Origin of the sequence: Litorilituus sediminis (assembly GCF_004295665.1) — a bacterium.
Taxonomy (GTDB): domain Bacteria; phylum Pseudomonadota; class Gammaproteobacteria; order Enterobacterales; family Alteromonadaceae; genus Colwellia; species Colwellia sediminis.
The window spans coordinates 3,575,633-3,690,975 of record NZ_CP034759.1 but is presented as its reverse complement, the minus strand read 5'-3'; the positions used below and the strand labels follow the sequence as shown (position 1 = coordinate 3,690,975).

The 115,343-nt window shown below is 39.2% G+C and carries 100 protein-coding genes (1 of these 100 cut by a window edge); 31 read left to right on the top strand and 69 right to left on the bottom strand.

Annotated features, from left to right (window positions below; all coding sequences use genetic code 11):
- From EMK97_RS16380 to EMK97_RS16360, 5 genes are all read left to right on the top strand, one after another.
- A protein-coding gene (locus EMK97_RS16380; protein WP_130603861.1) for a phage tail protein crosses the window boundary here: on the top strand, positions 1–18 show its 3' portion. The gene continues 573 nt to the left of window position 1, outside the view; 18 of the gene's 591 nt are visible here — the last part of the coding sequence; its start codon lies beyond the left edge, outside the window; the stop codon is at positions 16–18.
- A gap of 10 nt (positions 19–28) precedes the next feature.
- Positions 29–625: a phage tail protein gene (locus EMK97_RS16375; RefSeq protein WP_130603860.1), complete on the top strand. Its 597-nt coding sequence runs from the start codon at positions 29–31 to the stop codon at positions 623–625.
- 200 nt (positions 626–825) lie between these two features.
- A complete protein-coding gene (locus EMK97_RS16370; RefSeq protein ID WP_130603859.1) occupies positions 826–1,467 on the top strand; it encodes a hypothetical protein in 642 nt (213 codons plus the stop codon).
- A gap of 142 nt (positions 1,468–1,609) precedes the next feature.
- Positions 1,610–3,130 carry a methyl-accepting chemotaxis protein gene (locus EMK97_RS16365; protein ID WP_130603858.1) on the top strand — a complete coding sequence of 507 codons (1,521 nt, stop codon included), beginning with the start codon at positions 1,610–1,612 and terminating at the stop codon, positions 3,128–3,130.
- Positions 3,131–3,163: 33 nt separating this feature from the next.
- Positions 3,164–3,709 (top strand): cytochrome b, encoded by a 546-nt coding sequence (locus tag EMK97_RS16360; RefSeq protein ID WP_130603857.1) that lies wholly within the window; start codon positions 3,164–3,166, stop codon positions 3,707–3,709.
- Positions 3,710–3,719: 10 nt separating this feature from the next.
- Here EMK97_RS16360 and EMK97_RS16355 read toward each other — a convergent pair whose 3' ends face one another.
- Positions 3,720–5,612: an alkaline phosphatase D family protein gene (locus tag EMK97_RS16355; RefSeq protein WP_170176791.1), complete on the bottom strand. Its 1,893-nt coding sequence runs from the start codon at positions 5,610–5,612 to the stop codon at positions 3,720–3,722.
- Positions 5,613–5,786: 174 nt separating this feature from the next.
- On the opposite strand from EMK97_RS16355, the gene EMK97_RS16350 reads away from it, so the two are divergent.
- Genes EMK97_RS16350 through EMK97_RS16340 form a run of 3 tightly spaced genes read left to right on the top strand, consistent with a single transcriptional unit; the run spans position 5,787 to position 7,018 of the window.
- Positions 5,787–6,401 (top strand): 3'-5' exonuclease, encoded by a 615-nt coding sequence (locus EMK97_RS16350; RefSeq protein WP_130603856.1) that lies wholly within the window; start codon positions 5,787–5,789, stop codon positions 6,399–6,401.
- A 50-nt stretch (positions 6,402–6,451) separates the two neighbouring features.
- Positions 6,452–6,640 carry a hypothetical protein gene (locus EMK97_RS16345; protein ID WP_130603855.1) on the top strand — a complete coding sequence of 63 codons (189 nt, stop codon included), beginning with the start codon at positions 6,452–6,454 and terminating at the stop codon, positions 6,638–6,640.
- A 36-nt stretch (positions 6,641–6,676) separates the two neighbouring features.
- Positions 6,677–7,018 (top strand): Fis family transcriptional regulator, encoded by a 342-nt coding sequence (locus EMK97_RS16340; protein ID WP_130603854.1) that lies wholly within the window; start codon positions 6,677–6,679, stop codon positions 7,016–7,018.
- A 143-nt stretch (positions 7,019–7,161) separates the two neighbouring features.
- On the opposite strand, the gene EMK97_RS16335 is transcribed toward EMK97_RS16340, so the two are convergent.
- Entirely contained in the window at positions 7,162–7,461 is a 300-nt protein-coding gene (locus EMK97_RS16335) for a hypothetical protein (RefSeq protein WP_130603853.1), read from the bottom strand.
- Positions 7,462–7,941: 480 nt separating this feature from the next.
- On the bottom strand, positions 7,942–8,514 hold the full coding sequence (locus tag EMK97_RS16330; protein WP_130603852.1) for a hypothetical protein: 573 nt from the start codon (positions 8,512–8,514) through the stop codon (positions 7,942–7,944).
- 229 nt (positions 8,515–8,743) lie between these two features.
- On the opposite strand from EMK97_RS16330, the gene EMK97_RS16325 reads away from it, so the two are divergent.
- Positions 8,744–9,643 (top strand): retropepsin-like aspartic protease, encoded by a 900-nt coding sequence (locus EMK97_RS16325; RefSeq protein ID WP_130603851.1) that lies wholly within the window; start codon positions 8,744–8,746, stop codon positions 9,641–9,643.
- A 286-nt stretch (positions 9,644–9,929) separates the two neighbouring features.
- On the opposite strand, the gene EMK97_RS16320 is transcribed toward EMK97_RS16325, so the two are convergent.
- The 5 genes from EMK97_RS16320 to nirB form a co-directional block, all read right to left on the bottom strand.
- The gene (locus EMK97_RS16320) at positions 9,930–12,650 is read right to left on the bottom strand and encodes a nitrate reductase (RefSeq protein ID WP_130603850.1); all 2,721 of its coding nucleotides are present in this window, start codon (positions 12,648–12,650) and stop codon (positions 9,930–9,932) included.
- A gap of 183 nt (positions 12,651–12,833) precedes the next feature.
- Complete coding sequence (locus EMK97_RS16315) at positions 12,834–14,612, bottom strand: bifunctional protein-serine/threonine kinase/phosphatase (protein ID WP_170176790.1); 1,779 nt, start codon at positions 14,610–14,612, stop codon at positions 12,834–12,836.
- 81 nt (positions 14,613–14,693) lie between these two features.
- The gene (locus EMK97_RS16310; RefSeq protein WP_130603848.1) at positions 14,694–16,160 is read right to left on the bottom strand and encodes a NarK family nitrate/nitrite MFS transporter; all 1,467 of its coding nucleotides are present in this window, start codon (positions 16,158–16,160) and stop codon (positions 14,694–14,696) included.
- Entirely contained in the window at positions 16,161–16,550 is a 390-nt protein-coding gene (nirD, locus tag EMK97_RS16305) for a nitrite reductase small subunit NirD (protein WP_130603847.1), read from the bottom strand. It lies immediately after the preceding gene.
- A 35-nt stretch (positions 16,551–16,585) separates the two neighbouring features.
- Positions 16,586–19,111, bottom strand: coding sequence for a nitrite reductase large subunit NirB (gene nirB / locus EMK97_RS16300; protein ID WP_130603846.1), 2,526 nt, complete (start codon positions 19,109–19,111; stop codon positions 16,586–16,588).
- Positions 19,112–19,512: 401 nt separating this feature from the next.
- Here nirB and EMK97_RS16295 point away from each other — a divergent pair, with 401 nt between their 5' ends.
- On the top strand, positions 19,513–22,353 hold the full coding sequence (locus EMK97_RS16295) for an insulinase family protein (protein ID WP_130603845.1): 2,841 nt from the start codon (positions 19,513–19,515) through the stop codon (positions 22,351–22,353).
- A gap of 21 nt (positions 22,354–22,374) precedes the next feature.
- Here the strand turns inward: EMK97_RS16295 and pdxR are convergent, their stop codons facing one another.
- Entirely contained in the window at positions 22,375–23,814 is a 1,440-nt protein-coding gene (gene pdxR / locus EMK97_RS16290; protein WP_246028818.1) for a MocR-like pyridoxine biosynthesis transcription factor PdxR, read from the bottom strand.
- Between the two features lie 151 nt (positions 23,815–23,965).
- Between pdxR and EMK97_RS16285 the strand changes: the two genes are divergently transcribed.
- Entirely contained in the window at positions 23,966–24,580 is a 615-nt protein-coding gene (locus tag EMK97_RS16285) for a GNAT family N-acetyltransferase (protein WP_130603843.1), read from the top strand.
- 491 nt (positions 24,581–25,071) lie between these two features.
- On the top strand, positions 25,072–27,114 hold the full coding sequence (locus EMK97_RS16280; RefSeq protein ID WP_130603842.1) for a M13 family metallopeptidase: 2,043 nt from the start codon (positions 25,072–25,074) through the stop codon (positions 27,112–27,114).
- Between the two features lie 146 nt (positions 27,115–27,260).
- Here EMK97_RS16280 and EMK97_RS16275 read toward each other — a convergent pair whose 3' ends face one another.
- From EMK97_RS16275 to EMK97_RS16265, 3 genes are all read right to left on the bottom strand, one after another.
- On the bottom strand, positions 27,261–28,340 hold the full coding sequence (locus tag EMK97_RS16275) for an ABC transporter substrate-binding protein (protein WP_130603841.1): 1,080 nt from the start codon (positions 28,338–28,340) through the stop codon (positions 27,261–27,263).
- A 128-nt stretch (positions 28,341–28,468) separates the two neighbouring features.
- Positions 28,469–29,602 carry a bifunctional chorismate mutase/prephenate dehydrogenase gene (gene tyrA / locus EMK97_RS16270; RefSeq protein ID WP_130603840.1) on the bottom strand — a complete coding sequence of 378 codons (1,134 nt, stop codon included), beginning with the start codon at positions 29,600–29,602 and terminating at the stop codon, positions 28,469–28,471.
- A 5-nt stretch (positions 29,603–29,607) separates the two neighbouring features.
- Complete coding sequence (locus EMK97_RS16265; RefSeq protein WP_130603839.1) at positions 29,608–30,693, bottom strand: 3-deoxy-7-phosphoheptulonate synthase; 1,086 nt, start codon at positions 30,691–30,693, stop codon at positions 29,608–29,610.
- A gap of 498 nt (positions 30,694–31,191) precedes the next feature.
- Between EMK97_RS16265 and EMK97_RS16260 the strand changes: the two genes are divergently transcribed.
- Both EMK97_RS16260 and EMK97_RS16255 read left to right on the top strand, forming a co-directional pair.
- Positions 31,192–31,887 (top strand): putative porin, encoded by a 696-nt coding sequence (locus tag EMK97_RS16260; RefSeq protein ID WP_130603838.1) that lies wholly within the window; start codon positions 31,192–31,194, stop codon positions 31,885–31,887.
- A gap of 165 nt (positions 31,888–32,052) precedes the next feature.
- Positions 32,053–33,384 carry an IS4 family transposase gene (locus EMK97_RS16255; protein ID WP_130599454.1) on the top strand — a complete coding sequence of 444 codons (1,332 nt, stop codon included), beginning with the start codon at positions 32,053–32,055 and terminating at the stop codon, positions 33,382–33,384.
- 47 nt (positions 33,385–33,431) lie between these two features.
- On the opposite strand, the gene acs is transcribed toward EMK97_RS16255, so the two are convergent.
- From acs to EMK97_RS16140, 24 genes are all read right to left on the bottom strand, one after another.
- Positions 33,432–35,378, bottom strand: a complete 1,947-nt coding sequence (gene acs / locus EMK97_RS16250; protein WP_130603837.1) for an acetate--CoA ligase — start codon at positions 35,376–35,378, stop codon at positions 33,432–33,434.
- Positions 35,379–35,950: 572 nt separating this feature from the next.
- Positions 35,951–36,355 (bottom strand): VOC family protein, encoded by a 405-nt coding sequence (locus EMK97_RS16245; protein WP_130603836.1) that lies wholly within the window; start codon positions 36,353–36,355, stop codon positions 35,951–35,953.
- A 37-nt stretch (positions 36,356–36,392) separates the two neighbouring features.
- Positions 36,393–36,608: a hypothetical protein gene (locus EMK97_RS16240; RefSeq protein WP_130603835.1), complete on the bottom strand. Its 216-nt coding sequence runs from the start codon at positions 36,606–36,608 to the stop codon at positions 36,393–36,395.
- A gap of 157 nt (positions 36,609–36,765) precedes the next feature.
- Entirely contained in the window at positions 36,766–37,005 is a 240-nt protein-coding gene (locus EMK97_RS16235) for a hypothetical protein (protein ID WP_130603834.1), read from the bottom strand.
- Positions 37,006–37,157: 152 nt separating this feature from the next.
- Entirely contained in the window at positions 37,158–37,355 is a 198-nt protein-coding gene (locus EMK97_RS16230; RefSeq protein WP_130603833.1) for a hypothetical protein, read from the bottom strand.
- Between the two features lie 200 nt (positions 37,356–37,555).
- The gene (locus EMK97_RS16225; protein WP_130603832.1) at positions 37,556–37,978 is read right to left on the bottom strand and encodes a hypothetical protein; all 423 of its coding nucleotides are present in this window, start codon (positions 37,976–37,978) and stop codon (positions 37,556–37,558) included.
- 42 nt (positions 37,979–38,020) lie between these two features.
- A complete protein-coding gene (locus EMK97_RS16220) occupies positions 38,021–38,488 on the bottom strand; it encodes a nuclear transport factor 2 family protein (protein ID WP_130603831.1) in 468 nt (155 codons plus the stop codon).
- Between the two features lie 73 nt (positions 38,489–38,561).
- Complete coding sequence (locus tag EMK97_RS16215; RefSeq protein ID WP_246028817.1) at positions 38,562–38,822, bottom strand: hypothetical protein; 261 nt, start codon at positions 38,820–38,822, stop codon at positions 38,562–38,564.
- The gene (locus tag EMK97_RS16210; protein ID WP_130603830.1) at positions 38,819–39,364 is read right to left on the bottom strand and encodes a hypothetical protein; all 546 of its coding nucleotides are present in this window, start codon (positions 39,362–39,364) and stop codon (positions 38,819–38,821) included. Before EMK97_RS16210 ends, EMK97_RS16215 begins: the two co-directional genes overlap by 4 nt.
- A gap of 79 nt (positions 39,365–39,443) precedes the next feature.
- Positions 39,444–39,740, bottom strand: coding sequence for a DUF1330 domain-containing protein (locus tag EMK97_RS16205; protein WP_130603829.1), 297 nt, complete (start codon positions 39,738–39,740; stop codon positions 39,444–39,446).
- A gap of 464 nt (positions 39,741–40,204) precedes the next feature.
- The gene (locus EMK97_RS16200) at positions 40,205–40,648 is read right to left on the bottom strand and encodes a GNAT family N-acetyltransferase (RefSeq protein WP_130603828.1); all 444 of its coding nucleotides are present in this window, start codon (positions 40,646–40,648) and stop codon (positions 40,205–40,207) included.
- Between the two features lie 12 nt (positions 40,649–40,660).
- Entirely contained in the window at positions 40,661–41,074 is a 414-nt protein-coding gene (locus tag EMK97_RS16195) for a DUF4124 domain-containing protein (protein ID WP_170176789.1), read from the bottom strand.
- 97 nt (positions 41,075–41,171) lie between these two features.
- On the bottom strand, positions 41,172–41,345 hold the full coding sequence (locus tag EMK97_RS19070) for a hypothetical protein (protein ID WP_170176788.1): 174 nt from the start codon (positions 41,343–41,345) through the stop codon (positions 41,172–41,174).
- Between the two features lie 126 nt (positions 41,346–41,471).
- Entirely contained in the window at positions 41,472–41,681 is a 210-nt protein-coding gene (locus EMK97_RS16190) for a hypothetical protein (protein ID WP_130603826.1), read from the bottom strand.
- An 85-nt stretch (positions 41,682–41,766) separates the two neighbouring features.
- A complete protein-coding gene (locus EMK97_RS16185) occupies positions 41,767–42,216 on the bottom strand; it encodes a GyrI-like domain-containing protein (RefSeq protein ID WP_130603825.1) in 450 nt (149 codons plus the stop codon).
- 92 nt (positions 42,217–42,308) lie between these two features.
- Positions 42,309–42,989: a DUF4386 family protein gene (locus EMK97_RS16180; protein WP_130603824.1), complete on the bottom strand. Its 681-nt coding sequence runs from the start codon at positions 42,987–42,989 to the stop codon at positions 42,309–42,311.
- Positions 42,990–43,270: 281 nt separating this feature from the next.
- A complete protein-coding gene (locus EMK97_RS16175; protein ID WP_130603823.1) occupies positions 43,271–43,567 on the bottom strand; it encodes a hypothetical protein in 297 nt (98 codons plus the stop codon).
- A 611-nt stretch (positions 43,568–44,178) separates the two neighbouring features.
- On the bottom strand, positions 44,179–44,373 hold the full coding sequence (locus tag EMK97_RS16170; protein WP_130603822.1) for a hypothetical protein: 195 nt from the start codon (positions 44,371–44,373) through the stop codon (positions 44,179–44,181).
- Positions 44,374–44,680: 307 nt separating this feature from the next.
- Positions 44,681–46,027, bottom strand: coding sequence for a tetratricopeptide repeat protein (locus EMK97_RS16165; RefSeq protein WP_130603821.1), 1,347 nt, complete (start codon positions 46,025–46,027; stop codon positions 44,681–44,683).
- 77 nt (positions 46,028–46,104) lie between these two features.
- Entirely contained in the window at positions 46,105–46,710 is a 606-nt protein-coding gene (locus EMK97_RS16160; RefSeq protein WP_130604520.1) for a TonB family protein, read from the bottom strand.
- 47 nt (positions 46,711–46,757) lie between these two features.
- The gene (locus EMK97_RS16155) at positions 46,758–47,168 is read right to left on the bottom strand and encodes an ExbD/TolR family protein (RefSeq protein ID WP_130603820.1); all 411 of its coding nucleotides are present in this window, start codon (positions 47,166–47,168) and stop codon (positions 46,758–46,760) included.
- A gap of 57 nt (positions 47,169–47,225) precedes the next feature.
- Positions 47,226–47,753, bottom strand: coding sequence for a MotA/TolQ/ExbB proton channel family protein (locus tag EMK97_RS16150; RefSeq protein ID WP_130603819.1), 528 nt, complete (start codon positions 47,751–47,753; stop codon positions 47,226–47,228).
- A gap of 2 nt (positions 47,754–47,755) precedes the next feature.
- Entirely contained in the window at positions 47,756–49,183 is a 1,428-nt protein-coding gene (locus EMK97_RS16145) for a MotA/TolQ/ExbB proton channel family protein (RefSeq protein ID WP_130603818.1), read from the bottom strand.
- Between the two features lie 5 nt (positions 49,184–49,188).
- Positions 49,189–49,986: a DUF3450 domain-containing protein gene (locus tag EMK97_RS16140; protein WP_130603817.1), complete on the bottom strand. Its 798-nt coding sequence runs from the start codon at positions 49,984–49,986 to the stop codon at positions 49,189–49,191.
- 329 nt (positions 49,987–50,315) lie between these two features.
- Here EMK97_RS16140 and ppk1 point away from each other — a divergent pair, with 329 nt between their 5' ends.
- Together ppk1 and ppx are read left to right on the top strand one after the other, a co-directional pair.
- Positions 50,316–52,427, top strand: coding sequence for a polyphosphate kinase 1 (gene ppk1, locus EMK97_RS16135; protein WP_130603816.1), 2,112 nt, complete (start codon positions 50,316–50,318; stop codon positions 52,425–52,427).
- Positions 52,381–53,901 carry an exopolyphosphatase gene (ppx, locus tag EMK97_RS16130; protein WP_130603815.1) on the top strand — a complete coding sequence of 507 codons (1,521 nt, stop codon included), beginning with the start codon at positions 52,381–52,383 and terminating at the stop codon, positions 53,899–53,901. Before ppk1 ends, ppx begins: the two co-directional genes overlap by 47 nt.
- A gap of 141 nt (positions 53,902–54,042) precedes the next feature.
- Here the strand turns inward: ppx and EMK97_RS19250 are convergent, their stop codons facing one another.
- Entirely contained in the window at positions 54,043–54,648 is a 606-nt protein-coding gene (locus tag EMK97_RS19250) for a PEP-CTERM sorting domain-containing protein (RefSeq protein WP_246028816.1), read from the bottom strand.
- 568 nt (positions 54,649–55,216) lie between these two features.
- On the opposite strand from EMK97_RS19250, the gene EMK97_RS16120 reads away from it, so the two are divergent.
- Both EMK97_RS16120 and EMK97_RS16115 read left to right on the top strand, forming a co-directional pair.
- Positions 55,217–55,639, top strand: coding sequence for a DUF5412 family protein (locus EMK97_RS16120; protein WP_130603814.1), 423 nt, complete (start codon positions 55,217–55,219; stop codon positions 55,637–55,639).
- Positions 55,640–55,652: 13 nt separating this feature from the next.
- Positions 55,653–56,105 carry a GNAT family N-acetyltransferase gene (locus tag EMK97_RS16115; RefSeq protein WP_130603813.1) on the top strand — a complete coding sequence of 151 codons (453 nt, stop codon included), beginning with the start codon at positions 55,653–55,655 and terminating at the stop codon, positions 56,103–56,105.
- Between the two features lie 89 nt (positions 56,106–56,194).
- On the opposite strand, the gene EMK97_RS16110 is transcribed toward EMK97_RS16115, so the two are convergent.
- The 13 genes from EMK97_RS16110 to ffh all read right to left on the bottom strand — a co-directional run bounded on the left by EMK97_RS16110 (position 56,195) and on the right by ffh (position 74,154).
- Positions 56,195–58,897: a TonB-dependent receptor domain-containing protein gene (locus EMK97_RS16110; protein WP_130603812.1), complete on the bottom strand. Its 2,703-nt coding sequence runs from the start codon at positions 58,895–58,897 to the stop codon at positions 56,195–56,197.
- Positions 58,898–59,250: 353 nt separating this feature from the next.
- Positions 59,251–62,112 (bottom strand): hypothetical protein, encoded by a 2,862-nt coding sequence (locus tag EMK97_RS16105; protein WP_130603811.1) that lies wholly within the window; start codon positions 62,110–62,112, stop codon positions 59,251–59,253.
- Between the two features lie 437 nt (positions 62,113–62,549).
- Positions 62,550–62,843, bottom strand: a complete 294-nt coding sequence (locus EMK97_RS16100; RefSeq protein ID WP_130603810.1) for a hypothetical protein — start codon at positions 62,841–62,843, stop codon at positions 62,550–62,552.
- 364 nt (positions 62,844–63,207) lie between these two features.
- The gene (gene arfA, locus EMK97_RS16095; protein WP_130603809.1) at positions 63,208–63,417 is read right to left on the bottom strand and encodes an alternative ribosome rescue factor ArfA; all 210 of its coding nucleotides are present in this window, start codon (positions 63,415–63,417) and stop codon (positions 63,208–63,210) included.
- 139 nt (positions 63,418–63,556) lie between these two features.
- Positions 63,557–63,910 (bottom strand): 50S ribosomal protein L19, encoded by a 354-nt coding sequence (rplS, locus tag EMK97_RS16090; protein WP_130603808.1) that lies wholly within the window; start codon positions 63,908–63,910, stop codon positions 63,557–63,559.
- Between the two features lie 36 nt (positions 63,911–63,946).
- On the bottom strand, positions 63,947–64,678 hold the full coding sequence (gene trmD, locus EMK97_RS16085; RefSeq protein WP_130604519.1) for a tRNA (guanosine(37)-N1)-methyltransferase TrmD: 732 nt from the start codon (positions 64,676–64,678) through the stop codon (positions 63,947–63,949).
- A gap of 66 nt (positions 64,679–64,744) precedes the next feature.
- Positions 64,745–65,272 carry a ribosome maturation factor RimM gene (gene rimM / locus EMK97_RS16080; RefSeq protein WP_130603807.1) on the bottom strand — a complete coding sequence of 176 codons (528 nt, stop codon included), beginning with the start codon at positions 65,270–65,272 and terminating at the stop codon, positions 64,745–64,747.
- Between the two features lie 35 nt (positions 65,273–65,307).
- On the bottom strand, positions 65,308–65,556 hold the full coding sequence (gene rpsP / locus EMK97_RS16075) for a 30S ribosomal protein S16 (RefSeq protein ID WP_044835858.1): 249 nt from the start codon (positions 65,554–65,556) through the stop codon (positions 65,308–65,310).
- 139 nt (positions 65,557–65,695) lie between these two features.
- Complete coding sequence (locus EMK97_RS16070) at positions 65,696–66,646, bottom strand: sterol desaturase family protein (RefSeq protein WP_130603806.1); 951 nt, start codon at positions 66,644–66,646, stop codon at positions 65,696–65,698.
- Between the two features lie 243 nt (positions 66,647–66,889).
- Entirely contained in the window at positions 66,890–69,112 is a 2,223-nt protein-coding gene (locus EMK97_RS16065; protein WP_130603805.1) for a TonB-dependent receptor family protein, read from the bottom strand.
- Positions 69,113–69,126: 14 nt separating this feature from the next.
- The gene (locus tag EMK97_RS16060; protein WP_130603804.1) at positions 69,127–70,395 is read right to left on the bottom strand and encodes an imelysin family protein; all 1,269 of its coding nucleotides are present in this window, start codon (positions 70,393–70,395) and stop codon (positions 69,127–69,129) included.
- A gap of 190 nt (positions 70,396–70,585) precedes the next feature.
- Entirely contained in the window at positions 70,586–72,394 is a 1,809-nt protein-coding gene (locus EMK97_RS16055) for a DUF4856 domain-containing protein (RefSeq protein ID WP_211342250.1), read from the bottom strand.
- Positions 72,395–72,765: 371 nt separating this feature from the next.
- Positions 72,766–74,154, bottom strand: a complete 1,389-nt coding sequence (gene ffh / locus EMK97_RS16050) for a signal recognition particle protein (protein ID WP_130603802.1) — start codon at positions 74,152–74,154, stop codon at positions 72,766–72,768.
- A gap of 237 nt (positions 74,155–74,391) precedes the next feature.
- Between ffh and EMK97_RS16045 the strand changes: the two genes are divergently transcribed.
- Both EMK97_RS16045 and EMK97_RS16040 read left to right on the top strand, forming a co-directional pair.
- On the top strand, positions 74,392–75,189 hold the full coding sequence (locus EMK97_RS16045) for a cytochrome C assembly family protein (protein WP_130603801.1): 798 nt from the start codon (positions 74,392–74,394) through the stop codon (positions 75,187–75,189).
- Between the two features lie 93 nt (positions 75,190–75,282).
- Positions 75,283–76,572, top strand: a complete 1,290-nt coding sequence (locus tag EMK97_RS16040) for an HlyC/CorC family transporter (protein ID WP_130603800.1) — start codon at positions 75,283–75,285, stop codon at positions 76,570–76,572.
- A gap of 370 nt (positions 76,573–76,942) precedes the next feature.
- Here the strand turns inward: EMK97_RS16040 and EMK97_RS16035 are convergent, their stop codons facing one another.
- The gene (locus EMK97_RS16035) at positions 76,943–77,563 is read right to left on the bottom strand and encodes a transglycosylase SLT domain-containing protein (protein ID WP_130603799.1); all 621 of its coding nucleotides are present in this window, start codon (positions 77,561–77,563) and stop codon (positions 76,943–76,945) included.
- A 746-nt stretch (positions 77,564–78,309) separates the two neighbouring features.
- Between EMK97_RS16035 and EMK97_RS16030 the strand changes: the two genes are divergently transcribed.
- Both EMK97_RS16030 and EMK97_RS16025 read left to right on the top strand, forming a co-directional pair.
- Positions 78,310–78,720 carry a hypothetical protein gene (locus EMK97_RS16030; protein ID WP_130603798.1) on the top strand — a complete coding sequence of 137 codons (411 nt, stop codon included), beginning with the start codon at positions 78,310–78,312 and terminating at the stop codon, positions 78,718–78,720.
- A 71-nt stretch (positions 78,721–78,791) separates the two neighbouring features.
- Positions 78,792–79,163 (top strand): hypothetical protein, encoded by a 372-nt coding sequence (locus tag EMK97_RS16025; protein ID WP_130603797.1) that lies wholly within the window; start codon positions 78,792–78,794, stop codon positions 79,161–79,163.
- A 1,011-nt stretch (positions 79,164–80,174) separates the two neighbouring features.
- Here the strand turns inward: EMK97_RS16025 and gshA are convergent.
- Together gshA and EMK97_RS16015 are read right to left on the bottom strand one after the other, a co-directional pair.
- Entirely contained in the window at positions 80,175–81,773 is a 1,599-nt protein-coding gene (gshA, locus tag EMK97_RS16020) for a glutamate--cysteine ligase (protein ID WP_130603796.1), read from the bottom strand.
- Between the two features lie 119 nt (positions 81,774–81,892).
- A complete protein-coding gene (locus EMK97_RS16015) occupies positions 81,893–84,736 on the bottom strand; it encodes a M16 family metallopeptidase (RefSeq protein WP_425462197.1) in 2,844 nt (947 codons plus the stop codon).
- Between the two features lie 117 nt (positions 84,737–84,853).
- Between EMK97_RS16015 and EMK97_RS16010 the strand changes: the two genes are divergently transcribed.
- The gene (locus tag EMK97_RS16010; protein WP_130603794.1) at positions 84,854–85,534 is read left to right on the top strand and encodes a TIGR01621 family pseudouridine synthase; all 681 of its coding nucleotides are present in this window, start codon (positions 84,854–84,856) and stop codon (positions 85,532–85,534) included.
- Between the two features lie 12 nt (positions 85,535–85,546).
- Here EMK97_RS16010 and EMK97_RS16005 read toward each other — a convergent pair whose 3' ends face one another.
- The 5 genes from EMK97_RS16005 to dsbC all read right to left on the bottom strand — a co-directional run bounded on the left by EMK97_RS16005 (position 85,547) and on the right by dsbC (position 92,716).
- A complete protein-coding gene (locus EMK97_RS16005) occupies positions 85,547–86,893 on the bottom strand; it encodes a sodium-dependent transporter (RefSeq protein WP_130603793.1) in 1,347 nt (448 codons plus the stop codon).
- Positions 86,894–87,174: 281 nt separating this feature from the next.
- The gene (gene lysS, locus EMK97_RS16000) at positions 87,175–88,746 is read right to left on the bottom strand and encodes a lysine--tRNA ligase (RefSeq protein ID WP_130603792.1); all 1,572 of its coding nucleotides are present in this window, start codon (positions 88,744–88,746) and stop codon (positions 87,175–87,177) included.
- A gap of 50 nt (positions 88,747–88,796) precedes the next feature.
- Positions 88,797–89,895, bottom strand: a protein-coding gene (prfB, locus tag EMK97_RS15995) for a peptide chain release factor 2 (RefSeq protein ID WP_170176786.1) whose coding sequence is annotated in 2 segments (ribosomal slippage) — positions 88,797–89,819 and positions 89,821–89,895 — 1,098 coding nt in all. Because the reading frame shifts where the segments join, the coding sequence is not laid out codon by codon here.
- A gap of 218 nt (positions 89,896–90,113) precedes the next feature.
- Entirely contained in the window at positions 90,114–91,871 is a 1,758-nt protein-coding gene (gene recJ / locus EMK97_RS15990) for a single-stranded-DNA-specific exonuclease RecJ (protein WP_130603790.1), read from the bottom strand.
- Positions 91,872–91,900: 29 nt separating this feature from the next.
- The gene (gene dsbC, locus EMK97_RS15985) at positions 91,901–92,716 is read right to left on the bottom strand and encodes a bifunctional protein-disulfide isomerase/oxidoreductase DsbC (RefSeq protein WP_246028814.1); all 816 of its coding nucleotides are present in this window, start codon (positions 92,714–92,716) and stop codon (positions 91,901–91,903) included.
- A 206-nt stretch (positions 92,717–92,922) separates the two neighbouring features.
- On the opposite strand from dsbC, the gene fldB reads away from it, so the two are divergent.
- From fldB to EMK97_RS15970, 3 genes are all read left to right on the top strand, one after another.
- Complete coding sequence (fldB, locus tag EMK97_RS15980) at positions 92,923–93,441, top strand: flavodoxin FldB (RefSeq protein ID WP_130603789.1); 519 nt, start codon at positions 92,923–92,925, stop codon at positions 93,439–93,441.
- Positions 93,442–93,560: 119 nt separating this feature from the next.
- On the top strand, positions 93,561–94,820 hold the full coding sequence (gene srmB / locus EMK97_RS15975) for an ATP-dependent RNA helicase SrmB (RefSeq protein WP_130603788.1): 1,260 nt from the start codon (positions 93,561–93,563) through the stop codon (positions 94,818–94,820).
- Between the two features lie 158 nt (positions 94,821–94,978).
- A complete protein-coding gene (locus EMK97_RS15970) occupies positions 94,979–95,137 on the top strand; it encodes a DUF3012 domain-containing protein (protein WP_130603787.1) in 159 nt (52 codons plus the stop codon).
- 26 nt (positions 95,138–95,163) lie between these two features.
- On the opposite strand, the gene EMK97_RS15965 is transcribed toward EMK97_RS15970, so the two are convergent.
- The 4 genes from EMK97_RS15965 to yaaA form a co-directional block, all read right to left on the bottom strand.
- A complete protein-coding gene (locus tag EMK97_RS15965) occupies positions 95,164–96,312 on the bottom strand; it encodes a hypothetical protein (protein WP_130603786.1) in 1,149 nt (382 codons plus the stop codon).
- Between the two features lie 189 nt (positions 96,313–96,501).
- The gene (locus EMK97_RS15960) at positions 96,502–98,280 is read right to left on the bottom strand and encodes a TIGR03545 family protein (RefSeq protein WP_130603785.1); all 1,779 of its coding nucleotides are present in this window, start codon (positions 98,278–98,280) and stop codon (positions 96,502–96,504) included.
- The gene (locus tag EMK97_RS15955; protein ID WP_130603784.1) at positions 98,277–98,810 is read right to left on the bottom strand and encodes a TIGR03546 family protein; all 534 of its coding nucleotides are present in this window, start codon (positions 98,808–98,810) and stop codon (positions 98,277–98,279) included. The genes EMK97_RS15960 and EMK97_RS15955 overlap by 4 nt, the downstream gene beginning before the upstream one ends.
- 51 nt (positions 98,811–98,861) lie before the next feature.
- Positions 98,862–99,635, bottom strand: coding sequence for a peroxide stress protein YaaA (gene yaaA / locus EMK97_RS15950; RefSeq protein ID WP_130603783.1), 774 nt, complete (start codon positions 99,633–99,635; stop codon positions 98,862–98,864).
- A gap of 286 nt (positions 99,636–99,921) precedes the next feature.
- Here yaaA and tal point away from each other — a divergent pair, with 286 nt between their 5' ends.
- The 3 genes from tal (at position 99,922) to EMK97_RS15935 (ending at position 102,231) form a co-directional block, all read left to right on the top strand.
- Positions 99,922–100,884, top strand: a complete 963-nt coding sequence (gene tal, locus EMK97_RS15945; RefSeq protein ID WP_130603782.1) for a transaldolase — start codon at positions 99,922–99,924, stop codon at positions 100,882–100,884.
- A gap of 214 nt (positions 100,885–101,098) precedes the next feature.
- Positions 101,099–101,272 (top strand): DUF3545 family protein, encoded by a 174-nt coding sequence (locus tag EMK97_RS15940; protein WP_130603781.1) that lies wholly within the window; start codon positions 101,099–101,101, stop codon positions 101,270–101,272.
- A 161-nt stretch (positions 101,273–101,433) separates the two neighbouring features.
- A complete protein-coding gene (locus tag EMK97_RS15935) occupies positions 101,434–102,231 on the top strand; it encodes an alpha/beta fold hydrolase (protein ID WP_130603780.1) in 798 nt (265 codons plus the stop codon).
- Between the two features lie 199 nt (positions 102,232–102,430).
- Here the strand turns inward: EMK97_RS15935 and eno are convergent, their stop codons facing one another.
- Together eno and EMK97_RS15925 are read right to left on the bottom strand one after the other, a co-directional pair.
- Complete coding sequence (eno, locus tag EMK97_RS15930; RefSeq protein ID WP_130603779.1) at positions 102,431–103,729, bottom strand: phosphopyruvate hydratase; 1,299 nt, start codon at positions 103,727–103,729, stop codon at positions 102,431–102,433.
- Positions 103,730–103,843: 114 nt separating this feature from the next.
- On the bottom strand, positions 103,844–105,481 hold the full coding sequence (locus tag EMK97_RS15925; RefSeq protein WP_130603778.1) for a CTP synthase: 1,638 nt from the start codon (positions 105,479–105,481) through the stop codon (positions 103,844–103,846).
- A gap of 269 nt (positions 105,482–105,750) precedes the next feature.
- Here EMK97_RS15925 and EMK97_RS15920 point away from each other — a divergent pair, with 269 nt between their 5' ends.
- Complete coding sequence (locus EMK97_RS15920) at positions 105,751–106,347, top strand: DUF4202 domain-containing protein (protein WP_130603777.1); 597 nt, start codon at positions 105,751–105,753, stop codon at positions 106,345–106,347.
- 29 nt (positions 106,348–106,376) lie between these two features.
- On the opposite strand, the gene EMK97_RS15915 is transcribed toward EMK97_RS15920, so the two are convergent.
- The 5 genes from EMK97_RS15915 to rlmD all read right to left on the bottom strand — a co-directional run bounded on the left by EMK97_RS15915 (position 106,377) and on the right by rlmD (position 112,075).
- Complete coding sequence (locus tag EMK97_RS15915) at positions 106,377–106,757, bottom strand: YbaN family protein (RefSeq protein WP_130603776.1); 381 nt, start codon at positions 106,755–106,757, stop codon at positions 106,377–106,379.
- Positions 106,758–106,981: 224 nt separating this feature from the next.
- Entirely contained in the window at positions 106,982–107,584 is a 603-nt protein-coding gene (locus EMK97_RS15910) for an RNA methyltransferase (RefSeq protein ID WP_130603775.1), read from the bottom strand.
- Complete coding sequence (gene mazG, locus EMK97_RS15905) at positions 107,581–108,441, bottom strand: nucleoside triphosphate pyrophosphohydrolase (RefSeq protein WP_130603774.1); 861 nt, start codon at positions 108,439–108,441, stop codon at positions 107,581–107,583. Before mazG ends, EMK97_RS15910 begins: the two co-directional genes overlap by 4 nt.
- Positions 108,441–110,630, bottom strand: coding sequence for a GTP diphosphokinase (relA, locus tag EMK97_RS15900; RefSeq protein ID WP_130603773.1), 2,190 nt, complete (start codon positions 110,628–110,630; stop codon positions 108,441–108,443). Before relA ends, mazG begins: the two co-directional genes overlap by 1 nt.
- A gap of 38 nt (positions 110,631–110,668) precedes the next feature.
- Positions 110,669–112,075, bottom strand: a complete 1,407-nt coding sequence (gene rlmD, locus EMK97_RS15895; RefSeq protein WP_130603772.1) for a 23S rRNA (uracil(1939)-C(5))-methyltransferase RlmD — start codon at positions 112,073–112,075, stop codon at positions 110,669–110,671.
- Between the two features lie 161 nt (positions 112,076–112,236).
- Here rlmD and barA point away from each other — a divergent pair, with 161 nt between their 5' ends.
- Complete coding sequence (barA, locus tag EMK97_RS15890) at positions 112,237–115,077, top strand: two-component sensor histidine kinase BarA (RefSeq protein WP_130603771.1); 2,841 nt, start codon at positions 112,237–112,239, stop codon at positions 115,075–115,077.
- Positions 115,078–115,343: the final 266 nt, after the last annotated feature.

Below are 115,343 nucleotides of genomic sequence, written 5' to 3'. Positions count from 1 at the left end.
TTCCCTTCTCGCAACTAAGGAGATTGACATGAAAACTTTATTGATATCAGTACTTTCAATCTTCGTTGCTTTAATCATAAGTAAACCCGTTCAGGCAACAACTGATGCATTGTCACCTATGCTTGGAGAAATGAAGTGGGTTGCCTTTAACTTTGCGCCGCGAGGCTGGGCAAAATGCGAAGGGCAACTATTAGCAGTAAGCCAGAATTCAGCGTTATTCTCACTCCTTGGTACTATCTATGGTGGCGATGGTAGAACAACTTTTGCCTTACCCGATATGCGTGGACGCATCATGGTACACGCGGGTAATGGTCCGGGGTTAACCCCGAGGCGACTAGGAGAAAAATCTGGTGAAGAAAGTCACACCTTAAGCACAGCTACAATGCCTAACCATTCACATACAGTTATGGCAACGAGCAACGCAGCAAACAGCACAGCACCTGATAGCGCCGTAGTTGCCAGCCAGCGAAGAAGCAAATATTTCACGACAAACACAAGTAATGTAAATATGGATAGCACCGCAATAAGTAACACTGGTGGTTCACAGCCCCATAACAATATGGCACCGACAAATACCTTAACTTGTATTATTGCCCTACAAGGGGTTTACCCATCAAGGAACTAAGATCCCCCCCTTAACCAACAATGCTAATTTCTAGCATTGTTGGTTAAACCACTGTAATCACAATACTGTACTAGACAATCACTCTGCCTAATAAGATAAATCATATTTCTTGATGTTTTTCAAAAGACTAACTATCTTTTATTAGGTCAAACTTTTACCATTTCACTAACGACTGAATTTTCGGCCGAGGACTTTTTATCATGACAATAGCCTGCTTTTCTGCTAGCTCAAAGCGACTAACACAATTTGCAACATTGGCAATTTCTACATTTTCATTATTACTGCTGCCCGCACAGGCACTCGAAATAGAACTAACACCTATGCTTGGCTACACTTTTAGTCCAGATCTTATCAGTGGTGATAGAACAAGTGATATTTCAGTAACCGATGAGGTCAATTTTTCCATGGCGATTGCTTGGCAAGAAGCGACCAGCAAACAGAGAAAAAGCCAAGGCCAAGGTCAGGTGTTAATCAACTACATCAATAGAGATTACACAGATACTAGCGGGGCAAAGCATGACTTTAGCACTTACTACGCTCATTTTAATGGCGTGACCTTTATGCAAAGCGGTAATCATACCACCACCATAGGCTTTGGCCTTGGAGGGGCATTTTTCGATACCGATAACGACAGTGCTATATACCCATCAGTCACCGCATCGGTTGGTACCCGCCATAATATATCAAACAATTTAACTTTTATTACTGAAGTGCGCATGTACGCTTCGCTGGTAAAAGATGACGATGAGTTATTTTGCCAAGCAGAAAATTGCAGCGCGTATTTTAATGATGCCATCTGGTTTGATAGTAATATTTCTATCGGGCTTGCTTATCGATTTTAAAATCACTATCTTAGCAAAGCTTTTCGATACTTTTTTGTTATGAAAAGCCAATTACTGTCGATACAGTTCAAAACAATAATAAGTTTTGCTTATTATCTTGTGACGTTTTGTAAGCAAAATAATTTAAGGTGGTGTGATAATTATGTCTTCAAGTCAAGAACAGCTCATTTCAGTTACCGATTTAAACGGCAATTTTACTTACGTTAACCAAGCCTATTGCCAAATCACAGGTTATGATGAATCAGAGCTGCTCAGCACAGACACCAGAAGACTCACCCACCAACAAATGCCCAAAGCCGTATTAGAAGAGCTATCAGCCACCTTAGCTAAAGGCTTTTCATGGCAAGGCATACTGCACATAAACAACCGTAACAACGAAAGTGTATGGCTTGATACTTTTATTACACCGCAATACAGCAAGGGAAAAGTTACAGGCTATCAAAATATTAGTAAACTCGCCTCCCCTAGCTTAGTAACTAATGCTGAACATATCTATCAAGCCCTCAATAAAGAAAATAACTGGGTCACTTTTGAATTCACTAAAAATCATAAATTTATCTTCTTAGTGGTACTGTCTTTGCTTTGCCAAGGCTTTATCTTTACTGAGTTTGGCTTTGCAGTTTCTGTTATTGCCGCATTAAGTGCGATTGCCCCTATTCTTGTTTTTTGGTCTGATATTATTCCTACGGCAATCCGCGCGCAAAAAATGCAAACCATGTTTGACTCTATCTCGCGTAAAATCTATTTCGGTAAAGGCACAGCCAGTGTTTTTGATTTCAACTTCTCTTTAATGAAAACCAAAATCAAAGCCATCATAGAGCGAACCCTTGATGCATCAAGCCCAATAAAAGCAGTCATGGCTAAAGTAACCCAAGGCTTAAGCACAACACGCTCAACCCTAGGTCAACAAAAAGAAGAGCTTGAGCAACTCAGCGTTGCCATGAACCAGATGCAGGCTTCTACTGAAGAGATTGCCCAAAATACCATTAACGCCGCAGGCGAATTAGAAGTCACTTTTGAGCAGTGTGAACAATCGCAGCAAGGCATTCACCAAACAACAAGTAAAATTAAGCAGTTAGCACAAGCGGTAGAGAATGCCTCTAGCTCTGCTGATACCTTAACCCAGTCTGCAAATAGCGTTGGTGAGTTAATGGAAGATATTCAGTCCATTGCTGACCAAACTAACTTATTAGCGCTAAATGCCGCCATTGAAGCTGCACGAGCGGGTGAACATGGTCGCGGCTTTGCCGTTGTAGCAGATGAGGTTCGTACCTTATCATCACGCACCCAAGAGTCTGCGGTAAAAATTCATCAACGACTAACGGCTATGTTATCTACCATTGAAGAGTGGGTTGAGTTAATGAATCAAAATAAAGATGAAGCCAACTACTGTGTCGAAAGTGCTGAAGCATCACACCAGAAAATCGATTTAGTGGTAGAAAAAGTACAAAATGTGAGCCATGCCGCCTCTTTAATCGCTACCGCCGCTGAGCAGCAATCAAGTGTTTCTAATGAAATTAACAGCCACCTAATCCAAATTGCCCACAGTACTGAAAATACTTGGCAAGAAACAGATAACGTGGCAGAACAGATGCAATTGCTTGAGCAAAGCGTTGATGAAATAGCCGACCTTGCCAGTACCTTTGTTCCCAAACGTACTTAAAACCTACAAACTTTAAATAACGATGAGGTAGATATGAACTGGAAAAATACCGAACACCATTACGGCAGCCTATCGATAAGGATGCACTGGCTTATGGCTGCCTTGATGGTCTTAGTCTTCGCATCAATCGAAGGACGCCAACTGTTTGAAAAAGGCACAGAGATGCGTGACCTTTTTAAAATGTGGCACTTTATGCTTGGCTTACTTGTTTTACTGTTAGTTTCGCTAAGGGTGTATTTAAAGTTCATACAAATATCACCAAAAATAACGCCACCACTAACGCCAACCCAAGCATTAGGCGCTAAAGTTGGTCACTTTTTATTGTATGTTTTTATGATAGCTATGCCCATTGCTGGTTGGTTAATTTTAAGCGGTGAAGGTAAAGTCATTCCCTTTTTTGGTTTAGAGTTACCCGCCTTAATAGATGTAAATAAGCCACTGGCCGAAGCTATCGAAGAGTTCCATGAAACCCTTGGTGAAATTGGCTACTACCTCATTGGCTTACATGCAATAGCAGCACTAATTCATCACTATATTCAAAAAGATGACACCTTAATAAGAATGCTACCGAAAAAATAGCCCACAAAAGCTAAGGCAATAGCTCTTCTGTGGTTTCAACAAACTCGGTTATTGTACCATCAACATGTAAATCACAAATATGACTTGGCGAGCCATCATCGTTTAATTCCAAATAACCTAAACCACTTTGATCAAATAAACGCTGATGGCCTTTGCCGGCAACTTTACGTGCTTTAACACGCATAGCACGGCGCTTAGTAAATAAGTTTAGTGGCGAGTAAGGCCCGTAAAGCAAGCGATTTAACCTATCTAAAATACCAATAGCTGGTTGTGGAAACTGATTTTTTATACCGCTTGAGGTAATTTGCCAAATATGTGGTGAAAAATGACGAAATCGAATTTCAATATCATAAACAAAAGAATAGTGCACATCCCCCGACAAAATAACAAAGTGCTTAGGTGTTTTCGGGTGTTTAAAGATATTTAGCATGGTATTGGCTGAGCCTGGGTGCGCCATCCAGTTTTCTGCATCAACGGCGAGTGGTTGTCCTAACAAGGTCGCAACCCGTTGAATAGCTTCTATGACTTTTACGCCAAAAATAGGCGCTGGTGAAACTAAAATAATGGCATCTTGCCCTATTAACTCTTGCTGCAGTTCACACATGGCTTCCCAATCCATCAACCCTGATGGGTCACCCAGTGAAGACTCCGAGCGCCAACGGCGAGTTCTGGTATCAAGCACAACTAATTTAGGTGAACTAGGTAAGGTGTATTGCCAATGCGAAAACGCTAGCAAGTGCTCGATAAATGCATCTTGATTAGCTTTATCAGGTTGTTGTTGGTAGTCATTTGCCACCTGCCAAAAATCCCCTTGAAAACGTTTCGGATCATTGCCCCAACCTTGGCATAACCAATAAGCCATCAAGGTATTACCAATAATGCGCTTGGCTAGCGGATCTTGATAAGCGGCCTGCTCCCATTGCGCGGTTAAATTCCAGTCATCGGTAACATCGTGATCATCAAAGATCATATAAGTAGGTACATGAGCTAATAAACGCTGTACCTTATCTAAGCCATCAATAAAGTTAGTTAACGCGGCTAACTCTTTTTGATGGGTTTTCTGATAATTATCAGGCACAGAAAAACCCGTTAGCTCAACACATTGCCACAGCGCTGGCGACCACACCAATAAATACATAGCTATAGCTTCAGCAAAGGTTATTACATGGTTATGGGCATAAGTTGATGTAAAAATTGGCTGCGAACCACCCGGTTTATACCAAGGCGTAGCTATTTCTGCTCTAGGTAAAATATCTTCGCGTTTAAAGTACTGCTCTGTTAACTGGTAAATTTGCTCACTGTTTTCAAACTGGCAGCCAACAAACTCTTCGCTATTTAAGCCAAGCAACTCAATAACTTGGTGAATAGCATAGAGCAAAGCGCCTGCAACATGATCGGCATAAATTTGATCGCCAGACATCATCAATAACGCAGGCCTTTGCTCACAGCAGTTCAAGGTTTGTGCCAGCTTAGCATCACCAGCTAATAAGCTATCTTGGCTCGGGTGCTGAGGGTTTCGACATGAGCCATGCAGTAGATTATTAATCCTATCTTGAATAATAAATGAAGGTCGCTGTTTGCCCTCATAACAGAGTGTAGGTAAGGTAGTTGCTAATGGCAGCATAGCTTGCTCTGCAAGATCAGCATTCGCTAAGAATAAGTCATACTCTATATAGGTTTCAGCTGGCAGTTCAATGGCAATATCAAGTAAGTGAATATACGCACGCTCACCTACACGAAACGATGTCACATTATCACTGGTTAGCGGCACATTCAGTACGGTTTGCTCTTCAATATAACAACAAAACTCACCTCGAATTGGATAAGGAGTAACCCACCACAAAACTAATTGTTGCTCAGTTAACCGACGTAATATCGGCCCCGCTAAAATATCTGCTAACACTTAATGCTTTTAAACCTATGCCTTTAACAAGAACAGCTAGTTATCTCTTACTTGTTCTTTAATAGCAAGTTTATCAAGACCTTTTACTGTTAATAAGTGTATTTTCAGCTCATCGCTATTAATCTTGCCATAAATCATTAAACTGTTAGCTAAAATCATTTACTCAAGCAAACTATGCACAATAATGCCAACTCACTTGTGGTGCTCGATTTTGAAACCTCAGGGCTGTCACCTGATAATGGTGACAGAGCCATCGAAATTGGCGCAGTAAAAATAAATAACGGTGTCATTATTGATACCTTTCAATCACTGATGAATCCAGGCTTTCGTATCAATAGCTTTATTGAGAACTATACTGGTATCAACAATCGCATGTTACAAAGTGCGCCGCCTTGTCATGAGGTGATGGCTGAATTTGCTGACTTTATTGGCAGCGATAACTTATTAGCTCACAATGCCTCATTTGATAAAAAATTTTTAGATGCAGAGCTAAATCATATAGGTCAAAACTACCTTGGCGAGTTCGCTTGCTCATTGCTGGTTTCTCGCCGGATTAATATCAACGCGCCAAACCACCAATTATCGACATTGGTTAACTATAAAAATTTAGCCAGCGAAGGTAGCTTTCACCGCGCCTTATTTGACGCACAAATGACAGCCAAACTCTGGCTTTGCATGCTAGATGACATTGAAAATCAAATTAAGCATGAGTATGTTCCCTTTGAGTTAGTAAAAAGAATTGCCAAAACGCCAAAGAAAAATATTCCCACCCTGCTAGCAAAGTGGTAAAACGAGTAGCAAATAAGTAAGATTTACCAATAATTTACAAGGAGAGTGTTATGTTCGGTCAGTTGTTTATATGTATCGTAGGGATATTTAGTTTAGTTATGGGGCTTATGCAAGGAGATTATTTATGGGCTGCTTGCGGCTTTTTCATGTCACTGTCTGGCGTTCACATTATTTACCAACTTGTAACTGGCAAAAGCATTTATTCAACCTTAGCTGATAAGCCATCATCACGCGATTAAAACGAAAAATAGAAGAGTGTACGATTAAGTTTCATTATGCGTAAATCCGATAAAAAACTAGATAAGCAACTTCGCCTGCGACTAACCGATATTTGTGAAACTGCCCTAAAAAGCATTGTCGGCTTTCAATGGTTAACGCACACAGTCAATTATGCAAACTTTCCCAACAGCCTTAAGGTTATTTGCGTATTTGATAACAACGACAACTTAGCTAACTATATAAATAGCAGTAATAGCATGGATTTAAGACTGCTTATAAAAGCCACTTGTCAGGAGATGAATATTCATCTTAACAATGTTTCAGCACAAATTATTTTTGATAGCGAAGAAAACTGCGCACAACAGCACCAAGGTAACTGGGCAAGAAGGCTTAATTAAGGCCAATTGAAATAACTATGTTAGCGTAGTAAGAATGAGCAGGTAGTTAATTCAATGGCGATAAAAAAGGAATGAAAATGACTCTAAGCAAAGGCAAAGGCTTTGAATAAAGCTTAAGTGCTACGCCCTAAAGCTCCTAACATTTAACTGTCATTATTTCTACGTTGTCTTAATTTATTTAAATCAAATTCACTAAAACTGCCGAGATTAGAGTGGTGAATTAGCCAATATACCGCAGCAAAAAAAGGGCCTAAAAAGACAGTACTTACTCCCCAAATTAAAGGAGTTACCATCCATGTCTGCTTTCCATTCACTTCCCCGTCTTTTGCATATTTATAAACACCAAATGCAAACATAAAATGAATTATGATGTTTATGACCAAAAAAATTAAGGCAATTAAATTACCACCTATACCTAGATTTTGTATTGCACTTATATCCATAAGTTCCTTCTATAAAACTCTATTTAACAAGTATTATCATACTATTGTACGTTATTTTAATTTCAAACTACTTTAGTGCTCATTGTAATAAATAAACCTTTATTACAATGAGTTGACATCAATAACACTACTAAATTAATTGTGTTTATCAAAATATTTTAACATTGGTCTAACCCCAGGCGACTTTAATTGCAGCTAATAGTACACGACCAAACACCGTTTGTGGCTCCACGTACACACCTTGTACCACATTGTTTTGTAGGGTTAAAATGACCATAATGAATTGCTCCCCAGCCATCCAAATACTGAATAAATTGGTTATAGTGATCACCGCTAGAGATGCTATACGTACCAGCTATTGAAGATTGACCTGGTAGAGGAATATCATTTCCGGCAACGTCTACCGCACTAATTACCTCATAGCTTTCAGTGTCAGGGGTATGTTTAACTATTACATATGCTGCATCAGGAAATACGATTTTAGGTTGATAAGCAAACGCATTCAAATTTGCAGAATGCGGCAATACGCGAAGTCAAATTGAAACTCATAACTGTTACAAACGAATTCCATGAGTTAGTTAAATTCATTAATGTTGGGTATGCTACTTGCATCCTTCTATATACATCTCTGCGTTTAGAGGAATCTTGAATAAATTGATAAGCTGTGACTTCACTAGGAGAATAAGACAGTGGCTCATTACTAAGTAGCTGATTAAAATTAATATCGTCGGATGGATAGTCATTCCTAACACTGGATATATAGGATGCTCTATTAGCTTTCAAATTATTATATGATGAGTTTTCTTCTGAGGTAGAACTGATTAAAGTAGCTTGTGTTTCTTCTATATATTCATCAACAATCACTTTTTTTACATTGTAAGCCCTAAGATTTCCTTTAACCATATCAATAATATAAACTTTTTGCGGTTTAACTACTGATTCTGCTTTAAGTTTATATTGACTTTCCGAGCAATTGTGACATTCCTTGATCATTCCAGTTCCTGCATATACAGAACTGTTGAAAAGTAAAAGTGCTAATAGTATTTTTTTCATAAAAATTCCTTTTAGTTAAATAAAAAATAGCCAAGAAAATAAGTTTCTTAATTTCAAGCACCTAACTTCCTTGGAGCCTTCTAGAGTATACACTTTATTTTTTAAAGAAAACTTTATTTTAGCGTTAGTTATATTTTAATATTGGATATAATAAGACTAGTTGTATTCGTTTGTTAAACGTGTTGGATGTTCTTAAACGCTAATGGAAAAACATTAAAAGGACTAAATTATGAAACAATATTTATCTTCTATTTTGTTAATCATAACATTTAGCTGCTCAGCAGGAGTGACTGATTGGATTGAGTTTAATTTGGAAGGGGGGCATATAAAAATGCCTATTAACATTGCAGGTATTGATACATATGCAATTCTAGATACTGGCGCCCAGCTAAATGCTATTAATAAAGCTTTCATCACTAAACATCAACTTGCTTTTGAGAAGGGTAGAAAGATAGAAATAAAAGGTGTTTATGGCATTGAACGAAAAACCACTTTTAATGATGTACCTGTCAATTTTTTTGGTATAAAAACTAAGCTTAATAACCTTGCTGAAATTAGTATAGGCCATCACACTAATGGTCTTTTACTTGGTGCTGGACTTTTCAGCGATTTTATTACTCAATTAGATTATCCGAATAAAAAAATGCGTTTAATTACTCAAGATTCTATTGATATTACTAAATTCAAAAATATCGAGATGCAAAGCCAAAAGGGTACAGGTATGCCGATAGTCAAAATTAACTTACCCGATGACAAATATTTATGGCTTTTACTTGATACAGGAAATGCTGGAGGAATGGTTGTCAAGCGTAAAGTAGCTAAAAAAATGGGCTGGCTAGAAAAAACAGAAAGAAAATCAACCATATCAATAGGCGTGAATTCAATGGTTGAGGCGGAAACATTTAGAGTCCCACAACTGCAGTTTGGCCCTTTTAAATTAGAAAATGTGCTTGTAACTATTCCCGCTGAAGGTGAAAGCTCTAATTTAGAGAACCAATATCAAAAAACAGGCTCAAGAATCAAAGGGAAAAAAGTACAAGGGCTTGTTGGTTATGATGTTCTCAAGCACTTTTTAATTACTATAGATTATAAAGGTGGACATGCTCATATTGGTTTACCAGATGAATAGAATAACTCTCTGCTTCTATTCAGTCATTAAACATATTTTTTTACTAGAAATATACTTGCCATGCTAACTAGCATGCAGAATAAAGTATAATACATGGACATTAGCCCATCTTCATGCACAAATCTTGAGGATGAGAAATAGACAATGTTTCAGTAGATTACCTAGCAAAGAAGAAATTACTGAAACATAGCGAAACGAGTAGTTAAGTTAATTTCAGCGAAAGCAGCGCAATTGCGCTGCTAAATCACATAGCTTTCTTATACACCTTTAGCTAATGATAGCTCGGCTAGCTCACTTCCTTGAACTTTTCAGATCTGTTATTTAGCAATAGCGCAATATCGCCAATACAGCTACCACAACCATTACCAGCCCCTGTTTTACTGCGAATATCGCTAAGCGTTAACTCTCCCGAGTCAATCGCTTGATGAATATCTTCTTTGGCAATATTTAAGCACTGGCAAAAGGTTTTCTTAGCCTGCACCGCTTGGCTATTTGAGCTGATAATATTACGCTGTGCCGATGCTTGTTCTGCTTGCTGGTAAAACTGACTTAACCAGCCATGAGGTAAATCATGCTTTTTCTGGCCAACTAATACCGCAGCTTGCATCTTGCCTTCAGTTAAGCCTTCAGTTAAATAAGTCCGTCTAAAATACTGTTTTCTTGGCTCGCTAGCATTTAAGCAAGTCGTCGTTGCTTGTATGCTTTCATGGCTTTGAACATAATCACACAGCTTATTGTACAAAGCCTGCGGCGCTTCTTTACTTGCAATATGATAGCAGTAGCCGCCCGATATCTTCTGCTCTACTTGGTAATTAGCCAATGCGTTAGGTAACGGCTTGTTAACCACTAGCATGGCCTCACTTCGTATCGCTACGGGAGTTAATTTCACTCTAGCGTGCTTAAAAGCCGGCTGGCCGGAAATACGATCAACTTTTGCTACTACTAACTGGCTAACACTACCTTGATTATTGTTACTATATGACCAATGGATCGGCATAAACACTTCTTTTGCTCGTTGTTGAGCCGTTATCTTCACACGTACCAATAGCTTACCTAGCGAGTTTTCCACCAAGATGATACTCCCTTGGTGAATTTGCAATGCTTTAGCATCATTGGGATGAATAGATAACTCTGGCTCAGCATGTCGGTTAGTTAAAGTAGCCGATTTACCCGAACGTGTTTGTGTATGCCACTGATCTCTGTTTCTTCCGGTATTAAGGATAAACTCATCATCAAGCAAAGCGTCTGTTGCCTCAGCCTGCACCGCAATAAAGCGTGCTTTGCCATCTTGATGAAAGTAATGCTGCTGGCTGAATATGCTTTGATCACTTAACCTAATTTGCTTGGCATTCGCTTGTGGCCACTGCATTGGCAGCCATTGCTGGTACTGCTGCTCAGTTAAATTTTGGTAGGCAGATATATTAAAAGCGCGAGCCCGCGTTGCTTTTGATGAGCTAATTCCTGATAGCGCTGCGTGTTCAACAAAAATATCTTTGGCTGATTGATAGTTAAATTGCTTGGCAAAACCCATGCGTTTAGCAAGCTCACTAATTATCCACCAATCCGCTTTGGCCTGCGCAAACGGCTGTAAAAAAGGGCGTTGACGAGAAATTCGTCGCTCTGAATTGGTTACTGTTCCTGATTTTTCCCCCCAGGTTTGCGCTGGTAAAATAACATCGGCAAACTCAAGAGTGTCATTACTTGCCACGCAATCACTTACCACAACAAGCGGGCATTTTTTTAGCGCTTGTTTTACTTTATGATGATCAGGCAAACTCACCACAGGGTTAGTTGCCATAATCCACAAGGCTTTAACTTTACCTTGCTCAATTGCCTCAAATAGCTCTACGGCTTTTAATCCAGCCTCTGTTGCTAGGTTTTCTGTCTGCCAAAATTTCGCTAATTCTGCCGCCATGGCGTTATCGTCAAACTCAATATGACTAGCTAAAGTATTGGCTAAGGCACCAACTTCTCTACCGCCCATAGCATTAGGTTGCCCTGTCATGGAAAACGGCCCACAACCTAACCTGCCAATTTTATTGCTGGCTAAATGACAATTGATAATGGCATTGCCTTGATCGCTGCCTTGGCTTGCTTGGTTAATTCCTTGAGAAAATACCGTAACCACCTTGTCATGCTGGGTAAAGTATTGAAAAAAGGCTTGCAGCTGTTGTTGAGATAAGCCAATGTCAGCAAGTTTTTCATTATCAAGTTTAGCACTTGCTAACGCCTCTATTAATCCCGACGTAGTGTGTGATACTTGCTCAAAATCAATGTAACCCTGCTCAGTCAAATAGGTTAATAAGCCATTAAATAATATTAAGTCACCTTGAGGTTTAATTTTTAAATGCAAGTCTGCCAGCTCTACACAGGCAGTAACTCTTGGATCAATAACAATAATTTTCAGCTCAGGCCTGCGCTGCTTTTCCTCTCGCAAGCGACGAAATAAAATAGGATGACACCAAGCAAGGTTAGAGCCTGCCAAAATCACCACTTCTGCATTCAATAAATCAGCATAACTGGTCGGTACAATATCCTCACCAAAAGCGCGTTTATGGGCAGCAACTGCTGATGACATACAGAGCCGTGAGTTGGTATCAATATTGCCAGAGCCAATAAAGCCTTTCATCAATTTATTGGCAACATAGTAATCCTCAGTAAGCAGCTGACCTGAAACATAAAAGGCAATAGCATCTTTGCCCTCTTGCTCAATGGTTTGGTTAAATTTGCTGGCAACGTAATCAAGGGCTCTTGACCAGCTTTGCGGCTCGCCATTAATAACAGGTGTTTTTAGTCGGTTATTGTTATCTAGGGTTTCAGCAAGATTTTTCCCTTTAATACATAAGCTGCCCAAGTTAGCCGGGTGTTGCTTATCTCCCTGAATATCAACGTGAGCTTGATCTTTTTTTGATACCACAACACCACAACCGACCCCACAATACGGACAAGTTGTTTTGACCTTTTCCTTATTCAGTTGCGGATTAATTTCTATGGCTAGTTCACTCATGCTGATTTCCCATCTTTTAATATTAACTCTGAGATTGCAACTGCTATACCAGAGTAACGAACAGCATAAAGCATTGTATATAAAGGCTTTTTTGATTTTTAAATTATAGAAAAAACAGCTGGTGAGCCTTTGCAGTGCATACTCTGCTAGCTTGTTGTGCAATAAGTTGGCTTGTCTGTACAGCTAAGAGAAGGCGATAAAAAAGACTAAGGCAGCAATAATCATAACAAGCCCACCACTAACCCCTTGCCAAAAACGAACGGGATTGCGCTCAATAAGTGGCAAGGTATTTTGATTAATCACAGTATCAAGGCTGGTGCTCGTTAAGTCGCGCATGAACTCAGAGTAATACTGATACCTGCTATTAGGGTCAGCAGATAGCGCTTTTGATAACACCATATCTAGCCAACTAGGTAAGTCTTGCCTATATGTGGTCACCGAGCGATAGCGCCATTGTGAGTATTGTTTAGGTACTTGCTCAATATGGCTAAATTCACCAAAAGGCAAGGCATTGGTAAGCAATTGATAAACAACAACCCCGATTGAGAATAACTCACTTTGATGGTTTGCCGCTTTGCCATAAAATAGCTCAGGTGCGCTATAACTCATAGTACCTAGCGGCTGTTGGTTATGGCGAATATAGTCTGTATCCATTAAAGCACCAATATCACAACTGCCAAAATCAATCAGTTTAATACGGCCATTAACATCCATAATAAAGTTATCTAACTTTATATCACAGTGCACCACATCATGACGCTGAAATACCCTTAAGCAAGCCACTATTTGTTTGGCAATATCACGTACTTTAGCAAGCGTCGCCTTTGGGTTATCAGCCAACCAAGTAGTTAAGGTTTGCCCTTCAATATACTCACAGGCATGATATAAAAACTTACTATGAATACGCCAAGGGTATATCTGCATCACTCCTGGATGGCTAATTTTCTCTCCTAACCAGCCTTCCTTAATGAAATTCGTGATATATGCTTCATCTTCAGTAAAGTTAACCGAGGGTACTTTAAGCACCACTAAGCGCTTGGCATGATTATCTCTTGCTAAATAGACATGCGAGCGATTGCTTTGCTCAATCACCTCTAACACGTCAAAATGATCTAGCTTAACCCCTACCTTAAGTGCTGGTGGAATAACTTGCTGACGGCGAGTAAAGACTAACTCACCCAGTTGTTGGCTTGGCAGTTGCTCAACCTTAATTAATAAGCAGGTAAGATTATCTTGCGAGCCTTGAGAAGCAGCTAACTCAGATATCTTTTCACTTGCCACTTCTAAATCTTGATATTGGCTCAAAATACGACGAACTTGCTTAGGCTTTACAAATTGATGAACACCATCACAGCTCAGCATAAACATATCATTAACGGCGAGCGAGGTTGTCGATGCATCAATTTCAATATGATTAGCAGCACCAATAGCACGATTTAATATACCGGATGAGGTAGCATGCTCTCGGGTTAATACTTGATAACCATCAGCATTAATTTTCGCGACTTGGCAATCGCCAACATGAAAAAGATGCGCTCGGTTGCCTTTTAAAACTAGCGCTGAAAAAGTGCTGTACCATTGCGACAACTCTCCCTTGGCATCAGCAACGAGTTGTTGCGAGTAAAGCCATTGATTTAATGCAGATAATACCTGTGTGGCCGACTTATGCACTGACCAGGTATCTGGGGTTGCCATATATTCATCAATAAAGTGACAAACACTCATTTGACTGGCCTTGGCGGCACAATTAGCACTTGAGACGCCATCAGCAATTACAGCAACATGGCCCTTTAATTCAGCTTCTTGTCCTTGCGCTGCCTTTAAGGCAAAGGCATCTTGGTTTTCTTCTTTTTCACCGCGTGTAGAAAAGCCGCCAAAGGAGAGCTTCAAACTCCCCTGGCTAGGCTTATCGGATGCTTTTTTTGTCTGCTGCATTAATGTATCTATATCACTACTAGCCATTACTACTGCCAACTCACATTGCATTAACCATAAATAAACTAAAGCCACACCTAAAGCAGTGTGGCTTAATCGCCTTTTGACTTAACTCACTTTAATGAGTTCAACGCTACCATCTGGCAAAATTTCTGCCATTTCACCTTTTGGCTCTTGCATAAAATAAAGCATTAATAAGCCAATAAAGGCGCTAATGGCAATTACAGCAAAAAAGGTAGAGTAACTAACAAACGACAATACCGTTAAATAACAGACAGCACCAACATTACCATAAGCACCTGTCATACCTGCAATTTGCCCAGTTAAACGACGTTTAATTAATGGCACAGCGGCAAATACAGCCCCTTCACCCGCTTGCACAAAGAAAGAACAAGACATAGCTGCAGCAACAGCCAAAAATAACGGCCAGTTACCATCAATTAATGCCATCACGCCATAACCTAAACTTAAGCCTGTTGTTAGAATAATTAAAGTGGTTTTACGGCCATACTTATCACTTATCCAGCCACCTAAGGGCCTAGAAAGCAAATTCATAAAGGCATAACTTGATGCCAACAAGCCAGCATAAATAACATCTAAACCAAAGGTTTCACTAAAAAATAACGGCAACATAGAGACAACCGCTAGCTCACTGCCAAAGGTTGCAAAATAAAGTACATTTAATACCGCCACTTGCTTAAAAGAATATTGGTGAATAGGCTCTACTTTTTCTTTAAAAACCGACTTATTCACTTGATAGGCCGCGATAACTTCATAAACAAATAAGGCAGCTAAAATTACGTATACCAGCATGCTAAATTCAGTTGAAATCAAGCTAACGCCTGCTGGCGATAGTTTCCAATTGAGTAACGCCAGTGCACCAAATAGCGGTAATTTCATGACTAAAAGTAAGAAGAAATCGCCAACGCTGGTAACCTCCATGGCCTTAGCGCTTTTGGGTTTAAAGTAGGTGGCTCCTTGTGGGGTATCTCTAACTGTGCGGTAAAAAATAATGCCATAAATAAAGCTTATCAGCCCAGTTAAGCCTACGGCCCAGCGCCAACCATCGTCACCGCCAAAAGCCAAAGCGAGTATGGGTAAAGATATCGCACCAGCAGCCGAGCCAAAATTACCCCAACCGCCATAAATACCTTCTGCTAAACCAAGTTGATTCGCCGGAAACCACTCACTGACTAAGCGAATACCAATAACAAAGCCAGCACCAATAAAACCTAATAAAAACCTTGCTAAAGCCAATTGCTCAAAACTATTCCCCAAAGCAAACATAAAACAAGGAATTGAACAAAGAATTAACAATAAACTGTAGGTTTTTCTCGGCCCATATAAGTCAGTTACCACACCAATAATAATGCGTGCAGGTATGGTTAAAGCCACGTTGAGTATCAGTAAAGTTTTAATTTGTGCTGGCGTTAATGACAGAGACTCTGCGATTAACGACAATAACGGCGCGTGATTAAACCAAACAAAAAAGGTGATAAAAAATGCTACCCAACTCAAGTGTAAGGTTTTCATTTTTCCTTGAAATGACCAAATATTAAAGTTCGATGCCGACATTTATTTACCCTCCCTTAGCTCGACTATCCCTTGATTAATACGCGCTTGATAGGTTGGAATAGCAACCGCTTCATCTTGTAGGCATTGGCCACTTTCAAGGCAAAATTCTTGCTTTAATAGCGGTGAAGCAATATGAAAATTTGCATCTTTTTCTGTGATCAAGCCGCGAGATAATACATTTGCTTGAGCAAAGGGGTCAAAATTACTTACCGCTTTAACATCACTTTTACTGGCTAATGCATCTGAATAAAGATGAAATATAGCCACTTGCTCACCGTTAAATTCAGCACAAACTCCTGTGTTTTTCTCAATATCCGCAAGTTTACACACAGATACCCAATCAAGTGCATCATCAGCGTCAATTTGCGCCTTACTCGCTACAATCGTCATAATAATCCCCTAATATTAAAGTTAAAATCTGCTAACTACCGCGCTTCAACAGCAAGCTTTTCTGCAGGCTGTATTTGCTTTCTTACGGTAGTAAAAATTACTTTGTCATCTAATTTGTCACTATTGATAAAGTGGCTAAAACGTTTTAGCTTTTCAGGGTTTGCTAAGGTGGTTTGCCATTCACATTGGTAGGTGTCGACTAAGTGTGCCATTTGCGCTAACAGCTCATCATTGATGCCAAGCTTATCTTCGATGACTACTTCTTTCAGGTAATCTAAACCACCGTCTAAGTTTTCCAACCAAACGGAGGTACGTTGTAATCGCTCTGCTGTGCGCACATAAAACATATAAATAATATCGATATAGCGAATTAAGGTTTGCTCATCGATATCACTGGCAAACAGATCGGCATGACGAGGGCGCATACCGCCGTTACCGCCAACATATAAATTCCAGCCGTTATCCGTGGCAATAACACCAAAGTCTTTACTTTGCGCTTCGGCACATTCACGCGCACAGCCAGATACCGCCATTTTCACTTTATGTGGAGAGCGAACGCCGCGATAGCGATGCTCAATATTGATTGCCATTGCCGTACTGTCTTGCACCCCATAACGGCACCAGCTGCTACCAACACAAGACTTAACCGTGCGTAACGACTTACCATAGGCATGACCGGTTTCTAAACCAGCATCAATCATTTTTTGCCAGATAATAGGCAGCTGTGCTAATTGTGCGCCAAATAAGTCGATGCGCTGACCGCCGGTAATTTTAGTGTAGAGGTTAAATTCTTTTGCCACTTCGCCAATGGCGATAAGTTGCTCTGGGGTAATTTCACCGCCTGGTACACGAGGTACCACAGAATAAGTACCGTCTTTTTGCATATTGGCAAGGAAGTTATCATTGGTGTCTTGCAAACTAACCAAGTCGCTATCAAGAATATGCTCGTTCCACAAAGATGCCAGCATAGAAGCGACAGCAGGCTTACAGATTTCACAGCCATCACCTGAGCCACATTCATCAATTAACGCAGAGAAACTGCGAATTTTTTTAGCGCGAATAATGTCAAATAATTCACTGCGAGAGTAAGCGAAATGACGACATAAACTGTTATCAACACTCACCCCTAACTTGGCCAATTCCGCATTTTGTACTTGAGTTAACAGCGGCACACAACCACCACAGCCAGTACCCGCTTGAGTACAAGACTTCAAAGCAGCAATATCATGAGCACCATCGGCTACCGCCTGACTTATTGCCTGTTTACTGACATCATAACAAGAGCAAATTTGTGCACTACAAGGCAAAGCATCAACAGCACTTTCCCCTGTTGATGCTTCCTCATCAAGCTCAGGTAACAGCAAATATTCAGCAGGCTTTGACAGCGGCATATTATTAACCACTAGCTGTAACCATTGACCATAATCACTGCTATCACCAACAAGCACCGCACCTAGCAGGTATTTACCATCACTACTGACAACTATTTTTTTATAGATACCGGCACTTGAGTCAACAAAACTAAAACACTGGGCATCAGGGGTTTGCGCATGAGCATCGCCAATACTGGCAACATCAACGCCTAAGAGTTTCAGTTTGGTGCTCATATCAGCACCCTGAAAGGTTTTAACCTCTTCGGCTGTATCGCTAGCGGTTAAATGACTGACCGCCACTTTCGCCATGGCATAGCCTGGCGCGATTAAGCCAAAGATTTTATTCTGCCAAAGTGCACACTCACCTATCGCGTAAATATTTGCATCGCTAGTAACACAGTAATCATCAATGGCAATACCGCCACGCTCACCTATGGTTAAGTCGCTTGTTCGCGCCAACTCATCTTGTGGCCTAATACCAGCTGAAAAAACAATCACATCGGTTTCTAAAGAGCTGCCATCAGCAAAGTTCATGCGATATCGACATGACTGACCTGCAACAATTTCTAGGGTGTTCTTTTCAGTGTGTACCTGTACACCAAGGGCTTCTATTTTATTGCGTAAAAGATCGCCGCCTTCTTGGTCTAACTGCACAGCCATTAACCGTGGCGCAAATTCAACTACATGGGTTTCAAGCCCCAATTGCTTAATCGCATTGGCCGCTTCTAAACCCAACAAACCGCCGCCAATGACTACCCCAACTTTGCTTGATTTGGCAGAAGCGGCGATGGCATCTAAATCATCAATAGTGCGATAAACGTGAATATCATCCTGATCTTTACCCGGCACAGGCGGCACAAAAGGAATAGAGCCGGTAGCAAGCACCAACTTGTCATAAGAAACTTCAAATCCAGATGCTGTGGTTACGGTTTTTTTCTCGCGATTAATACCAGTAACCTTCTGATTTACATGATATTCAACACCTTTATCATCATAAGCTTGTGGCGTGGTTAACGCTAAATCCTTGCCAGCAAAATAACTGGTTAATTGTACTCTGTCATAAGCTAGCTGCTTTTCCTCAGCAAAGGTAACAACTTGATAGCGATCACTATAATTATTCGTTAGCTGATCAATAAAGTGATGACCAACCATACCGTTACCGACAACTACAATTCTCTCTTTACTCATAATGCTTACCTATTTAACCATTTAAAATTTAGTTAACTAGGTAATCGCAAATTTAGTACCAAGAGCATGAACCACAACAAACAAGACAAACAACCACTTGTTTTTAAAGATTTTTACGTGAACTTTGGCATTTAAAGCACAGAAAAAGCCATTTAATAAAAGACAGGTGATGCACAGTTTTAACTCACGGTTTGCACTTAATAGAAGCATAAAAAGTAATCCGTATTTAGTAGCTGGCGTAGCACTTGGTATATAAAGCACTTGTTATTGTATACAATCTTCTTTAACCTACTAAGATTCAAGGCGCTTGCCATAAAGGACTGCATTACTGCCTTCACCTGAAATAAAGCCGATATAGCTTTACCAATCAAAATCATGCAAAAACAATAATAAGGAAGTTTATGTTTACTCTACCTAGCAAGCGATTTGCAAAGTCAATTTCTGCATTTATGCTTATGTTATTCTTACCACAAGCCTATGCCGATACCAATTCTATCGCCAATCAAGAGCAAGTTGGTACAGATAACATCCTAATTACTAGCCAATTAGACGAGAAAAGTTATTTACATTTCACCTTAGATAATGGCATCAGGGCTCTGGTAATTTCTGATAAGAATTCACACGTTGGTGCAGCTTCATTAGTAGTAAATGTTGGTCATTACAATTCACCTAAAGCCTATTTAGGTTTAGCGCACTTGCTAGAACATGCTGTTTTTTGGGGTAGTAAAAACTTTCCTAACACCAATGAATTTGACCCTTTCATAAAAAAGAATCAAGGTTGGAATAATGGCTCAACCCGAGATTCAAATACTCGCTATCACTTTCAAGTGACTCATCAAGCGCTTGATGAAGCTCTACACCGCTTTGCTGACTTTATTGCTTGGCCGCTATTAAGCCAAGCAAGTATAGAAAAGTCACTCATTGCCGTTGATAATGAATTTAATGCCCGTATTAGTGATTGGCGAAAAACATTATATGTATTGCAAAATGAAACGAATCCTAAGCACCCTGCCAGTAAATTTGCAATCGGCAATAAAAGTACACTAACAACAGATACCAGTGCACTAAAAAAAGCCTTAACTTCATTTCACCAGCAATATTATGGGGCGCAAAATATGACCTTAGTGGTCTATGGTAAAGAGTCGATTAACGATTTAAAAACCATGGTCATTAAGCGCTTTAGTGAGTTTCCCAAAACTAAATTATCAGGGCAAGCCCCTCCTGAACCACTACATTTACCAAGTCAATTAGCAACTAAAATAGAAGTATTGGCGCCATCAAGTAACCCTAGCCTAGACTTACGTTTTGAGTTACCTGCAAATTCCAGTGACTTTCCTCATAACACCTATAGGCTTATCAGCCACTTACTCGGCCATGAAGCTGAAGGCTCGCTATATTCCTATTTAAAAGCTCAAGGCTGGATTAGCCACTTACAAGTGGTCGATCTAGGTAGCCGCTATGTGGGTAAATTAGACCTTTATTTAGAGTTAACCAATAAAGGGCTGATGAATAAAGAAAGCGTTATTGCAGGTGTTTTCTCCTATATAGATATGCTAAAAAGCAAACAGCTACCACTATGGACTATACCTGAGCTGCAAGCTACAGCAATAAGGGCATTTAACTTTCCAAAAGCTCAAGAACCCGGTGATTGGATAAGTGATATCAGTGAAGATATGCACTTATACCCTTCAAGTAACTGGTTAAACCATCAAGCACAAATATCTGATAGTCATTTTGCCGAGTTTTTAAAATACTTAACACCAAATAATATGCAGTTAGTCATAAGTCATAATGATAAAAGTACTCTAGCTAAAACCAATAAAATTGAGCCTATACTTAACACACACTATCGAGTAACTCAGTTAGAAAAAGCACAGCTTGATCATTGGTCGCAGGCAAAAGCCAAGCCAAGCATGCATTTCCCAAAAAGAAACCCTTTTTTAGCCAATGTGATTACCAACAACAAAGTAACGCCATTAAATTCTACAAGTAAAAATCAAGCTCAAGTAAAGCCTAGCCTGAGCGTCAACAGTGAAGGAATGACCTTATGGTCACAAAATAAAACCGATATAAGTAAGAACAAAATCAGCGCCTCATTGCGCATTTATGATAATGCCAATGACATAAGCCCTATCGTTCGAATGCTCTTTGCTAATATGGCCTACACACAACTAACCAGCAATGACTATTTTGCTCATCTAGCAGGGCTTGGTGCCAATATAAGAAGTTATGGCAGCGATTATATAATCAATATTAATGGTTATAGCGAAAACTACTTTGATTACGCTAATCTGGTATTAACTAGCTTTTTCAAGCTAAAACCAACGCAGCAAGCCTTTGATTTAGCTAAACAGAAAATTCTCAGTGATATTAACTACCAGCAAAGTCAAAGTCATGCTTATCAACAGTTAGAGCGTCGACTATATAAAACACTGCTTAACAAACCATATGATAATGAGATAAAAACCTTATTAGCAAACTACAACTATCAAGACTTTTTAACTGAATTCAAAACAATACAGACTTACCAAATTAGTGGCGTCATCACAGGTGATGTGAATACTGAAGTGGTACAAAAGTTTGCCACAAATATTAGCCATATTGATGGGATAAAACTTGCCTCGGGCTTAAAACAAGACACAAAGGTTAAGCAACTTGCACAAAGTAGTCAGCAAGAACTGGTACCATTACAACATAGTGATGCTGCAATCAATTACCTAATACAAAGCCAAGATAACAGTTTACAAAACCAAGCAATGTATCATCTGACACAATCAATGATAGCGCGTCCCTACCACTACAGTATTCGTGATGAACAATCACTAGCCTATTTTGTTGATGTCGATAAGGTCTATGTGCCTAACAGCCCAAGTATTGTTTTATTCAGCCAATCAGGCAATAGCAGTGTTGATACTTTAATTAGCGCTACAAACAAGTTTCTCACTAATTATGCAAGAACATTAGCTAATATGTCTGAGGGTGAGTTTCAAGCGCAGCTCACCTTAAGTATTAATAAACTAAATTCAGCTGAGTTTTCTTTAAGCAGGCACACTAACGCACTAGCAACAGAGCTATATGCCACCACCAAGCAAGGCGACTATGCCTTTGATAAAAAAGAAAAGCTAACTACAGCGCTAGGTAATATTAATAAAGCCAGTTTTGAGCAGTTTTATCGCCAGCAAATTATTGGCAATAACAGTAAACGTTTACTACTTTACTCTCAAGGTAAGCTTAAAAGCTAACAGCGATAATTAACGTGAGAGTTAAATAGCATATAAGGCTTGCATTACTTTGTCTAAGCCTTGAGCCATTTCCTCTTCAGTCATTGCGGCAAAGCCTAAACGAATATATCGATAAGCATCCTTAGCAAGGTGCTTATTGACATTAAATTCAACTTCGGTTTGCAAGTAAACATCTTGTGTAAGCAACACTTCCTTTAGCCCAATAACAGACCGCCCGGTATCGAGCCAAATAGCCATCCCCCCGGCGGGACAGGTGAATTTAATAGGTAAACCTATGTCTTGATATTGCGCTAATAAAGCCACTAAATGATCACGCCGTTTATGATAAAGCCGAGTCATTTTTCGTAAATGACTTTCAAAGCCACCAAAGCGCATCCAATGAGCAACCGCTTGTTGCACCAAAACATTGCTCTTATGATTAAGCAAAGTTTTATAAGCAGCTAGTTGCTTTATAAGTACTTGATCAGCGCAAACATAACCAATACGCGCCCCGCCAAACATAAGCTTGGAAAAGGTAGAAATATAAATAACTAAACCAAGCGGATCATCTGAGGCAAATGGCGCAATTGGCTGGCTGTCATAATGAAATTCATGATCATAGTCATCTTCAATAATGGCAACACCATACTTTGCCGCAAGTTGATATATTTCCATACGACGACCTACACTTAAGGTCACAGTTGTTGGGTATTGGTGTAGCGGCGTTAAATAAATAAGTTTAACGCCGCCTTTTACCAGTACTTTAGCCAAAGCCTTTGGTACAACACCCTGCTCATCTTGCTCTACACTAACAAGTTCAGCACCAGCGCTTTTAAAGGCAGCCCAAGCGGGCGGATAACCAAGCGGCTCGACAGCAACCTTATCACCAGCTTGCAGTAATAATTGCGACACCATGTACAAGGCTTCTTGCGAGCCATTACAAATCATCAACTCTTTATCATTAATTGCCCGAACTCGGCGCAAATAGATAGCAATCTGCTCTAATAATGCGGCATCACCTTGATTATCCCCATAGCTTAGTTGCTCAAACTTAGGCTGTTGACAGGCGTGTGAAAAGTAACTTTTAAATTCTTTAAAGGGAAATTCACGGATATCTGGCTGACCGCCAGAAAAATTAAAGCGATAATCACTGGCATTTTTCTCACTCGCTTTAACTACGACTGGCTGCTTGGCAAAGTGCCATTGAAATTGCGCGGCACTTGTTGAGTGTCCATTATCACTTAGCCTATTTTTACTGGCTAAAGCTTGGCTTGCCTCTATAGGTAAGTGCTCTACTACCTTATAGCCTGAGCGAGGTTTAGCCTCTAACCAGCCTTGGGCAATAAGCTCATTATAGGCTGCCATAATGGTATGGCGATTTACGCCAATTTGCACAGCCAAGTGCCGCGCAGAAGGTAAGCTTTCCTTAGGCTTTAATTGTCCCTGTTTGATTGCTTGACGTATCGCTTGGGCAATCTTCAAGTACTTTGCAATATTAGTGTCGCTATCAAGTTTTAGGCTAAAAGACTTCAATCTGGTATAGGTAAAAAATAATTTCTGGATGAATAACTTATACCAGATGACTGATAAATTACCTAATAGTAATCAGCAGTCACCAATAAAAGGAGCTATCATGTTTAATCCCGTGACCTTAGCATCGCAAAAAATAACATTAGAGCCGTTAACCATTGCCCACCTTGATGCATTTCAGTTAGCAGGTAATTTTGAGCAAGTCTGGCAGCATATGCCAATGAACCGCTGTAAAGACCAAGAAACAGCAAGGCAATGGTTAAACATCGCGCTTAAGGAAATGGCTCAAGGAAAGGAAATCGGCTTTGCCACTATAGATAAAGCAAGCAATACCTTAGTTGGTTCAACGAGAATGATCCGACTTAATAGCACACATAAAAAATTAGAAATCGGTTATACCTTTATTACCCCCAAATTTCAGCGTAGCTATGTTAACTCTCACGCTAAATTTCTCATGCTACAACATGCCTTTGAACATTTAGGTATGGTTCGCGTTGAAATTTGCACTCATGAAGACAACCAGCAATCTCGTACGGCAATTGCGCGTATTGGTGGACAGTTTGAAGGAATTTTACGTAAGCACAGACGTAACCCCGATAACAGTTACCGCAATACCGCCATGTTCAGTATTACTGATGATGACTGGCCTCAAGTAAAACAAGCGTTATTAGCCACAGGCTCGTCTGAGCAGGAGTTTTATCACTCACAAGTCGCTTAATAAGCAATACGCTTAACCAATAAACGCCCTAGGGCGTGTTGACCTTTGTTTAATAATTCAGCTGAGAGATAAAATCCCTTTAATCAAGGCAAAAGTTGCGTAGTTTAGCTAGCTAAATTAGCCGCTTTTAACGCAGAGTAAAGGGATTTTAGCCTCAGCCCGAAGGGCAATGGCTATTTTTAACACTAGCGGCATTAGTATTCGCTTATTTGGAACAACCAAACCGTACTCATACTGCTTTGCTATTGATAAAAATAACTCATTGCTGAAAATATCAACAAAGATCAACACGCCCTAATACACACTTGCTAACAATTCAGTGATGCTCGGCAAGTTAAGCCATTATAGCGTTTACATAAAATTAACAGACTTTACCTTGGTGTTACATTGATAGCAGCTTTTAACCCTGCTATCTTTATTTATTCTAATGCGCTACAAGCCGCATGCTATAACTATTTTAATAAAATAATAACTCCACCAAGGAAGTTAACATGAAAAAAACGCTTATATCATTAACCATATTGTTGGGATTAGTGGGCTGTAATAACAGTGCTCATATCAGCAATAGCGTGAATCAAAAAAACCTATCTTCGGGTTTAAACCTTCAAGCCATAGATCACTCAGTAAAACCTGGTGATGACTTTAACCTATATGCCAATGGCCTTTGGATTAAAGAAACAAATATTCCTGATGATAAATCATCCTACGGCGTTGGCACTATTGTGCATGAGCAATCGCAAAAAGACGTAAAAGCCATTATTGAGCAATCTGCCAATGGCAAATTTGCCCATGGTAGCAATGAACAAAAAGTCGGTGACTTATATCAGTCATATGTAGATTGGGATACAAGAAACAAGGTTGGCTTAGCACCATTACAAGCTGAGTTTAAACAAATTGACGCGATTAGCGATCATCAAGCGCTTGCTGTGCATTTTGCTGCGGTGAATAAACTTGGTTATAGCATTCCATTTAACTTAGGCCAGTACGTTGATTTTAAAGATCCCAACGTTTACATGATGTACACATGGCAAGCAGGGTTAGGTTTACCTGATAGAGAGTATTACTTTACCGATGACGAGGCTTCAAAAGAGCTAAGAGCAAAATACTTAAAGCACATTGAAACTATGCTGGCTTTAACAGGCTCAAACAATGCCAAAGCTGAAGCTAAAATCATTTTTGATCTAGAAAGTAAACTTGCCAGCCACCATATGAAGAAAGAGAAAACTCGCGATATGGTTGCGCTATACAATAAAATTCCAACAGCAAAATTAACTGACATAATGCCTGATTTTAATTGGCAAGGTTTTATGAAAGAAGCCGGTGTTGCTGATATTGATGGCCTAGTGGTTACACAAATTGATTACATGAAAGCGCTAAACGATATCATCAAAGACACTAGTTTAGATACATGGAAAACCTTTTTACGCTGGGGCGTTGTTAACAGCAATGCCAGTCGATTAACCCAAGCAATTGATGAACAAAACTTTGAGTTTTACGGCAAAACATTACGTGGCGTAAAAGCACAACAACCTATGTGGCGTCGTGGTGTAAATGTAGTTAATGCCAACATAGGTGAAGTTGTTGGTAAGGTCTATGTGAAAAAGCACTTCCCGCCAGAAGCCAAAGCACGCATGGAAGAGTTAGTAGCAAACCTAATTAAAGCTTACGAAGTTAGCATTAAAAACTTAGACTGGATGACTCCTGAAACTAAAGCACAAGCTTTAGATAAACTATCGAAATTTACCCCGAAAATTGGTTACCCTGATATCTGGCGAGACTACTCTGCCCTTGATATTCAACAAGGTGATTTATTTGGCAACTTAAAACGCTCAGCCCTAGTGGTTTATCAGCAAAACCTTGATAGACAAAATGGCCCGGTACAAAAGCATGAATGGCAAATGACACCACAAACCGTGAACGCTTATTATAACCCACCGCTTAATGAGATTGTTTTCCCGGCGGCAATTTTACAGCCACCATATTTCAATCTAGCCGCTGAAGATGCAGTGAACTACGGCGCTATTGGCGCAGTTATTGGTCATGAAATTGGTCATGGCTTTGATGACTCAGGCAGTACTTTTGATGGTGATGGCGTACTGCGCAACTGGTGGACTGATGCTGACAAATCAGAGTTTAAAAATAGAACCACTAAGCTGGTTGCTCAATATGACGAATTTGAGCCACTTGATGGTGTTCATGTAAACGGTACTTTCACTTTAGGTGAAAACATTGGTGATTTAGGCGGCTTAAGTATTTCATTACTCGCTTATAAAATGTCATTAAATGGTAAAGAAGCACCTGTTATTGATAACTTCTCTGGTGAGCAACGTGTGTTCTTAGGCTATGCACAAAGCTGGAGTAATAAATACCGTGATAAGGCATTAAAACATCAAATTAAAACCGACCCACACTCACCATCTATGTACCGAGTTAACGGTGTAGTGCGTAACGTACCTGAGTTTTATGAACTATTTGATGTACAACCAACAGATAAACTTTACTTAGCGCCACAAGAGCGTGTCAAGATTTGGTAATACACTACCAATAACCTATTAAAAGTTATAATAGTTTTAGCTGGCAAAACGAGCTTTTTGCCAGCTACACCGCTTAAATCAACACCACAACAGAGCTTTCTAGAAAGCTATCAAATCATCAAAAAACAAGCCCTTCTCATGAGAAACTACTGATAAGAATCAGTTAAGTTCTCTATGGTAAATTGGCGCTTATTGCCTGTTTTTCCTGTAAATAAAGTAAAATCATACCCAGCGAAACGTTTGTCTTTTAACTTGTCAACAAATGGTAAAAAAGCAGCATTCTCACTGGATTCAAATATATCTATATTGATGTGCCTTTGCTCCACAGGCAGCTGTTGATGATGAATATCATAAAGCATGGTCATTGCTTTAGCGCCAAGCGTAACATGACCACCAAATGATATATCTAATGGGAATTGTTCATCATTCACATCCCAGTTAATCCCACCAATCACTACGGGGTAATCAAGATTAGCCTCCTTTACCGCCTTTTTAGCACCAAATGCCATGGCGTCATTAGCCGCCCAAATAATATCAATGCGACTTCGTTGCATGATACCTTTCACTTTTTGATACGCTTGCTGCTTTGACCAATTCGCCACTGAACTATCAACTAACGCTAATTTAGGCAATGCTAGCAAACCATCTTTAAGTCCTTGTTCGCGTGCAATTGAGGCTGGCGTAGAATAATCTCCCTGTAGCGCAAGTATCTTTTGAGTACAAACACTCTCGCCGCTACTATGTAAGCTATCGCCTTGCGCCACTAAACGCTGCAAAAGCTTCTTACCTGCTTTATAGTTATCAGGTGTGACACTGCCAACGATAAAGCCTTTATCTTCTGCAGACAAAGCATTTAGTGCCGCCTTATCTAAATCATTTAACAACATAAAAATAGCGACTTTATGTTGCGCAATTTGCTTTGCGATATTGACAGCTATACCCTTCTCATTAACCAAGATGACATAATCAGGATCATGCCTTAGTATTTCTTCAACTAAAGATTTCATTAAGATATGATTGCGATAAGCATAAATTGTCGTGAGCTGGATATCTAAATCATCCGCAGCAGCCTGCATAAACTCAGTAACATTGGTCCAAAAGTAACCGGTAGTGTTTTCGGCCGGATAGCCAGGATTTAAAAAAACCACAGAGAATTTTTCGCCATGGCTAACTGGCGAAAACGAAAAAAGTAAAGAAAATAAAACAATAGATATAACTTTTTGCATAAACTAATAAATGCTTTTTCAAGGCTAGTATATCTATTTTAGTTCAACAATTAACAAGCATCTAAATAAGCGCCGGTTGTTACCGTTATTTAAAACAACCGGCTAGAGTTGCTGAGCACAATATCAGCTTAATCTTTTTTAAGCTCATTCGCTTTTAATAACATGGATTTGCTTTCTTCTAAGAAGACATCAGCGTAATCACCAAACCAGTCTGAAACATGGTTAAACATATCAACAAAGGCTGATTTATCATCTTGCTCAACATCTTCTAGCAGCTCTAAAAAGCGATAAGCAAAACGCTTCATCATGGCAATATTATCTTTATTGGCAAAGATAATATCAGCATAAAGCACTGGATCTTGAGCAAACAAGCGACCAACCATAATGAGCTCTAAGCGATAAATAGGTGAACTCATGTCCACTAACTTCTCAATATCTGCCCCTTCTGCCATTAAATGGTAGCCATAAGCAATAGTTGAAAAATGTCGCATGACTTGCACCATCGCCATGGCTTCATCATGCTCATGTGCTTGTACTGGATATATTTTAGCGCCCCACACCTGAAACTGCTGTAACAGCCAGTTATATTGCTCAGGATATCGGCCTTCACAAGTAATAATGGTTTGCTTAATTAACCCGGTAACATCTGGACCAAACATTGGGTGTAAACCAACAACAGGGCCATCATGCGCCTTTTTCATCTCATAAAGCGGTGATTCCTTGATGCTGGTAATATCCGCTAAAATACAATCTTTAGGTAGGTTATTTAAATGATGAATAACCATAGAAGTTAAACGAATGGGCACGGCAACAATCACCACACTGGCATTAGCCAAAATTTCATCTGCTCTTGGCCAGTCCTGCTGCTCAATAATATCAACCTTGTAGCCAGAGCGAGTGAATAGATCAACAAAAACACTACCTAATTGACCTTTACCGCCAACCACAACAACTTTATTGCATTCAGGGTTGACGCACTGATAACCACTGGCATCTTGGCTTACGTAGGAGTCACGCATAAAGCGGCGTAAGATATCTTCAATCAAATCTGGCGATAAACCGACCTCACTCGCCTGTTTTCTGCGTTTACTTAGCAAAGCCGCTTCACGATCAGGCGCATAAATAGGCATGCCAACTTCACTTTTTAATGCCCCCACTTTGGTGGTGACATCTAAGCGTTTACGCAATAAGTTGACTAATTGACTATCAATATCGTCTATTTCATCACGTAAAAGTGCGAGTTTCTCATCAAAATCATTCATATTTACTAATCAACAATACGTGCTTTTAATGCAACAGCTAGCTTGTCTGCTGCTTCATTCAGTAAAGTCTCAGTTGTTGGGAAATCAATACAAGCATCCGTTACTGAAACACCGTACGCCATTTCTTCCTTTGGTAATTCTGAGCTTTGGTTGCCTGACTTTAAGTGACTTTCAAGCATAATACCAATGATTGATTTATTACCTTCACAGATTTGGTTAATAACGTTATCAGCCACTAATGGTTGACGACGGTAATCTTTGTTTGAATTACCATGACTACAGTCAACCACAATACCCGGCTCTAAACCATGCTTAGCAAGGGCTTGCTCACACTCAGCTACGTTGACTGAGTCATAGTTAGGTTGACTACCACCACGTAAGATAACGTGACCATCAGGATTACCTGAAGTTTTAATTAGTGCCACTTGCCCTTGACGATTAATCCCCATAAAACGATGCGAAGACGCGGCCGATTGCAAGGCGTTAATCGCTACACCTAAGCTGCCATTGGTACCATTTTTAAAGCCAATTGGCATAGATAAACCACTTGCCATTTCTCTGTGAGTTTGCGATTCAGTTGTACGCGCACCAATTGCCGACCAGCTGAATAACTCAGCTAAGTATTGCGGGCTAATTGGGTCAAGCGCTTCTGTTGCTAATGGCAAACCAAGCTCTGTTAAGTAAATTAATAATTCACGCGCTTTGCGAAGACCTGTTTCAACATCAAACGAGCCATTCATATGCGGATCATTAATTAAACCTTTCCAACCAACAGTAGTACGTGGCTTTTCAAAGTAAACTCGCATAACAACATATAAGGTATCTTTATGGGCATCATGAAGCTTCTTCAATTCACGTGCGTATTCTTTCGCGGCATCAATATCATGTACAGAACATGGGCCGCTGATCACTAATAAACGCGGGTCACGCTTGTGAATAATATCGGCAATAATTTTTCGAGAAGCTTTAACAAACTCTCTCCCTTTATCAACTAAAGGTAGTTCATCTCGTAACTGTTGTGGGGTAATTAATACGTGCTCAGCATTGACATGAATATCATTCAATGTGCTTTTATGTGTGCTCTCTGACATAAGTCCATCCTAATAAATTAGCAAAAACCAGCCTTCATGCTAATTTTAGCTGCTGGTTTGTTATTGTGCGTTAGCTAAATTTGTGATTTACAGAAATATTGATGGTGAAAGAGTACTTAATTCTAAAGGGCTACAGCTCAACCAAAATAAAAATCCAAAATCGTAAACTTTTAATTACGCGATTTGTAATCATATTTTTACACAGTTTTTTCCATGCGTATAGCCTTTTTTCTATAAAAATTAAGAAAAATACAACTGGCTTAGAGCCCCCTATTTTACAGTGCTCCTGCTTGCCAGTTATAACCTCAGTGTAATAAACATTCTGTCATTAAAAAAACTTGCGTTATATCAATTATCTATTTATAGTGCGCGGCAAATAACAGCATATACGAAGAGAGCTGTACTTAATCAACTCAGTAATATTTCTTACTGTTATGTTAATGCCGTTATTTTATTCCCCTTAAAATTTTCCCTTAATTTGTATAAAGGATTTATATAATGAAAAAGAATGCATTACTTTTAGGTCTATCTTTACTTTCTACTACAGCATTAGCGAATGATTACAATGCTCAAGTAGACGCAGATTTTCTTACGATTGATGACGTAAACGTAATTGGTGTTGAAGGCACTTACTACTTTGACAAAGTATCAACAGCTAACACAGCATGGGCAGAAGCTGCATTTATGGGCAGAAATAGCAACGCTTCTCTTGCTTATGTAAACTTTGATGGCGATGGCTATGCCTTAAACTTAGGTGGCGACTATTACCACAATAATTTTTTCTTTGCTTTAGATGCAACTTATACTGACTATGACTTTGGTGATAGCGAGACAGACTTTAGTGGCGCAGTTGGTTACTTCTTTGCTAAAAACTGGTTAGTGTCTGTTTCAGGTGCTGATGAAGATTTTTCTGACTCGCTTGCCCTTAACACAAAATACATTGCTACTTTAGATAATGGTTCATTTGTAAACTTAGAAGCTTCATTCTTAAACTATGATAATGACTTCACTTTTACAGCTGACTACTACTGGACAGCGCAATCAAGTGTCGGTGTTGATTTATCAACAGAAGAAGATTATAAATTCGGTGTTCATGCTCAGCACTTCTTCACACCAGCAATTTCTGCACGTGTTGGCTTTATCTCATTTGACTATGACGATGCGTTCACAATTGGCTTAACTGGTCGCTTCTAAGCGCTGTTAAAGCTAACTTCACTCTTAAACGCTTACTGTTTTAAGAGCATAAAAAAAGCGCCATTAGGCTAATGCCGATCAGTTAAGGCAAAAAAGTTTGGGGATCAATTGAACGATCCCTACAATATGTAAGAATCCGATAAATAAAGTTTATCGGATTTTTTTATGCGCTTTGAAAGTGAACTTGCTACAGCCTTTAGTTCTTGTAATACCTTCCACACCTTTGAGAAATACGCAGAGTTGCTCTCCCCTGAGTTGATTAAACAAGGCTTTAAACAAGCTGGCGTCGCCACAATTAGAAAAAGGCGCCTACCACTTGAAACCGTGCTTTGGTCAATTATCGGTATGGCACTATATCGTCAGAAGTCGGTTTGGGATATAGCCACTCAGATGGATATCATGTTGCCTGATAAAAAGCCATTAGTGGCACCAAGCGCACTGGTTCAAGCAAGACAAAGGTTAGGCGCAGATGCCGTTAAAGAAGTGTTTAAAGTGATGGCACAGCATGGTTATGAATCGAACCAGTTTGAAACATGGGCGGGCTTGAACCTGCTAGCCGTTGATGGTGTCGTATGGCGAGTCGCCGATACTGCTGAAAACCACAAAGTATTTGAAACGCAAAGTAACCAGCATAGAGAAAATATTTATCCTCAAATCCGTATGGTTTGTCACATGGAAATTACGAGCCACCAGCTAATCAACAGCGTATTTTCAGGTTACCGAACTAATGAAATGAAATTAGCAGAAGGGCTAATAGAAACGACACCAGATAATACATTAACTATCTTCGATAAAGGCTATTACTCGCTTGGTTTGCTCAATCGATGGCATCAAGCAGGAGAACAAAGACACTGGATGATACCAGCTCGTAAAGACTTAAATTACGATGTCATCCAGAGTTTGGGCAAGAATGATAAACGTATTCGGTTAACAACAACGCCTCAAGCTCGTAAAAAATTTAATGACCTACCAGAACATATTGAAGCCAGATTAGTGAGTAAAAAAATTAAAGGTAAAGAGTACCGTATTCTGACCTCAATGGTCGACCCAATACGCTTTCCAAGCGAAGAAATGGTTGAGTTATACCGGTATCGCTGGGAAATAGAATTAGGCTATCGAGAGATGAAACAATCGCTACTTAACAGCGCTTATACTTTAAGAAGCAAGCGACCAGATATGATTGAACAGGAGTTATGGGGACTCCTTCTGTGCTACAACTTGATAAGGCAAGGGATGACAGCGGCAGCAAGAAAGCTTAATAGCACTTGGCCTAATCAGCTTAGCTTCACGAGTTGCTCAATGGCAATTACTCAGTTCTTTGCCACATTGCCTCTGTCTAGCCCTGGCAATATTCCCAAACACTATGAAGCTTTACTGACACAAATGACTTATTTTAAATTACCAGAGCGGCGTGAAGAGAGGCAATACCCAAGGTGGGTTAAGGCAAAACCCCAAAGGTATCCAAGGAATACAAAAAATGCCAATCAGCTTAACTGACTGGCATTACGCCATTAGGCGCTTTTTTTATGCAGTACAATTAAGTATTAACCACCGTGAACAATGCGTTGCGCAATTAAGTTCTCGACTACACTTGGGTCGGCAAGCGTAGAGGTATCACCTAAGCTATCAACTTCGTTCTCTGCAATTTTACGTAAAATACGACGCATAATTTTACCAGAGCGTGTTTTCGGTAAACCCGGAGCCCATTGAATATAATCAGGCTTAGCAAAGCGACCTAACTCTTTAGCAACAAACTCTTTAAGTTCAGTATTTAATTCATCGGACTCGCTGGCATTCCCCATCAAGGTAACATAACAATATACGCCTTGACCCTTAATTTCATGCGGATAACCAACAACAGCGGCCTCTGCTACAGCAGGGTGAAGTACTAGCGCACTTTCAATTTCTGCCGTACCTAATCTATGACCTGACACGTTTAGAACGTCATCTACACGACCTGTGATCCAATAGAAACCATCTTCATCACGACGGGCACCGTCACCCGTAAAGTAGTTACCCGGATATTGACTTAAATAGGTTTGGTAGAAACGGTTATGATCACCAAATACCGTACGTAATTGGCCCGGCCAACTCGCTGTCATTACTAGTAAACCTTGGTTTTCACCTTCAAGGGTATTACCGTCTTTATCAAATAATGCCGGTTGCACACCAAAGAAAGGTTTACCTGCAGCGCCTGGCTTCATATCAACAGAGCCCGGTAATGAGGTAATTAAAATACCGCCCGTTTCAGTTTGCCACCAAGTATCAACAATTGGGCAGTTACTCTTACCGACCACTTCATAATACCAATGCCATGCTTCAGGGTTAATTGGCTCACCTACGGTACCCAGTAAACGAAGTGATGATAAATCGGCTTTTTCCACTAACTCATCGCCAACACTCATTAAGGCACGAATTGCTGTTGGTGCAGTATAGAAAATATTAACACTGTGTTTTTCACAAACTTGCCAGAAACGACCCGCATCAGGGTAAGTAGGAACACCTTCAAATACTAAAGTAGTTGCACCATTAGCTAATGGGCCGTAGAAAATATAAGAGTGACCTGTGATCCAACCGGCATCAGCTGTACACCAGTATACTTCGCCTTCTTTATAGTCAAAGACATACTTGTGTGTCATCGCTGCATATAAAATATAGCCACCACAAGTATGAACAACCCCTTTAGGTGTACCCGTTGAGCCTGAAGTATAAAGAATAAATAATGGATCTTCAGCATCCATAATTTCAGGCTCACAAACCGCTGGCAGCTCAGCTACAGCTTCACTGTAGTTAATATCTTTTTCAGGGTTCCAAGCTATTTCAGCACCTGTTCGTGTCACCACAACAACAGAGTGAACATTTGGACAATCAGCAATAGCAGCATCAACATTAGCTTTTAATGGGATACGCTTACCGCCACGTACAGATTCATCAGCCGTGATAACTACCTGACAATCAGCATCAAGTACACGCGCTTTAATAGACTCTGTAGAGAAGCCACCAAATACTACAGAGTGGATCGCGCCAATACGTGCACACGCTAACATGGCATAACCAACTTCAGGGATCATCGGCATATAAATACAAACACGATCGCCCTTTTTAACACCACGTTCTTTTAGTAAATTGGCAAAGCGACAAACATGATCATGCAGCTCTTGGTAAGTTACTTTTAAGTCATCACTAGGATCATCGCCTTCAAAAATAATGGCAGTATCGTTAGCTTTTGTTTCTAAATGACGATCAATACAGTTATAGCTAACATTAAGTTTTGCCCCAGAAAACCAATTAATTTCTGAGTTCTTTAAATCAACCTGACTAACACTGTCCCAAGGCTGATACCAATCAATAAACTTCTCTGCTTGCTCAGCCCAAAAAACATCAGGCTGTTCAATTGACTGCTTATACATAGCATCATAAGTAGCCGCATCTAAATGTGTATGTGCTTTGGCTTTATCTGAAACCGGATAACAAGATTTTAATTCGTTCATTCTCTTTTCCTTCAAGACATTAACTTGATGTAATTTTATTCGCTAGTTGTAAGGCGCGTTGCCCTAGCTAACGTTTAGTTATAACAATCATGCTAGATTGTTTAATTTATTTTTCATATACGGCTTTAGTCTTAATTTACGTTTTTACTCTAACCTTTTATACAGAAATATCGCTCAAGCCTTTACTTTTCGTACTCTAAACGGAAATCATCAGCCATTACATATCTTTAACATATCATCGAACAGCAATAATGACAACGCTGTCAGATTGACGATTAATCTAATAAGATTAAGGTAACGTGTAAATTTGCTTACTGTTTTATCACTGCTCGACCAGTTTGGCTAAGACAATAATAATCAAGGCTATGCAGAAAAAATATAGTACGCTGCGCAACTTATACCAAGTGAAAAAATGATTTGCTCTCTCAACGAGAATTAAAAAGCTTACAGGCAAGGCACTGAATGAAAAGAATGCTTGTTCAGAAAAAGATTTTTCTGAATTCTCTAATAAGCTGCATCCATGCAGCATATTTGTTGAAATAGCTATGCTGAACTTTTTTAAGACAATATCGCTAGCATTGGGGCTTAAGCTCTACGGTATTACCTTGAGGGTCTTTAATATAGAGTGATTTACCATAGCCCTGTGCGCCATAACGCTGCTCAAACTTACCTACGTCAATATTATGAAACAATAAATGTCTACTAAGCTCATCAACAGAGGTGGCTTTAAGTTGTAAGCAAAAATGATCCATATTATTTTCAGTTATGCTCGGAGCGCCACCACCTTGTCGACCAAGCTCACTATCTACTTCAACTAAATCAATCAATGCACTACCCGCTCTTAACTGAGTTAACCCAATGGCATTTTCAGTTTTCCGCTCTAGCGTACAACCTAGAATGTGGCAGTAAAAATGAATCATTTCACTGAGCTTATTGGTTCTTAAAACAATATGGTCAATGCCAACAATTTCCATCATAAACAACCTCAATATAACTTATAGCAATTGAATTAAGCTAGCATGGTTCAATCGACTCATGAATTTCTTTCAAACCATGAATAATTTCAGGAATTGTTCGCAGTATTTGCACTAGGCTAAACACTAATACACCATGATGGGCAGCAAGAGAAAACTCATCAAGGCTATTCCACGTTTCCCACCCTGAGGTTAGCAGTAAAATAACTCCACTAAATAAGTTTAAATAGGGACTATGAACAATTTTTTTCAACATAACTATTACCAATATAAATAACCCGCTAAAAAATAAGGCCGTGCTAGCCTTTACGGTATCAACATCATTCAAATTAAACGCAAAAACGCCATATAATCAACGATTATATGGCGTAACGGCTCAAAAACTATCTGTGTCTAAACTAAGTATATATAAACTAACTGTCAATATTAAAAAAGTGTTGTTTCAACGCTTTAAATCGCTTAACAAAAACTACTGTAGCAATAATAGCCAAAACAACAGTAGTTATTCTAAACGCTTGTTCCATGGTTAAGTGACTAAAATCTAAATACAATATATAACCAAATAAATAACCTAAATTATAGATGCCAGCCAACATCAAAATTGGACATATTATCGCAGTAGCCCGCAACTGAGTTTCACTAAGTAACTTCAACTTATCACCTTTTATTTTTTAGAGGTAAGCAAATGCCCCTTAATTTAGAGGCATTTCTATTTAGTGTAAATCAAAATCATATAGGATAATGATTTAACGCAATATAAATATCCCGATAAAAGTCGCCTAGCCGAACAGATCAGATAAAGTTACTATGGTTTTGATTTATTTGATTCAAGTTTACCAATACGGTTTTCAAGTTCACGTATTTTTAAGATCAAAAAGTCATCAGCATCAGGAACATTTCTAATCATTCTTGAAAGAATTGTTCCCAAGCCAGTAAGCGAGAAGAATAGGTTTACCGCAATGCCAATACATAATGCCCACACAATTACTTGTCCTACGTCCATGTCTAACTCCTTGTAAGTTGCTTATAAATTAAATATTGCACACTGAAAAATAACAATCCATAAAAGAACATTAGCACAGTTTTTTACTTTCTGACCAGTTTTTAACCACGCTAATTTGAATGACCAGTTCCCCCCTAAAATAACTAATTAACAAATTTTAAAGACAAAAAAGCCTCAAATGAAGCTTTCAGAATAAGTAGTTACTCAACTAATTGAAAAACCATACGTACCGCACGGCCTTCTTCTCCCCACGGAGTAACATTGCTCATTTGTAAAACTAACTCTCCAGAAGGACGCTGCGACAAAAACAACCGCCAGCCCCAGTCAGGATTATCAGGCACACTATAGGCATAGAAAGCGGAGAAAAGCCCCCAGGCGTCTTGATCCAGCTGACACTTTACCTGTGTTGCTTGGTGCCAGCTGTCAGACCACAACAAATGCTCAGCTTCTAGTATAAAGCTGCCTTTTTTCTCTTCACCTTTATATTGCCAACAATAATGCAAGTGATTACCGTCAAAGCTCAACGAACAGGGATAATGAATGGCATCATTTCCCGCTTCATCTAACCATAATTCACCATGCCCTTGCCAAGTTGTTTGTATAAACTTTTCAAACCATGCCATTTGTAGCTCCAAGCAGCTTAATTAGATGTATTAACAGTAGCATTATTCGTGATATTTGCGAATGCGAGCAACCTTACCCTCTTCAACTTCAAGTACTTCCATGATTACACTGGTATAAGCGATAGCTTGATTATTATCAGGATGAATACCTTTGGCGCTGTGCTGATAACGTATCGCAATGGCCGAATCATTAAATATAAAAGTATTTAACAATTTAGCCTGGTATTCAGTGTGTGCACCTAAATAATACATCATACCTTTACGCATACTTTCTTTACCATCAGGTAAACGTCTATCATCAACCTCATAAGGTAAGTGCTGATGACCAACATCATCGGTTAATAACGCTAAATATGCTTCTAGTTCCTTGTTAGTTGCACTAGGCGCCTGCGATGCAACCATCACCTGAAAATAATCTTGAGCTAACTGCTTAAGCTCTTGATTCACTTCTTCAGCTACACTAGCAAAGCTCACTAAACAGGTAAGTAATATTGAATAGATTAATTTCATTCGTATCTCCATTTATCATTTAAAATCTATAACCGAATTAATTTAAAGCGACATTATGACATTATTGTGAAAGTCACTTTTTTATTGCTAAAAATGTAAATGCCACAATAAAGTAGCCAACAAATTGCCCCGATAATAAAATGATCATCTTAGGGGTAAAATATGTTTCTTCACTAAAAAAACTTAAAGCAAGCATTGCTGGTGCTAATAATATTTCATAACCAGGTAATGTTACTGGTATCAAATAATAGTTAAACATAAATGCTGCTATGCCAATAAGCATGCCAAATACAGCAAAAAGTGTCGCTAGTTTATACGGAGAATGTATGCTCACTGGGCTGTACCTTCTTCTTTAACTAGAGAGTTAAAACATTGAATTTGATTAATCTTATCAACTTCTGCTCGAAAATTACCATATAAAGTACGATACGATGTGCTTGGCATCACCTTATCTTTCAGAGCAGCCCTTAATTTTGTAAAATCAAAGCCAGCTTTAGCTTTATTTAACTCGGCTTGCCTAAGCGTTAGTTTTTGATAATCTTGATTTGCCTTAGCTAAACTAGCTCGCTCTGAATGAGTTAAATCAAGCCAGCGATTAACAGGTTTATCTACCTTGACCCTATCCGCTTGTTTTATCAGTAGCAACTGCACTGCTAAAGCATTTCTATTAATTGCCACTAACTGCTCATCTCTTAGTATGAGTGCTTCATCTTGATTGCCTGGACTCTGCTTAACAATAAGTTGCGTTAATTGCTGCTGCCATTTTTTCTGTGCTTGAGTGTAAGCTTGATACTTATTAATCAAACAATCATTTGCACTTACTGGTAACGAGAAAGTAAGCGTTATGAGTGCTGCTTTGCAAAAAAATTTACCCACTTAACTTACCCCCTAAACACCATATTTAAATAAAAAGGTGCTATTAGCACTATTTTTATACATAAAGCTTTATGTGAGGTTACTTTTCATAACTGGCAATAATCGTGGTACTGTTAACCGAGTTGCTAAAAAATTCAGATTTAACCGCTAAATACTCCTCATCAGCAAAAAAAGCCTCCATCGCCTGTCTATCAGGAAAGTTAATAGTAAAAACGCGATTGATTGCTTCATCAACCTGAGAAAGTAACACTTGCTCAATAGTAAAATCATAACCAAACGCGCCACCAAACTGATTAAGAATTGGCTTCATTGCTTGACGATACTTTGCATAATTATTGTCATCTGCAACATCTAAAGCGACCAACATTTCAAACATAATCTAAACCCCACTTATACCAAGTTAATTAAGTATTTGATCATTTAGCGAGAATTAAAAGGCTTATAAGCAAGGCGCTAATTGCAAAGAATGGTTATTCCCTTGTTAAAATTAGCAACGCTGGGTATAAGCCTTTTAAACTCGCCCTTTGGGAGTTCAAGAATAACATGATAACTGCACAATATTTATTTGATGTAGAACGACTATATCTTCATAAATCTTGCTTGTTCTAATGCTATTCTTGTAACTCTAAGTGACTAAATATTTAATCAAATTGGTATTATACCTTTACACCAAACATATATAGCAAATTCATCAACTAACAAACATCAATAAAGTTAACGCAGTATCTTTTGATACCTTCATTATTATGTTTATAAGAAATGATAGTTACTAGGGGATACCTTAAAGAGGATATTAAGGTATGGCAAAGAAGAAAATGTAAAACATCATGACAAAACCCGTTAGCCAGAGGGCTTAATAACAAAGCCTTTTTCAATACCACTTTGAAAGCCAACGGATTGATACAAGGCGTGGGCTGCACTTAATTGCTCGCCAGAAAGTAGCATTAATTTACCACAGTTTTTTTGCCAAGCCAGTTCTATCGCAAACTCTAACACTTGTTTACTAAAGCCGCGGCGGCGAAAATTACTCGCGGTAATAACATGTTCAATAATACCAAAGGGTCTAGCGCCATTAGCAATACTCAAATTAATAGTTAAAGCACAGCTAGACGCTAGCTCTCCATCTACCTCTGCGACAACAACATGGGTGCGTTCATCTGACATCATCATTTGCCAATGCGCTTCGGCTTCGGCATCTAACAACTCAGGATCATGAGGTCTAAGCTCTTTATAAAGCTTAAGCAACTTGGGTAAATCATCATAACTAGCAAGTCTAATAGTCATTGGCTTTAAGCCCTACTGAATAAGGTACTGAACTTTGCTTAAGGTGCTGCCATCATGATTTAAAAAGCACTTATAGGGCTTTACGCCAATATAGGCGCCATATTTATCCAGAGCATTTAACTCAAGAATTAATACTTGTCGTGCACCACTGCTATCATTAACCCACACTTTATTAGCTGAAATTAGCTCTAGGGTATGAGGCAGTTCAAATTTTGGTTTATGATAAGCAAGGCACTCCTTTTGCACAGCCTCTTCATCAGCTTTACTTTGCGACTTACCTGAAGAGCTATCCACATCAATGGTTTCAAACTGATCGTCACAAGGCGTTTGACTAAACGTGGTTACACCATTAACGGTACACTTATATACAGAACTGCTATGAGCTGAAAAGGAAAGGAAAATAACCAAAATAAATAGTGCTCTCATAACTTCTCCCATATCAAGCCTGATTAAATCGAACGCCAGTATAATACTAAAAAAGGTAAATTAACGCATAATTAATTGTTTCAATGACAGAGCACTATTACTTTTTGCTATAAACAACGCCGAAAAAATGTATTGCAATCAGGGCGTAAATCGCATCTTCTAAATACAGGTGAATATTATTGGCAAAGTTAAACATAGCTTGCTCAGTAGTATGTTGTGAAAAAAACAAAATATTTAATATATGCAATGAGTGCTCGTAATTGTTAATCATCAACACGCCTGAAATCATCAAGCTCAGTAGCACTAAGTACATTAAGGCATGAATAAAATAAACAAACCTTTGATGATAAACACTCTTAAAAATCGGTTTATAAGCTTTTGCTAAGAATTTTTTTGACTAAATAGCTCTAGCCAATAACAACACAAACACCAGTACCGCCATAATAAAGTGTACTTCTATTGCATCTTGTTTATGCTCAATAGTCCCTTTGATTCGATAATCAATATTATGTATTTGCGTCCCCATAATAAGTAGCATACCCAAAATTAAGCTTGATGCACTCCAATGCAAAACTCTATCAATAACATAACTTGTTTTATCTAACATTCCCGTACCTTTAACTGTTTGCCCTGGTGAAAATTTTGAATTTAGCTAAAAAATATTAACCTTCACTTAGCAATAATTAATTGAACTACTTAATTGCGATATGCACTTCAATTTCATTGCCGTTAGGGTAATACTCAAAGTCAGTGGTAAACAATCGCTGCTGCGCTAGACTCTCTTGCAAAAAGTACTGCCAAACCTCTGTCCAAGCATCAATGGCTATTTGCGGCATCTCTCCCGTGTGTTTAAACACAAGGTAATTTCCTTGCTTTATTGTAATAGGCTCTAAGTTAGCTTCTGCTGGAAAATCACTACCATCAAATGCAGCATGCACAGTAAACTTACCCGTATGATCAGACTCATAATCAGAGTAAATACCATATACCCTTTCACCATTTTGATAATCTACTGGTACAGCATCATCAAATGTTTGCCACAACTCAGGTATTTTCCCTGCATCTGGTGTCATTTCACTGGCATTATCCGTTCTAGCACTTAAGCCATATAAGGTTTTTTCTTCAACAATTTTTACTTCCAAAAGTATCTCCTTTTAATTATGCCTACTTTCAGAGCTGCAAACATAAAACACAATATTATCTTTTAACTAACACTTGGTGCGCTTTCTACTGGCTATTCAGCACCTTTAGGCGCGTCGTTTAACATAGCTATGCCTAGCAAAATAAACCACACTATTTGCCCTAAACCGAAAATCGCCGTACTTATTTCAAAAAACATATTAGTAGCTAAAAATGACAACCCTGAGAACAAGGTTAATACGCCAGCAATACCAACTAGAGCGCCCCAATAATGAACAAAAGCGCCGTAAATTTTATTTTTAACACCTATATAACTAATGGCCAATACCCATACTGCGCCAACAAGTTCAATGCCGCCACCCAGCGCATCAACAATAGTATTCACAGTACGATTAATTGTTAGCGCTTGTGTTGCATCTATAGCATGATACTTAACTAACGCTTCTAGGCCGGTTAGAAAAATAAAGCTGCTTGAGAGAACCATAAATACCCAAAGGTAACCAACAACCGCGGTAAACCTCATCAGCTCAGGTGAAACTTGTTTAAAGCGCTGATAATTAGCCTGAACCAAAACAATTAAAGCAAAGCTAAAGACAATGCCACTAACTAAATAGCCTAAAAAATAGCTATCTCTGTTTTGAATAATAAACTCAAGATAACGCTCAGGGGCTTCATATCCGCTTGAATCAAGCACAACAAAAAACAAGACAAAGCCAAATATATAGGTACAGGCTTCTAACAGGGCGACAGCTCCACCCCACTTTTGTAATGACATTAACGAATTCCTTGATTGAATTTTTCTTATAAGGTTATCAGCCTAGGTAAAACGATCACACGGGCAACATTAGGAAAAACGTTAGCAAATATTTCTATAGTAATTCAACTAGCCAGAGCATAATTACGATTAAAATATCATTATCATAAATCGGTGCAAGCTACATTCTTTTAATGCTATAAGTGCAATGAAGGGTAAATAACAGTTTGCTAATATGTGAAACGAACTAGAACCGAGCAAATTGTTACAAGTCCGACTTGAAAGCCCTTGATACTTACGGGTTAATGCCAAAACCCATATGGAAAGTTATCAGGATTGTCAGGTAAATCCCTCCAACCACTTAGCTTATCAACATACTTTCGCTTAAAGTTTCTCTTCCTTGCACCATATGGTGCAAGGTTGGCTATAACTTCAAGCAAATCATTGGCGTTCGGGGAACTTCTTCCATTGTCTGCAATAACGCTACGTAATGTCGGTAGTAACAACAGATATGCTTTATTGGCATCAGCTTTACTTTTAAATACGCCAAAAATGGTGCTACCAAGGCCAAACCCTTTACTCAAAAGAGACAAAGACATAAAAATTCCTTTTTTAAATTATGGTTGAATTGTTTAATGATTAGTTGATTTATTTTGCTTCAAAAGTTGAACAACGACATAGCAAACGGGAGTAATAAAGATCAGTGTTATAAATGATAATGCATACATTTCGTAAGCACTATAGCCACCTGCATTAAATTCAAAGTACATCGACAACCCGTCACTAATGAGCATACCAGCAATAAAAAAGCAACACAAAACTTTGTTTTTAAACAACTTACGTAATGATGAGCTATACGCATATGCGTATAAACAGATTAAAATGAAGGGGAGAATCACTAAATTTATTACCCCTAACCATAATGGTATTTCAGGTTGAAGAATGGGCGGTAAAGTCGCCAATTGATATAAATTGTATATACTTGATATGAGGTGTATAAAAAAGAACATCTTCCAAAATATTTTTTTATCCATGTGCAATCCATGCAAACTTTTATTATACAAGTTAAACAAAAAGTTAGCGTTAACGCAATACTTCTATTTGAGTAACTAACGCCCACCATAATAGGCAAATAATGCTTGGCTATAATAGCGACGCAAGAGCAAAGCCAAGCTGTATTTTTCCTGATTTATTTGCTTGATAGCAGTATTTATAATGCAGAACCTTTATTAGCCCGACCACCTATAATACTTGCTAAAACTGCACACCATATAGCTGTGACAACTCCCATTAATGCAGGAGTTGACTCTATTGCAGATGACATATGGAGGCCAAATAGAGTTCCTACTAGACCAAAAGATAAACCAGCAATAGCAAAGAATTTATTGTGTGTTTGAATTTTCATGTAACTCTCCATGTTTTGATAAATGATTATACAGCTAACTAGAAGGAAAATTCCCTTGTTTAAACACAGAAAACTCCTTCTTTCACTAACCTCAAATTGTATACAGTACATATCATTTTAATTTTTATCAATTACTTATTACGGAGGAGTTCAACTGAACGGCATGTATAGGTAAGAGATTCCTTTTCTATGTAAAATGGTATTAATCGCTTATCAAAAAACTTAACTCCACAACTCTTTTCAGAGTAAATACACATAAAAAAAGCGCCTTTCGGCGCTTTCTAGATAAACAAGTTCAGCTCATAACTTAGTTAAGCATTGCCAATTGAACTTTATGACTCTCTCGCTCACGCTCTACATATTTAGCCCATTGTTGTGCGGTTTTTTGCACTTTTGGTTGCTTGCTTGCTTTTGCAAAGGCAGTTAATGATTTGTCAAAACGCTTTAAGTTAAAGTTCGCCATACCTTGTGCTAAATACATATTGCCTAAATAGCTGTTAGCTGCGGCTTTATCTTCTGCTGAGTTTTGCTCAAAACGGGTAATGGCATTTTGCGCAGCAGTAATCGCTTGCTGCCACTGCTCATTATTAAGGTAAGTTTGCGCTAATAGTGCATCATACTTACCTGAAGAAGCAATGCCGCTAACTTTAGTCAGCACTTTAATTGCCTGCTTATCTTCTTTAGCCGCTAAATAAGCTCTGGCAAGCACATCTAAGTTTTTCTCATCGGCTACCACTGTGCCTTCTTCAATCGCACCCGCTAATAACTTAGCACTTTTATACGGCGCATTATGAAATAAGTACAATTGCGCTAAAGTTAAAACGTCTGCCGATTTAGTTACATAACCGGCTTGATAAGCCGCTTCCATTACCGCCATTTGCTTGTCTTCTTGACCAATTTCGCCATACATGCCCGATAACTGTAACCAATATTCTGGCTTATCGTAATAACGTACCAATTGCTCAATTACTTTGGTGACTTGCTCAGGTTGTTTTAACTCATAATACGCAGCACGCTGCAAAATCAACCAGTTTTCTTTTGGCAGTTTATTTTCTTGCTCAACCATAGCAATGGCTTGGTTGATATAATCTAAACTTTGCTGATATTGCTTGCTTTGATAATGCACCTGAGCAAACAAAATTTGCTGATTTGCTGTTAAGTCTTTGGCATTAACTTTTTGCCATTGCGATAGATATTCTAACGCTTGCGGATAATCTTGCTCTTGCATAGACAACTGAGCTAATGAGTAAAGTGTCGAAATAACTAAACTGTCAGGAATAACACCATGATCAGCAACAACCTTTTTAAAGCTATCGATAGCCATGGCAATATCGTCATTGCCGTAGTACATAAAGCCATAAAAGTTAAACAGCATAGCTTTTTCATAACTGTTTAAACTGTCAATGCGATCATGTACCTGCTCTAGTACTTCAAAGCCTTCAATTTTATCGCCGTCATCGGCAAGCTTTTGTGCTCTTGCAAGTTGAGCATAAACACGGTTACGCATAGCAGGTACTTTTTTGCTGGCACGATAGCTTTTATGCTCTTTTTTCGCTTCTTTGGCTTCACTCGCCTGAGCAACGTTAAGGCTACTTGGTGCAATAACAAAAGCACCGAGTGCGCCTAGTAATAAGATTGCTGTTGATTTTTTCATGTTCTCTTCCTTATCACAGGAGTGTTTTTCTACATTTACGTAATTTATTACGGCTTATTTTCTGCTTGGCTTAGCGCTTAGCCATCAATTTCAAAGCTAATACGGTTTTGCACGCCAGCAACTTCCATAGCAACGCCATCTACAACGCGAGGTTTGTATTTAAACTTCACTACTGCATCTAAAGCCGCACGTTCAAATACACCTTCAGGTTGTGCGCTTACTACGACAGGGTCTTTTACGGCTCCTGTTTTAGTAACAACAAACTCAACGACTACAAAGCCTTCAATGCCACGTGCCTGTGCACGTCTTGGGTAAACCGCCGCCACTTTAACAATCGGTAAATAATCACCGTCATTACTGTCTAAACTTAAACCGCCAGATAAACCACCGTCGGTTTGAATATCAGCAGCAAATTGACTTTTAACCCCTTGCGAATTTGGGTTAGCTTGTTGCATTGGTGGCGTTACCATTGGTGGTGGTGGCTCTTTAGGTTTCGCTGGCTTTTGCGGCTTACGCTCTTTTTTCGCTACCACTTCATCTTGCTTTAAGCGAATAAAATCAAGCACGTTGCCCTTTACTGGCTCAGTCATGGCGTCATTACCACCAGCAATCAGCTTTTGCATGCCCCACAGTAAAAGAAAGGTCATGATCACCGCTAACGTACCGGCAATCATATAACGCATGCCGCTGCGTAATATTGGTTGAGTCATCTTTTGTTCCTTACCAGCAACTAGGCCTCTTGTGCCGCAATAGATACGTCAAATACACCTGCAGCTCGCGCCGAGTCCATTACCTTAATTAAGGTATCGGTAGTGGCTTTTTTATCTGCTTGAATTACCACAGTACCTTGTGGATTTTCCGCTTTTAAACGCTCAATATTGGCTTGCACACTGCGAATATCCACTTTACGTTTATTAATCCAGATATCGCCTTTATCGCTAATAGCCACCAAAATATTGGCACGTTCTTTCTTCACAGCTGTTGCTGCTTCAGGGCGGTTAACATCAATACCCGCTTCTTTGACAAATGATGCCGTGACAATGAAAAAGATCAGGAGAATAAAAACAACATCCAGCATTGGTGTCATGTCGATATCTTCTTTGTCTTCTTGCTCTTGCAACATTTTATTTATATGACGCATTTTCTTCCTCGCATAAGTTTTGCAACTTAAGTATTCAATAGTTTTTGCTCACGGTTGTTAGTGGTTTACCGTCATACCGTCAGCTAATAATTCAGTTTCTTTTTGTGCATGGCGACGTAACCAAGTTACCGTGAATACGCCAGATAATGAGCCAACCATACCTGCCATGGTTGGAATGGTTGCCCGTGATACGCCAGAGGCCATTGAACGTGCATTACCACTACCTGAAATTGCCATTACATCAAATACTTCAATCATGCCGGTAACGGTTCCCAATAAACCTAACAATGGGCATAACACCACCAGTGATTGAATCAATACCAAATTACGATTTAACTTAGTAGCACCGCGCGAAATAAGCGCGGTGCGAATGTGCTCGCTATACCATGAGGTTTGATCTTTGCGCGCATCCCAGCTAGCAAGTAAATGCTTTTTAACTGCCTTGTAGCTATAAAATACAAAGACAAAGCGCTCAAAGATCATTAACCACATAATGAAGATCACCGCGGCAATTACCGTTAATACCTGTCCACCGGTATCCATAAATTCGGTAATTACATCGAGCATTTCCATTAGCGCAACCATAGTTACGCTCCTTGGCTTGCTGCTTGTTCTTCACGCTCAGAGCGCTCAGCAATAATGCCGGTACTTTCTTGTTGTAAAATATTGATGATGTTCTTACTGCGACCATTTAGGTAAGCAAAGATAAACACCATAGGAATCGCCACAACTAAGCCAAGTACCGTAGTAACAAGTGCTTGTGAAATACCACCGGCCATTAATTTAGGGTCACCTGTACCGAATAAAGTAATCGCTTGGAAGGTAGTAATCATACCTGTTACCGTACCTAATAAACCGATAAGCGGGGCAACAACTGAAATAATCTTGATTAAGCCTAACTTGCTAGAAAGCTTAGGTAATTCACGTAAAATTGATTCCGATAACTTCAACTCAAGCGTTTCAGTATCTAAATCTGGGTGCTTGTCTTTTACTTGCATTACACGGCCTAGTGGGTTGTCGTCTGATGCGGTGTCTGACGCTAGTTGACGATTTACTTTACGGCCAATAATCATTAATGAAATCAAACGTTCTAAGGCAATCAATAAACCAACTAAACCAATACCTAAAATGATGTAACCTACTGGGCCACCTTGGTCGATGCGCTCACGCGTATCAGGTGCTTGTACTAATAAACTTAAAATTGAACCGCCTGTTGGGTCAACAGCAAAGGCTGTTGTTTCACCTTGGCTGTTAATCAAGGCATCAACAGAATTTAAGTAACGAGTAGATGGCTGTCTAATTAGCTCAGCAACCGTACCAGTTTCATCGATATACTCTAGGTATTGACCATTGGCAATTAAGTTAAAGCCACCTACTCGAATCACTTCTGCTGGCTTACTTTCACCGTTCGCCATAACGACATCACGGTTGAACTTAACTACTTTGCCGCTTTGTGTCATTTCACGTTGTAGTTCAAACCATAAGCGCTCAATTTCTTCAATTGAAGCCAGCTTAGAGCTAGAACCCATGCTTTGGGCGAATTGATCTAAAAACTCACCACGACCAGGAATTTGCGCTGAAATGACTGAGGTTTGGAACTTACTGCGAGTATCGCCAGAAACTTGCTGCAGTACACCAAATAACTCTTTTAACTCACCTAAACGCTTATCTAAAGCATCGCCTTTATTGGCTAAGGTAATTTCATTTTCTTCAAAGTTTTGCTCTAACTGTGCACTGAGTTTTAACGCTGAGTCACGTTGAGCACGAATGTCATTTAACATACCTTGTTGCTGATTTACTTTCGCTTTAAATTCAGCTTCACGAGCTTTGTTTTGCGCTGACTGCGCCACTTTGCCTTGCTCAAGTTGCTTTAATAGTTGGTCTAAGTTAGCCGCTTGCTCTGCATGAGCAGCTCCGGCTAATAGCGTGAAAGATACTGCAGCCGTCGTAAATACTTGCTTAACAGCGCCACCTAGCTTATTCAATGTAGGTAAAGATAATATTGAAGTAGTCATGTTATTTACTCTGCAGATGAAGTTGTTAAACCAGATACTGGTACAAAAATAAGATCAGGCGATAACTGTTTACGAGCAATACGTAATGCCTTATTAACACCTAAGCGATAGTCTTGCGATAACGCTTGCCAGTTACCTTGAGCTTGTTGCCACTGACCTAAACGGCTGCCATCGCGCGTTTGATACACTAAGCTAACGCGACCAACACGTAAGAAATCAACATCAGTTTCTTGACCATCTAAGGTTAAAATGCCGCTATAAGCTTCAATAGTGCGACCGTAGTCCACCTCAATTTGATACGCTTCTAATACACGACGAAACTTCTCAGACACCGCAATGTCAGCACGTGTCATCATAGTTTTTAAATCATTAATACGCTTAGCACGCTCTTCTGGTAAAAATGGCACATCAAGGGCAACAAACTCTTCTAGCGTTGAAATCATTCTTGCCATAAGTGGCGAAATTTGACGCTCAATAATGCTTACTTGCTCCATTGACTCAGCAAGTTGAGCTAATTCAGTCATTTGGTTATCAAGCTGTGCCTGCATTTGTTGGTTATAAACATTTAAGCCATCAAGCTCTTTCGTTACCGTATTAAATTGCTGTAACTTAGTTTGTGCTTGTTCAGTGAATGTATTCACTTTTTGCTGTGATTTTGCCGCAGATTCTGTGATCTTTTGCCCAGCATCAACCACATCAGTTAGTTGATCTGTTTGCTGTCCGCTCGCCATTGCCGGCATAAGTAGCGTACTGGCACTGATACTAAGCAAAAAACTTGCTTTGCAAAGTGAAGATAACTTCATAGGTTTACCTTTCTTATTGATAAATTAATCAGGCTAAATGCAGCCCAAATTGAATATGCGCAAGTTTACTTGTTAAATGTGACACTTAAGTTGTAAAAACATGACACTTAAGTTGCACTAATATTTCAGTTAAATGACAAGCCATAACCAAAGCCAGTAAAATAAAGGCATCAGCTATTAAGCTCTTTTTATGCCCTATATGAATATTTTCTCTTGGGCAAATTTGTCGTCATTAACGTCATCAAATTGCAACACTCGCCTCCTACACTTCGCCTTTTCTATTGACAATTCCTTGTCGGAATAATGTTTGTTGTTAGGAGTGCATCAACATGAAATTTCTTGAGAAAGAGCTCAGTTGGCTTTCATTTAATCACCGCGTGCTACAAGAAGCACAAGATGTCAGCGTCCCCTTGCTTGAGCGTATTAAGTTTCTGGGTATCTACTCAAGTAATATGGATGAGTTCTATCGAGTACGTGTTGCCGATGTTCGCCGAAAAGTGCAATTTGCCAACACGGCAAAACAGCGACAACAAGCCGTAGCTCTATTTGATAATATTCAAGCTAAGGTTATCGAACTTCAGGAAATTTTCGATGACACTTACCAAGCCTTACTACAAGAGCTAGATAAGCATGATATTAGCCTGATTAATGAAATGCAGTTATCAGAGCAGCACCAAGTATGGCTAGAGCAGTATTTTAAAGATAAGCTGCGTCGGCATATATTTCCGTTGATCATTAACGAGCAAGTAAACTTAAAAGATCATATTAATGATGACTCAACCTATTTGATGGTGTCGATGACTAAAGCAGAACAAGTGCAATATGCGCTAGTTGAAGTGCCCAGTAGTAACGTGCCGCGCTTTGTTATTCTGCCAACTTGCCAAAGCCCTGCCAATACAGAAATCATTTTATTAGATAACGTAATTCGCCACTGCTTAGCGCAGATCTTTCAAGGTTTTTTTGAGTTTGAACAAATCAATGCTTACTCAATGAAATTAACCCGCGATGCTGAATTTGATGTCAGCAATGAATTTAGCCTGAGCTTGTCTGAACAAATGCAATCGGGTTTAAAAAAGCGCATCAGCGCCGAACCAACGCGCTTGGTTTACGATAAAAAAATGCCCCTAAGCATGCTCGCCATTCTTAAACAACATTTAGGCATAAGCTCTAACCAAGGGTTAATATCAGGTGGCAGGTACCACAGCTTTAAAGACTTTATTGAATTCCCAATCATAGGTAACGCCGATTTACACTATGATAAGTTACCAGCCCTAGAGCAAGACTACTTTAGCCGTTACGACAATGCTTTTTCCGCCATTCAAGCACGAGATATTCTGCTTTATTACCCCTACCATAAGTTCTCGTATTTTACTGAATGGTTACGACAAGCGGCTTATGATCCTAAAGTTGAGAAAATTGAAATATCCCTATATCGGGTTGCAAAAAAATCACGCATTATCGCCGCCCTGATTGAAGCGGTAAAAAATGGTAAAGAAGTTTGCGTTAATATAGAGCTACGTGCGCGCTTTGATGAAGAAGCAAACCTTAACTGGGCGGAAGTATTAACCAGTGCCGGAGCCAATGTAACCTTTGGCATTCCCAGCTTAAAAGTACACGCTAAAATTTGTTTAATTACCCGCAATGAGCACAATAATCGCGTACGCTATGCCCATATTGGTACGGGCAATTTTCATGAAAAAAATGCCAAAATCTATACCGACTTCAGCTTATTTACCTGCCAAAGTGAAATAACAGCCGAAGTCGCGCAAGTATTTGAGTTTATTAAATTCCCGTATTTGCAGTTTAACTTCAATCACTTAATGGTATCGCCGATTAACTCACGTGACACCATTGAAAGCTTAATCGACCAAGAGATCATCGCCGCGCACCATAACAACCCTTGTGGCATTACACTAAAAGTGAACAACTTGGTTGATCATGGCCTGATCAAAAAGCTTTATCAAGCTAGTAGCGCTGGCGTGCCAATAAAATTAATTGTGCGCGGTATTTGCTCACTAGTAACTGGCGTTGCCGGACAAAGTGAAAATATAACTGCCATCAGTTTGGTTGATCGTTTTTTAGAGCACCCTAGAGTTGCTATTTTTGAAAGTGCAGGTGAGCAAAAGGTGTTTATCTCTTCCGCTGATTGGATGACACGTAATATAGATCAACGCGTGGAAGTTGGCTGCCCTGTACTTTGCCCTCAGGTTAAACAGACTATTATTGATATCATTAATATTCAGTTAATGGACAATACTAAAGCCAGAGTATTAGATACACAGCAGAGCAATAGTTACCAAATAGCAAATAAGCCAGCAACAGGGCAAGTAGAGCCAATTCGCGCACAGCTCGCGATTCATCAATACTTAAAACAACAACAAAAGATAATTACCCATGAGCAAGATGACCACAAACGCCAACTTTGCCGCGACGCCGGATAGCCACAGCAAACATTATGTCGCTATTGATTTAGGCTCAAATAGCTTTCATATGATAGTTGCCCGCGAACAAGGCGGCTGTTTACAAATAGTGCACAGACAAAAGCAGCAAGTGCGCTTGGGCGCAGGCTTAAGCAGTGATAATTTACTCAACCAAGCCGCTATTGATAACGCCCTTGATTGTTTAAAAGAATTTAAGCAGTCAATCGAAAACCTAGCCGATATTTCAGTACGTATTGTTGCCACTTACGCATTAAGAAAAGCAAAAAATAGTGACGACTTTATTGAGCAAGCCAAAAAAGTTATTCCCTACCCTATCGATATTATTTCAGGGCAAATGGAAGCTGAGCTTATTTATAACGGTGTTGCGCATACCCAGCCAATTCGTGGCAAAACACTTATTGTAGATATTGGCGGCGGCAGTACTGAGTTTGTCATTGGTAATAAATTCTTCCCGCAATTAGCGGATAGCTTAGATATGGGCTGTATTAGCTATTATCAGCAATTTTTTAAAAGCGGTGTGATCAGCGCTGACATGATGAAAGCTGCGCAGCAAGATGCTGAAGAAAAATTACAAGCAATTGCCGATAAATACCGTAAATGCTCATGGAAAATGGCGCTAGGCACTTCTGGCTCAATCAAGGTGATTAGCCAAATTATGTTAGCACTTTACGGCGATGAAAAAATATCAGCGAAGCGTTTAAAGCGCTTGGTAAAACAGTTAATCCTTTGGGGGCATAGCAACAACCTACCACTACATTGTATTGAAGAACAAAGACGCCCGCTTATTGCCGGTGCTGTAGCTATATTGTCAGCATGCTTTAAACAGCTTAATATTCAACACATAACCTTTAGCCAAGGTGGCGTGCGCGAAGGTGTATTATATCAGTTAAGTGATTTAAGAACCGATATTGATACGCGCGAGCGAACTATCAATAATTTAGTCAAACTACATCATATTGACCAGCGCTTTAGTCAAAGCGTACAAGCTCAAATCCACACCTTTATTGAGCAGCTAAACAACACGGCAATTGCTTTAACGCCTGATGAAATTACCTTATTGATGTGGAGCGCACAGCTTCACGAAATAGGTATATCCATCAATGCCAAAAAACGCCACCGTCATGGCGCCTATATTATTGAGCATAGTGATATGCCAGGTTTTAGCGAAACAGAGCAGCGAACCATTGCCGCTATGGTGTCGCACCATCGCGCGAAGATAAAATTTAAGTTTAAAGCGGAGAATTACAGCATCAGCAATAGCCGCCTTAAATTATTAATTCAACTACTGCGCTTGGCGATTTTATTTACCCAAGGTAGAGTGCAAACCAAGCCAACACCGGCCAACATTCAATTTCATGATACCTCATTAGCCATTGCGACAAGCGAGCAACAACAACTTAATAAAAAGCTCATCAATGAAGTACAAATGCAACAAGACGCCGGTTTATCACTAACCTTGTATCAAATGAAGTAGTTAATTGCATAAGTTTTACGAGAACTGTCAGGTCAACTGGTCAATACAACGCTATCATTAATCAAGTGAGGAGTTGCTATGACACAAAAAAGCATCAATCATGACAATTGATGCTTTCTAGAATTAAACAATTTTAAATTATTAAGATTGTTTCTTAAATCGACGCGATGCTAAACCCATAATTCCTAGTGATAAAATAGCTAGTGTTGATGGTTCTGGAACATCGACTGGTGAATATGCAGAACTATATGTTGTTATTGTTGCTCTTTCCCAACCAGCAATATCTGCTCTAAAATTTGATCCTACTTGCTCATAATAACTTAAGTCAAAATTGCCTGTTACTCCTGAAATAGTCGCATTAGACCATGCTGCTGGAAGAGCTTGCGGATATGTTAATGTCTTTGCAGTATTGAATAAAAAATGAAGAAATGGTGAAGAGGAAAACACACCAGTTGCGATATCAGGTGCTAAATTTGCAAAAGTACTGTTCCATAACCCCGATACCCCGCTATAAACTAACGAGCCACTCCGCCCATCAGCCAATTCAATATAAAGACCTATTTTATTTGCATTAAGAGAATCGCTATTCCCCCATATAAATTCGGGCATTTCACCTGCTGTACTCTCTAGATCAACCCACTCTTTAATGCTTCCCATACCATCTAATTGAATCAAGCCTGCATTTGCAATAGTACTTACAGATAAGATTAAACTAGTTAATGCTGCTTTTAACATTTTTATATTCATTTTGTTTTCCTTTTTAATCCCCTTCCATTGATTTTGTTAGGTGATCGTAAAAAAGTAATTTTATAATCTTTCTATAATAGTACAAAAAACATACCACAACAGTAATTGCTAAGAATTTCAACATGATGAAAAGTTAGGAAATATTTTGTACTGTAACGTTGTAAAGTTTTCTGACACAACCCAACTTTTCAACCAATGGAGTTAACAACATAATTTTTAACAAACATATAATTGAATTGATTTAACAATAAAAACATAATTAGGTGATTAAATTTCACTTAAAACCATAAAGAAATCATCACAATATTAGGTTTTAGTAGTGTTATTAATTAAAACTCACTAGTGCTAAATATTATATTCAAACACTATAACACCACTACAGAACAGTATATTCTACACCTTCCCACCACCTACTAAGGGACTTGTAGTCAGTAGCTACCATCTACAGCCATTGTTATATCTATATCGCAATATACTGATTCATATAAAAATACATTATGTTACTATGCTATAAGCTCTTAACTTTGTTAAAAATTTACCCTTAAAATGCAGGAAGCAACTTATACCTATGAATATTTGGAAAAGAATTGCAGCCTCAATCGCAATGCTAGCACTTGGTATTTTGGCCGTACTGGCCTTTCTATTTTTCCTTCTAAGCGCCAATGTTTGTGAAAACCAAGTATTTGCTGAGCAGCTTTCACCAAACAAAACGTATAAAGCTGTACTGTTTCAACGTGATTGCGGCGCTACCACAGGTTTTAGCAGTCAAGTTTCACTCTTAAACGCTGATAGCACGCTCGCTAACGAAAGCGGTAACATTATGGTGGTTGACGGTCATCCAGATAATAATGCTATAACACTGACTTGGTCATCTAATGATGAGCTTGTTATTTCACAAGCACGCTTTAGCAGGCAATATAAAGCAGAGCAAACTTGGGGCAGTTTTAACAAAATTAGTATTCGCTATATAACAGCGTCCAATTCAAATTAATGAGATAAACCTTATGTCTTCAACACTACGCTTTAGCGCCTATAGATCAAGAGACAAAAATAGTTGCCTTGCGCTATTTGATGAAAACTGTCCGAAATATTTTGCCGCCAATGAGCGTGAAGATTATGAAAATTTTCTTGATACTATGCCTGAAGGATATCAAGTATGTACCCTTGATGAAGCAGTTGTTGGCGCATTTGGCATTTTAGGCGACGAAGCAGATTATAAGCATATTAACTGGATATTAATTTCACCAAAATCACAAGGTTTAGGCATTGGTGCTCAATTTATGAAACGAGCCATAGCAGCTGGTAAAGCCAATCACCTTAAACATATAAAAATTGCCGCAAGTCATTTATCTGCGCCGTTTTTTGCAAAATTTGGTGCCATTAAGGTAAGTGAGCAAGCCCATGGTTGGGGACAGGATATGCATCGCATTGATATGGAATTAGCTATTAGTGGTTAGCGATAAGATAAAAAAAGCTACTAACCTAAGTTAGTAGCTTGTAACACAATCTTGCTGCGAGCAAGTTTTACCTAACGTGTTAAAGGGAACTAAAAATCCCACTTAAGTGCCACTTCAAAGCGAACGCCTTTGGTTTCGCTGCGAAGTAAGGTGTCATCAAAAGTGATTTCTTTATCCTGATTTAGCATGTTTTGTACTTTAAATTTCAACGTAGACGAATACGTTGGGTAATAAGTGTAAACAAAATCTAATGAATGGAATGGCTGCTCGTAAGCATCATCTTTATCATCAATACCAGGAATAATAATACGCTCAGCAAACACGTTATAAGCAAGTGTTGCACTGTGATTACCGTTTGCAGCATCCCAACCTAAGTTCATATTGACTACCCAAGGAGAATGACCTGTCATTGCTCTGGTTGGGTTAGTAATTGATGTTGAAACACCGGTTTGCTCAACCACTTTTTGCGTATCAATATTGATTTCTGATTCACTTAAGGTGAAGTTACCTGACAAGAAGAAACCTTCTGCGTATTCACCTAAGAAGTTAAAGTCTTTTAAGAATTCAACTTCCATACCGTAAACATAACCATCTTCGGCATTAGCGATACGAATAAGCGGTGGACCATCTTGTGATGGTGATTGTACCGCTTCAATAGGTAATTCCATATCTTTGTAGAATAAACCAACCGAGAGGTTTTCACCGCTTTCTAAATACCATTCCCAACGTAAATCGTAGTTATCAATTAGCGTACTTTTTACTGCTGGCGTACCACCAATTGGGAAACCTGTTAATGGGTCAATATAGGTTGCGGGTGCCACTTCACGGATATCTGGGCGAATAGTTGTTTGCGCATATGAGCCACGAAATTGCATTTGTGGGTTTAATTCATAAGTTAACGCTAATGCACCAAATACATCGTCTTCTTGGAAGGCTAAGTCTTCAAGCTCTTGCAAGGTTGGCGGCTCATTTTTAAAGTCAAACTTACCTGTTGCTGGATCTAGCGGAGCAACCACTTGACGATAATCTTCATAACGAAAACCTAAAGTTGCACGCCATTTCTGAGCAAAGAAGAAATCAGCATCAGCAAAATAAGCATCAATTAACTGACCAGAATAGTAATCATCACCCGCGGTTGAGGTATCACGCAATACTAACTCATTCGCTTTTAGCGGATGATTTAACATAACATCGTCGGTTAAGATGTTATTCATTTGATAACCCGTTAAATCAATGTCATCAAAGGCTAAGGTATTGATATCGACACGTCTTGCCATAGCATCACGTGTTTTTTCAACAAAGTTACCGCCGGCTTTTAACTCAACTTCAACCCCGTCAAAGCTTAACGGTAGTGAGAATTTAAAACAGTAGTTTTCTACGTTATCTTCTAAGTCTTGGAAGCTATAACGAGAGGCAGTGGTTGCTTTTCGTAATGAGCTTTCATTGATTAAATCAAAAATACCATCTTCTGGCTGACCGTTTGAGCCATCCGCGATAATATAACGGGTTGAAACATTACCAGGTGCATCACGATTAGAGCGCGCATCTGAATAGAACCAGTCTAAACCAATATTCCAAAAGTCAGAAAAATTATGGGTACCGCGAATTTGGTTGGCGATCATTTCACGCTCTTCGTAAATCACTTGGCTATCGCGAATACGTAAACCATCACTAATAGCAACGTTATTGCTGTTACCTAACTTGTCACGTACTTCATCGCGCGTATCGTGAAGGATTAATGAGCCAAATTCGATACGGTGTTCACGTCGAAACTCTAAACCTAGGTTTAACATGCCAGAAAAACGTACTGTATGTTCGGTTGATTGAATATCATCAAAACCGCGCACAAGTGTCCACTCACCTGCCTCGCCTTCTTGACCTTCCTCAAAGGTAAAATCTTGTCCTTCGTACCCTTCTGATACTTCCCACTTATTATCGTAAGAAACCGCCGATAAGAAACCTAAGCGGAAATCATCAAAATCAAAGCGATTACCTAAGGTGACATCAAAACCTGTATTTGGGTTGATGCTCGATTTTTCAGGATCGTAATCACGATTTAATTGTGCAGCAATTTCACGGTTATCAGACTGCGATAAGTCATTTAAGGACGTATAGCTGCTCCATAAATCTTTTAACGCTTGTGGTGCGGCACGTGTGCCATCATCTTTACCGTACCAATCGTCATCGCCACCGTTATAGGTTAGACCATCGTCAAAGTTATTTGAGTTACCACCGATTTTACCTTGCATGGTAAAAACAAAATCAGTTGGAATAGACTTTAAACGAACATCAACATTACCACCAGCAAAGTGTGCTGGCATAGACGCTGAATATGACTTTTGTACCGATAAAGATTCAATAATTGATGCTGGGAATAAATCTAACGGGATAACAGTACGTGTTGGATCTGGGCTTGGTACCGCAGCACCATTAAGTTGCGTACTTGAAAAGCGCTCACCTAAACCACGTACGTAAATAAACTTACCATCAACTAAAGTGATACCTGTAACACGACGTAATGCCGCAGCCGCGTTTGAATCACCTGTGCGCGAGATTTGCTCAGCACCAAGAATATCGGCAATAAAGGCTTGGTTTTTACGTTCTTGCATTACCGCACTGGCGGTACCTTTTAAGCGACTGGCTTTAACAACCACTTCTTCCATGGCTTGCGCGTCATCTTGCGCTTCTTCAGCCAATGCGCTGTAAGCTGGTAAGCTTGCCAAAACTGCAACCGCTAAGCTTGTTAGCGAAAAGCGTTTACTGTGCGGCTTTGGAAATATTTGCTTGTTCATTTCTAACCTCATGATAAGGAACTTGCATTCATACCAAGTGAAATAATTATTTAAGCAATTCAGAGCTGTGTCAGGGTGGTGAGAATAAAGCAAATTTATGCTGCTGTAGTCATTCTCCAGCAAAGAAATTTGTTAAATTATCGCCTTCCTGACAAGCTCCCTAGGGCGAGTTTAAAAGGCTTATATGCTGTGTTATTGATTTTGACAAGGGGTTACCATTCTCTGCAATCAATGCCTTGCCTATAAGCCTTTTAACTCTCGCTGAATGTTCAAATAGTTAATTCAATTGGTATGTCGAAAGCCGTCACTAATGGTTGGGAGTATTAGCGACGGCGTATTGAGCAATTAGCTGATTATTCTAGACCTACAGTCCAACCAGCAGTCCAGTTGTTGCTCTTAGTTACCGCACCGATGTGGCTGGCATTGTCAAAGAAAGCACTACCTGTGAAATCTTTGGCTGGCGTAGTATCAATTGTGAAGATACCGTCTAGCACATCAGTAGAAGTTGCCGCTTCTGAGTTATTCATGTTCTGATTTAATACCCAATCTTGTAAGTCAAGTAAGGTAATATCATCAGACTTATCCGCTGTACCTTGGTCAGCTTTAGAGTCCTTGAAGTTCTCACCACAAGCAAACACTGAGTTAGTAATTACCGTCTCACCCGCTACTGCTTGGTCAACGGTAGTTGAAGTTGTTTTACCACCTTCAATTTCAAAACACTCACCCATGCCTGCTGGACCTGTTACCACAAAGTTGTGTAACTGTGCTTTAGTACCGCGACGTAAGTAGATACCTTCTGAGTCTTTATCATCAGTATCGAAGTTGTTACCAATAATGGTTACGTTTGCCACAGTTGGGTTAGATTGTGGGCCTTTATCTGGCGTAGTTTTGTCGTTATCTGCTTCAATACCACGGTTACCTTCACCGTCGTTAGCATCGTGCTTAACAAGTACGTATTGGATGTTACCGCGGTAGCCTTGGTCCCAATCAACACTGTCATCTTTGTTAGACGTTAAAACAACATACTTAAGGTTTACCGTACCACCGAAGAACTCAACACCATCATCAGCATTTTCGTGTACTTGGATGTACTCAACTTTAGTACCTGAGCCAACACCACCAAAGGTGATACCGTTTAACTCGTTGTCTGTTGAGATTTCATAACCTGCGTGCTTAACAACAACATAGCGTAATGTACCTGAGCTATCTTCATCGTTTGTACCACCGTATACACCACCTTCTTGTACGCCTTCAACTTGTAAAGCACAGTCTGAGCCGTCATCTGGGCAGTCGTTTGAACGCGCGTTACCTAAGATAACCATACCGCCCCATTGACCTGATGAAGTTTCTTCACCGGCAACATCAGCACTTGAAGTAAAGGTAATTGGCGCGCTTGCACTACCGTTTGCTTCAATTTTTGAGTCACGGCTAATCACTAAGTAATCTTCACCTGAACGACCAAAAATAGTGGTACCTGCTTCAATATTTAATGTTGCGCTGTTAGCTTTATCTTCACCAATAAATACTGGGCCGTTTAACGCGTATAAGTTATTAGCTGTTAGCGTTAAATCGCTAGTAACCGTACCTGAAATTTCACAGGTCGTAGTTACGCCATCAGCAGGAGAAATTGCTGTAGTACCTGTAGGACAACCTTCAACTTCAGCTTGTGCTGTTACTACACCACCACCGAAACCGTATGCCCAACCTTGACGCCAGTCATTGCTGCCATCAAATGCACCAATGTAATCAACACTATCAAAGAAGCCATTTTGCGTGCTTGATACGTCTTGACCTGCACCAGCAGCAATTAATGGTGAGTTAGCATCAGGAATACCATCAGCGCCAATTAAGATTGAGTTGCTGATGCTGTTTGATGGCTCTGCCGTGAACCAGGTTTCTAAATCAAGTAATAAAGTATCGTCTGACTTATCAGAAGTACCTTGGTCTGCTTTAGCATCTTTAAAGTTTTCGCCGTTGCTACAAGCCATTACCGTGTTTTGAATAACAATCTTACCGCTGTTAGCATTATCAACCGTTACTGATGATGTTTTACCACCTTCAAGCTCTAAACACTCACCCATTTCGCTAGGGCCAGTCACTACAGTGTTGAATATTTTCGCTGCAGTACCGCGACGTAAGTAAATACCTTCAGAGTCTTTATCAGCGGTATCGAAGTTGTTACCGATAATAGTGATGTTAGAGATTGTTGGGTTAGATTGTGGCTCTTTATCTGGCGTAGTTTTGTCGTTATCCGCTTCAATAGCACGGTTTGCTTCACCAGCATTCTTCGCATGCTCAATGTAAGCATGTTGGATCATACCTTTATAACCTTGGTCCCAATCGATGCTGTCATCTTTGTTACCTGTTAACACTAAGTGTTTAACGTTAACTGCACCACCGAAGAACTCAACACCATCATCAGCGTTTGCGTGTACTTGGATGTAATCAACCATTGTACCTGAACCAACACCACCAAAGGTGATACCGTTTAATTCGTTGTCAGTTGCGATTTCATAACCAGCATTTTTAACAACAAGGTACTTTAAGCTACCTGAATTATCTTCCCAGTCAGTACCACCGTATACTGCACCTTCCGATACACCTTCAACTTGCAGCGCACAATCGCTGCCGTCATCTGGACAGTCATTTGATGGCGCGTTACCTAAAATAACTACACCGCCCCATTGACCTGCTGAAGTTTCTTCACCTTTAACATCTTGAATTGATGTCATGATAATTGGCTTAGATTTAGTACCTTCAGCCATGATTTTACCGTCACGTTGAACAACTAGGTAATCATTACCTGATTGGCCAAACATAACTACACCTGGCTCAATTGTTAAAGTAACTGAGCTATCTGAACGAGGCGTTGAATTACCTACTTCTAATGCACCATTGATTGCGTACATTACTGGCTTGCCGTTTTGGCTGGCAACTAAAGTTGTATCTTGTTCGATTTTGCTATCAAGAATTTGTACTTGTACATCAAAACCAAGTGCTCCTGAAACTTCAGTGCTTAACGCAGTATTTGCTTTACCAGGAAGTTCAACGCCGTTATCTGGATCTGGGTTAGTTGGTGCAGGGTTAGTAATATTTGTATCACCTACTGAATTATCCACCTCAGATGATAAGTTAATATCGCCACCACAGGCTGTTAAACCCAATGACAAGGCTGTTGCTATAACACTTAGTTTAAAGTTCTTTTTAGTTTGCATTTCTCAGTTGCTCCGCAGCAATGTATGAATGTTAAGTTTGATTTCATTCACTTTTTCTTTACTTCAATCAAAGTGAATAAATACATAAATTAAATTTCGCTACATGTTAGGGGAGAAAAATTACAGAAATGTTTTGAAAGTGTGACTTTTTGATGTCGGTAATATTGCAAACAGATGACAGCAGAATTTATTTTGCTTGCTCAGAAAGCGTGCAAAATCAGTAAAAAATGAGGGAAGTTAGCGGAAGTTATAACTATTAAAGGCTGGGCTTATTAAAAAACCTCAATAGCACAATCACACTAAAAAATAATAAAGTTGGGTAAATAACAATGAGAACAATACGAATATTACATTAAGCTTAGCGCTATTTCTTGTGCAAAGCTGAGGTTAAGTAGCAAAAGTAAAATATCGAACAAATTGCTCCTTATCCTAGCCAGCTAGATATCAATATCAAATCCGCCTTCTTTACTACGAAACAAACGACCAATAAGCCTAAATAGCCAAAAAAGTATTTCCATCGGAAACTCAATAATAAGTTCTAACACATCAAGAAAGACATTTTCTCGTTCTCGCTGGCCGCTGCGTTTACTTGGCCAGATAAGATAAGCCGCTAAAAAGCAGGCAAAGCTTGCTAATAAAGTTCCCCAATGAAAAGCGCCGATAAGTGAAAATATCAATACAGTACCAGCAATAAAGGTAAGTGTTGCCATGATTTCTCTGAGTGTTTCCATGCCTGATACTCCTTAATTCAAAATATTTAACGGTGCTTAAACACACTCCCTAAACCCTAGCACTCTCTAGTTAAGACTCACGCCATTGCCCAGCTAATGCTATCGCTTGTTGTAAAATAGGCCAATCTAATAAACTTCTTTGGTAGTCGCCTGCTTTTCCTGTAAAGAATTAATCACTAATATAGGTTAGCTGCAAGCTCAAGCCAAGTGCTAACTAGCTAATTAGTGAGGTGTTTAGTTGATATTTGCTACTCAATAACAGCAAATATCAACTAAATAAAAACACCTGTTTATATGAAAGGTAAGGCGAAAAGCCTTATTTAATCACGGCTGTCTTAACTAAATTAAAACAAGCTAAGTTAAATTAAGCAGCGATTAAATAAGGCTCTTGGCCTTGGTGTTTTGCTTTTCGTTTAAATGAGCCTTTACCTTTTTTCGCTTTAACTACCTGCATTTTATATACCTTTGAGGTAACTAAGGCTTTAAGGAAGTTATCTTTAATTTCGCCTCTTTCAAACTCAGTAGCATTGGTTGTTTTTTGCTGTTTTCTCAGCTTAGGCTTATGTTTAGCCATCATCTTTCCTTTTCGTTTTAATAGTTTTAATCGTCTACTTAGACTAGTGCAAAAATACAAAAAAGCCTGTGTGGTTTCCCACACAGGCTTTTCAGTTCTTTTCAAGCATTGCTTAGAATAATAATTGCTTAGCGCAATATTACTTCTTAGCCAACTTCTCTTTGATACGTGCAGAACGACCTGAACGCTCACGAAGATAGTAAAGTTTAGCTTGACGAACATCACCACGACGTTTAACTTCAATTGAGTCAACTAATGGGCTGTGTGTCTGGAATACACGCTCAACACCAACACCGTTCGAGATTTTACGAACTGTGAAAGCAGAGTGTAAGCCGCGGTTTTTAACAGCAATAACAACACCTTCAAATGCTTGAAGACGTGACTTATCACCTTCAGTAACTTTTACTTGAACTACTACAGTGTCGCCTGGTGCGAATGCTGGTAGGTCTTGCTTCATTTGCTCTTGCTCGAGCATTTCAATAATTTTACTCATAATTACCTTCTTCCTAGGTTTCACAGTCTGGGTGAATTACTGTTTCGCTTGTTTTTTAATTAAAGCTAACATTTTCTCCTGCTCAGCTGTCAGAGCTAGGTCAGTTAATAGTTCTGGTCTTCTGGTCCATGTCCTTAATAAGGATTGCTGTTGGCGCCATTGACGTATGTGTTCATGATTACCGCTCAGTAACACTTTGGGTACTGGCATTTGCTCTCCTTGCGGAGTTGCCAATACTTCTGGCCTTGTGTAATGCGGACAATCTAATAACCCATTTGAGAAAGAATCTTGCTCAGCTGAGTCTACATGTCCTAATACACCCGGCACTAACCGTGCTACCGCATCAATTACATTCATTGCTGGCAGTTCACCACCACTTAAAATGTAATCGCCGACCGACCATTCTTCGTCAACTAATGACTCGATTACTCGCTCGTCTATGCCTTCATAACGACCTGCTATAAATATCAGGCAGTCATCTTGCGCTAATTCACTTACGCCTTGTTGATCCAACTTTCGCCCTTGTGGCGACAAATAAATAACCTTTACGTTCCTACCATCTTTTTCTGCTGCAGCTTTTGCAGCATTGATGGCATCGGTTAACGGTTGTACCATCATCAACATCCCTGGACCACCGCCATAAGGTCGGTCATCTACAGTGCGATGTCGATCATGAGTAAAGTCTCTTGGGTTCCACTTGTGAAACTCAATAAGTCCGTTACGGATCGCTCGGCCTGTCACCCCATACTCGGTAATAGCATCAAACATTTCAGGAAAAAGGCTTATCACCCCAATCCATAAGCTCTTTTCAGAGTTTTTGACACTAGTCACAAGTTAAAAACCTGGGTCCCAGTCAACACAAATTTGTTTATTTTCAACGCTTACCGATTCAACCGCTTCGCCAACAGTGTAAGGAATTAACCTTTCCTTCTTGCCAAAACCATCGTTTAGGTTAGCTTTTACAACCAGTACATCGTTAGCGCCCGTTTCTAATAAATCAGAAACCACACCCATATCGTAACCTTTGTTGGTTACCACTTTCATGCCAATTAAATCGCGCCAGTAAAAATCACCTTCAGGTAATTCTGGTAAACGACTTTCGTCAACTAATATCTCAGAGCTTACTAGCTTTTGCGCTACATCTCTGTCATCAATACCAGCAACTTTAACAATCAAGCCTTTGTTGTGTTTGCGCCAATCAGTAATTTCTACTGTTTGCGTTTTATTTCCTAATTTTAATGACCAAGGAAAATAGTCAAGAATGGCATCAGGATCATCAGTGAATGAATGAATTCTCAACCAACCTTTGATGCCGTAAACTGCGCCTACTTTACCTAAGGTAATTTGATTTTCTGTACTCACGATAACTCCTACAACCTACTAAGTTAAAAAAACGATTAAGCAGCAGCTTGTGCGTCTTTAACTAACTTAGCCACACGATCAGATAAACCAGCACCTTGACCAACCCAGTGGTTGATACGATCTAGGTCTAAACGTAATTTCTCAGCTTGACCTTGTGCTGTTGGGTTGAAGAAACCTACTTTCTCGATGAAACGACCATCGCGAGAGTTACGGCTATCTGCAACAACAACCTGATAGAATGGACGCTTTTTAGCGCCACCACGAGCTAAACGAATGGTAACCATATCGCCCTCTATAATTTAATTTGTTAAACGAATTTTCCAGACACTTTCTGCCGAACCGACAGAAAAGCTCGCGTATTCTACGCTTTTGCTAGAAATTTACAAGCTTTTTTTAACTGAAGGTGGATATTAAATCAGCAGCTTAGCGGCGAGTAAACAAGCGCTGTCCTGCTTTTTTGAAGGGTTCAAAATAGATCTGCGCTAAGCTATTGTGGCCTTGATGATCAACACTAATGCCATAATTTATTTTATCCACTTGTGATGCTTTAATATGGCAAGAAAATAATCTATCCCACAAAGCCAGTGCAGCGCCAAAATTAGCATCAAAGTGTTTTGGGTTATCGCTGTGATGAATTTGATGTTGGGCAGGGCTAATAAAATAGTTTTCTACCTTATCACCCCAGCTAAGCCAAATATGACTATGGCGAAGGTTTGAGCCAAAAAAGTTAAATAAAAAGACAAACGCATTAGCGCCTAGAATGTCATACATTTTTAACGTTGGGCCAAAAAAGTAATAGCAAATGCCCACCACTGCCCCTTGGGTTATTGCCATTCTAAATGCGTATAAAAGGCTTTCTACCGGATGGCTTCTATAAATAGTAAAAGGCGTTAACACCAGCGCAGAGTGATGCACTTTATGAAACTCCCATAGAGCCGGTACTTTATGTAATAAATAATGTAGGTAAAAACGAGTAAAGTCATCGGCAATAAATAACAATACGGTGAATATGGCAATGATGCTAAATGAGGATAAGGCTATTGGTTCAATATAACCAAATGTCCACTCAAAGGCTGACGATACCGCCATAGCAACCGGCGCCATGGTAATAACAATAAACGGAAATAACGCTGATTTAATTAACTTATTTATCACTAATAAAGCATAATCATGGCATGCCGATTTATGAGTATAAACATGCTTAGGTAGCACAAACTTAATAAAGTTAACAAAAGAAAAACCAGCCGATGTTTTTAAAAAGACAGGAATAGCTAACAACAATGCCGAGACAAGATAAACGATATAAATACGCTTATTGGCATCAAAAAGATATTGAGTTAATTCAGTAAAGTTAAGCGATAAAAAATCTAACACATTTGCCTCGTTTTAGCTTAATTACCACAGTTTAACTCAGCCCAATTAAATTAAGTCAAATCAAATTGAAATAGAGTAAAGCAATCCGTGTGTACAGACCATCGCGTCGATGCGAAGTATAAAAGCCAGTAGGCTAAATCAAAACAAAGTAACTTGCTTTGATTTAGCACAATACTATTCCTAGATATAAGTACCTAGATTAAAGATCCTTAGTTCTAAAGTACCTAGATTAACAGCAGCCTTTTAGAAACTGTATTGGTAACCAACGTAAAACTGCTGTGGTTTACCCGGTCTGGCGCCATAAGGGCGACGACTAACAATCTCTTGCTCATCCAAGATATTATCAACTTTAAGGTATATCTTACCCCAAGCATCAAGATAATAGCTTGCTGAAAAATCAACAATAGTATATGCCTTAGTTGTAACGCCTTCTAAGGTCACGCCGTCACCAGAAGCTTCTAGCATGCTATCAACATAACGAGCAATAAAGTTAATATCCCAATCTGACGCTTGTAAGCCAAAGTTCAGTGTTAATTGGTTTTCTGGCAAATAAGGTAAGCTATCACCCGCTTCAATTTTACCCCACATAGGGAAGGTTGATACAAAGCTGTTCTTAAATTCAGAATCACTGTAGGTATACACCAGTGATAATGGCATATCTAACTCTTTGCTTAGCGACACCTGATAACCAGCAGTAAGTTCTAAACCGTAAACATCCACTTCTCCTGCGCTATGCTCTGTATCTTCACCACCACAAGCTGCGCCTTGAGAAAATGAACAACTTTCTTTTAAGTTGCTTATATCGTTGTAAAAAACAATGGCTTCAACTTTAGCATTACCATCGTTATAACGACCACCAAACTCATAGTTGATACTGTTTTCTATTTCTACTTTAGGATCTTGTTTTGGGCTAGTAGGTATAAAACCTTCGTGAACACCAAATAATAAGCCGGCTTGCTCATTAATGCTGTAAAAAACACTTAAACTAGGCAACCAGATATGAGAGCTTTTCTTAAGCCAGTTATCTTCTTCTCCCGGTGCGCGGTTTTGATAGGTAGTATCTAAAAACTCGCCACGTAAGCCTAAAGTCACCTCTAACGCTTCATAGCTAATGGTATCTTTAAAGAATACTGATATTGCATCTGTTTCTTCGCGATCTGTGGTGGTGGCAACTTGCGCACTACCATCTGAAACGAGTTGCGTAGACTGCATAATAAAAGCATCTGTGGTGTGGTTACGTTCTATCTGATCTTGATGGAATCGTGCCCCGACATTAAATTCATGCGTTAAGCCAAATAAATTCTGCTGCCAGAAAATTTCACTTTGAATGCCTTGTGAGAAATACTCACGGGCATTATCACCTAAAATGATTTTTTGCCCTTCACTTTGAGAGTCTAATTGCCCTGTCAGTACCTGATAATAAACTTCATGCTCTTCTGGTGTTAACAGAACATCATCAATACTCGTGCCATCTTTAAAGTTATTTACTTTAAACCACGAACGTTCAAAATCATTTCGATAAACACGGGTAGTAATATCAAAACTGTCAGCTTGCATAAAGTGGGTAAATTGCACTTGCTGGTGCTGCCAGTCCATATTATCTAATTGGCTGGCAACATAACGGCGATTTGGCGACTTGTAAAAATCTTCATCGCTTAAGCCTAAATATGTTTCATCTGATTTTTCATCAGCATAAGCAAGCTTTAACTCAAAGGTATGATCTGCTGCTTTAGTTTCTATGTCATAACGAAACTTAGCCATAATATCGTTTTTGTTAAAACCTGTATCACCGCCACCATCAAGCTCTTTAAAGCCATCTGATTGCATATTAATGGCTTCAATTAAAAAGCCTAAATCGCCGATTCTATCGCCATAATAGCCGTGCACTTTTGTGTAAGCATCACTTCCTGCAGCAATATCTATCATGCCTTCTTGACCATCAGGAACAGCGCGCGTAGTCATATTAAGCGCACCAGCCACTGTCATTGGTCCATATTTAATGGCAGCTGGGCCTTTAAATACTTCTACTGAAGTCATTTTCGACATCATAGGAAAGTAATAAGCAGGCGGCGCTGAATAAGGGGCTGGGCCAATTAAAATACCATCTTCCATAATAGTAATTTTCTTACTACGCTCAGGTGTGGCACCACGAAAGCCGATATTCGGTCTTAAACCGTAACCGTCTTCTTCGCGAAGATTAATGCCGGGTACGTTGGCTAGTACACGGTTAATATCATCAAACTTAAATTTCTCTAACTCAGCTTCACCAATTAAGGTCGCCGAGCCAGCTTCTTTTCTTAATTTATTATCATGAGCAAGGATTTGAATGCGCTCTAAAAAATCAGTTCGCTTGCCTTCATCACCAACAACATCATCATCAGCATAAACGCTTGTTGCCGGAATGCTTGCCAATAAAATAGCACTAGCTAATGCAGATAACGAAAGTTTGCCCTGCTTATTATTCATTTGCTTTGCCTTCATTAGTCGTTATCTCCAGCAGCCGTTTTAGGTAGCTCCAACGCTAAGCTGGTAATAAAGTCACTTTTAAGCTTATCTGTGATGTTTTTCACTTCATTATGAGTTTGTTGTACTTGCTCAGGATTAGTGACTAAAGTCTCAGCAAGCGTTGCTTGATATGCTTGCGCAGAGGCTAATACCTGCTCAATATCGGCATCTAAACCATCTGCGGTTGCTTTATCACCAACATCGAGTAAGTAATCTCTAAAACCTATGGCGTTATCATCGCCACCTTGAATAAATAACTTAAAGGCTTGAATATTGTTAACTATATTCTCTAATGAATGATGACTATAAGTTGCTTCAACAACTTCTGGGCATGGTTGAGAGCCACAAGGGTTAAATTCAATACCTACTGGCTCTGCTATCTTTTTACTTTTGGTGAAAACGTCTAAATAAAATAAGGCATCGCTTAATTTGTTAACGGCATCATGCTCGGTGGCAAATTCACTGCCTTCTGTGCCGGCTGCTTTTAATCGATTGGCATAACCTGCAACATCTGAACCATTGCCTAACCATGCAGTAAGTAAGGTTTGACTATTATTGCGAACATCTTTGGCTATTTCTGTCGCAAATTCACAACGTGCTACTTTGCGGTATTGCTCAGTTTGGTTGCTCCAGCCTTCAGGTTTCATTGGGCCGGTACAGCTATGGGCTAAATTGTCGTTAAACAATAAATACTCCATTGCCACCATACTTTTTCTAGAAGCGATACGTTTAGTAATATCATACGGCTGGCCGTTTACTGTACCTTCTTTAAAATAAGTTACATCTAAATCAACACCACAGGTATTTTTATCAGGCCATGAATAAATATTGTTACGCAACGCGCCATCACCATTTAATAGTGGCTCTAGTTGCATCATTTCAGCTTGCTGCCAAATATTCATCGCTTCACGCCAGCTTGTTTGCGCAGCTAACTTACTATCAGCAACTGATTGGCTATCTGTTGCCTCTTGTTCAAATAGTACTTCTTGCTGACAATAACTCTCGATTGCATCGTATTGCGCTTGTGCAAGACCTGAAAATTGCTCAAAGGTAGGTGTAATAACATGATCAACTAAGCTCGCCACCAATTGCCCTTGATTAAAGTCAGTATTGGTATTCTTGTCTTCATTAAAGCCATCACCTTGTGAGCTAGAGGTACTTTCACCACAAGCGGTAAGTATTAATGAAGCTAAAGCAACCGAGATTAGTGTTTTTTTATTATGACTGTTTTTCATATTCACCATGATTAATTACCTTTGTAAGCCCTTGCACATTTATGCAATCCTTCAGGCCTTAAGCGCAACAAAGCTTGAACAACCTCCTTGTTCAAGCTTTGTTAAATTTATTGCCGCTAACTTTACGTTATTTTCTAAGTATAAAGCTAGCTAAACAATTTAATTTATTAACCTTTCTGTTAATAAAGCTGATAGTTAATTACCAGTTTTCTACATTATCTGCATCAAACTCTAATGCTGCTTGTAGAATATCACGAGCTTTAACTAGGTCGCTTTGATACTCATCAATTTCAGATAACTCTGTTACTGGAGCATCTTTAAATAAGGTGTTGATTTCTACAAATTGCTCATCGGTAATTTTTGAGTATGGGTTAAATTGTAAACCTAACGCGAAACCTTTCATTTCTGAGAAGTGTTTAGCTAAATCGGTAAAGCTGTAATCGTCTGCGCCAGCTTTTAACTTATCTAAATCGCCACGTAAATCGTTAATGTAGTGAACAACTGTTGCTGCAATAGCTTTTTCCCAAGTTAAAACAGCTGCATCGCGATACTCTAATAATTCAGCCATTTGTTCAGTTGTTAACTCTGTACCAGCAGCATCATTAATTAGCTTACGACCAGCAAGGAATGCATCCATCGCTTCTTTTGTGAAGTCAGTTTGTACTTCACTACCACGGTCACGTTTAGCGGCATTTACTGATGCACCAAAGTTAAACTCGCTGAATAAATCAATTTCACCGTCGCCATCAGTATCATGCTTACCATTCCAGTCAGCACGACCATCTTCTTCAGTTTTCACTTTACCGGCAATTTCATTGTCGCTGTAATCAAGGTAGTTTCTCGCAGCGCCAAAGTAGCCAAAACCTTCATCGAATTGATGCTCTAGCTTAGTGTAATCTTTTTCACCTTTATCACGACCAGTATTGTCAGTCGCTAAACCTTTGTTCTCATCTAAATAATCATCAGTAGCTTGTGAGTAAGTCACCGCCATTAATAAGAACTTTTGGATTAACTGGTTTAAATCAGTGCCGTCATAGTTAACAAACACAGGTATTTCATTTGCTTCAATTTGCTCAGCACCGTGGATATAACGCTTACCACCTGGATTTTCCATGGCATTATCAGCAATTTGAGAGAAAAACTGTTGCACTAAACCGTGTGGCGTTTTTTGTGGGATTACACCGTCAGCTGGCACATGCGCAGGCGCGTCATCCCATGTAGACCAACCAGTAAAGGCAATGTTTTCGCCAGTGTATTGACCCGCTTCATTTGACTCACCATTCCAAAGTGCATGCTGACCAGAAGCATCATTACCTGCCACTTTATCTTTTAATGATTTGTAGCTAGAAATTTCACTGAAGAATTTTTGCTTGGCATCGGTAAAAGTAACGGCGAAACCATCCCATGCATTTTCATCACGGTCATAAAAGCTGTTTAACTTAGCAACAATCTCTTCTTTTGAAGAAAGCTCGCCATTGTCTACGTCAGATTGTAAACCACCATTACCAATGTAGTTTTTAAGCTCAGCAATTAAGGCATGACGTGCCGTTTGACCTGAGTATGAAACGCTTGATTTTTCTGCGTCAAACTCACTAACAAAATCATAGTAATCTAATAAGTCAGTAACATTTATTGTTAATGTTTCAGTGTGGCTTAAACCACCGTTATCAGTCACAGTAACGTCAACATCAACGCTAGCCATTTTCTCAAAATCAAATGACGCATCAGCAGCTAAGCTTAATGTTGTGCCATCAATAACAAAGCTCGCGTTGTCAGTAGTGAAGGTATGTGTATCACCAGAATCAGCATCAGTTGCAGCTAAAGTACCTACTTCAACGCCCATAGCGTTTTCTTCTACGGTATTAGCAGTCAAGGTTACTGCTGTTGGCGCTTTATTTTCAGGTGTAACTGGATCAGGATCGCTGCTGCTTGATGAGCCGCCACAAGCTGTTAATGTAGATGTTGCGACCATAACCGCGATAGCGAGTGCTTTTCTTTTAAATTCCATTATGACTCCGATTTAGTGTTTCACTAAGTAAGTTAATTTTTAAAATTGATTCTTTAAAATAATGCGGAGAGTATATACAAAGCTTAACAAGAATGCGAACTAATCTCATAAAGATGTAGTATATTGTTACATTCCTTGATATTGATCAAGTAGAATTAAAATTTAAGCAATTTGAGTGGCTTATTGAATGCCATGTGTTCACAGTTTCAGAGCGCACCTGCCAACTACAGTCGAGAAACTGTAACTAATTTGTATTGTTTGCTGAAAATTACGGCAGTTTGTTGCTCGTTATCTTGGCTTTCGTCGCCATAAAAAGCGAAAAGACAGCCGAAGCTGTCTTTTACATTACAAACATGAAAGTGTTTACTGGGTTATTTGCGACCAAACATGCCGCCCATACCACCCATGCCGCCTGGTGGCATCATACCTTGCATACTGCGCATCATCTTTTTCATGCCGCCTTTGCCAGACATTTTCTTCATCATTTTTTGCATTTGTGCAAATTGCTTTAATAGCTTATTCACGTCTTGAATCTGCGTACCTGAGCCTGCTGCAATACGACGCTTACGCGAACCTTTAATAATTTCAGGACGCTCGCGCTCTGCTGGTGTCATTGAGTTAATAATTGCTTCCATTTGCACGGTAATTTTATCATCAACCTGGCCTTTGATTTGCTCAGACATATTACCCATACCCGGTAACTTATCCATTAAGCCCATCATGCCACCCATGCTTTTCATTTGCACAAGCTGATCGCGAAAATCTTCTAAGCTAAAACCTTTACCACTTTTAACTTTCTTGGCGAGTTTTTCAGCCTTTTTCTTATCAACCTTTTGCTCTACTTCTTCGATAAGTGATAAAACATCACCCATACCAAGAATACGTGAAGCAATACGATCAGGATGGAAAGGCTCTAAGGCATCAATTTTCTCACCAACACCCATAAATTTAATTGGCTTGCCGGTGATATGGCGAATAGATAACGCTGCACCACCACGTGCATCACCATCTGTTTTCGTTAAAATAACACCAGTAAGCGGTAAGGCATCATTAAATGCTTTGGCGGTATTTGCTGCATCTTGACCTGTCATAGCATCAACAGTAAACAGGGTCTCTACTGGCTTGATGGCACTGTGAAGCTGCTGGATTTCTCCCATCATTTCTTCATCTACATGCAAACGACCTGCGGTATCAACAATCAATACATCGAAGAACTGGCGCTTAGCATGATCAATTGCGGCATTGGCAATATCAATAGGCTTTTGCTTAATGTCACTTGGGAAAAATTCAACGCCTACTTCACCAGCAAGTGTTTCTAACTGCTTAATTGCCGCCGGACGATAAACGTCAGCACTAACAACAAGTACCTTTTTCTTTTCGCGCTCTTTTAAGAATTTAGCAAGCTTAGCGACCGAGGTGGTTTTACCAGCACCTTGCAAACCTGCCATCAAGACAACCGCGGGTGGCGTTGCTTTTAAATCAAGCGCTTCGTTTACTTCACCCATAGCCGCTTCGAGTTCTTTTTGAACTATTTTTACGAACACTTGCCCTGGGGTTAGGCTTTTAGAAACATCAGTACCGACAGCTTGTTCTTTTACTTTACTAACAAACTCACGAATTACAGGCAAAGCAACATCAGCTTCTAACAACGCCATGCGCACTTCGCGCAGAGTATCTTTAATATTATCTTCAGTTAAACGGCCACGACCGCTGATATTTTTTAGCGATTTACTTAATCGTTCAGACAGGTTTTCAAACATGAATTTCTCTAACTGTACAAGATTGACGAAAATTTATGCTCGCATTATACCTTATTACCTTGAAGATGCGACAAGATATAAGCACTGCTAATAAAATTTCCTTTTTGCGCCTTTATGAGGGAATAAATTTGCTAAAAAACTAAAGCTATATCAAGCATTGGTCTATTTGCCGTAGCGTAAATAATTTTATCTGATAGAATCAAGCTTTTGTTTTTATCACTGTTTCAGGAGTGGCCAGTGGATTTTTTGGTTATCGGGTCAAGCATAGCGTTTATTGCTTACATACTGGCAACTATTGCCGTAGTAACTCGCTTATTTCACCCAAAGGGTCCTAATTTACAGTTAGTTCTATGTTTAGCTGCTGTTGCTATTACGGTTCATGCACTAAATGATGCGCAACTATTCTTCTCTTCGCAGAGTATTAATTTTAGCCTACCTAATGTTATCTCATTAGTGAGTTTAGTCATCACGCTAACAGTGACACTGGTTGCCCTTAAATATAAGGTAAATTTACTACTGCCTGTAGTCTATGGCTTTGCCGGTATTTGGCAACTGTGTATTATCTTTATACCGCCCATTGAATCGATTCCGTTAGCGGTTGAAAAGCTTATTTTATTAAGCCATATCGGTGTTGCTTTAATTGCCTACTGTATTTTAACTATTGCCACTTTATATGCGTTTCAAGTGACTTATATTAACTATAAATTAAAAGAAAAGAACTTAAATGCCGTAGCTCACCTACCGCCCTTGATGCAAGTTGAAAAACAACTGTTCTCAATATTAACCGTAGGTACATTGTTTTTATTTATTAGTGAAATTATCGGCTTTGCTTTTTTAGATGGCTTTTTAGCAAAAGAGAATGCCCATAAAACCGTATTATCTTTGCTGTCATTTGCCATATACAGCGTTATACTGTGGGGGCACTTTGAAAAAGGTTGGCGAGGCCACCGAGTATTAGCCTTAATGGTTTGTGCTAGTAGCTTATTAACCTTGGCTTACTTTGGTAGCCGATTTGTAAAAGAATTTATTTTATAATTCATAGACCTTATAACCGCTATTACTTGTCGTAAGTGTCCAGCTGTTATAAGGTATGTGGTCCGCTTGTCAATATTAAAGGATTAACCCTTTTTGGATAACATATCTACTGAGATGCTGTTTATTGTGCTAGGCATCTTGATTCTTATTTCTGCCTACTTCTCTGGCTCAGAGACCGGCATGATGTCATTGAACCGTTACCGTTTACGCCACCTTGAAAAACAAAAGCACAAAGGGGCAAAACGAGTCAGTAAATTATTACAACGCCCAGATCGTTTAATTGGTTTGATCTTAATTGGTAATAACTTAGTTAATATTGCCGCCTCTGCTATCGCAACAATAATCGGTATTCGTTTGCTCGGTGATGTCTATGGTGTTTTAGCTGCAACGGTTATTCTTACTTTAGTTATCTTAATTTGTGCTGAAGTGACACCAAAAACGCTAGCCGCTTTGTATCCAGAAAAGATTGCCTTTCCTAGCTCGCTTATTCTATCGTTGTTATTAAAGGTACTTTTCCCGCTTGTTGTCGCTGTTAACTGGATTACCAATGGCATATTAATGTTACTGGGTATTAGCTCTGAACAGCGTGAACAACACAGCTTAAGTAGCGAAGAGTTACGTACTGTAGTAAATGAATCTGGTGCATTACTGCATAAAAGAGACCAAGATATGCTGGTTAGTATTTTGGATCTAGAAAAAGTCTCTGTTGAAGATATCATGATCCCACGCAGTGAATTGGTGGGAATCGATGTTAACGATGATTGGAAACGCATTCAAAAGCAACTTACTCAAGCTAACCATACTCGTGTGCTACTTTATCGAGATAGTATCGATGACGTCGTTGGTTATATCCACGCCCGTGATGCCTTAAAGATGTTATCAAAGAGCCAATTCACCAAAGCAACCTTACTAAGGGCTGTACGCGAGCTTTATTTTATTCCTGAAGGGACACCACTGAATATTCAACTGTTGAAATTTCAGCATGCTAAAGAGCGCTTAGGGTTAGTTGTTGATGAATACGGCGATATTCAAGGCTTAGTAACCTTGGAAGATATCCTTGAAGAGATCGTAGGTGAGTTCACCACTACCATGGCACCAGCCCCCAGTGATGTCGTTACTTTACAGCCAGATGGCAGCTATCTTGTTGATGGTAGCGCCAGTATTCGTGACGTAAACAAAGAAATGTCGTGGCAATTACCCACAGATGGCCCTAAAACGCTAAATGGCTTAATTGTTGAGTACTTAGAAGATATTCCACAAAACAATCTTAGCGTGCGTATTGCTGGCTACCCCGTGGAAATCGTTGATGTTTCAGACAATATGATAAAAACAGTACGCGTCATGCCTGAGCATTTTGTTGGTGCACAAACTGACGAAGAATAAATCACTCACCATCCAAGTTAATCACAAAGTTATCCACAGGCGCTATGACTTATCCCAAAGTTTTTAGCTTTCCACAATTTCTGTGGATAACATTTGCAACCCCCACCAATAGCTGACTTTAACTTTTTCAACAATTATTTAACAAAAATACCATCTTTTTTTTAGCAAATTGGCATGCCCAGATTTTTTCTAGGCTAGCAGGTTTTTTTGAGGTGAAAGAGCAAGTTGGCAAGAATTATGCGAAGATCCTAAAGTGATCGAATACTATGCATTGTTGTTAATTTAGCCCGACTATTCGCTAAACAATTATTGTTAATTTTGTATGCAAATAGCCGGGAAAGCTAGCTGACAGCTAGCATTGGTATTATTGTTAGCCGAAGAAAAGTCGCCATAACCAGCCATGATCCAACTCTTCTTCACAGCTTTTTAATTGGCTTGAATAGCGTCTTGCTCGGTTATCCACTTTTTTCGCCACTTTCACCAACCAAGCCTTCTTCTTATAGGTTTTACGCTTATAACCGCCCCAGCCTTCATGATAATTTAGGTACTGGCTGTAAGCATCCCATTTAGAGACACGGTTCACTTTATGGGTTTTATAAATAAACCAGCCCATAAAATCGATAGCATCATCAAAATCATCTCTATCAGCACCTGAGTTACCCGATTCTCGAATATAATCTTCCCAGGTCATGGTTTTAGCTTGCGAATAGCCATAAGCTGTACTGACTCGTCCCCAAGGAATAAAACCCAAAATATAATCACGAGGGGGTAAAGCATCATGCCTAAATGAGCTTTCTTGGTACATCATGCTAATAGGCACATGAATAGGTACGCCCCATTTTTCCCGCATATCTTTAGCGGCAAAAAACCAATCAGGATTTTCTCTAAATATCTCACAAATATTTTCGGGATTTTTCGGAGGTGGTGTGGCACAGCTAGCTAATGTCAAAACCGTTAAAGCAGCAATTAAAGCAGTTCTAAAAGAGAGCATAAAGTGAAATAACTTGATAAAAAACTATTCAGCATAATGCCAGATTTAAGCTACAAATATCAAAATATTACCGATAAAAAAATAATTTAATTTTTTTAAATAAATTTGAACTTATTTAAAATTGTATACTCTTACTAAACAGTAATGTTATCCCCTTACTATATTTCATGTTTTGCGCGCTCTCATTTGAAAGCGCGTTTTTTTTGCCTAAAATTTGCTTACCGCAATGAAAGGAAAATTTTTTTATTTAATTTGAACTTATTCGAAACGCAGTACTCTTATATAACAGTAATGTTATCCCTTAGTGTTTTAATGGTTTCATGTTTTACGCACTTTCATTTGGAAGTGCGTTTTTTTTATCTAAAATTTACCTGCCATTTAATAAACTACTCGGTTAGTAATCAACAGGGTGTTATCCCACTCTTAACCGTTATCGGTTTTAATGGTTTCAAGCGAGCTTTCATTTGGAAGTGCGTTTTTTTTATCTAAAATTTACCTGCCATTTAATAAACTACTCGGTTAGTAATCACCAGTATGTTATCCCACTCTTAACCGTTATCAGTTTTAATAGTTTCAAGCGAGCTTTCATTTGCAAGTGCGTTTTTTCCTGCTATTTATGTACAAAAAATAAGACACTCAAGCTAGTCAGAACTATTCACTCTCGCTATATTTGGCTAATAATTTTAGGTAAAATTCAGTGTCTATTTTTACTTTAAGGCTCAAGCCTATTCTGCTGTATCGTTATAATGCGCTTTCTCACTATTACTCTTTTTCTACTAACCTCTTTATCCGTACAGGCAAAGGCAACATTAACTTGGTACGCCTATCATCAGCCGCCGGCATTTATTTTCAAAGGGGAATATAAAGGCCTTGGCTTTGCAAACCTAACATTGCAGCTTTTAATCAATGCCTTACCCCAATATCAACACAATGAAGTACAGGTGTCTGTCGGGCGAGCAATGCATGATATAAAACTGCAAAAGAATGTTTGCGGCTTTGGCATTTACCCAACAAAAGAGCGCAAAGAGTACATGGTATTTTCTGATGATGCGCTAATGAACAGGAATGTTCATGTGCTAATTAAAACAGAACGGGCAAAACGCTTAAATTTAGCACCATCGGTTAATTTGGCAGAGTTATTTTCACGCCTCAACTAACAGCCAATATCATTGATGGTCGTTCATACGGCAACTATATTGACAACCTAGTTGCCAACTATCCAAACAATGTGTTTCTACAGTCCGCTAAATCAGATACTGCCCTTTATCAAATGCTAGAGCGTGACCGCTTTGACTTTATGCTTACTTATCCAAGCTCAGCTAACTACGCCATTGAAACAAACCTATTATCTTCACAATACTCCCTCATAAAAATCGAAGGGTTAGCGCCCTTTTTAAAAGCTGGGGTTGCTTGTAGCAACTCAGCCTGGGGAAGACAAGTAATCAAAGATGTAAATATCGCCCTTAAACAAATAAAAAACTCTAACAGCTATTTTGAAGCGCTATCTTCTTGGAGTAAGCATAGTCATGATCATCAGCTTTTTCGACGCTTCTATTACTCTGACTTCATTAAAAATACATCAGAAAAACCAAAGACTTAAAAGTTATAAAAATAAATTCAAATTTATTTAAAATAAAGTTGAACCTATTTATATCAAGGCGGTCTTACTTAACAGTAATGTTATTCCCTAAGTGTTTCATGTTTTGCGCGCTCTCATTTGAAAGCGCGTTTTTTTTATCTAAATTTTGCTAAAACAAGTGAATAAGGCAATAACCGAAACGTTATTCCGCCCTTTAAAGTGATGGCTTCATGTTTTGCGCGCTCTCATTTGAAAGCGCGTTTTTTTTATCTAAATTTTGCTAAAACAAGTGAATAAGGCAATAACCGAAACGTTATTCCGCCCTTTAAAGTGATGGCTTCATGTTTTGCGCGCTCTCATTTGAAAGCGCGTTTTTTTTATCTAAATTTTGCTAAAACAAGTGAATAAGGCAATAACCGAAACGTTATTCCGCCCTTTAAAGTGATGGCTTCATGTTTTGCGCGCTCTCATTTGAAAGCGCGTTTTTTTTATCTAAATTTTGCTAAAACAAGTGAATATGCAATAACCGAAACGTTATTCCGCCCTTTAAAGTGATGGCTTCATGTCTTGCGTGCTCTCATTTGAAAGCGCGTTTTTTTTTGCCTGTAATTCAATAAAATTAGTATAAAGATAATAACAGACATGTTATTCCGCCCTTTAAAGTGATGGCTTCATTTTTTGCGCGCTCTCATTTGAAAGCGCGTTTTTTTTATCTAAATTTTGCTAAAACAAGTGAGTAGGCAATAACCGAAACGTTATTCCGCCCTTTAAAGTGATGGCTTCATGTTTTGCGCGCTCTCATTTGAAAGCGCGTTTTTTTTGCCTGTAATTTAAGAAAGCTGGTGGTTGGTAAAAAAATCGAACAAAAAATGAACTAATCAATCAGTGTGTGAGTCTAAGGATGTGAAAGTATGACTCCCTGGATTACTTTCCTTTTTATAGCTAAAGCCCAATCTAGCTTAACAAGCGCGTTACCCTAACGCGCTTTTTTTTGTTCTAAGATCAAGGCTCTGTAGTCAGGTTAAAGCTTTATTACTTACCATTAAGTTCAGCAAAATAGTCAGTCAAAAAATCATCAAAACTTAAGATGTCACTCGCTTCGATAATTGCCTGTTGTTGGTGTGACTTTTCAGCTTCATTAATAAAGAACTGCTCAGAGTAATATTGATAATCTCGGGCGAGTAATTGCTCCCTATAGTCTTTCGCTTGAGCTAATGAATAGCTCGACATGCACTGTTCTTGCTCAACCATAGCATCAACAATAATAGCTGAAGGCGTCTTGCTGGCATCATTAATTTTTTCTAGCTCTCGCGTTATAGCTTCAGCATAATGATTGCTGCCATAAGCACTATCGAGTAGCTCAGCCACTTTTGCTAGTTGATTAAATAACTCATTACCCCATTGCTTAACAGACTTTTGCCAAATCTTGCCATTACTATCAACATCAGACAGTAATAACGCAGGATCACGTCCACGTAAAACAACATCATTCATGTTATCTTCATGAAGCTGCATTGTCTCACAGTCAATTTCTTCATTATCTAACATGGCGCAGAAAGTTAAAAAGACATCTAAAAAGCGAATTTGCTCAATGCTAATACCAGTATCAACAAATGGATTAACATCAAGTGCTCGCACTTCTATGTACTCAACTCCTCGTTCACGAAGTGCTACAGATGGTTTTTCACCTGACTTTGTCACACGCTTAGGTCGAATTGGCGCATAAAGCTCATTTTCTATTTGCAGGACATTGTCGTTTAACTGTTGATACTTACCTGCAACCTTAACGCCAATATCAGCAAAACGTTCTGACTTTAAGCCTATCGCCTTTTGCACACTATCAACATAATCAGATAAATTGTTATAACAAATTTTCAGCGAGGCTTGCTCACTGCTGGTATAACCTAAGTCACTCATACGTAAAGAAGTCGCGTATTCTAAATATAAACCACCACTTGCCGACTTCTTAAATGGCAGCTGTGCCGGTTGCCCTTGTAGGAATGAGCTACAAATTGCTGGCGAACTACCAAACAAATAAGGGATCAACCAGCAATAGCGCTTGTAATTTCTCAACATTGAAAAATAACCAGCTGAGATAAAGTCCGTATCTGAAGCTTTGCTCTGATGTAAGCCCTTAATAACTTGCCAAAACTCATTTGAAAAAGAAAAGTTAAAATGAATACCAGCAATCACCTGCATCATACTGCCATAACGATTCTTTAAGCCCTGACGATAAACCGTTTTCATGGTACCAATATTTGACTTACCATACTGCGCTAGTGGTACTTGTTCGGCATCACCAACAAAGCATGGCATGCTTGTTGGCCATAAAAGCTCACCATTAATATTTTCTAGGGTATATTTTTGAATATCCTGTAATTGTGCAATGGCCTTTTCAGGTGATTGGCTCACAGGGGTAATAAACTCAAGTAAGTTTTCGGCATAGTCTGTGGTGATTTGACCATGGGTTAATGCCGAGCCCAATTGACTATAATGACCATGTTCAGAGAGTTTACCTTCTGGCAATATTCTCAAGGCTTCTCTTTCTATACCTCGGCCTATAGCTTTGAGTGTATTAAGATTGTCTTCTTGGCTAAAAGCGTCAATATAATCGTTTAATGATAATGTCAAAATAATTCCTAGGCGTTATGTCTTTCTGGTAAGGCGAAGGGGTGCTACCTTCCGACAAATAGATAGTATCTAAATGAGGGGGCAGCCCACTTTTTTCAATAGCAAATAACCAGATATTTTTATTTGGCTAACGTTAAATCTACAATTTCATACGGCAGCTTTTCTAATTGCGGTCTAACAACTTGACCGTCACCAACCACAATCCATTGCATAGGTTTAGCTAATTCTTTCGATGCTATGCTATTTAACTCACTTAATGAGACGGTATTAATAATTTCTGTTTGCTTTTCGCCATAATTAACGGGTAAATCAAACTGCAATATTTGCCTTAAGAAACCACCTTTTTGGCTTGGCGTTTCAAAACTTAGTGCTTCATTTTGTGAAATAGCTTGGCGCATAAAAGCGGCTTCGGCGTTACTCATACCCGCTTTTTGGTATTGTGCTAATTCTTGCTCTATCTCTTTCATGGCATCATAGGTGTGCTCTTTTTTAACGCTCGCGCCAGCACTAAATTGCCCCAAGGTTTTACCCGCTGAAAAATGGCTAGATGCGCCATAGGTATAGCCTTTATCTTCACGTAAGTTTAAATTGATGCGGCTATTAAAAGCACTACCTAGCGGGTAATTCATCAAGTTTGCTTTAAAATAATCGCCTGTTGCATCATAAGGCATTGCCCGACGAGATAGCTTAATAACTGACTGACTAGCATTAGGTAAATCAACAAAATACAGCTTATTTGGGGTTACCTCTGGGAAGTTATAATCAGCAGAAATTTCATAATCTTTACCTTTCCATAAACCAATGTATTCTAATTTTGGCAATAGCTCACTTTTGTCAATGTCACCAACAACCACTAAACTTGCCTTCGCTGGTGAAAAGTAGTTTTGATAAAAGGCCTTAACATCATCAAGTTCTATAGCAGTTACACTGGCAACTGTACCACTATCAACTAAACCTAGGCGGCTTGTTTCACCATAAGTAACTTGCTTAAATGCTCGACCAGCTAATGTTCTAGCATCTTTATTTCCTTGCTCTAATCCTTGAATTAACTGATTCTTTACGCGATCAAAATCTGCTTGGGCAAATTTTGGATTAAGCATCATATCCAACATCAAGTCCATGGTGGCATCAAGATTTTTAGTTAGGCTGCTTACTTGCACATAGGTATTACGGCCAGAAGCGGCAACTGAAATACTACTACCTAATCGCGCTAGCTCATTAGATAACTGCTCTTTCTCATAGTTAGTTGTACCTTCATTCATTAAGCTAGCCGTTAATGAAGCTAAGCCCGCTTTTTCTCTGCTATCAAGTAATGGGCCACCTTCTAGGCTTAATAACAAGCTAATAGTTGGCGTTTCGGTATTTTGCGTGCCTATGACCTCAATACCATTCGCTAATTTTGCTCGCCAAAGCTCTGGCACTTTTATTTGTGGATTTTCGCCTGATTTAGGCATTACAGAGCGATCAAATAGGCTAACATTTTTCATAATTGGTGTATCAATTACGGCAACCTCTGGCGGGTTACTGACATCAGGTAAAGCAAAGCTGTTTTCTTTAGCAATAAAAGCTTCTTGCCCTTTAGGTACTATGGATAACACCGCCGCACCTTTTCCTTGAATATATTGTTTAAATACCCGCATCACATCGGCTTTCGTTACTCGGTTATACCTATCTACTTGCTCTGTGGTGTAATCAGCATTACCTAACATGGTTTGGTAATGGGCAAGACTAGATACCTTACCAGCAACACTTTGCAAGCCGTATATGGTTCCTGTTTCAATGCTGACTTTGGTTTTAAGTAGGTCATCATCATTAACACCACGCTGTTCAAACTCAACTAAGGTGTCATTAATGACTTGCTCAATCTTAGCCAATGCCATCCCTTGTTGTGGATTTGGCAAAGCAAAGAAACTCATTTGACAAGCAAGCTCACGACACGGATGACTAGTACCAGCTTGCACGGCAACACCTGACTTAACTAAATTCTTATACAATAATGATGTTGGTCCGCCCCCTAAAATATTCGCTAATACATCAAGTGCCGGTTCATCTTCATGCATGCCATAAACGGTTGGGTAGCTAATATAAAGCAGCGGCAAAGAAACATTGTCTGTAAATGAGTAATATCTATTTTCGGCTAAGCTGATTGGCTCTTTGGCGATATTTTCAACTTTTGGACCTACCTTTAAGCTGCCAAAGTATTTATTAACCCAAGCTAAGGTTTGCGCTTCATCAAAATCACCACCTATGGTTAACACCGCGTTATTTGGGCCGTACCAACGAGAAAAAAACGCTTTTAAATCAGCAACCGTTCCTCTATCAAGGTCTTCCATATAACCAATAACAGGCCAAGAGTATGGGTGCTGACGAGGAAATACCATCTGATTTATGGTTTCATTTAGGCGACCATAAGGGCGATTATCAACATTTTGACCCCGTTCATTTTTCACCGTTGCTCTTTGAACTTCAAACTTTTCCTCGGTAATGTTTTCTAACAAAAAGCCCATACGATCAGACTCAAGCCATAACATTTTCTCTAGCTGATTATTGGGCACGGTTTGATAATAGTTAGTGCGATCTGAATTAGTAGTACCATTTAAGTTACCACCACTTTGTGTCACTACCTTAAAGTGCTGCTCATCAGCGACATTTTTAGAGCCTTGGAACATCATATGTTCAAAAAAATGCGCAAAACCTGATTTACCTAATTGCTCACGCGCAGAGCCAACATGATAGGTTACATCAACATGCACTAGCGGATCTGACTTATCCTGATGCAAAATCACAGTTAAACCGTTGGCTAGCTGATATTTTTTATAAGGAATATTAATGCCTTCTGCCAACGGCTCTACCGTTTCAACTAAAGTCACGCCAGCTGGTAAAGCTATGCTGTCAGTTTCTTTGTTTACTGAACAAGCAACTAAACTTGATGCCAATACAGTGGCGGCTAAAATGGGCTTAATACGATCAAAAGAGAATATAAATGGAGCTGAGTTAGACAAAATAACGTCCTGTAAATGAAGTAAAAAGTAACGCTTTGATTTATCATAGCAAACATATCAAAGCTCAGGTTAACTAAAATGTTTAAAATTATTGCACAACATGAAGATTTCATTGTCATCGATAAACCAGCTGACATTAACTTTCATGATGAAGGTGAGTTAGGTCAAGGCCTGTGCTCTCAAGTAAAAGCGCAATGTGCTTTAACTGAGCTGTATCCTGTACATAGGTTAGATAAAATGACCTCAGGCCTTATCATCTTTGCCAAAAATAAACACTGTGCCCAACAATTTGGTGAACTCTTTAAGCAACATAAAATAGAAAAGTACTATCTTGCACTTAGCGATAAAAAGCCAAGTAAAAAACAAGGATTAATTAAAGGTGATATGGCGAAAAGCCGCCGAGGCAGCTGGAAGTTATTACGCACCAGCAATAACCCAGCCATTACGCAGTTTTTTTCTTTTAGTATTCAACCGAGTTTACGCTTATTTCTCTTAAAGCCGCATTCAGGGAAAACCCACCAACTACGGGTGGCACTATCAAGCATTGGTGCAAGTATTCTTGGCGACAAGCAATATTCAGGCTCAGCCGCTGACAGAGGTTACCTGCATGCCTATGCATTGCGTTTTATGTTTAATGACCAGCAATTTGACTTTATCTCTGCGCCTGCAGAAGGTGAATTATTCAAGAATGAAAAGCTTAAAGCAATGCTTGCACAAATAAAAAAGCCCTGGCAAGAAAGCTGGCCAAGGCTTAAGTAAGCTAATTAGCTTTTATAGTGAATGCCAAAACACCAAGGCTATTGCCGATGGACATATAAACTTAGTATACCAAGGCCAAACTTTCCAGAAAAAGCTGTGTTCTACCGTATCATGACCTTGTTTAATTTCAGCTAACACTTCACTGCGCTGCCAAATCCAACCAACAAATACACAACACAGCATAGCAATGATAGGCTGACCATATTGCGTAGCTAAAATAGCGATAAAGTCCAACATAAAGCTAATATTGAACACGATAAGTGTACTAAGACAAAATATGCCTATGCCGATATAAGTTGTCGCCTTTTCTCGCGGCAAACCTTTGCGCTCAACAATAAACGAAACCGGCGCTTCTAACATGGAAATTGACGAGGTTAACGCGGCAATAGACATTAAAACAAAAAAGCCAAAAGCAACAAATAAACCAACCATACCCATACCAGAGAACAAAGAAGGTAGTACGGTAAATACAAGGTTTGAGCCGGAAATTAAACTACCATCTTCAGCAAAAATAGCTACACCTTGTGCTTGTGCTACATACATAGCAGGAATAATTAATAAGCCAGCTAGAAAGGCGATAGATACATCAATTAAGGTAACTTGTGCGCCCAAGCTCACTAGGTTTTCTTTCTTAGAAATATAAGAGCCATAAATCACCATAACACTAGTACCTAAAGACAGCGAGAAGAATGCTTGTCCTAAGGCGCTAATCAATAAATCAGGCTCAAATACACGCGAAATATCAGGGTTTAAATAAGCAGCAAAACCTTCCCTTGAGCCATCTAAGGTAAATACGTAAATAATAAGTAGAATAAGCAAACCGATAAGCATAGGCATTAAGCGCTTTGACCACTTTTCGATACCCTGCTCAACACCGCGACGTATAATGAAAATCGTAAGCAGCATAAACAAGGCGGTGAAAATAAAGTTACGCGCTAACGACTGAGTCACTAACCAGTTGGCAGCATCTGTCATGCCCATCAAGCTCATTATCGGCTCAATCGCATAAGACATCATCCAACCAGCAATAATGCCATAAAAGCTTAAAATTAATGCCGCACAAATAATGCCGCCAAAGCCCACTAAAAATGCAAAACGTTTTTGCCAAAGCTTATGTGACATTTTTTGCATTGAGGTTACCGCATTGGCTTGCCCATAACGACCAATTAATAGCTCAGCCATAAAAGCAGGGTAAGCTAAGCAAAATGCTAGCACTAAATACACTAAAACAAAGGCCGCACCACCATTACTGGCAGTTTGCGTTGGAAAGCCCCAAATATTCCCTAAACCAACCGCGGAGCCTGCCGCTGCTAGGATAAAGCCCATGCGCGAGCTAAACCCGCCTCTAGATACACTCATTTAACCTTCTTATCGATATTTGTTAGCGCCAATGCTATTACCTTAAGCAATACCTGCGCTTTATAATTATTAGAATGTCACTAATCTACTGAATAATGCGACAAAAAAACAGCTCTAATCGCGAAAAAACAAAAATGCTCAACCGCTTGTTAAGCAAACCGTTGAGCATTTTTTACAGTTCAGTTTACACCGTTAACTTTCTTAAAAGGAATCGGATCAAAAAAACCCATTGCTAACAAGGTAACAATGGGCTTTTAAAACTAACTTATTGCGCGTTATTTTTATTCAACTTCAGGGCGCATATGCGGGAATAAAATAACGTCTTTAATCGTTGGTGAATCAGTAAATAACATCACTAATCTATCAATACCAATACCTTCACCTGCTGTTGGCGGTAAGCCGTGCTCTAGTGCGCGGATATAGTCATCATCAAAGTGCATGGCTTCATCATCACCGGCATCTTTTTCTTCAACTTGCTTTCTAAAGCGCGCAGCTTGATCTTCAGCATCGTTAAGCTCAGAGAAACCATTTGCTAACTCACGGCCACCAACGAAAAACTCAAAACGGTCAGTTATGAATGGGTTATCATCATTACGACGTGCTAATGGTGATACTTCCCAAGGGTATTCAGTGATAAAAGTTGGTTGAATAAGTAAATGCTCAGCAACTTCTTCAAATATTTCACAAATATATTTACCTGGTCCCCAAACCTTAGCAGCATCACCTTCTTTGACGCCTACCGCTTTTGCCATAGTTTTTAGTGCGTCAAAGTTATTTTCTGGGTCACGAAGTACTGCTTCATCAAGCATATCACCGTGCTTTTCTTTACCATATTTAAGAATGGCATCAACCATAGATAAACGCTCAAATGGCTGACCAAAGTCGTAGAAGATCTCTTCAACTACTTCACCTTCAGCATTTTTAACGGTATTACGAATAGTTGTTGTACCTAACACATCTTGAGCAATAGTACGTAACATATCTTCAGTTAAGTTCATTAAGTCTTTATAGTCAGCGTATGCTTGGTAGAACTCAATCATAGTAAATTCAGGATTATGGCGCGTTGATAAACCTTCGTTTCTGAAGTTACGGTTTATTTCGAAAACACGCTCAAAGCCACCAACCACTAGACGCTTCAAGTAAAGCTCTGGTGCGATTCGTAAATACATGTCGATATCTAACGCATTATGATAAGTCATAAATGGTTTAGCGGTTGCACCACCTGGGATCACTTGTAACATTGGCGTTTCAACTTCAACAAAGTCTTTACTAGTTAAGAAGTTACGAATACCGTTAACGATTTGTGAGCGAATCTTAAAGGTTTTACGCGTGTCTTCGTTGGTGATCAAATCAACATAGCGTTGACGATATTTAGTTTCTTGATCAGATAAGCCGTGGAACTTTTCTGGTAAAGGACGCAGTGATTTAGTTAATAACTGGTACTCATCCATATTGACATATAAATCACCTTTACCTGACTTATGCAAAGTACCTGTAACACCAATAATATCGCCAATATCTAGCAAGCCCCAACGCGCTTTAATATCTTTTTGTACGTTTTTATCCGCATAAGCTTGAATGCGACCCGTCATATCTTGAAGAACCAAGAATGGACCACGTTTCGCCATAACACGACCAGCAACACTGTATTTTTCAGTTTCTGCTTCAAGGGCTTCTTTATCCTTAGCACTATGCGCATCCTGTAAGTCTTGCGCATAATCCTTACGGATAAAATCATTTGGATGACCGTTTGCTGGACAATTTTCACGGATCTTATCTAATTTACCGCGACGCTCAGCAATCAACTTATTTTCATCTTGTGCTATTTGGTTATCTTGAACCTTGTTAGTCATGTTAGTTTCTCTACTCTCACTTAAAACTTTTAAAAATAGTCTTGCAAATTTTATAAGCCAGACTTTAAGCTGGCTTCAATAAACTTATCTAAATCACCGTCTAATACGGCTTGAGTGTTTCTATTCTCAACACCCGTTCTTAAATCTTTAATACGGCTATCATCTAAAACATACGAACGAATTTGACTACCCCAGCCAATATCTGATTTACCGTCTTCTAGCTCTTGCTTACCTTCGTTTTGCTTTTGAATTTCCATTTCATAAAGCTTAGCTTTTAATAGCTTCATTGCCGTTGCACGGTTTTTATGTTGTGAACGATCCGCCTGACAAGCAACCACAGCACCCGTTGGAATATGCGTAATACGAATAGCAGAGTCAGTTTTATTAACGTGCTGACCACCAGCACCTGATGCTCTAAAGGTATCGGTTCTTAAATCAGCTGGATTAATATCAATTTCGATATTGTCATCAATTTCAGGGTAAATAAATGCTGAAGCAAATGAGGTATGGCGACGACCACTTGAGTCAAACGGTGACTTACGTACTAAACGATGCACACCGGTTTCTGTTCTTAACCAACCAAAAGCATATTCACCTGTGTACTTAATGGTACAACCTTTAATACCAGCAACATCACCATCGGTTACTTCAATAACTTCGGTTTTAAAGCCATGCGCTTCACCCCAACGCAAATACATACGCATGAGCATTTCCGCCCAATCTTGCGCTTCGGTACCGCCAGAGCCTGACTGAATATCTAAATAACAGTTGTTAGCATCTTGCTCGCCACTAAACATACGGCGAAACTCAAGTTTTTCCAATACCGCTTCTAACGACTCACCTTCTGCTAAGGCATCATTAAAGGTATCTTGATCTTGTTCTTCTATGGCTAATTCAACTAAGCCTTCAATATCATCACAGCCAGTTTCTAAATCCACAATGGTTTTAACCACTTCTTCTAAACTGCTGCGTTCTTTGCCTAAAGCTTGTGCGCGTTCTGGCTCATTCCAAACGTCAGGTAGTTCTAATTCGCGTGTCACTTCAACTAAACGTTCAGCTTTGACATCATAGTCAAAGATACCCCCGAAGCAGCTCTGCACGTTGGCGAATTTCTTTTACTTTATTCAGAATAGGATTGACTTCAAACATAAGCCTGCAAACATTAACCTTGAAAAATTAGTCGGAAATACTGCTAAATCCGCTGAAAAATAGCAGCCTGACTAGAATACGAAAAAATTAGCGGGCATTGTAGCTTAATTAGGTCAGTAAATAAACGCGACTGTTAGATAAAAGCTAACTAAGATAGCACGAGTATCTAAAGCATAATTTAGTCAGCGACTAACATAAAACTTGATGTAAATTGGCCTCTACACCGCCTGTAAATATTCCACCATTAACTGCACATTACGCTTACCTCTAAACTCATTAATATCAAGACGATAAACAAGCTTCACTTGCTGCGCGCTACTGTTTGGCCATGCGTTAACATCAACATTAAAGGCAATGGCATCAAACACTTGCCCTGACTTTTCCACAACCAGTTTTAAATGTTTCTCACCAACAATACGTTGTTGCACTAATGAAAATACATCATCAAAGAGCGGCTCAACAAAGGCTTGTCCCCAAGGACCTGCGTCACGAATAAGCTGAGCAAAATCTAGCGTCATATCTTGAGCAGCTAATTCGCCATCTGACACTAACACTTGCTGCAAGTCTTCCTCTTTCAAGGTATTAGCAGCAAGTTCAGCAAAAACTTGTTGAAATTGAGTAAAGTGCTTTACCTTAATCGATAAACCTGCTGCCATAGCATGACCACCAAACTTATCGATAAGCTCTGGGTGTAAACTATCAATTCGCTCTAATAAGTCACGAATATGTAAGCCAGGAATTGATCGTGCTGAGCCTTTAATCACTATATCATCATTGCCATCAAGGTTATCATCACTGCCGTTAGCAAAAACAATACTTGGTCTGTGATACTTTTCTTTTAGCCTGCCAGCAACAATACCAATAACCCCTTGATGCCAATCCTGTTGATACAAGGCTATGGCGCTTGGTAAGTTGTCGCTAGAAAAGTTAAGCGACGCCATTACCCGCTCAGCTTCAGCTTGCATGCCTTGTTCAATTTCTCTGCGCGCTTTATTTAAATCATCAAGCTCAGCTGCCATTACCCGAGCACTACTTAAATCACCAGCTAACAAACAATTAATACCATAAGACATATCATCTAAACGGCCTGCGGCATTAATTCGTGGCCCTAAAGCAAAACCAAAATCACTGGCAACTAATTGTTGCTGATTTCGATTTGCGATTTCAATTAAAGCAACAATCCCTGGTCTTGTTTGTCCTGCCCTAATACGGTTAAGCCCTTGCGACACCAAAATTCGGTTATTCACATCTAGCGGCACTACATCAGCAACCGTGCCAAGGGCGACCAAATCAAGCAACTGAGCAATATTCGGCTCAGCTAAAAAGTTTTGTTGAAAGTAATCAGCTTCTCTTAGTGTTTTGCGCAATGCCATCATCAAATAAAAAGCGACACCAACACCCGCTAATGCTTTACTGGCAAACGAGCAACCATGCTGATTCGGGTTAACAATGGCATCGGCATCCGGCGTTTGTTGTCCTGGTAAGTGATGATCAGTAACAATCACTTGCATACCAAGCGCTTTAGCTCGCGCGACGCCAGCAATACAGCTAATACCATTATCAACAGTAATAAGCATTTGTGCCCCTTGACCATGGGCAATATCAACTATCTCTGGCGTTAAACCATAACCATATTCAAAACGGTTAGGCACGATAAAGCTGTGATGATTACTGCCCATCAAGGTTAAAGCTTCCATCATTAATGCGGTACTGGTTGCGCCATCAGCATCAAAGTCACCAACAATAACAATCGCCGCTTTATTCACTAGGGCTTGATGTAATAACACGCACGCTTGTTTTAAGCCTTTAAGACAAGAATCAAGCTCTTTAACGCCCAGCAGATTGGCAACAACTAACTCAAGTTCGACATCTGAGCGAACACCACGGGTGGCATAAATTTGTTTGATTACTGGATGCAAATGAGCGGGTAAATGCTCATCACTTACCCGCTCACGTCGAATGATTTGTTTATTCATTAAGTAAAATTAACTAAAAATCGATTAACTTATAATTTTTTTAACACTTCAGCTAGCTGTGCTGGTGGTTGATAACCCGGTAGCATCATGCCATTTTCAAGGATAATTGCCGGTGTACCAGACACGCCTACTTGACGACCAAAGTTAAATTGCTCTTCAATTGGCGCATCACAAATTCTATCAGCCACGGCGCCGCCATTTTTCGCCTTAGTCATCGCAGTCGCCGCTTCTTCATTACACCAAATAGAACGTAAATCTCTAAAACCTTGCGTTGGGTTACCTAAACGATCACTAATACCTGCTCTTGGATATGCAAGGTAGCGAAAGGTTATGCCCATAGCATTATATTCATCCATTTGTGCGTGCATTTTACGACAATAACCACAAGTGATATCGGTAAATACCGTCACAACATGCTTTTCATCTTTTGCTTTATACTCAATAACGCTATCGCTAAATTTTTCTAATCCAGATAAACGAACCTTAGCTAAGCTTTGTTCTGATAAATCAGTGACTGTGCCGCCTAGTTTATAAACCTTACCTTGAATAAAAAACTCACCATTGTTACTGGCATAAAATAAGCCTTGATTAGTGATCAGCATGGCAATACCCGGAACCGGTGTCGGCTCCACTTTGATTACCTCTAAACCTAACATGCGTTGAATCTTTTCTTTTAATGCACTAGGGTTTAGCTCAGTCACATCAGCATCAACTTGCGCAATTGCAGCAGGCACATTAGCACTATCATTTGCTAACACAGCATTACTCATTGAGATACTCGTTAAGCCTGCCAATAAAACAAATGCTGCTTTATTTGCAACACGACCAATAAAATTCTTTCGCATAATAATTTCCAGAAGATAAAAATAATGTCACGGAAAATTTAGTGACACTCTACTAATGAGACCGACAATTAGTTAGGGAAATTACAGCTATCACTAAGATAATGCAATTTATTTGTGATAATTGCCCAATAATTGCGTTAAAGCGCAAACAAAGCAGTAAAGTTCTGCTAAAATCGCCAGCAAATTTTTCATCCTGAGTATTATTAATGAAAATTGGATTATTCTACGGCTCGACCACCTGTTACACCGAAATCGTGGCAGAAAAGATTCAAGCAGTGATAGGCAGTGATATTGTCGATATTATTAACATTAAAGATAAGCCGTTAGCTGATAGCTTAGAATATGATTTTATCATTTATGGTATTTCTACTTGGGACTATGGTGAGTTACAAGAAGATTGGGAGTCTATCTGGCAAGACATCAGCCAACTTGATTTAACAGATAAAGTCGTCGCCTTATATGGCATGGGCGATCAAATTGGTTATACCGATTGGTTTCAAGATGCGCTTGGCATGCTTCATGATGAAGTACAAGCACGAGGCGCGCATTTAATTGGTTATTGGCCAAATCAAGGTTATGAATTTGCCGCATCAAAAGCACTCACTCAAGATAATAGCCAATTTGTCGGCTTAGCCCTAGATGAAGACAACCAATATAAATTAACGGATGAACGTATTAATGCCTGGTGCGAACAAATTTTAATAGAATATAGTGAAAGTCCATAACGAAACACTAAAACAGTGGAAACTTGCGAAAGTTTCCACAAAGTTTTAGTAAATCACCTAACAAGGCACTATAATCAGGCCATCTTTTTCAATCGTATTATTTTAGTGAAATATCCCTTATGTTTGAGCAGTTCGAACTTGATTCTGAGTTACTAGCCAGTATCAAAAAAATTGGCTATAAAAAGCCGACCTCTATTCAAGAGTTGGTTATCCCTGAAGCCATGACAGGTAAAGATGTTTTAGCTTCTGCGCCAACTGGCACAGGTAAAACAGCGTCATTTTTATTACCTGCCGCTCAGCATTTATTAGACTACCCTCGCAATAAACCTGGCTTTCCACGTGTGTTAATACTTACACCAACGAGAGAGCTGGCACTACAAATTGGTGAAGACAGCGAGAAACTCACCGAGCTTTGTAATGTAAAAACAGGGGTGATTACCGGTGGTGTTAATTATGGTAGCCATAATGACATCTTAAACAGTACTACGGATATTCTTGTCGCAACCCCTGGGCGTTTGCTTGAATATATTGAAAATGAACAGTTTGATACCCGCGATATTGAAATTCTGATCCTTGATGAAGCAGATCGCATGCTAGACATGGGCTTTAGAGAAACAATCAATCGCATTGTTGCTGAGTCGCGCTGGCGTAAACAAACCATGTTGTTTTCAGCTACCTTAGAAGGTGCTGGTGTATTAAAGTTTGCTAAAGAAGTACTATCAGAGCCAGTATTTTTAGAGTCAAACCCATCGCGTAAAGAAAAAGCGGTTATTCATCAGTGGATGCATTTAGCTGATAACGCTCAGCACAAATTACAATTATTACTGAATATTTTAAAGCAAGAGCAAGTAAAGCGTGCTGTGGTTTTCGCTAACAAGCGAGAAACCGTTCAGTTCTTATCTGGCAAGTTATATGGTGATGAAATCCCTTGCGTATGGCTAGAAGGAAAAATGCCGCAAGATAAGCGCAATAAAGCCGTTGAAAGAGTCAAAAGTGGCGAAATTAGCGTATTAGTTGCCACCGATGTCGCCGCACGTGGTTTAGATATTGATGATATTACCCATGTTATTAACTTTGATATGCCACGTAAAGCAGACATTTACTTACACCGCATTGGCAGAACAGGTCGTGCTGGTAACAAAGGTACTGCTATTTCATTAGTTGAAGCTCACGATATGCCGGTCATAGGTAAAATTGAGCGCTACATGAAAGAACGTTTGCAAAGACGTGTTATTGAAGAGCTTAGACCAAAAAATAAAGAAGCACGTGTGGCCAATAAAAAGGCTAAAGTTAAATTAACGCCGGCGCAGAAAAAGGCTAAAGCGAAAAAGCAAGCCAAGAAAAAGCTGAAAAAAGCCAAACAAGCGAAGAAGGCCTAAGCTTAGTTACTATGTTGGCATCATAATAACGGTACTAAATTAGTTAAATTAGCTTACCCGTAAGCGTTTAATAAAAAATAGGCGACAAAGCTTATTGTTAATAATGGCTGAACATTTTATTATCGTCAGCCATTAGTCATTTATATTGAGAACTTACCATGAAAAAAGCGATGTTAGCCCTGCTATCAACCATTATTCTAAGCGCATGTTCGCCCGCCATTGGCAGTGATGAATGGTGTGAGCAGATGAAAGAAAAACCTAAAGGTGACTGGACAGCCACTGAATCTAAAGATTTTGCTAAACACTGCATTTTCTAAGACATAATAGCAATTGAATACTATAACTATTGCGCTGGGCAAGGGTTATAGTATTCATTTTTTGATAATTCAATCGCTTCAGCTATTAATAATTGTTGTGCTTTCTGCTCGCCATAGTTAACCGCATTTGCCAGCCAATGATTAAATAATTTCTCATCATAGAACTTTAATATTTCAGCCTGCCATACCTGATCTGAACCAGATAAGGTTAACATGTTGTTTTTGCGTTGCTCCAAAAGCGCTTTTTCAGTGTTTTGTTCCTTTTCTTCAAACTGTTGCAACTGAAAATTAATACCGATTAAGTTTACCAATGCGTTGCTGCCTTGCGACTCTAAAACAGTGCCAACATCAAAACACAGTTGTCCATCAGGATCGACATTGGCTAGTTTTCCCTGACAGTACTGAGCAACATGACTCAGCCAAAGTGACTCTGCCGCTAAATGACCCGTTGCGATAAGCGCACGCTCTTGAAAGCTCATGCTATCCGCCCCCTTTGCTATTTGCATAAAAAGCTGTACTTTGTCGTAAATATAGTCATGAAAAGCAATACTGCTGACGACCTGATTTAGTGCTTGCTCACCGTTTTCAATATCCCCTATCGATAAATAGTAATTCGCTAAGGTTAGCCACAAAGCACCATTATCTTTATCTGCTGTGGCTGCTTGGCTTAAGATATCAGCCTGACAATTAACCTCACCTGACGAGCAGAAACCAATCAATCCCATCATTACATAGGGCTGACCAGGAAACTCATCATTGTAAGCTAATAGCGCATCATAGCGAGCTGAGATATCTTCGTGCTGTTGAAATAAGGTATGAATTAAACGCTGTTCTTGATTATTAGATTGCGCCAGCTCAGATAAAAAATACACTAATTTTTTCTCATCAATATCAGCATTCTCTAGAGGCGAATCTGAGCAGTTATAAATATAGGGTTCAATACGCTCATCAGTAGTAGCATCGGTTTTATCTTCAACGGGCAGTACTGATTTTATGACTGGTGCAGCCTGAAGTTCACTTTTGCTCAAATGACTGACTTCTGTAATGCTCTCTTTCGGCAAGGCAAGCTGCAAAATAGCACTGTTATCTTGCTGATCAGTATCAATAGGCTGTAACCAAATAAATAGACCTACACCTAAACAAATTATCACTAAGCTCAATATCACTTTCTTCATTCGGTTCTTCCCTGCTGCAACTAGCTGACACTAACTTTATTAAAATCAATTTATACAATATACCCAAATTTCAGTCCTTGCTATTAATCAAGTAAAAAGCACAAAAAAAGCCGGTGATAAATCACCAGCTTTTCTCTGTTAATTGTAAGAGGCTGCCTAAAAGGTTTCTACTGCTGAAACCTTTAAGACTTAGCCAAATAACTTACCGAGCTTTTTCTTCAATTTATCTTTCGCTTTATCTTCTAATTTCTCTTGCTGCTGCTTAACCACATCAGAATTTTGTAATTGTTCAAGCACATTGTCGGTATCAGTTAATAAGGCTTCAAAATCAACTAGTTCAGCGGCTTGTGCATCATTTGATGTGATTGATTGCGACACCTTCTCATTTAATCCTGCATTAATACTGCCTTTAAACTCAGTTAATTTATTGGCAACCTGCTGCTTAAAAGCACCTGATAAGGCTTTATCTAAACTTGAAGAGACACTTAGCTCAGGCTCTGTCACTGGCCCCATAGCTGTTAAAGCAAACTCTAAAACATCAAGTGACTTAATAGTATCGAGCACTATATTAGTAAACTTAGTGCTGGCCTCGCCTGAATATTGCGCCTGAGCAAGCGCTAGCTTGGCACTTGCACCGAGTTGGCTATCCACTAAACTGTAATCACCACTACCGCTTAGCATGCCCTTATTTAAGGTGATCGCCAACGCCTTACTTTGGCTAATTTCACTGTCTTTCACAGTAAAGTCATTCACTTGCCAGTTACCTTTACTAGTAAATTGACCACTTTTCGCCACGCTAAACTGGCTACTTGCTGCCACTTGCCCTTTAACCGCTGAGCTTATATCGATACGACTAGGTAAATTTCTATACCAATGCTGGTGAGTAATTTCGTTAGCTTGAATACTAAACTCGCCCTGCGGTAAATTGACTTTAATGTGAGCGCGCTTTAACAAAAATGAGGGTAGTGGCGTTTCATCCTCAAAGTAGACGAAGCGACCTGTTGCTTTAGACTTCTCAGCAATGACTTCTTCATTGGTTGAATCACCGGATATCATAGGCTCAATTAACGGGTAAATGCTATTAAACTTTTCAATATAATCTCGTGCTTGCTCACCAAATAAAATATGGGCGAAATCTTCAGCGCCAATATTATCTAGCTGATATTTTTGCTCTATTTCCTGCCAATCTTTCGCTGGTGCTGCTTTTAAGTCATTTAATTGCTGAGTAATTTTACTTTTACTCGCCAACAATGTTTCTTTGGCTTTATCAACAACCGCTTTATCTTTGGCAAACTTAGCTTTAATCTTGTCAAAGTCAGCTTTAACTTTCTGCAAATCTTCTAGTGATTTAACCTTAACTTTGCCTAATGCTTTAACTTCAGCTTGATACTGCTTTAACGATTCTTTACTGGGTAAGTCAGCTTTTAATGCTTTTAGCTTTTGTTGCTCTTCCTTATAGGTAACTTGTAAAGCTTGAGCACTTTTCACCGTATGTAAGTTGCTATTTTCAAGCAAGGTTTTACTATCAGGTAGCTGTAAATCAAATTCAGGTAAAAGCGACTTTAACGAGTCTTCTTGCTCCTTTTCAGCATCGACTTGCTGATATACTTTACCTGGTTTTGTCCTAAGCTCGGCAAAAGATAAATCAACCACATCTAACTGCTCTACTATAATTTTACCAAAGAGGTATTGCCAAACATCAACCGAGGCTGTCGCCTTACTAAAAGCAAAAACATTATGGCTCGGCTGAGTTTTATCGGTTACTTGCATTTCATTAATAGTAATTGCTAGCGGTATAAAATTAACATCAACATCGGCAATATTAACTTCAGCACCAAAGGCTTGCTCACTACCCTTAACCAATGCCGACTTTGCCAGACTTCCTGCAAACACATAAACAAAAGCGGCTATTAATGCGATAATAGCAACAAAGCCAATTAAGCCCTGCCAGCGAATAAAACGGCTCATAACCCAGCTCCAATACTATTGTTATTACCAGATAAACTTAAATAAAGGCGATAAAATTTAGATGCCTTAAGCGCCTGTACCACACGAAATTTTTCAAAAAAGGCTTTGATATGTACGCGATATTTTTCAATCAAGGCTTTAGCAATAAAGTACACAGGTACAGCAAAGATAACACCTAACACAAGAGCACCTAAAGTATAGGTATGGTGCCAATGCGCCAACTTAAATAAACCAATTTGATACAAGCTAGAAAACACACCTTGCAGTGAATCATGAGTAAGCAAATACTCACCAAGATTAACAATGAGAGGAGAAATTAAATAACTGACGCCCGAGAAAAAGCCAGCGGCTAAAATAAAGCTACCAAGATGTACTCGAATAAGCAGAACAATAAAAAGAATTACAACATTTTGCAGGGTAAATAATGGTGCTAAAGCAAAGACAAAGCCAAAGGCAATAGCCAGTGCAATTTGCCGCACGGAACTATCGCTATTAAGCGCATGAAATAATTTAGCCAACAAGGTTAACATATCCTCTCCTTTTGAAATGCGAGACAGTCATTTAAGTATAGTGGAAGATCACTAGGATTCTTTACGGGTAAAAACCCAATCATTGCCTTTCGATAAGCTCTCGTTAAATTCATAACCAGCAACATCAAAACCTTTTAATTGCTCGGCATCAGTAATTTGATTTTGAATCGCGTAACGCGCCATTAAGCCACGTGCTTTTTTAGCATAAAAACTGATCATCTTATATTGACCGTTTTTCCAATCTTTAAACGCTGGTGTAATAATATCTGCCTTTAATGACTTTTTCTTTACTGATTTAAAATATTCCGTCGACGCTAAATTTACCAATGTCGTATCCCCCGTCTCTGCAAGGGTTTTATTTAGCTCATTGGTAATAATATCGCCCCAAAATTGATACAAGTTTTCACCACGACAATTCTTAAGTTTAGTACCCATTTCTAATCGATAAGCTTGCATCAAATCTAAAGGTCTTAGTAGGCCATATAACCCTGACAGAATACGCAAGTGCTGCTGAGCAAAATCAAAGTCTTGTTCAGAAAAGCTCGCCGCATCAAGGCCAGCATAAACATCACCATTAAAGCTAAGCACTGCTTGTCTCGCATTATCAGGGGTAAAAGGTAATGACCACTGACCAAATCGCGCTGCATTTAATCCAGCTAATTTATCACTTAATTTCATTAGCGTCGCAATTTCATCTGGTGATAACTTAACACAATCATTAATTAACAGCTGACTTTGCTCAAGTAAACTTGCTTGAGTGAATTTATCTGTAGCTAACGGTGATTCATAATCTAATTTTTTTGCAGGAGAAACAACAAGTAACATAAGAGCTCTTTAGTATAAATAACGTGGCAAATGCCTTAAATTTCAGGGGTATGACAACTATAACATAAGCCTAGTGCATGGGAATAGTTATCCTACTTGTCAATAAACAAGCACCTTAATTTAGTAAAACTTGTAATTTTGTCATTTTTTTTACATAAATAGACAATAAAGTGCCTTTTACAAGGTACATTTAGTAATTTTTGTTGTAATATTTCAACAGCTACATTCATATAATGGCAAATCGCCCATTTAAAGACATTTTCCAGAGATAAAATAAGGTATCGTCATGACAAACCCATCTTCACAACTTACCCAGTTAAAACAAATGACTACAGTTGTCGCCGACACAGGTGATATTGAAGCTATCGCAAAATTCCAACCACAAGACGCTACCACTAACCCTTCTTTGGTACTTAAAGCTGCTGGCTTAAGCAACTATCAGCCATTATTAAATCAAGCTGTTGCTTGGGCAAAAGAGCAATCAAATGATAGCGAGCAGCAAGTTATCGATGCAGCAGACAAGCTTTCAGTATTAATTGGTTTAGAAATTCTAAAGATTATTCCTGGTCGTATTTCAACCGAAGTTGATGCCAGACTTTCTTTTGATAGCCAAGCGTCAATCGACAAAGCACATAAGCTAATGGCCATGTATAACGAAGCTGGCATTAGCAATGATAGAATTTTAATTAAACTTGCTTCAACATGGGAAGGTATTAAAGCCGCTGAACAGCTTGAAAAGCAAGGTATTAACTGTAATTTAACCTTGCTATTTAGTTTTGCTCAAGCGAGAGCGTGTGCAGAAGCTGGCGCTTACCTTATCTCACCTTTTGTTGGTCGTATTCTCGATTGGTACAAAAAAGATACAGGTAAAACCGACTACGCGAGCAATGAAGATCCTGGTGTTATTTCAGTAACCAATATCTATAACTACTATAAATCACAGGGCTACAATACAGTAGTAATGGGAGCTAGCTTTAGAAACACAGGAGAAATCCTTGAATTAGCAGGCTGTGACCGTTTAACTATTAGCCCACAGTTAATGGATGAATTAGATAATAACACAGCGCCAGTTGTAGAAAAATTGACTGCTGGCGACGCCGCACCAAGCAATGAAACGCCGCTTTCACAAGCTGAATTCCGCTGGCAAATGAACCAAGATGCCATGGCAACAGAAAAGTTAGCCGAAGGTATTCGTAACTTCACTATTGACCAAGAAAAACTAGAAGCACAGTTAAAGGAAATGCTCTAAGCACTTTAATAAACCTAGTTTCCGGCTAATTGCACAGCAACTTTAGTCTAAATAAAACGCATATTTTCTAAAAAATATGCGTTTTTTCGTTTTAAAGCGTAAAAAAGTGTGATATTAAATTGTATTAAGTCAGTACGTACTTCGAACCAAAGAAGTCTATTTGACTGACTATTACTACAGTTGTTTTTATTTTTTAGGAAATAAGGGGCGCTTTATGGACAATAGTAATCAAATATTAGAGTCAGTTACTCAACCAGTAAACAATCGCACAGCACCAACAAAAAAAAGAAAATGGCGTGAGATTGAGTCACTAAGAGATAAGTTTCAACTAGAGAAGGAACTAAGGATATACGACGATTCCTTAGAATATATGTTAGATGAGTTTTAATCATCCATCATAAAGACAAAAACCCAGTATTCACACTGGGTTTTTTAATGCCTAAATAAGCTAGAAAAAGTCAGCTGCCTTTTAATTGCCACTTTAATCGATTGACATTATTCAAACACCCGTTTAACTTTGTCTGATATTTTACTTATTTGTCTAGCTCAATGACACAAACCACAGTTAATTTCGTTCATGCTAACGGCTTTCCCGCAGGAAGTTATCAAACCCTTTTCAACTATTTTCCTGATAACATTAATGTTATTGCGCTGGACAAGTATGGGCACGACCCTAAATACCCTATTAAAAATAATTGGCAACCACTTGTTGAACAGCTGATTAACTTTGTTGAGCAAGAGCATAACTTTGCCGAGCCTGTTGTTGCTGTTGGTCACTCTTTTGGCGGGGTATTATCTTTTATTGCCGCATGCCAACGGCCTGACTTATTTAAAGGCTTGATCATGATAGATCCGCCAGTATTTACCGGCTCTGTAGCCATGATAGCGCGCCTGATTAAGAAAACACCGCTAATTGATAAGTTCAGCCCCGCAGGAAGAGCGAAAAAGCGTCGAAGCCATTGGCCTATTGGCAGTAATGTCGCTGAGCTTTTTTCCAGAAGAAGCTTGTTTAAAAATTTTGATGCTCGCTGTCTAAATGACTATGTAAAGCACGGTATCGTGAAGCGAAATGATCAATTAGAGCTCGCCTTTAGCGCAAAAGTAGAAGCGAATATTTTTAGGGATTTACCCACTAACTTAAGCTCATATAAAAATAAGCTAACCGTACCAGCCAAGCTTATTTACGCGGAGCAAACCGATGTTTGTCCTATTCATTATTTTAAGAAGTTTGTTAAGTTAAATAAGACCATGCACTTAGCAAGTGTACCTGGGGGTCATATGTTCCCACTAGAAAGGCCAGAAGAAACCGCACAATTGATTATGGAGACAATTAAAGAGTTTTCTTAAGGTGTAAATTACCGAGCAAAATCACAAGCATAAAAAACGCAGCTAACGCTGCGTTTTTATTAATTACTTTTATCAAAATAAAATAATGATGAATACTGTAGCTATATAGTAATAATACAAGGCATTTGCACGGAGTTGACGTAAGTCAATGAGTACAAATAACGACGTAGTATTCGCTATATAGCAAACGTATTGATTATTATTGGCCTTTAATTTCAGAAAGACCATTATATACAGCTTTATCACCTAAGAACTCTTCAATACGTAATAATTGATTGTACTTAGATACACGGTCAGAGCGACATAAAGAACCTGTCTTAATTTGACCCGCTGCGGTACCTACGGCTAAATCAGCAATAGTCGCATCTTCAGTTTCACCACTACGATGTGAAATAACGGCAGTATAACCTGCATCTTTAGCCATTTTAATTGCTGCTAAAGTTTCAGTTAGTGAACCAATTTGGTTGAATTTAATTAAGATAGAGTTAGCAATACCTTTCTCAATACCTTCTTTTAAGATCTTAGTGTTAGTTACAAATAAGTCATCACCAACAATTTGTACCTTGTCACCTAAAAGTTCAGTTTGGTATTTAAAACCATCCCAATCTGACTCGTCTAAACCATCTTCAATTGACACGATTGGGTATTCTTTACATAACTCGCCTAAGAAGTCAGAGAACTCATTTGAGCTAAACTGCTTGCCTTCACCCTTAAGGTCGTAAATACCTTTTTCGCTATCGAAAAACTCAGAGGCAGCACAGTCCATCGCTAAAGTAATATCTGTACCTAATTCATAACCTGCAGCAGCAATCGCTTCTTTAATTACCGCTAATGCATCAGCATTAGATGCTAAGTCAGGAGCAAAACCACCTTCATCACCCACGGCTGTGTTTAAACCTTTGCTTGAAAGTACTTTCTTTAATGCGTGGAATACTTCGGCACCAACACGTAATGCTTCAGAAAAGCTTTTCACACCAACTGGCTGAATCATGAATTCTTGAATATCAACATTGTTATCAGCGTGCTCACCACCGTTTAAAATGTTCATCATAGGTACTGGTAAGCTGTAAACGCCCGGCGTGCCATTTAAATCAGCAATATGTTCAAATAACTGCACGCCTTTATCAGCTGCCGCAGCTTTTGCTACCGCTAAAGACACAGCTAAGATAGCATTAGCACCAAAGTTTTCTTTGTTATCAGTGCCATCTAAGTCAATCATTAACTTATCAATTTGTGCTTGCTCTAACGCATTTTGACCAACTAAAGCTGGTGCAATTGAGTCTTTAACGGCGGCAACAGCGTTCAAAACACCTTTACCTAAATAACGTGCTTTATCACCGTCACGTAACTCTAATGCTTCACGAGAGCCTGTTGACGCACCAGATGGCGCAGCAGCACGACCCCAAGCACCTGACTCTAAATAAACATCAACTTCAACAGTTGGGTTACCACGAGAGTCCATAATTTCACGCGCAAGAATTTTACTAATCTTTGACATTGTTTTTCCTAAGTCCTACTTAATATGACGCTAATTAAATAAACCAGCGATAAAAATAATTTAATTAAAAGTAAAAACCGCAGCACTTGCTACGGTTTCAACAACACTAATCGGTTAGCTTGATTGCTGTTTTTGCAGCTCGAAGCTAGCAGCAATAAAGCTTTCAAATAATGGGTGGCCATCACGAGGTGTTGAATTAAATTCAGGGTGGAATTGACCCGCTACAAACCATGGGTGATCAGCCACTTCAATCATCTCAACTAACTTCTTATCAGAAGATAAACCAGAGAACACTAAGCCCGCTTTGCTTAATTGCTCACGGTAGTTATTATTTACCTCAAAACGATGACGGTGTCTTTCATTAATGGTTTCACTACCATATACGTCGCACGCTTTGGTACCTTTCACTAAGTGACACAATTGTGAACCTAAACGCATTGTACCGCCTAAGTCAGAATGCTCACTGCGGTATTCAACTTGGCCTTCTTCATCTAACCATTCACTGATTAAACCAATCACAGGATGTGGTGTTTCGGTATTAAACTCAGTACTGTGCGCATCTGTTAAACCGGCAACATTACGTGCGTACTCAATCAACGCTACTTGCATACCTAAACAAATACCTAAATAAGGTACTTTGTTTTCACGTGCATACTGAGCTGCTAAAATCTTCCCTTCAACACCACGTTCACCGAAACCACCTGGTACTAAAATAGCGTCTAACTCTTTAAGAATTTCTACACCTTTTACTTCAACATCTTGCGAGTCAACATACTTGATGTTTACGGTAACTTGGTTTTTCAACCCAGCGTGCTTAAGGGCTTCATTCACTGACTTATAGGCATCGGGTAGCTCAATATACTTACCTATCATACCCACAGTCAGCTCACCTTTAGGGTTTGCTTCTTGATAAAGTACTTGTTCCCATTCACTTAAATCAGCTTCTGGTACATCTAGGCCAAAACGGTTAACCACTAAGTCATCAGCACCTTGTGATTTTAATAACGCCGGGATTTTGTAGATACTGTCGACATCACGCATAGAAACAACAGCTTTCTCTTCTACGTTGGTAAACAAGGCGATTTTTGCTCTTTCTGTATTAGGAATAGCACGATCAGAACGACACACCAACATATCTGGCAAAATACCAATAGAGCGTAAATCTTTTACAGAATGTTGAGTTGGCTTAGTTTTAATTTCACCTGATGCGGCTAAGTAAGGTACAAGAGTTAAGTGCATAAACATAGCACGCTCACGACCTACTTCTGTCGCTAATTGACGGATAGCTTCTAGGAAAGGTTGTGATTCAATATCACCTACAGTGCCGCCCACCTCAACCATAGCGATATCATAACCTTCCGCACCTTCAACAACGCGACGCTTAATATCATTAGTAATATGAGGAATAACTTGTAAGGTAGCCCCTAGGAATTCACCTTTACGTTCACGCGCTAGAATATCTTGATAAATTCGACCCGTAGTAAAGTTATTGCCTTTAGTCATCTTGGTACGAATAAATCTTTCATAGTGACCTAAATCAAGATCAGTTTCGGCACCATCTTCAGTAACAAATACTTCACCATGCTGAATTGGACTCATGGTACCAGGATCAACATTAATATAAGGATCAAGTTTTAGCATGGTTACCTTTAAACCACGCGCTTCAAGAATCGCGGCTAAAGACGCTGCAGCAATACCTTTACCAAGAGACGATACAACACCGCCAGTTACAAAAATATATCTAGTTGTCATGTGCTACCCAGAAGTCAGGAAAAACAGAAATTTTGCGCTTACTCGAGATACATTCAACGCACTAAAAATGAAATTTAGCATGAGTGAAATCGAATCAGCAGGACGGGAACGCATTATACTCAAAATCCATGCCAACGACAATAACAACCCATGACAAATAATAGTGCAAAATTTCCAGAAAAATAAAAATTTATTTCCTAAATACTTTCATCTATTAAAATTAGCGTTATCATGATGCTCTTTACGTTGTACTGAGAGCAAAAATACGAATGACGACCGCCAATAATAACCAAGCATTAAACTCGGTATTAGCTGCAATAGATGAAATTAACAGCCAAGACCCTAATCACATTGAATTTGACGGAAAAACGCAACCGAAAGAACTCGCTTATGGTCAGCAAATGACTGCTTGCTTGCAAAAATATTGGCCCCAAGCCAATGAATTACTGCAAATTGCTGTTCGTGCTCAACATATTAAACGCTGGCACTTAAAAAGAACGGAATTTGAGCCAGGCAAAGCAGGTTATTACAAATGGCGCATTGCCCAAGGAAAGTTCCACGCAGAGCTTACCTCTGAAATCATGGCAAGTCATGGCTATAGTGCTGAAGATATTGACAAAACAGCAGCCATTTTACGTAAAGAAAAATTGAAAACAAACCCAGATACCCAAACCTTAGAAGATGTTGCTTGTTTAGTCTTTTTACAACATTACTTTGATGAGTTTGCGGCAAAATATACCGAAGAAAAAATCATTAGAATTGTGCAGTTAACTTGGAACAAGATGTCTGATAAAGGCCATGATATTGCACTTAGCCTAACCTTACCTGCACACCTTAGTACTATTGTAAGTAAAGCGCTTGCTTAAAGCCCGGTTGCCGCTAAGCGAAGTAATTACTATTTACTTAGCGGTAAACGCCATAAAAAAATAAATGGCCCTGCAACCAGAGCAACTACCAGCATAGTCAGGGCAAAATCATTAAGTAAATAAGCAGACCAAACCACAGATAACACAATGGTTAATAAGGCGATTCGTTTAGCCTTTCGAGGAATAGAGCGATGTGTTTGCCAATCATGAATCAAGGGGCCAAATGTTTTATTCGCCAAAAGCCACTTTTGCATGCGAGGTGAAGATTTAGCAAAACAAGCTGCGGCAACCAATAAAAATGGCGTTGTCGGTAAAATGGGTAACACTACACCTAACACAGCTAAACCAACAAACAGCACGCCAATGCTTTTTAAAATAAGTAGTTTACTTTTACTGGCAATATTATCCATTAACGCTCCCTTTTAAAAACAACAGAGCCAATATTAGGGCGTGCTGTTCTTTGTTGATATTTTCAGCAATGAGTTATTTTTATCAATAGCAAAGCAGTATGAGCGCGGTTTGGTTGTTCCAAATAAGCGAATACTAATGCCGCTAGTGTTAAAAATAGCCATTGCCCCTTTTATTTAGGAATTAGGGGGCTGAGGCTGAATTGTTAAACAAAGGTCAACACGTCCTAGGCACTAACCTTCACTTTGACTTTATTATTGGTATCTCGACTTTGGCGAATTAACTCATTATCAGCGTCAACCGCTTCATTCTTAGCTAACTCTGTTTTAGCCAACCTGTCATAAAGTAGCACATTGACTGATGCTGCCAAATTCATACACCCTATTGTCGGTACATAAACCACTTCATCAGCAGCATCAATCACGTGTTGGCTAATGGTGCCATCTTCAGGACCAAAAACATAAATCGCATGTTCAGGATGGTGAAAATGCGGCAAAGGTGTCGCTCCCTCCACTAAGTCTACACATACAATTTTAGCTGTATTAGGAATATTTGCCAGTGACTGCTTAACATTTTCAAAGCCTTCTACGTGAGTTAACGGAATGATACGACTGGCTTTTTTTGTGTCAGTAGCAAGCTTTTTGCTACCATGTTTTGCTGCCATAGCATAACGCTTACCAGTAAAGAGCACTTGATCAACCTGATAACAACCTGCCGCGCGCATAACAGCACCAACATTACTTGGACTTTTAGGGTTTGTTAAAGCGACAGTAACTTTTGCTAAATCAGTTTGCGCGCTTTGCTTAGCTTGTATTGCTTCTTCCGTCATGACTTAGCCTTTTCTTGACGTTTAACTGCTTGCCAATAAACTTCTAGCTCATCAAGGTTATGCTCAGTAAAGCTTTTTCCTGAATCGGTAACCTGTTGCTCTACCTGCTGAAATCGTTTAGTAAATTTTTGATTAGCATGACGAAGTAAGGTTTCTGGATCTTGTTTGGCATGTCGACATACATTAACCACAGCAAACATTAAGTCACCTAACTCTTCTGCCAGTGCTTTTTCATTATCAGCGTTAGTCAGTTCAGCTTCAACTTCTGCGACTTCTTCTTTTACTTTGGCAAAAACATCATTGATATTATGCCAATCAAAGCCAACATGAGCACAACGCTTTTGTATTTTTGCCGCTTGCGCCAGCGCAGGTAAACTTTTAGGAATATCAGCCAAAATACTCACCTGAGTACTTTGCTCAGATTCTGATAAGTGTTTCTGCTGTCGCTCTTTTATCTTTTCATTTTCCCAATTCGCTTTTATTTGCTCATCACTGGTAAAGTCTAAATCACTAAACACATGCGGATGTCGTCGAATTAGTTTCTCACATATCGCGGCGATTACGCTGTCAAAACTAAAATAAGCGCGTTCTTCCCCTAATTGACTGTAAAAAATTACTTGAAATAATAAATCACCTAGCTCCTTTTCAAGCGCCGAGTAATCTTTTTGTTCAATCGCATCTACAACCTCATACGCTTCTTCAATGGTATGCCTAGTTATTGAAGCGAAATCTTGTTTCAGATCCCAAGGACAACCACTTTCTGGGTCACGTAAACTTTTCATTATCCATCGTAATTTATCAATCGATGGAGTACTCGTTAACTTAGTACTAGTGTCTTTCAAAGTGTGCTTTCTCATTATAATCGTCTTACTTCAACTACATCATCTAACTGACGCAGCTTTTCTAATATGCGTAGCAAAAGTTCGCTACTAGGGACTTCCATTGTGATATTCATGCTTACCGTTTGCTTGGCGTTGTCGGTATGACTTTCCATACCAATAATACTGACACGTTCATTGGCAATAATGGTTGAGATATCACGTAGTAAGCCCTGTCTTTCACTACCAATAATTTGCGCTGACGCTTGATAACTTTGCTTGTTATCCTCATTACCCCATTGTACCTCAACTTCGCGTTCTGGCTGCTGGCTTAAGGCATTGGCAAACTGCTCGCAGTCGCTACGATGTACCGAAATACCACGCCCTTGAGTAATAAAACCAGAGATACTATCTCCCGGTACAGGCTGACAACACTTCGCCATATGAGTTAACAAGTTACCTACGCCAGAAACGGTTATACCGTTGCTATCAACCGCGAGTTTTTTCTGCGTAGGTGTATGCCTAACTAAACTTTGCGGATCTATCTCTTCTTTAGGCTTAAGCTTATTTTCTATTTGAGTAAAGTGATTAATCACTTGCTGTAAGCGTGCATTACCTGAGCCAAGTGCAGCATATAAATCATCAGCCGTTTTCATATTAAAACGCTCAGCGGCAGATGCTAAATCAACCTGAGTAAAGTTGTGCTTGGCAATTTCATTTTCAAACATTTCTTTACCCTGCACGATATATTTATCTCTATCGAGTTGTTTAAAGAAATGCTGCACCTTAGCACGTGCGCGCGAAGAGTGAATGTAATTTAAATTAGGGTTTAACCAATCACGACTTGGGTTAGGCTGGTTACTCGTTAACACTTCTACTTGATCACCCGTTTGCAGTTGATAAGTAAAAGGCACAATTTTGCCAAAAACCTTGGCGCCAATGCAGCAATGGCCGACATTAGAGTGAATATAATAAGCAAAATCGAGTGGTGTAGAGCCCATAGGTAAATCAATAACATCACCACTTGGCGTAAACACATAAATTCTATCTTCAAATACTTGGCTGCGTAATTCGTCAAGTAGTTCACCACTTTCAGCAACATCATCTTGCCATTGCAGTATTTTTCTTAGCCAGCTAATTTTATCATCAAATCTATTGGCTTTACCGCTGGCACTGCCCTCTTTGTAACGCCAATGTGCGGCAACGCCAAGCTCTGCATCATCATGCATTTGTTGCGTTCTAATTTGCACCTCAACCGATTTACCTTCTGGCCCTAAAACAACCGTATGAATAGACTGATAACCATTGGCTTTTGGCGTTGCTACATAATCTGAAAATTCATTGGCTAAATGCTGCCACTGAGTGTGAACAATACCCAGTGCCGAATAACAATCTTGCACTTTTTCAACAATTACACGGACTGCACGGACATCAAACAGCTGCTCAAAATCTAATGATTTTTGCTGCATTTTCTTCCAAATACTATAAATATGTTTTGGGCGACCGTACACTTCTCCCTTAATATTTAAATTGAGCAATTCTTGATTTAAATGCTCGACAAACTCCGTCATATATTGCTCACGCTCTAAACGGGTTTCATCAAGTAACTTTGCTATTTTTTTATAAACTTGTGGGTGAAGATAGCGAAATGAAATATCTTCCAACTCCCACTTTAACTGACCAATACCTAGTCGGTTTGCCAGCGGTGCGTAAATATTAGCACTTTCTTTTGCAGCTAATACTCGGCTCTCTTCATCGCTATTTTTTTGCTCTCGCAAATCACATAAACGCTCAGCAAGCTTAATGACCACAGCACGAACATCTTCAACCATTGCCAATAACATACGACGTATATTATCAACATTATGAGCTGCTTGTTGTTGCCTCAGCGCCTTAATTGCCGCCATCTGCTCAACACCTTGACACAGCAATACAATTTGCTTGGAAAACTGCTCTTGCACCTGCTCCATGGTCATAACTTCATCATCAAGCAATGGCGTTAAAAAAGCTGCAACTAATGAATCACTGTCTAAGTTGAGTGAAGCAAGTATTTCCACCATTTCCATGGCTTTAGTTAACGCAAGTTCAGACGCTGTTTGTTGAACTTCACTGATTGTTGACCACATCAATGTTAATGCTTGCTGCTTTTGCTCTTGCAGCTCTAATTCAGTTAACCACTGCTGAAAGCTGCTTGCCGTCACTTGATGAGATTTTCTTACCGAAACCATTACATGTTCCTTTAGGTGCGAGAGAAAATTGTGGGTAATTATTTACGCTCAAACAATACCATAGTCTCGACATGCTTTGTGTGAGAAAACATGTCTATTAACGAAATTTTACTAATTTTATAGCCATGGCTTAATAAATGCTGACTATCCCTTGCTAACGTACTTGGCTCGCAACTGACATAGAGTATTTTTTCAACGGCTAACTTAACAATTTGCGCAACCGCTTGTTCCGCGCCCGCCCGGGCAGGGTCTAGTAAAACCTTATTGGGTTTAGCGTCTTCTGATAAATGATTATCACTAAACCAAGCTTGCTCTTGCCAATTACTATTTAAATCGGCTTGAAAAAACTGACAATTGCTCACGCCATTAAATTGTGCATTTTGACTAGCTTTATCTACCATAGTTTGCACACCCTCAACACCAATAACCTGCAGGCAGCGTTGAGCAAGCGCTAAACTAAAGTTACCTAAACCACAGAACAAGTCTAAAATATTATCCGTTGCTTGCGGTGCTAGCCAAGCTAGCGCTTGTAAAACCATTTTTTCATTAACATCTGCATTTATTTGAATAAAGTCATCATTATCAAAATGAATATCTATATCTGTATCAGCAGGTAAGGCTAAGGAATAGCGCAACTTAGTGCTTGTATCTGAATCGGCATGTTTATCATTGATAGCAAAAATATTTCGTTTACTGTCACCATCATCAATTACAATCATACTGTGATGTTTTGTTGAGAAGCTTTGCCATAGCAATATATCGGCCTTGTTTAACGGTTTTAATTGTCGAATAACCAAGGTGACTTGTCTTGAGTTTTCTTGATGAAGCGTTTCAGCGTAAATTGCTTCAATGTGCCCTATGGCACTGCGTACACTTAAGTTACTGACAAGCGCTTTTAGTGGCTGAAAAATATCGGTAAGTGCTTCAACAAGTACAGGACATGAGTTAATAGCCGCTAATTGATTGGTTGCTTTTTGCCTAAAGCCGATAGTCGCATTATGCGCCTTATCAAACTGAACACCAATACGCGCTTTACGCCGATAACCCCAAGGCGATGATACAACAGGTGCTTGCCAAGGCAGCTCGCCTTCTATCCCTTGCCGAGAAAATAACTCGCTAACCTTATCTTGTTTAAAAATTAGTTGCTGATCATGTTGTAAGTGCTGGATATCACAGCCACCACAGGCAAAAAAATGAGCACAGCGCACCTCTTCTCTGTGGGTAGAAGCTGATTTTAACTGTAATAATTTAGCTAAGGCATATTTACTTTTTTGTTGATATATTTTTACCTCAACAACTTCACCAGGTAGCGCGCCAGCAACAAAGACAGGCTTGTTATTATATTTACCTACACCAACGCCATTAGAATCTAGTTTTGCTATTTTCACAGTCAACTGTTTTCCAGCGGCTTTATTCTTTGTCGTGGCTTTAAAAAAATTGGCCATCTATACTTTATCTCATTGCTCGATAGTTAGGTCGATAAACCTTTGCTGTTTTAATTCATGCAAGCTTGTGACATTATGTGTTTATTCAGCTAGTTCATAACATAATATCCTTGCGTCAATGCGCTATTTTATACTAAGTCTAAAGGAAAAGTTTAAGAGAAATGCATAAAACAAGCCTTAAAGACTGGGTCATCCTACTTACCATCATTCCAACCATTGTTATTGCCTTTGGTTTAGCTAGCTACTTCTCTTATAACCGCTATATTGAATTAGATAACTTTATTGAGCAACGCGCGAAAAGCATTATTGAACCGCTTGCTATTGCTAGCAAAGATGCCCTTCAAGAAAAAGACAGGGAAAAACTTAGAAAGTTAATTAGCTTCAGCCATAGAAGCCAATCGAGCATAGTTAATAGCGTAGTTGTTTTTACGCCTGAACATCAAGTGTTTGTTACCAGCGCTTATCATGGCGATACTAACTTAATGCGCTTACCTACGGGCATAGCAATCCCTAACTATACACAGGCTGAGCATCATCCTGACTTTATTATTTTTAGAAGTCCGATTATTGAAGAGCAGATTAGTTTCAATCAGCAAGCTGTAGACATTAGCCCAAATAAAGCGCAAGCAATAGGCTATGTAGCCATTCAAATTGATAAGAGTAAAATTAACTTTGATCAACAAAGCCAAATTCTTATTGCTTTTACCATTGCTTTGCTAGCATCACTTATTAGCGCCATTTTCGCGCTAAGATTAATCAAAAATGTCACTAAGCCTATTAGCTCTATGGTTCATGCTATTGATAAGATACGTGAAGGTAAATTAGAAAGTCGCGTCAGTGGCAAGCTCATAGGCGAGCTAAACTTCTTAAAATCTGGCATTAATGCCATGGCGCAATCACTTGATAGCTACCAAAATGAAATGCAATCAGGAATAGATCAAGCCACCATTGATTTACGTGAAAGCTTAGAGCAATTTGAAATTCAAAACGTAGAATTAAGCATTGCTAAGCGTAAAGCACAAGAAGCCAATAAGGTTAAATCTGAATTTTTAGCCAATATGAGTCATGAATTAAGAACGCCTCTTAACGGTGTTATTGGCTTCACACGACAAGTATTAAAAACACCGCTGTCAGATAATCAGCGCGATTATCTACAAACAATCGACAGATCTGCAAATAATTTACTTACCATCATTAATGACATTTTAGATTTCTCTAAGCTCGATGCAGGTAAGATGGTTATTGAGAATATTCCTTTTTCTTTGCGTGAATCATTAGAAGAGACCTTAGCTTTATTAGCGCCAGCTGCCCACAAAAAAGATTTAAACCTGTCAATTAATGTTCACCAAGAGCTACCGGACTCTTTGGTGGGTGATGCAATGCGCATCAAACAAATTGTCACGAATCTAATCAGCAATGCCATTAAATTTACCCCGCAAGGTAATGTTGAAATAGATGTAGTCAGTGAAGAGGTTAATCAGAAAAATATCATGCTAAAAGTCACGGTTACCGATACAGGTATAGGCATGACTAATAAACAGCAACGCACTATTTTTGATGCCTTTACTCAAGCAGATCAAAGCATTACACGTCTATATGGCGGTACAGGTTTAGGTTTAGTTATTTGTCAGCGTTTAGCTCGAGAAATGTCAGGCAATATAGGTTTTACCAGCGAGAAAAACCAAGGCTCAAGTTTTTGGTTTACCTTCCAGTGTGAAATCAACTCATTGCCTTTAATGATAGAACTAGATAACCATCATTTAGTAAATAAAACCATTCTGTTCTATGAGGAGCATCCACACACTCGTGCTGCTATTACCGACATTTTAAACCACTGGCAAATGCAAGTTACCAGCGTAACCAATAAACACCAACTCGAACAAGTAGCAGTTCACGCCAAGCAAGCAAACTTAAACTTTGATTATGCCCTTATTGGTCATAACCATAATGCCACGGCTTTAAGTGAGCTGAAAAAAATTATAGCGAATATCACCCCGCTAACACCTGCTGTACATATAGCGTTAAATAGCAATTCGCCTAGCTTACATGAAGCATTGATTGCCAATGGCGCAGCAAGCTGTATTAGTAAGCCGTTAAGTGCCGCAGGGTTAAGTCGAGCTTTTCAGCCATTAAGCGCAAATGAACAAACCTCTGTCGCCTTGGTTGAAAAGAAAATACTGCCAATTAAGGTACTTGCTGTTGATGATAACGAAGCCAACTTAAAACTAATTAAAGCGTTATTATTAGAGCAAGTTGCAGAAGTTACTTTAGCAGATAATGGCGAATCAGCTGTTGAGCTATGTAAAAATGAAACCTTTGCCTTGATATTTATGGACATACAAATGCCCGGAATGGATGGCATTAGCACGTTAAAAGCCATCAAAGCAGAGACCATCAATAATAGTACACCAATTATCGCAGTAACCGCGCACGCATTAAGTGGTGAGAAGGAAAAAATGCAACAGCAAGGCTTTAATGCCTATATGACAAAACCTATTGATGAAACTATGTTGAGCCATGTCATTTATGAATACTGTGACTATGATCACTTCATTACGGCTCATACAGCAAATAAGCCAGAGTTAGAAAAAAGCAACCTCGCTACTGAACAACAAATCAGCCCAGTAAAAAAAAGTGCCAGCAACCAAGTCATTGATTGGTCATTAGCACTAAAACGAAGTGCTAATAAAACAGAACTAGCCAAAGAAATGTTAACAGGATTAATTGATAGTTTACCGAAAACCCAAGAAGAGATAACTGAAGCGATAAAAAGAGAAGATATTGAACAACTTAAGCGTTCAGTGCACAAACTAAATGGTGCTTGTTGTTATACTGGCACCCCTAATTTAGCAACTATTACCAAACAAATAGAAACCCAACTCAAAATGGGCTTGTCCGCAAAAGAGTTAGAACCAGAATTTTTCGAGTTTTTCGAACATATAGAGCAAGTACTTAATACCGCTCCAACAGTACTCAAAGCATTGAACGAGCAAACGACATGATTAATACCAATTGAATTAACTATTTGATCATTCAGCGAGAGTTAAAAGGCTTATAGGCAAGGCATTGATTGCAGAGAATGGTTATTCCCTTGTCAAAATCAATAACACAGCATATAAGCCTTTTAAACTCGCCCTTGGGAGCTTGTCAGGAAGATGATAATTTTACAAATTTCTTGGCTGGAGAATGACTACAGCGGTATAAATTTGCTTTATTCTCACCTCCCTGACACAGCTCTGAATTGTTCAGATAATTATTTCACTTGGTA

Excerpts from the sequence above, each read along its gene's own strand:
- EMK97_RS16375 (WP_130603860.1), top strand. The coding sequence starts at position 29 with ATGAAAACTTTATTGATATCAGTACTTTCAATCTTCGTTGCTTTAATC.
- EMK97_RS16370 (WP_130603859.1), top strand. The coding sequence starts at position 826 with ATGACAATAGCCTGCTTTTCTGCTAGCTCAAAGCGACTAACACAATTT.
- EMK97_RS16365 (WP_130603858.1), top strand. The coding sequence starts at position 1,610 with ATGTCTTCAAGTCAAGAACAGCTCATTTCAGTTACCGATTTAAACGGC.
- EMK97_RS16360 (WP_130603857.1), top strand. The coding sequence starts at position 3,164 with ATGAACTGGAAAAATACCGAACACCATTACGGCAGCCTATCGATAAGG.
- EMK97_RS16350 (WP_130603856.1), top strand. The coding sequence starts at position 5,787 with ATGCACAATAATGCCAACTCACTTGTGGTGCTCGATTTTGAAACCTCA.
- EMK97_RS16345 (WP_130603855.1), top strand. The coding sequence starts at position 6,452 with ATGTTCGGTCAGTTGTTTATATGTATCGTAGGGATATTTAGTTTAGTT.
- EMK97_RS16340 (WP_130603854.1), top strand. The coding sequence starts at position 6,677 with ATGCGTAAATCCGATAAAAAACTAGATAAGCAACTTCGCCTGCGACTA.
- EMK97_RS16335 (WP_130603853.1), bottom strand. The coding sequence starts at position 7,461 with ATGGATATAAGTGCAATACAAAATCTAGGTATAGGTGGTAATTTAATT.
- EMK97_RS16330 (WP_130603852.1), bottom strand. The coding sequence starts at position 8,514 with ATGAAAAAAATACTATTAGCACTTTTACTTTTCAACAGTTCTGTATAT.
- EMK97_RS16325 (WP_130603851.1), top strand. The coding sequence starts at position 8,744 with ATGAAACAATATTTATCTTCTATTTTGTTAATCATAACATTTAGCTGC.
- EMK97_RS16320 (WP_130603850.1), bottom strand. The coding sequence starts at position 12,650 with ATGAGTGAACTAGCCATAGAAATTAATCCGCAACTGAATAAGGAAAAG.
- EMK97_RS16315 (WP_170176790.1), bottom strand. The coding sequence starts at position 14,612 with ATGGCTAGTAGTGATATAGATACATTAATGCAGCAGACAAAAAAAGCA.
- EMK97_RS16310 (WP_130603848.1), bottom strand. The coding sequence starts at position 16,160 with ATGTCGGCATCGAACTTTAATATTTGGTCATTTCAAGGAAAAATGAAA.
- nirD (WP_130603847.1), bottom strand. The coding sequence starts at position 16,550 with ATGACGATTGTAGCGAGTAAGGCGCAAATTGACGCTGATGATGCACTT.
- nirB (WP_130603846.1), bottom strand. The coding sequence starts at position 19,111 with ATGAGTAAAGAGAGAATTGTAGTTGTCGGTAACGGTATGGTTGGTCAT.
- EMK97_RS16295 (WP_130603845.1), top strand. The coding sequence starts at position 19,513 with ATGTTTACTCTACCTAGCAAGCGATTTGCAAAGTCAATTTCTGCATTT.
- EMK97_RS16285 (WP_130603843.1), top strand. The coding sequence starts at position 23,966 with ATGTTTAATCCCGTGACCTTAGCATCGCAAAAAATAACATTAGAGCCG.
- EMK97_RS16280 (WP_130603842.1), top strand. The coding sequence starts at position 25,072 with ATGAAAAAAACGCTTATATCATTAACCATATTGTTGGGATTAGTGGGC.
- EMK97_RS16275 (WP_130603841.1), bottom strand. The coding sequence starts at position 28,340 with ATGCAAAAAGTTATATCTATTGTTTTATTTTCTTTACTTTTTTCGTTT.
- tyrA (WP_130603840.1), bottom strand. The coding sequence starts at position 29,602 with ATGAATGATTTTGATGAGAAACTCGCACTTTTACGTGATGAAATAGAC.
- EMK97_RS16265 (WP_130603839.1), bottom strand. The coding sequence starts at position 30,693 with ATGTCAGAGAGCACACATAAAAGCACATTGAATGATATTCATGTCAAT.
- EMK97_RS16260 (WP_130603838.1), top strand. The coding sequence starts at position 31,192 with ATGAAAAAGAATGCATTACTTTTAGGTCTATCTTTACTTTCTACTACA.
- EMK97_RS16255 (WP_130599454.1), top strand. The coding sequence starts at position 32,053 with ATGCGCTTTGAAAGTGAACTTGCTACAGCCTTTAGTTCTTGTAATACC.
- acs (WP_130603837.1), bottom strand. The coding sequence starts at position 35,378 with ATGAACGAATTAAAATCTTGTTATCCGGTTTCAGATAAAGCCAAAGCA.
- EMK97_RS16245 (WP_130603836.1), bottom strand. The coding sequence starts at position 36,355 with ATGATGGAAATTGTTGGCATTGACCATATTGTTTTAAGAACCAATAAG.
- EMK97_RS16240 (WP_130603835.1), bottom strand. The coding sequence starts at position 36,608 with ATGTTGAAAAAAATTGTTCATAGTCCCTATTTAAACTTATTTAGTGGA.
- EMK97_RS16230 (WP_130603833.1), bottom strand. The coding sequence starts at position 37,355 with ATGGACGTAGGACAAGTAATTGTGTGGGCATTATGTATTGGCATTGCG.
- EMK97_RS16225 (WP_130603832.1), bottom strand. The coding sequence starts at position 37,978 with ATGGCATGGTTTGAAAAGTTTATACAAACAACTTGGCAAGGGCATGGT.
- EMK97_RS16220 (WP_130603831.1), bottom strand. The coding sequence starts at position 38,488 with ATGAAATTAATCTATTCAATATTACTTACCTGTTTAGTGAGCTTTGCT.
- EMK97_RS16205 (WP_130603829.1), bottom strand. The coding sequence starts at position 39,740 with ATGTTTGAAATGTTGGTCGCTTTAGATGTTGCAGATGACAATAATTAT.
- EMK97_RS16200 (WP_130603828.1), bottom strand. The coding sequence starts at position 40,648 with ATGACTATTAGACTTGCTAGTTATGATGATTTACCCAAGTTGCTTAAG.
- EMK97_RS16195 (WP_170176789.1), bottom strand. The coding sequence starts at position 41,074 with ATGAGAGCACTATTTATTTTGGTTATTTTCCTTTCCTTTTCAGCTCAT.
- EMK97_RS19070 (WP_170176788.1), bottom strand. The coding sequence starts at position 41,345 with ATGATTAACAATTACGAGCACTCATTGCATATATTAAATATTTTGTTT.
- EMK97_RS16190 (WP_130603826.1), bottom strand. The coding sequence starts at position 41,681 with ATGTTAGATAAAACAAGTTATGTTATTGATAGAGTTTTGCATTGGAGT.
- EMK97_RS16180 (WP_130603824.1), bottom strand. The coding sequence starts at position 42,989 with ATGTCATTACAAAAGTGGGGTGGAGCTGTCGCCCTGTTAGAAGCCTGT.
- EMK97_RS16175 (WP_130603823.1), bottom strand. The coding sequence starts at position 43,567 with ATGTCTTTGTCTCTTTTGAGTAAAGGGTTTGGCCTTGGTAGCACCATT.
- EMK97_RS16170 (WP_130603822.1), bottom strand. The coding sequence starts at position 44,373 with ATGAAAATTCAAACACACAATAAATTCTTTGCTATTGCTGGTTTATCT.
- EMK97_RS16165 (WP_130603821.1), bottom strand. The coding sequence starts at position 46,027 with ATGAAAAAATCAACAGCAATCTTATTACTAGGCGCACTCGGTGCTTTT.
- EMK97_RS16160 (WP_130604520.1), bottom strand. The coding sequence starts at position 46,710 with ATGCGTTATATGATTGCCGGTACGTTAGCGGTGATCATGACCTTTCTT.
- EMK97_RS16155 (WP_130603820.1), bottom strand. The coding sequence starts at position 47,168 with ATGCGTCATATAAATAAAATGTTGCAAGAGCAAGAAGACAAAGAAGAT.
- EMK97_RS16150 (WP_130603819.1), bottom strand. The coding sequence starts at position 47,753 with ATGGTTGCGCTAATGGAAATGCTCGATGTAATTACCGAATTTATGGAT.
- EMK97_RS16145 (WP_130603818.1), bottom strand. The coding sequence starts at position 49,183 with ATGACTACTTCAATATTATCTTTACCTACATTGAATAAGCTAGGTGGC.
- EMK97_RS16140 (WP_130603817.1), bottom strand. The coding sequence starts at position 49,986 with ATGAAGTTATCTTCACTTTGCAAAGCAAGTTTTTTGCTTAGTATCAGT.
- ppk1 (WP_130603816.1), top strand. The coding sequence starts at position 50,316 with ATGAAATTTCTTGAGAAAGAGCTCAGTTGGCTTTCATTTAATCACCGC.
- ppx (WP_130603815.1), top strand. The coding sequence starts at position 52,381 with ATGAGCAAGATGACCACAAACGCCAACTTTGCCGCGACGCCGGATAGC.
- EMK97_RS19250 (WP_246028816.1), bottom strand. The coding sequence starts at position 54,648 with ATGAATATAAAAATGTTAAAAGCAGCATTAACTAGTTTAATCTTATCT.
- EMK97_RS16120 (WP_130603814.1), top strand. The coding sequence starts at position 55,217 with ATGAATATTTGGAAAAGAATTGCAGCCTCAATCGCAATGCTAGCACTT.
- EMK97_RS16115 (WP_130603813.1), top strand. The coding sequence starts at position 55,653 with ATGTCTTCAACACTACGCTTTAGCGCCTATAGATCAAGAGACAAAAAT.
- EMK97_RS16110 (WP_130603812.1), bottom strand. The coding sequence starts at position 58,897 with ATGAACAAGCAAATATTTCCAAAGCCGCACAGTAAACGCTTTTCGCTA.
- EMK97_RS16105 (WP_130603811.1), bottom strand. The coding sequence starts at position 62,112 with ATGCAAACTAAAAAGAACTTTAAACTAAGTGTTATAGCAACAGCCTTG.
- EMK97_RS16100 (WP_130603810.1), bottom strand. The coding sequence starts at position 62,843 with ATGGAAACACTCAGAGAAATCATGGCAACACTTACCTTTATTGCTGGT.
- arfA (WP_130603809.1), bottom strand. The coding sequence starts at position 63,417 with ATGGCTAAACATAAGCCTAAGCTGAGAAAACAGCAAAAAACAACCAAT.
- rplS (WP_130603808.1), bottom strand. The coding sequence starts at position 63,910 with ATGAGTAAAATTATTGAAATGCTCGAGCAAGAGCAAATGAAGCAAGAC.
- trmD (WP_130604519.1), bottom strand. The coding sequence starts at position 64,678 with ATGTTTGATGCTATTACCGAGTATGGGGTGACAGGCCGAGCGATCCGT.
- rpsP (WP_044835858.1), bottom strand. The coding sequence starts at position 65,556 with ATGGTTACCATTCGTTTAGCTCGTGGTGGCGCTAAAAAGCGTCCATTC.
- EMK97_RS16065 (WP_130603805.1), bottom strand. The coding sequence starts at position 69,112 with ATGAATAATAAGCAGGGCAAACTTTCGTTATCTGCATTAGCTAGTGCT.
- EMK97_RS16060 (WP_130603804.1), bottom strand. The coding sequence starts at position 70,395 with ATGGTGAATATGAAAAACAGTCATAATAAAAAAACACTAATCTCGGTT.
- EMK97_RS16055 (WP_211342250.1), bottom strand. The coding sequence starts at position 72,394 with ATGGAATTTAAAAGAAAAGCACTCGCTATCGCGGTTATGGTCGCAACA.
- ffh (WP_130603802.1), bottom strand. The coding sequence starts at position 74,154 with ATGTTTGAAAACCTGTCTGAACGATTAAGTAAATCGCTAAAAAATATC.
- EMK97_RS16035 (WP_130603799.1), bottom strand. The coding sequence starts at position 77,563 with ATGCTCTCTTTTAGAACTGCTTTAATTGCTGCTTTAACGGTTTTGACA.
- EMK97_RS16030 (WP_130603798.1), top strand. The coding sequence starts at position 78,310 with ATGCGCTTTCTCACTATTACTCTTTTTCTACTAACCTCTTTATCCGTA.
- EMK97_RS16010 (WP_130603794.1), top strand. The coding sequence starts at position 84,854 with ATGTTTAAAATTATTGCACAACATGAAGATTTCATTGTCATCGATAAA.
- EMK97_RS16005 (WP_130603793.1), bottom strand. The coding sequence starts at position 86,893 with ATGAGTGTATCTAGAGGCGGGTTTAGCTCGCGCATGGGCTTTATCCTA.
- lysS (WP_130603792.1), bottom strand. The coding sequence starts at position 88,746 with ATGACTAACAAGGTTCAAGATAACCAAATAGCACAAGATGAAAATAAG.
- recJ (WP_130603790.1), bottom strand. The coding sequence starts at position 91,871 with ATGAATAAACAAATCATTCGACGTGAGCGGGTAAGTGATGAGCATTTA.
- dsbC (WP_246028814.1), bottom strand. The coding sequence starts at position 92,716 with ATGCGAAAGAATTTTATTGGTCGTGTTGCAAATAAAGCAGCATTTGTT.
- fldB (WP_130603789.1), top strand. The coding sequence starts at position 92,923 with ATGAAAATTGGATTATTCTACGGCTCGACCACCTGTTACACCGAAATC.
- srmB (WP_130603788.1), top strand. The coding sequence starts at position 93,561 with ATGTTTGAGCAGTTCGAACTTGATTCTGAGTTACTAGCCAGTATCAAA.
- EMK97_RS15970 (WP_130603787.1), top strand. The coding sequence starts at position 94,979 with ATGAAAAAAGCGATGTTAGCCCTGCTATCAACCATTATTCTAAGCGCA.
- EMK97_RS15965 (WP_130603786.1), bottom strand. The coding sequence starts at position 96,312 with ATGAAGAAAGTGATATTGAGCTTAGTGATAATTTGTTTAGGTGTAGGT.
- EMK97_RS15960 (WP_130603785.1), bottom strand. The coding sequence starts at position 98,280 with ATGAGCCGTTTTATTCGCTGGCAGGGCTTAATTGGCTTTGTTGCTATT.
- EMK97_RS15955 (WP_130603784.1), bottom strand. The coding sequence starts at position 98,810 with ATGTTAACCTTGTTGGCTAAATTATTTCATGCGCTTAATAGCGATAGT.
- yaaA (WP_130603783.1), bottom strand. The coding sequence starts at position 99,635 with ATGTTACTTGTTGTTTCTCCTGCAAAAAAATTAGATTATGAATCACCG.
- tal (WP_130603782.1), top strand. The coding sequence starts at position 99,922 with ATGACAAACCCATCTTCACAACTTACCCAGTTAAAACAAATGACTACA.
- EMK97_RS15940 (WP_130603781.1), top strand. The coding sequence starts at position 101,099 with ATGGACAATAGTAATCAAATATTAGAGTCAGTTACTCAACCAGTAAAC.
- EMK97_RS15935 (WP_130603780.1), top strand. The coding sequence starts at position 101,434 with ATGACACAAACCACAGTTAATTTCGTTCATGCTAACGGCTTTCCCGCA.
- eno (WP_130603779.1), bottom strand. The coding sequence starts at position 103,729 with ATGTCAAAGATTAGTAAAATTCTTGCGCGTGAAATTATGGACTCTCGT.
- EMK97_RS15925 (WP_130603778.1), bottom strand. The coding sequence starts at position 105,481 with ATGACAACTAGATATATTTTTGTAACTGGCGGTGTTGTATCGTCTCTT.
- EMK97_RS15920 (WP_130603777.1), top strand. The coding sequence starts at position 105,751 with ATGACGACCGCCAATAATAACCAAGCATTAAACTCGGTATTAGCTGCA.
- EMK97_RS15915 (WP_130603776.1), bottom strand. The coding sequence starts at position 106,757 with ATGGATAATATTGCCAGTAAAAGTAAACTACTTATTTTAAAAAGCATT.
- EMK97_RS15910 (WP_130603775.1), bottom strand. The coding sequence starts at position 107,584 with ATGACGGAAGAAGCAATACAAGCTAAGCAAAGCGCGCAAACTGATTTA.
- mazG (WP_130603774.1), bottom strand. The coding sequence starts at position 108,441 with ATGAGAAAGCACACTTTGAAAGACACTAGTACTAAGTTAACGAGTACT.
- relA (WP_130603773.1), bottom strand. The coding sequence starts at position 110,630 with ATGGTTTCGGTAAGAAAATCTCATCAAGTGACGGCAAGCAGCTTTCAG.
- rlmD (WP_130603772.1), bottom strand. The coding sequence starts at position 112,075 with ATGGCCAATTTTTTTAAAGCCACGACAAAGAATAAAGCCGCTGGAAAA.
- barA (WP_130603771.1), top strand. The coding sequence starts at position 112,237 with ATGCATAAAACAAGCCTTAAAGACTGGGTCATCCTACTTACCATCATT.